Source organism: Pseudidiomarina gelatinasegens (assembly GCF_004025325.1).
Classification (GTDB): domain Bacteria; phylum Pseudomonadota; class Gammaproteobacteria; order Enterobacterales; family Alteromonadaceae; genus Pseudidiomarina; species Pseudidiomarina gelatinasegens.
Genome location: NZ_RSFE01000007.1, coordinates 1 through 115,343, shown reverse-complemented (window position 1 = coordinate 115,343; position 115,343 = coordinate 1). Strand labels below are relative to the sequence as shown.

Annotated in this window: 102 protein-coding genes and 1 riboswitch (1 of these 103 running past the window's edge); of the genes, 40 read left to right on the top strand and 62 right to left on the bottom strand. The window is 48.3% G+C overall.

The annotated features are described in order from the left end of the window. Positions 1–215 carry the 3' portion of a 2Fe-2S iron-sulfur cluster-binding protein gene (locus EGC76_RS09840; protein ID WP_128352827.1) on the top strand. It extends 1,429 nt beyond the left edge of the window, so 215 of the gene's 1,644 nt are visible here — the last part of the coding sequence; its start codon lies beyond the left edge, outside the window; its stop codon occupies positions 213–215. Positions 216–225: 10 nt separating this feature from the next. Here the strand turns inward: EGC76_RS09840 and EGC76_RS09835 are convergent, their stop codons facing one another. Together EGC76_RS09835 and gdhA are read right to left on the bottom strand one after the other, a co-directional pair. Continuing rightward, entirely contained in the window at positions 226–1,653 is a 1,428-nt protein-coding gene (locus tag EGC76_RS09835; RefSeq protein WP_128352826.1) for a DUF3300 domain-containing protein, read from the bottom strand. Positions 1,654–1,831: 178 nt separating this feature from the next. Continuing rightward, positions 1,832–3,184, bottom strand: a complete 1,353-nt coding sequence (gdhA, locus tag EGC76_RS09830; protein ID WP_128352825.1) for an NADP-specific glutamate dehydrogenase — start codon at positions 3,182–3,184, stop codon at positions 1,832–1,834. 140 nt (positions 3,185–3,324) lie between these two features. Between gdhA and EGC76_RS09825 the strand changes: the two genes are divergently transcribed. Together EGC76_RS09825 and EGC76_RS09820 are read left to right on the top strand one after the other, a co-directional pair. Continuing rightward, positions 3,325–3,762, top strand: coding sequence for a DUF488 domain-containing protein (locus EGC76_RS09825; protein ID WP_128352824.1), 438 nt, complete (start codon positions 3,325–3,327; stop codon positions 3,760–3,762). Between the two features lie 2 nt (positions 3,763–3,764). Further along, the gene (locus EGC76_RS09820) at positions 3,765–4,460 is read left to right on the top strand and encodes a 2OG-Fe(II) oxygenase (RefSeq protein WP_128352823.1); all 696 of its coding nucleotides are present in this window, start codon (positions 3,765–3,767) and stop codon (positions 4,458–4,460) included. On the opposite strand, the gene EGC76_RS09815 is transcribed toward EGC76_RS09820, so the two are convergent. Beyond that, the gene (locus EGC76_RS09815) at positions 4,449–4,898 is read right to left on the bottom strand and encodes an OsmC family protein (RefSeq protein ID WP_128352822.1); all 450 of its coding nucleotides are present in this window, start codon (positions 4,896–4,898) and stop codon (positions 4,449–4,451) included. The two genes, EGC76_RS09820 and EGC76_RS09815, sit on opposite strands and share 12 nt — an antisense overlap. Before the next feature lie 82 nt (positions 4,899–4,980). Here EGC76_RS09815 and EGC76_RS09810 point away from each other — a divergent pair, with 82 nt between their 5' ends. Together EGC76_RS09810 and EGC76_RS09805 are read left to right on the top strand one after the other, a co-directional pair. Further along, a complete protein-coding gene (locus EGC76_RS09810; RefSeq protein ID WP_128352821.1) occupies positions 4,981–6,660 on the top strand; it encodes an NAD-dependent malic enzyme in 1,680 nt (559 codons plus the stop codon). A 66-nt stretch (positions 6,661–6,726) separates the two neighbouring features. Next, entirely contained in the window at positions 6,727–7,683 is a 957-nt protein-coding gene (locus EGC76_RS09805) for a hypothetical protein (RefSeq protein ID WP_128352820.1), read from the top strand. A gap of 2 nt (positions 7,684–7,685) precedes the next feature. Here the strand turns inward: EGC76_RS09805 and EGC76_RS09800 are convergent, their stop codons facing one another. Continuing rightward, positions 7,686–8,894 carry an Nramp family divalent metal transporter gene (locus EGC76_RS09800; protein ID WP_128352819.1) on the bottom strand — a complete coding sequence of 403 codons (1,209 nt, stop codon included), beginning with the start codon at positions 8,892–8,894 and terminating at the stop codon, positions 7,686–7,688. A gap of 116 nt (positions 8,895–9,010) precedes the next feature. Between EGC76_RS09800 and EGC76_RS09795 the strand changes: the two genes are divergently transcribed. Genes EGC76_RS09795 through EGC76_RS09785 form a run of 3 tightly spaced genes read left to right on the top strand, consistent with a single transcriptional unit; the run spans position 9,011 to position 11,858 of the window. After that, complete coding sequence (locus EGC76_RS09795) at positions 9,011–10,498, top strand: SulP family inorganic anion transporter (protein WP_128352818.1); 1,488 nt, start codon at positions 9,011–9,013, stop codon at positions 10,496–10,498. A gap of 11 nt (positions 10,499–10,509) precedes the next feature. Continuing rightward, on the top strand, positions 10,510–11,370 hold the full coding sequence (locus EGC76_RS09790; protein WP_128352817.1) for a universal stress protein: 861 nt from the start codon (positions 10,510–10,512) through the stop codon (positions 11,368–11,370). Positions 11,371–11,396: 26 nt separating this feature from the next. Then, the gene (locus EGC76_RS09785; protein WP_246013955.1) at positions 11,397–11,858 is read left to right on the top strand and encodes a methylated-DNA--[protein]-cysteine S-methyltransferase; all 462 of its coding nucleotides are present in this window, start codon (positions 11,397–11,399) and stop codon (positions 11,856–11,858) included. 2 nt (positions 11,859–11,860) lie between these two features. Here EGC76_RS09785 and EGC76_RS09780 read toward each other — a convergent pair whose 3' ends face one another. Next, positions 11,861–12,355, bottom strand: coding sequence for a WYL domain-containing protein (locus tag EGC76_RS09780; protein ID WP_164876829.1), 495 nt, complete (start codon positions 12,353–12,355; stop codon positions 11,861–11,863). 219 nt (positions 12,356–12,574) lie between these two features. On the opposite strand from EGC76_RS09780, the gene EGC76_RS09775 reads away from it, so the two are divergent. The 3 genes from EGC76_RS09775 to EGC76_RS09765 all read left to right on the top strand — a co-directional run bounded on the left by EGC76_RS09775 (position 12,575) and on the right by EGC76_RS09765 (position 14,863). Next, a complete protein-coding gene (locus tag EGC76_RS09775) occupies positions 12,575–12,844 on the top strand; it encodes a hypothetical protein (RefSeq protein ID WP_128352815.1) in 270 nt (89 codons plus the stop codon). Between the two features lie 107 nt (positions 12,845–12,951). Next, complete coding sequence (locus EGC76_RS09770) at positions 12,952–13,833, top strand: DUF3667 domain-containing protein (protein WP_128352814.1); 882 nt, start codon at positions 12,952–12,954, stop codon at positions 13,831–13,833. Between the two features lie 130 nt (positions 13,834–13,963). After that, positions 13,964–14,863, top strand: a complete 900-nt coding sequence (locus EGC76_RS09765) for a MaoC/PaaZ C-terminal domain-containing protein (RefSeq protein ID WP_128352813.1) — start codon at positions 13,964–13,966, stop codon at positions 14,861–14,863. Here EGC76_RS09765 and EGC76_RS09760 read toward each other — a convergent pair whose 3' ends face one another. The 6 genes from EGC76_RS09760 to recC form a co-directional block, all read right to left on the bottom strand. Further along, on the bottom strand, positions 14,864–16,144 hold the full coding sequence (locus EGC76_RS09760; RefSeq protein ID WP_128352812.1) for an NAD(P)/FAD-dependent oxidoreductase: 1,281 nt from the start codon (positions 16,142–16,144) through the stop codon (positions 14,864–14,866). Between the two features lie 156 nt (positions 16,145–16,300). Continuing rightward, positions 16,301–18,829 (bottom strand): acylase, encoded by a 2,529-nt coding sequence (locus EGC76_RS09755; RefSeq protein ID WP_128352811.1) that lies wholly within the window; start codon positions 18,827–18,829, stop codon positions 16,301–16,303. A 98-nt stretch (positions 18,830–18,927) separates the two neighbouring features. Then, a complete protein-coding gene (arfB, locus tag EGC76_RS09750; protein ID WP_128352810.1) occupies positions 18,928–19,344 on the bottom strand; it encodes an alternative ribosome rescue aminoacyl-tRNA hydrolase ArfB in 417 nt (138 codons plus the stop codon). Then, positions 19,337–21,271, bottom strand: a complete 1,935-nt coding sequence (gene recD / locus EGC76_RS09745) for an exodeoxyribonuclease V subunit alpha (RefSeq protein ID WP_128352809.1) — start codon at positions 21,269–21,271, stop codon at positions 19,337–19,339. The genes arfB and recD overlap by 8 nt, the downstream gene beginning before the upstream one ends. After that, on the bottom strand, positions 21,268–24,891 hold the full coding sequence (gene recB, locus EGC76_RS09740) for an exodeoxyribonuclease V subunit beta (protein ID WP_128352808.1): 3,624 nt from the start codon (positions 24,889–24,891) through the stop codon (positions 21,268–21,270). The genes recD and recB overlap by 4 nt, the downstream gene beginning before the upstream one ends. Next, the gene (gene recC / locus EGC76_RS09735) at positions 24,888–28,352 is read right to left on the bottom strand and encodes an exodeoxyribonuclease V subunit gamma (protein ID WP_128352807.1); all 3,465 of its coding nucleotides are present in this window, start codon (positions 28,350–28,352) and stop codon (positions 24,888–24,890) included. The genes recB and recC overlap by 4 nt, the downstream gene beginning before the upstream one ends. 165 nt (positions 28,353–28,517) lie before the next feature. Between recC and EGC76_RS09730 the strand changes: the two genes are divergently transcribed. From EGC76_RS09730 to EGC76_RS09715, 4 genes are all read left to right on the top strand, one after another. Beyond that, positions 28,518–29,045 (top strand): protein tyrosine phosphatase family protein, encoded by a 528-nt coding sequence (locus EGC76_RS09730; protein WP_128352806.1) that lies wholly within the window; start codon positions 28,518–28,520, stop codon positions 29,043–29,045. Positions 29,046–29,119: 74 nt separating this feature from the next. Beyond that, positions 29,120–30,049, top strand: coding sequence for an oxygen-dependent tRNA uridine(34) hydroxylase TrhO (gene trhO, locus EGC76_RS09725; protein WP_128352805.1), 930 nt, complete (start codon positions 29,120–29,122; stop codon positions 30,047–30,049). Between the two features lie 81 nt (positions 30,050–30,130). Further along, the gene (locus EGC76_RS09720; protein ID WP_128352804.1) at positions 30,131–30,604 is read left to right on the top strand and encodes a Dps family protein; all 474 of its coding nucleotides are present in this window, start codon (positions 30,131–30,133) and stop codon (positions 30,602–30,604) included. Between the two features lie 131 nt (positions 30,605–30,735). Further along, positions 30,736–30,933 carry a DUF3185 family protein gene (locus EGC76_RS09715; RefSeq protein ID WP_128352803.1) on the top strand — a complete coding sequence of 66 codons (198 nt, stop codon included), beginning with the start codon at positions 30,736–30,738 and terminating at the stop codon, positions 30,931–30,933. 80 nt (positions 30,934–31,013) lie between these two features. On the opposite strand, the gene EGC76_RS09710 is transcribed toward EGC76_RS09715, so the two are convergent. From EGC76_RS09710 to ubiD, 6 genes are all read right to left on the bottom strand, one after another. Then, positions 31,014–32,339, bottom strand: a complete 1,326-nt coding sequence (locus tag EGC76_RS09710; protein ID WP_128352802.1) for an MFS transporter — start codon at positions 32,337–32,339, stop codon at positions 31,014–31,016. Between the two features lie 26 nt (positions 32,340–32,365). Further along, positions 32,366–33,145 (bottom strand): phosphotransferase, encoded by a 780-nt coding sequence (locus tag EGC76_RS09705; protein ID WP_128352801.1) that lies wholly within the window; start codon positions 33,143–33,145, stop codon positions 32,366–32,368. Further along, positions 33,127–33,693: a nicotinamide riboside transporter PnuC gene (pnuC, locus tag EGC76_RS09700; protein ID WP_128352800.1), complete on the bottom strand. Its 567-nt coding sequence runs from the start codon at positions 33,691–33,693 to the stop codon at positions 33,127–33,129. Before pnuC ends, EGC76_RS09705 begins: the two co-directional genes overlap by 19 nt. Before the next feature lie 13 nt (positions 33,694–33,706). Next, on the bottom strand, positions 33,707–35,785 hold the full coding sequence (locus EGC76_RS09695; RefSeq protein WP_128352799.1) for a TonB-dependent receptor: 2,079 nt from the start codon (positions 35,783–35,785) through the stop codon (positions 33,707–33,709). 57 nt (positions 35,786–35,842) lie between these two features. After that, a riboswitch (TPP riboswitch) is annotated at positions 35,843–35,964 on the bottom strand. A gap of 25 nt (positions 35,965–35,989) precedes the next feature. Next, positions 35,990–36,688: an NAD(P)H-flavin reductase gene (gene fre, locus EGC76_RS09690; RefSeq protein WP_128352798.1), complete on the bottom strand. Its 699-nt coding sequence runs from the start codon at positions 36,686–36,688 to the stop codon at positions 35,990–35,992. A gap of 39 nt (positions 36,689–36,727) precedes the next feature. Continuing rightward, positions 36,728–38,194: a 4-hydroxy-3-polyprenylbenzoate decarboxylase gene (ubiD, locus tag EGC76_RS09685; protein ID WP_128352797.1), complete on the bottom strand. Its 1,467-nt coding sequence runs from the start codon at positions 38,192–38,194 to the stop codon at positions 36,728–36,730. A 106-nt stretch (positions 38,195–38,300) separates the two neighbouring features. Here ubiD and EGC76_RS09680 point away from each other — a divergent pair, with 106 nt between their 5' ends. Beyond that, positions 38,301–39,290 (top strand): endonuclease/exonuclease/phosphatase family protein, encoded by a 990-nt coding sequence (locus tag EGC76_RS09680; protein WP_128352796.1) that lies wholly within the window; start codon positions 38,301–38,303, stop codon positions 39,288–39,290. A 1-nt stretch (position 39,291) separates the two neighbouring features. Here EGC76_RS09680 and EGC76_RS09675 read toward each other — a convergent pair whose 3' ends face one another. The 4 genes from EGC76_RS09675 to trxA all read right to left on the bottom strand — a co-directional run bounded on the left by EGC76_RS09675 (position 39,292) and on the right by trxA (position 43,394). Continuing rightward, positions 39,292–39,831, bottom strand: a complete 540-nt coding sequence (locus tag EGC76_RS09675) for an Lcl C-terminal domain-containing protein (protein WP_128352795.1) — start codon at positions 39,829–39,831, stop codon at positions 39,292–39,294. 15 nt (positions 39,832–39,846) lie between these two features. Then, positions 39,847–41,421, bottom strand: coding sequence for a Calx-beta domain-containing protein (locus EGC76_RS09670; RefSeq protein ID WP_128352794.1), 1,575 nt, complete (start codon positions 41,419–41,421; stop codon positions 39,847–39,849). A gap of 149 nt (positions 41,422–41,570) precedes the next feature. Beyond that, entirely contained in the window at positions 41,571–42,836 is a 1,266-nt protein-coding gene (gene rho, locus EGC76_RS09665) for a transcription termination factor Rho (RefSeq protein ID WP_128352793.1), read from the bottom strand. 231 nt (positions 42,837–43,067) lie between these two features. Continuing rightward, positions 43,068–43,394 carry a thioredoxin TrxA gene (gene trxA, locus EGC76_RS09660; protein WP_128352792.1) on the bottom strand — a complete coding sequence of 109 codons (327 nt, stop codon included), beginning with the start codon at positions 43,392–43,394 and terminating at the stop codon, positions 43,068–43,070. 88 nt (positions 43,395–43,482) lie between these two features. Between trxA and rhlB the strand changes: the two genes are divergently transcribed. Next, a complete protein-coding gene (gene rhlB, locus EGC76_RS09655) occupies positions 43,483–44,763 on the top strand; it encodes an ATP-dependent RNA helicase RhlB (RefSeq protein ID WP_128352791.1) in 1,281 nt (426 codons plus the stop codon). Between the two features lie 9 nt (positions 44,764–44,772). Continuing rightward, a complete protein-coding gene (locus EGC76_RS09650) occupies positions 44,773–45,690 on the top strand; it encodes a Ppx/GppA family phosphatase (RefSeq protein ID WP_128352790.1) in 918 nt (305 codons plus the stop codon). A gap of 16 nt (positions 45,691–45,706) precedes the next feature. On the opposite strand, the gene hemB is transcribed toward EGC76_RS09650, so the two are convergent. From hemB to trmH, 12 genes are read right to left on the bottom strand one after another with little or no spacing between them, the layout of a single operon-like run. Continuing rightward, positions 45,707–46,708: a porphobilinogen synthase gene (gene hemB / locus EGC76_RS09645; RefSeq protein ID WP_128352789.1), complete on the bottom strand. Its 1,002-nt coding sequence runs from the start codon at positions 46,706–46,708 to the stop codon at positions 45,707–45,709. Positions 46,709–46,727: 19 nt separating this feature from the next. After that, positions 46,728–48,521 (bottom strand): sensor domain-containing diguanylate cyclase, encoded by a 1,794-nt coding sequence (locus tag EGC76_RS09640; protein ID WP_128352788.1) that lies wholly within the window; start codon positions 48,519–48,521, stop codon positions 46,728–46,730. A gap of 7 nt (positions 48,522–48,528) precedes the next feature. Beyond that, a complete protein-coding gene (locus EGC76_RS09635; RefSeq protein WP_164876828.1) occupies positions 48,529–49,308 on the bottom strand; it encodes a TatD family hydrolase in 780 nt (259 codons plus the stop codon). A gap of 21 nt (positions 49,309–49,329) precedes the next feature. Beyond that, positions 49,330–49,869, bottom strand: a complete 540-nt coding sequence (locus EGC76_RS09630; protein WP_128352786.1) for a hypothetical protein — start codon at positions 49,867–49,869, stop codon at positions 49,330–49,332. 3 nt (positions 49,870–49,872) lie between these two features. Next, positions 49,873–50,616 (bottom strand): twin-arginine translocase subunit TatC, encoded by a 744-nt coding sequence (tatC, locus tag EGC76_RS09625; protein ID WP_128352785.1) that lies wholly within the window; start codon positions 50,614–50,616, stop codon positions 49,873–49,875. Further along, the gene (tatB, locus tag EGC76_RS09620) at positions 50,609–50,938 is read right to left on the bottom strand and encodes a Sec-independent protein translocase protein TatB (RefSeq protein ID WP_128352784.1); all 330 of its coding nucleotides are present in this window, start codon (positions 50,936–50,938) and stop codon (positions 50,609–50,611) included. Before tatB ends, tatC begins: the two co-directional genes overlap by 8 nt. Before the next feature lie 5 nt (positions 50,939–50,943). Beyond that, the gene (gene tatA / locus EGC76_RS09615; RefSeq protein ID WP_128352783.1) at positions 50,944–51,147 is read right to left on the bottom strand and encodes a Sec-independent protein translocase subunit TatA; all 204 of its coding nucleotides are present in this window, start codon (positions 51,145–51,147) and stop codon (positions 50,944–50,946) included. Positions 51,148–51,165: 18 nt separating this feature from the next. Beyond that, positions 51,166–52,809 (bottom strand): ubiquinone biosynthesis regulatory protein kinase UbiB, encoded by a 1,644-nt coding sequence (gene ubiB, locus EGC76_RS09610; RefSeq protein ID WP_128352782.1) that lies wholly within the window; start codon positions 52,807–52,809, stop codon positions 51,166–51,168. After that, entirely contained in the window at positions 52,806–53,411 is a 606-nt protein-coding gene (locus tag EGC76_RS09605; protein WP_246013954.1) for a ubiquinone biosynthesis accessory factor UbiJ, read from the bottom strand. The genes ubiB and EGC76_RS09605 overlap by 4 nt, the downstream gene beginning before the upstream one ends. Next, positions 53,411–54,166 (bottom strand): bifunctional demethylmenaquinone methyltransferase/2-methoxy-6-polyprenyl-1,4-benzoquinol methylase UbiE, encoded by a 756-nt coding sequence (gene ubiE, locus EGC76_RS09600; protein WP_128352780.1) that lies wholly within the window; start codon positions 54,164–54,166, stop codon positions 53,411–53,413. The genes EGC76_RS09605 and ubiE overlap by 1 nt, the downstream gene beginning before the upstream one ends. Positions 54,167–54,208: 42 nt before the next feature. Next, on the bottom strand, positions 54,209–56,290 hold the full coding sequence (gene recG, locus EGC76_RS09595) for an ATP-dependent DNA helicase RecG (protein ID WP_128352779.1): 2,082 nt from the start codon (positions 56,288–56,290) through the stop codon (positions 54,209–54,211). Further along, complete coding sequence (trmH, locus tag EGC76_RS09590) at positions 56,287–56,973, bottom strand: tRNA (guanosine(18)-2'-O)-methyltransferase TrmH (RefSeq protein WP_128352778.1); 687 nt, start codon at positions 56,971–56,973, stop codon at positions 56,287–56,289. Before trmH ends, recG begins: the two co-directional genes overlap by 4 nt. Positions 56,974–57,021: 48 nt before the next feature. Here trmH and EGC76_RS09585 point away from each other — a divergent pair, with 48 nt between their 5' ends. Both EGC76_RS09585 and EGC76_RS09580 read left to right on the top strand, forming a co-directional pair. Continuing rightward, a complete protein-coding gene (locus EGC76_RS09585; RefSeq protein WP_128352777.1) occupies positions 57,022–57,660 on the top strand; it encodes a TIGR01621 family pseudouridine synthase in 639 nt (212 codons plus the stop codon). A gap of 101 nt (positions 57,661–57,761) precedes the next feature. Beyond that, entirely contained in the window at positions 57,762–59,054 is a 1,293-nt protein-coding gene (locus EGC76_RS09580; protein ID WP_128352776.1) for an amidohydrolase, read from the top strand. Between the two features lie 37 nt (positions 59,055–59,091). On the opposite strand, the gene EGC76_RS09575 is transcribed toward EGC76_RS09580, so the two are convergent. After that, entirely contained in the window at positions 59,092–60,747 is a 1,656-nt protein-coding gene (locus EGC76_RS09575) for a fatty acid--CoA ligase (protein WP_246013953.1), read from the bottom strand. A gap of 54 nt (positions 60,748–60,801) precedes the next feature. Beyond that, a complete protein-coding gene (locus EGC76_RS09570; RefSeq protein WP_128352774.1) occupies positions 60,802–62,325 on the bottom strand; it encodes a carbon-nitrogen hydrolase family protein in 1,524 nt (507 codons plus the stop codon). 129 nt (positions 62,326–62,454) lie between these two features. On the opposite strand from EGC76_RS09570, the gene EGC76_RS09565 reads away from it, so the two are divergent. Next, entirely contained in the window at positions 62,455–63,780 is a 1,326-nt protein-coding gene (locus EGC76_RS09565) for a Na+/H+ antiporter NhaC family protein (RefSeq protein ID WP_128352773.1), read from the top strand. On the opposite strand, the gene EGC76_RS09560 is transcribed toward EGC76_RS09565, so the two are convergent. From EGC76_RS09560 to gmk, 4 genes are read right to left on the bottom strand one after another with little or no spacing between them, the layout of a single operon-like run. Next, complete coding sequence (locus EGC76_RS09560; RefSeq protein WP_128352772.1) at positions 63,777–64,169, bottom strand: Rid family detoxifying hydrolase; 393 nt, start codon at positions 64,167–64,169, stop codon at positions 63,777–63,779. The two genes, EGC76_RS09565 and EGC76_RS09560, sit on opposite strands and share 4 nt — an antisense overlap. Before the next feature lie 2 nt (positions 64,170–64,171). Continuing rightward, positions 64,172–66,286, bottom strand: coding sequence for a bifunctional GTP diphosphokinase/guanosine-3',5'-bis pyrophosphate 3'-pyrophosphohydrolase (gene spoT, locus EGC76_RS09555; RefSeq protein WP_128352771.1), 2,115 nt, complete (start codon positions 66,284–66,286; stop codon positions 64,172–64,174). A 5-nt stretch (positions 66,287–66,291) separates the two neighbouring features. Continuing rightward, on the bottom strand, positions 66,292–66,567 hold the full coding sequence (gene rpoZ / locus EGC76_RS09550) for a DNA-directed RNA polymerase subunit omega (RefSeq protein WP_128352770.1): 276 nt from the start codon (positions 66,565–66,567) through the stop codon (positions 66,292–66,294). Positions 66,568–66,611: 44 nt separating this feature from the next. Then, entirely contained in the window at positions 66,612–67,253 is a 642-nt protein-coding gene (gene gmk, locus EGC76_RS09545; RefSeq protein WP_128352769.1) for a guanylate kinase, read from the bottom strand. Between the two features lie 81 nt (positions 67,254–67,334). On the opposite strand from gmk, the gene EGC76_RS09540 reads away from it, so the two are divergent. The 4 genes from EGC76_RS09540 to EGC76_RS09525 all read left to right on the top strand — a co-directional run bounded on the left by EGC76_RS09540 (position 67,335) and on the right by EGC76_RS09525 (position 72,102). Further along, positions 67,335–67,928 carry a LemA family protein gene (locus EGC76_RS09540; protein WP_128352768.1) on the top strand — a complete coding sequence of 198 codons (594 nt, stop codon included), beginning with the start codon at positions 67,335–67,337 and terminating at the stop codon, positions 67,926–67,928. 15 nt (positions 67,929–67,943) lie between these two features. Next, entirely contained in the window at positions 67,944–69,590 is a 1,647-nt protein-coding gene (locus EGC76_RS09535; protein ID WP_128352767.1) for a M48 family metallopeptidase, read from the top strand. A 61-nt stretch (positions 69,591–69,651) separates the two neighbouring features. Next, positions 69,652–70,758, top strand: coding sequence for an NADH:flavin oxidoreductase (locus tag EGC76_RS09530; RefSeq protein WP_128352766.1), 1,107 nt, complete (start codon positions 69,652–69,654; stop codon positions 70,756–70,758). A 3-nt stretch (positions 70,759–70,761) separates the two neighbouring features. Then, positions 70,762–72,102 (top strand): DASH family cryptochrome, encoded by a 1,341-nt coding sequence (locus EGC76_RS09525; protein ID WP_128352765.1) that lies wholly within the window; start codon positions 70,762–70,764, stop codon positions 72,100–72,102. A gap of 13 nt (positions 72,103–72,115) precedes the next feature. On the opposite strand, the gene EGC76_RS09520 is transcribed toward EGC76_RS09525, so the two are convergent. The 4 genes from EGC76_RS09520 to EGC76_RS09505 form a co-directional block, all read right to left on the bottom strand. Further along, positions 72,116–73,084 (bottom strand): alpha/beta hydrolase, encoded by a 969-nt coding sequence (locus EGC76_RS09520; RefSeq protein ID WP_128352764.1) that lies wholly within the window; start codon positions 73,082–73,084, stop codon positions 72,116–72,118. Positions 73,085–73,176: 92 nt separating this feature from the next. After that, entirely contained in the window at positions 73,177–74,457 is a 1,281-nt protein-coding gene (locus EGC76_RS09515; RefSeq protein ID WP_128352763.1) for an O-acetylhomoserine aminocarboxypropyltransferase/cysteine synthase family protein, read from the bottom strand. Between the two features lie 86 nt (positions 74,458–74,543). Beyond that, positions 74,544–75,605: a hypothetical protein gene (locus EGC76_RS09510; RefSeq protein WP_164876827.1), complete on the bottom strand. Its 1,062-nt coding sequence runs from the start codon at positions 75,603–75,605 to the stop codon at positions 74,544–74,546. Further along, positions 75,596–76,507, bottom strand: coding sequence for an alpha/beta fold hydrolase (locus tag EGC76_RS09505; protein ID WP_128352761.1), 912 nt, complete (start codon positions 76,505–76,507; stop codon positions 75,596–75,598). Before EGC76_RS09505 ends, EGC76_RS09510 begins: the two co-directional genes overlap by 10 nt. Positions 76,508–76,684: 177 nt before the next feature. Here EGC76_RS09505 and EGC76_RS09500 point away from each other — a divergent pair, with 177 nt between their 5' ends. The 3 genes from EGC76_RS09500 to EGC76_RS09490 are packed head-to-tail and all read left to right on the top strand — an operon-like array spanning position 76,685 to position 79,133. After that, positions 76,685–77,170, top strand: a complete 486-nt coding sequence (locus EGC76_RS09500) for a YajQ family cyclic di-GMP-binding protein (RefSeq protein WP_128352760.1) — start codon at positions 76,685–76,687, stop codon at positions 77,168–77,170. A 4-nt stretch (positions 77,171–77,174) separates the two neighbouring features. Continuing rightward, on the top strand, positions 77,175–77,837 hold the full coding sequence (locus EGC76_RS09495; protein WP_128352759.1) for a class I SAM-dependent methyltransferase: 663 nt from the start codon (positions 77,175–77,177) through the stop codon (positions 77,835–77,837). Positions 77,838–77,843: 6 nt separating this feature from the next. Beyond that, positions 77,844–79,133 carry an anti-phage deoxyguanosine triphosphatase gene (locus tag EGC76_RS09490; protein ID WP_128352758.1) on the top strand — a complete coding sequence of 430 codons (1,290 nt, stop codon included), beginning with the start codon at positions 77,844–77,846 and terminating at the stop codon, positions 79,131–79,133. Here EGC76_RS09490 and EGC76_RS09485 read toward each other — a convergent pair. The 3 genes from EGC76_RS09485 to EGC76_RS09475 are packed head-to-tail and all read right to left on the bottom strand — an operon-like array spanning position 79,119 to position 84,048. Continuing rightward, entirely contained in the window at positions 79,119–81,767 is a 2,649-nt protein-coding gene (locus EGC76_RS09485) for an EAL domain-containing protein (RefSeq protein ID WP_220445682.1), read from the bottom strand. The two genes, EGC76_RS09490 and EGC76_RS09485, sit on opposite strands and share 15 nt — an antisense overlap. A 25-nt stretch (positions 81,768–81,792) precedes the next feature. Further along, complete coding sequence (locus EGC76_RS09480) at positions 81,793–83,037, bottom strand: APC family permease (RefSeq protein ID WP_128352757.1); 1,245 nt, start codon at positions 83,035–83,037, stop codon at positions 81,793–81,795. A 30-nt stretch (positions 83,038–83,067) separates the two neighbouring features. Beyond that, the gene (locus EGC76_RS09475; RefSeq protein WP_128352756.1) at positions 83,068–84,048 is read right to left on the bottom strand and encodes an LLM class flavin-dependent oxidoreductase; all 981 of its coding nucleotides are present in this window, start codon (positions 84,046–84,048) and stop codon (positions 83,068–83,070) included. A gap of 200 nt (positions 84,049–84,248) precedes the next feature. Between EGC76_RS09475 and EGC76_RS09470 the strand changes: the two genes are divergently transcribed. Next, entirely contained in the window at positions 84,249–86,405 is a 2,157-nt protein-coding gene (locus EGC76_RS09470; protein WP_128352755.1) for a TonB-dependent receptor family protein, read from the top strand. A 35-nt stretch (positions 86,406–86,440) separates the two neighbouring features. Here the strand turns inward: EGC76_RS09470 and EGC76_RS09465 are convergent, their stop codons facing one another. After that, on the bottom strand, positions 86,441–87,421 hold the full coding sequence (locus EGC76_RS09465) for a sensor domain-containing diguanylate cyclase (RefSeq protein WP_128352754.1): 981 nt from the start codon (positions 87,419–87,421) through the stop codon (positions 86,441–86,443). Between the two features lie 106 nt (positions 87,422–87,527). Between EGC76_RS09465 and EGC76_RS09460 the strand changes: the two genes are divergently transcribed. Further along, positions 87,528–87,983: a nuclear transport factor 2 family protein gene (locus EGC76_RS09460; protein WP_128352753.1), complete on the top strand. Its 456-nt coding sequence runs from the start codon at positions 87,528–87,530 to the stop codon at positions 87,981–87,983. A 12-nt stretch (positions 87,984–87,995) separates the two neighbouring features. On the opposite strand, the gene EGC76_RS09455 is transcribed toward EGC76_RS09460, so the two are convergent. The 8 genes from EGC76_RS09455 to EGC76_RS09420 all read right to left on the bottom strand — a co-directional run bounded on the left by EGC76_RS09455 (position 87,996) and on the right by EGC76_RS09420 (position 98,550). Continuing rightward, on the bottom strand, positions 87,996–88,922 hold the full coding sequence (locus EGC76_RS09455; protein WP_128352752.1) for an alpha/beta fold hydrolase: 927 nt from the start codon (positions 88,920–88,922) through the stop codon (positions 87,996–87,998). Beyond that, positions 88,919–90,406 carry a flavin-containing monooxygenase gene (locus EGC76_RS09450; RefSeq protein ID WP_128352751.1) on the bottom strand — a complete coding sequence of 496 codons (1,488 nt, stop codon included), beginning with the start codon at positions 90,404–90,406 and terminating at the stop codon, positions 88,919–88,921. Before EGC76_RS09450 ends, EGC76_RS09455 begins: the two co-directional genes overlap by 4 nt. 2 nt (positions 90,407–90,408) lie before the next feature. Further along, complete coding sequence (locus tag EGC76_RS09445) at positions 90,409–91,026, bottom strand: glutathione S-transferase family protein (protein WP_128352750.1); 618 nt, start codon at positions 91,024–91,026, stop codon at positions 90,409–90,411. Positions 91,027–91,115: 89 nt separating this feature from the next. Beyond that, positions 91,116–92,222, bottom strand: a complete 1,107-nt coding sequence (locus EGC76_RS09440) for a PepSY-associated TM helix domain-containing protein (protein ID WP_128352749.1) — start codon at positions 92,220–92,222, stop codon at positions 91,116–91,118. 13 nt (positions 92,223–92,235) lie between these two features. Beyond that, entirely contained in the window at positions 92,236–94,392 is a 2,157-nt protein-coding gene (locus EGC76_RS09435; protein WP_246013951.1) for a TonB-dependent siderophore receptor, read from the bottom strand. Positions 94,393–94,472: 80 nt separating this feature from the next. Continuing rightward, a complete protein-coding gene (locus EGC76_RS09430; protein ID WP_128352747.1) occupies positions 94,473–95,348 on the bottom strand; it encodes a LysR family transcriptional regulator in 876 nt (291 codons plus the stop codon). A 61-nt stretch (positions 95,349–95,409) separates the two neighbouring features. Continuing rightward, entirely contained in the window at positions 95,410–97,632 is a 2,223-nt protein-coding gene (gene katG / locus EGC76_RS09425; protein ID WP_128352746.1) for a catalase/peroxidase HPI, read from the bottom strand. A gap of 144 nt (positions 97,633–97,776) precedes the next feature. After that, complete coding sequence (locus tag EGC76_RS09420) at positions 97,777–98,550, bottom strand: nuclease-related domain-containing protein (RefSeq protein WP_128352745.1); 774 nt, start codon at positions 98,548–98,550, stop codon at positions 97,777–97,779. A gap of 163 nt (positions 98,551–98,713) precedes the next feature. Between EGC76_RS09420 and upp the strand changes: the two genes are divergently transcribed. The 4 genes from upp to EGC76_RS09400 all read left to right on the top strand — a co-directional run bounded on the left by upp (position 98,714) and on the right by EGC76_RS09400 (position 102,674). Continuing rightward, positions 98,714–99,343, top strand: coding sequence for a uracil phosphoribosyltransferase (gene upp / locus EGC76_RS09415; protein ID WP_128352744.1), 630 nt, complete (start codon positions 98,714–98,716; stop codon positions 99,341–99,343). A gap of 82 nt (positions 99,344–99,425) precedes the next feature. Further along, positions 99,426–101,045: a serine protease gene (locus EGC76_RS09410; protein WP_128352743.1), complete on the top strand. Its 1,620-nt coding sequence runs from the start codon at positions 99,426–99,428 to the stop codon at positions 101,043–101,045. Beyond that, a complete protein-coding gene (locus EGC76_RS09405; RefSeq protein WP_128352742.1) occupies positions 101,038–101,727 on the top strand; it encodes a hypothetical protein in 690 nt (229 codons plus the stop codon). Before EGC76_RS09410 ends, EGC76_RS09405 begins: the two co-directional genes overlap by 8 nt. Next, a complete protein-coding gene (locus EGC76_RS09400) occupies positions 101,727–102,674 on the top strand; it encodes a hypothetical protein (protein WP_128352741.1) in 948 nt (315 codons plus the stop codon). Before EGC76_RS09405 ends, EGC76_RS09400 begins: the two co-directional genes overlap by 1 nt. A gap of 9 nt (positions 102,675–102,683) precedes the next feature. On the opposite strand, the gene EGC76_RS09395 is transcribed toward EGC76_RS09400, so the two are convergent. Beyond that, the gene (locus EGC76_RS09395) at positions 102,684–103,739 is read right to left on the bottom strand and encodes a GGDEF domain-containing protein (RefSeq protein ID WP_128352740.1); all 1,056 of its coding nucleotides are present in this window, start codon (positions 103,737–103,739) and stop codon (positions 102,684–102,686) included. A 157-nt stretch (positions 103,740–103,896) separates the two neighbouring features. Here EGC76_RS09395 and EGC76_RS09390 point away from each other — a divergent pair, with 157 nt between their 5' ends. After that, positions 103,897–104,691, top strand: coding sequence for a GNAT family N-acetyltransferase (locus EGC76_RS09390; protein WP_220445681.1), 795 nt, complete (start codon positions 103,897–103,899; stop codon positions 104,689–104,691). Here the strand turns inward: EGC76_RS09390 and EGC76_RS09385 are convergent. Further along, positions 104,659–105,876 (bottom strand): alkaline phosphatase family protein, encoded by a 1,218-nt coding sequence (locus EGC76_RS09385; protein ID WP_128352739.1) that lies wholly within the window; start codon positions 105,874–105,876, stop codon positions 104,659–104,661. The genes EGC76_RS09390 and EGC76_RS09385 overlap by 33 nt on opposite strands. 127 nt (positions 105,877–106,003) lie before the next feature. Next, positions 106,004–107,941 carry a S9 family peptidase gene (locus EGC76_RS09380; RefSeq protein WP_128352738.1) on the bottom strand — a complete coding sequence of 646 codons (1,938 nt, stop codon included), beginning with the start codon at positions 107,939–107,941 and terminating at the stop codon, positions 106,004–106,006. A gap of 117 nt (positions 107,942–108,058) precedes the next feature. On the opposite strand from EGC76_RS09380, the gene EGC76_RS09375 reads away from it, so the two are divergent. From EGC76_RS09375 to EGC76_RS09365, 3 genes are read left to right on the top strand one after another with little or no spacing between them, the layout of a single operon-like run. After that, positions 108,059–108,856, top strand: coding sequence for a DODA-type extradiol aromatic ring-opening family dioxygenase (locus EGC76_RS09375; protein ID WP_128352737.1), 798 nt, complete (start codon positions 108,059–108,061; stop codon positions 108,854–108,856). An 11-nt stretch (positions 108,857–108,867) separates the two neighbouring features. Next, complete coding sequence (locus tag EGC76_RS09370; protein ID WP_128352736.1) at positions 108,868–109,146, top strand: peptidylprolyl isomerase; 279 nt, start codon at positions 108,868–108,870, stop codon at positions 109,144–109,146. Between the two features lie 8 nt (positions 109,147–109,154). Then, a complete protein-coding gene (locus EGC76_RS09365; RefSeq protein WP_246013950.1) occupies positions 109,155–109,592 on the top strand; it encodes a VOC family protein in 438 nt (145 codons plus the stop codon). A gap of 74 nt (positions 109,593–109,666) precedes the next feature. On the opposite strand, the gene EGC76_RS09360 is transcribed toward EGC76_RS09365, so the two are convergent. Further along, the gene (locus EGC76_RS09360) at positions 109,667–111,556 is read right to left on the bottom strand and encodes a DUF885 domain-containing protein (protein ID WP_128352735.1); all 1,890 of its coding nucleotides are present in this window, start codon (positions 111,554–111,556) and stop codon (positions 109,667–109,669) included. 251 nt (positions 111,557–111,807) lie between these two features. On the opposite strand from EGC76_RS09360, the gene EGC76_RS09355 reads away from it, so the two are divergent. Further along, positions 111,808–112,143 (top strand): helix-turn-helix domain-containing protein, encoded by a 336-nt coding sequence (locus EGC76_RS09355; RefSeq protein WP_246013949.1) that lies wholly within the window; start codon positions 111,808–111,810, stop codon positions 112,141–112,143. A gap of 8 nt (positions 112,144–112,151) precedes the next feature. On the opposite strand, the gene EGC76_RS09350 is transcribed toward EGC76_RS09355, so the two are convergent. Continuing rightward, complete coding sequence (locus tag EGC76_RS09350; protein WP_128352734.1) at positions 112,152–112,865, bottom strand: GOLPH3/VPS74 family protein; 714 nt, start codon at positions 112,863–112,865, stop codon at positions 112,152–112,154. 25 nt (positions 112,866–112,890) lie between these two features. Next, complete coding sequence (locus EGC76_RS09345; protein ID WP_128352733.1) at positions 112,891–114,009, bottom strand: Fic family protein; 1,119 nt, start codon at positions 114,007–114,009, stop codon at positions 112,891–112,893. A gap of 257 nt (positions 114,010–114,266) precedes the next feature. Between EGC76_RS09345 and EGC76_RS09340 the strand changes: the two genes are divergently transcribed. Further along, positions 114,267–114,539 carry a hypothetical protein gene (locus EGC76_RS09340; protein ID WP_128352732.1) on the top strand — a complete coding sequence of 91 codons (273 nt, stop codon included), beginning with the start codon at positions 114,267–114,269 and terminating at the stop codon, positions 114,537–114,539. Positions 114,540–114,585: 46 nt separating this feature from the next. Here EGC76_RS09340 and EGC76_RS09335 read toward each other — a convergent pair whose 3' ends face one another. Continuing rightward, positions 114,586–115,020 (bottom strand): hypothetical protein, encoded by a 435-nt coding sequence (locus EGC76_RS09335; RefSeq protein ID WP_128352731.1) that lies wholly within the window; start codon positions 115,018–115,020, stop codon positions 114,586–114,588. Positions 115,021–115,343: the final 323 nt, after the last annotated feature.

Below are 115,343 nucleotides of genomic sequence, written 5' to 3'. Positions count from 1 at the left end.
ATGTGCCGGTTATATCTGACCAAACAGATCAGGACATTGAGCAGATTCAGTTAGGGAATATCGATGTGGCGGTTGCGCAGTGGCTGCAGAACCATCCAGGGGATTATGATTTCTATGTGTGCGGCCCGCCCGCCATGTTGCAAGCAACATTGGCGATGCTGGCCTCACTCAATGTCGACTCAGCGCGAATTCGCTTCGACGACTTCGGTATTTAACACACCGCGTTTAAAAGTCTTTCATGCGGTTTTGCCCATTGCGAGCTGGTTTTGCAGCCGGAGTAGGTACATTTGCTCGAGGCGATGCACCAACCTGCGGCCGTGACGTTGGTGTACGGTTATAGCTCGGTTGTTGCACTGGCTTATACACCGGTGCTTTGGGCTGTGTTACAGCGCGCTGTGGCGCTTTAATTTGTGGCACTGCGCGCTGGCTACTCTGCGGCGTTGAACGATTCACCTTTTGTTGCCCCATATAAGGCTGGCGAACGTCATTTTTCCGCACTGCAGGTTCACGAACTGTTGGTGTGCGAACAATCGCATCACGCTTTGGTCGTGACGTTTCACGCACAACCGGATCACGCCAATTTGGTTGCGTAACACGACGTTGCGTTGGAACATTCTTAACCTCATTCCCACGCAGCGTGCGAATTACACGCTCTTTGCTTGGGCGTTGATCAAAACTGGTCACATTTCGTGTCGCGACACTCTTCGCCGGCATCGCACGCGAGCTTACCGTTGGGCGCACAGTTTGCTGCCCATTATTGACCATATAATACTTCGGCCGCTCAGGCTGCAAATCGCGATGGCGATAAACCACACCACGTCGATGATTCGGATTGTGATACCAACGTTTGGCATCTTGGCCCTTCATCCAGTAATCACGGCGCTTCTTCGGCGGTGCTTGGTAATAATGATTGTTAATCACCACATAACGTTGTGGCCAGTAGAAGTGACTGTAGTAATAATGGCTAGGCACATTGTAGCTAATGCCCCAATAGATACCGGAGCCAATACTTACAGTTAACGATGGGCGCGACCAGAACACTGGCGGATGGCTATTCCACCACCACGGTCCGTATACCACGCGGGTGTCATAGTAAGGTACATACACCACTTCGCGGCGAACGTTTTCGATGACAATGGTTTTGTCTTCGCGCTCAACGCTCACGTGTTTATTTGAACGCAAGTTACCTGCCGTATAGGCATGGTCACGCAGCGTTTGCACGCGCGCTAAAACATCTTCTTGCTGAGCAAGAAAAGCCTCACCAACGGCCTGCGTCCACTCTAGGTCATCGCTCATTTGTTTCAGCACTTCGGGCGTTCCCACCAGCGCTTTTACACTAGCATCCCACGGCTCATCTGCTGCCCGCTCCAATGCTTCCTGTGGCTGCAGATGGTCGTTCTTACTGACCCAACGTTCTGCTTGAACAACTTCTAACGGGTAGGTTGCTGCAATCAGCACATGTGAAAGCAAACTGTCCGGATACAGCGCAATTGGCGCCAGTAGCCTATCAAGCTCAGCCTGCGAATAATAAACGGATTGTGCTTGCACTGGCTCTGCTTGTGTAGCAACTGGAACCAACGCAGCGCCCATCATTGAGACTGAGCCAAGTAAAGCAACCGCACTCAGGCGGGCTTTTAAATTAAATTTTTGCATGCTTCTTGCCTCCAAACGGCAGATAGCAACAACCGCTATCAGATACTAGTTTAGTCGCTTTTTTGCACAGTTTAGTTGCGTAGAATTTTTTGTTTTTTGTAAAGACGTGCTAGAACAATGCTAGTTGACTGAATTAACTAGCATTTTAATTTGAGTTGTAACGACAAAATTCGTGAAATTAAACCAAACCTTGCTCAATCATGGCGTCGGCAACACGTTTAAACCCAGCAACATTAGCACCTAACACCAAATTTCTCGGTTGACCAAAGTCGTCAGCGGTTCGGGAAATATCTGTGTAGATGTTTTTCATCACCTGCTTTAAACGTTCATCAACCTGTTCAAAACTCCAACGCTGCATGCTGGCATTTTGAGCCATTTCTAATTGGCTCGTCGCCACACCGCCGGCATTGGCTGCTTTGCCTGGTCCATAGGCAATAGAGCTTTCTTGCACGGCATCAAAAGCAGCTTCGGTAAGTGGCATATTTGCACCTTCCGCGATACCCAAACAGCCATGCTCCAGCAAGCTTTCGATATCGGCTCGTGTCACTTCATTCTGCGTGGCACAAGGAAACGCCAAATCAACTTCATAACGCCATACTTGATGGCCATCCTCAGGATATTCTTCACGCGGCGTATATTCAGCTCCGGTGTGTGTTTCTAAATACTGCTCAAGTCGCTTGTGTTGTTGTTCTTTTAGCTGCTTTATCAAATCGAGATCGATACCGGCCTCATGGTAGATGGTGCCTGACGAGTCACTGCACGTTACCGGCTTCGCGCCTAGCTCATAAAGCTTTTCCATGGTGTAAATAGCGACATTGCCAGAACCCGAAACAGCGCACCGCTTACCGTCGAGCTCGACATCACGATCGGCCATCATATAATTGGCGAAGTACACACACCCATATCCAGTGGCTTCTTTGCGCGCGTGAGAACCACCCCATAATAAGCCTTTGCCCGTTAACACACCGTCAAAACGATTGACCAAGCGTTTGTATTGGCCAAATAAATAGCCAAGTTCACGTGTACCTACCCCAATGTCGCCAGCGGGAACATCCGTTTGTGGCCCAATATGGCGAAACAATTCAGACATAAAGGATTGGCAAAATCGCATAATTTCAGCATTCGACTTCCCTTTCGGATCGAAGTTTGCACCGCCTTTACCGCCACCTATCGGTAGACCTGTTAACGCATTCTTGAAAATTTGTTCAAAGCCTAAAAATTTAATGATGGAGCCATTTACGCTGGGGTGGAAGCGCAGGCCGCCTTTGTAAGGACCGAGCGCCGAATTGAATTCAATTCGATAGCCTTTATTGACTTGTACTTGACCATTATCATCCATCCAAGGCACGCGAAACATAATCTGACGCTCTGGTTCCACCAGCCTCGCAATGATGGCTTGCTCACGGTATTTTGGATTTTGTTCTAATAAGGGCTCGAGACTCTCGAGGACATCTTCAACTGCTTGATAAAATTCAGTTTGCGCTGGGCTTGTTTGCTGCAGTTGTTCAATCGTGTTACGGATGTATGTCATCGGTTGTCCTTAAGTCGTAAAAAGGGTAGAAATTTGGCGACCTCTTGATCACACTAGCTAATCACACTAACTATAATCTACGCGCAAAAAAAGCTTTTGGCTTAGGTAAAGCTAGTTTAGTTGACTCTTTAAGGATTGTAATGGCTGCATATTTCATTCAATTTAAGCGTGTTTATGATGCTGTGGACCCAACTGACGGCGAGCGGATATTGGTTGACCGGCTATGGCCGCGTGGTATCAAAAAGGAACAACTCGCGCATTCAATCTGGTGCAAAGAGGCTTGTCCCTCTAACCAGCTACGCAAACAGTATCATGCTGGAGATATTGATTATTCGACGTTCGCTAAACGCTATTTTTCTGAATTGGAAAATCATCCGGAAGCGCTTGTACCTATCATGCAGCGGCTACGCGAAGGCCCGGTGACCTTGTTAAGCGCAGTTAAACAGTTTGAACATTCTCACCTGCCAGTGTTAAAACATGCTGTGATGCAGGCACTTCACCTAGAAGACCAACAAGCCGACGGCAATGAGTTCAGTTCGGCTGTGTGTTTTGGTAAAGATTTTAATTACTGGGGATAATTGTGAATAACGACTTTATTGAAGTTTATGATGATGCGCTTTCAGCAGAGTTTTGTGACAAGTTTATCGACTTATTTGAAAACAGCCCGCATAAGCAACCTGGCCGCACTGGCGGTGGTGTCGATACAGACAAAAAATTAAGTGAAGACCTTTATTTAAATCAGCATCAAGATTATGCCAACGAGTTAAAGACTATTTGCGATGTAACCACTAAATATGCGCTGGAATATTTTAAGAAATATCATTTCGCATTGATCGCACCTGTTGCTTTGAAAGTAAAACATCCCGTTACCGGAGCGCCGGTAAATTTAACGCATGAAAATTTTGATGAAATTGCAGCGGGTAAAGAACAGGCCTACATGCAGTTGCTTTATCGCCTCGGCCCCATTCAAGCTCAAAAATATTTAAAAGATCAGGGCAACTATAATTATTGGCACTGTGAAGTCTACCCTGAGAAAAACAGCGTTGAAGCGCTGCATCGTAGTTTGCTGTTTATGTTCTATTTAAACGATGTAGAAGACGGCGGCACCACCGACTTCTACTATCAAAATAAAAGCATCAAGCCAAAGCGCGGCCGCATGGTTATAGCACCCGGTTATTTCACCCACACCCACCGCGGGACGGTGCCAAAATCCAATGATAAGTTCATTTTAACCAGTTGGATATTGCTCAACCCGGGACAGCAACTATTCGGCTGATTTGAGCACTTGGCCTGCGTCATCCAATACGGTTACGTCAACCTTGATACCATTTCGAACACTTTGCGTGACCACACAGAAATTCTCAAATTGCTCTAAAACGCGGTCAAGTTTGTCGATACTATCGGCTGCTTGACCGAGGTTTAACTCAACCTGCATGCTACCGATACGAAGGCGGCCATCAACGCGCTCCATGTCGCCTTGAACCTTCGCTGTCACCTTACCCGGATCACCTTTAAACTTGCGAATAGCAAACATCAAACTTGCGGCAAGGCAGTTGGCAACTGAGGCCGCGAGTATTTGACTCGGCCCGGGGCCTTCGCCATGCCCAACGGGTTCGGGTTCATCCGTGATGATTTGTCCAAACTCGCCAAAATCAACCTCAAACTTATAGTTGTCGATTAACTTAAGTTTCACTTCAAACGCCGGATTTCCCATGCCTTCCTCCCATTTTTCTGCAATAATTGCGGATTCAGTCACCAAACTGCCACTTAATTACGTCGCGCGAGGAGAATGATTCATGAAGAATCCGCTGTATATTCCTTATGCAGGCCCAAATTTGCTTGAAACACCGTTACTTAACAAAGGTAGCGCGTTTACTCGCGAAGAGCGAACTGCGTTCAATCTAACCGGTTTGCTACCACCGCGCTATGAAACCATTGAAGAGCAAGTAAAGCGTTGTTACATGCAGTATTCAAGTTTTGATACGGCCATTAATAAGCATATTTATTTGCGCGCAATTCAAGACAATAACGAAACACTTTTCTATCGTCTCCTGCAGCAGCATCTCGAAGAAATGCTGCCAATTATCTACACCCCAACAGTAGGCGATGCGTGCGAACAATTCTCTGATATATATCGTAGTTCACGCGGTTTGTTTATCTCATACGAAGACCGTGATCAGATGGAAGACATCTTGCGCAATGCAACCAAGCAGAAAGTGAAGGTGATCGTTGTTACTGACGGTGAACGCATTCTTGGTTTGGGCGATCAAGGCATTGGTGGCATGGGCATTCCTATCGGTAAACTCAGTCTTTACACTGCCTGCGGCGGTATCAGCCCTGCCTACACCCTGCCTGTGTGTCTAGACGTTGGCACCAACAATGAAAAGCTGCTCAATGACCCAATGTACATGGGCGCGCGCCACAAACGTATCGATCAAAGTGAATACAAGGCATTCGTTGACCGTTTTATGAAAGCCGTACATCGCCGTTGGCCAGCAGCCATGGTGCAGTTTGAAGACTTTGCGCAGCCTAATGCCATGCCATTGTTGCGTAAATATCGTGATGAATATTGCTGTTTCAATGATGATATACAAGGCACCGCTGCGGTTACTGTTGGCACATTACTGGCGGCCTCACGCAGCAAGGGCATGCAGCTAAAAGATCAAAAGGTCGCGTTTGTCGGCGCAGGGTCAGCTGGCTGCGGTATCGCCGAACAAATTATCCAGCAAATGGTCGCTGAAGGCTTAACCGATGCCCAAGCTCGCAGTCAAATCTACATGGTCGATCGCTTCGGTTTGCTGACCGAAGGCATGAGCGATTTGCGTGACTTCCAACAAGCCCTGGCACACCCCCTCGAGCAACTAGCCGACTGGCAGCACAGTGGAGAATACGCGTCGCTGCTTGATGTCATGCATTGCGCCAAGCCTGGTATTCTTATCGGGGTATCGGGTCAACCTGGTTTGTTTACCGAACAAGTTGTTCGCGCCATGCATCAATACACCGAGCAACCGATTATTTTCCCGTTGTCTAATCCGTCACGGCAGATCGAAGCGCATCCAGCACATGTCATCGAATGGACCGACGGTGAAGCCATCATTGCAACAGGCAGCCCGTTTGACCCGATAAAATATAAAGGCCAGGAATATGCGATAGCGCAGTGCAACAATAGCTATATATTCCCGGGTATTGGACTGGGCGTTATCGCCATAAAGGCGCGTATTATCTCAGACGAGATGCTGATGGCTGCAAGCAACACACTTGCTGATGAGTCACCGCGTGTTAACGGCGAAAGTGATAGCCTGCTGCCTCGCATTAGCCACATCGCTGAGTTAAGTAAGAAAATTGCCTTTAATGTGGCTAAAGTTGCCCAGCAGCAAGGTCTTGCGCTCGAAGTGAGCGACGATACTTTAAGGGAGCGTATCGAGGCCAACTTTTGGAGCCCCGAGTATCGCCATTACAAACGTGTAAGTATTTAATTAATCTAACTAGCGAATCGACCTATTTCCTTGTATGTTCAATACAACATGACGCAAGGAGGTCGAATGCGCTGGAGCATTTTTTGCCTGTGTCTGCTCATCAGCTCTGCTGTTCTTGGTCAAGCCAAAGAATCCGAAGAGCAGCCACCGGAAGAGGAGGCAATGATTGATGAATTCCGAACTGGCTTAACCAGTTCGGTGAATGCCACTGCAGCTTGGTTAGACTCCTTTTTTGCCGATAATATTGACCCAGAGGCCTACGATACTGCCTCGGGAAGCCTAACCCTTACACCCGTTTGGGATGAATATGATGGCTTTAAATTAGACTCAAGTTTCCGTGCCGCTGTGGTGTTTCCTCATGCTGAACGAAAATTCTCAGCAATTATCGGACGCGGTGACTTCGATGATTTCATTAACGACTCTCAGCAAACCCGCCCTTCGATAATAAGACGCAACCTATCTGACGAAGAATGGATGCTTGGCTTGGGTTTTGACCCCCACCTCAGCCAGAAACACAGTTTGTCTTTTGGCGCCGGTATTCGTGGAGGCTTAAAGCTTGACACCTACCTTCGAGCCCGCTACCGCTACGAATCGATCCTTGGTGAAAGCACAGAAGCATCGCTGCAAAGTGTCGGTTTTTGGCGCGATAGCGACGGCTTTGGTATTGCTCAAACTGCAGAGTTTGACTTTGTTTTGGCGCCAAACTGGTTTGCGAAAGTTTGGGGCCGAGCAACCTTTGCCGAACGAACCCAAGGGGTCCGCTGGAACACCTCACAAAAGCTCTATTATATTTATCATTATGAACGCGCTGTCGGCGCTGAAGTTTGGTGGTCGGGTGAATCTGAACATGAAGTGCCCCTCAGGGATTACGGCCTGCGGGCACTTCATCGTAGCCGGTTCAAACGCGAATGGCTGTTTATCGAGGGCTGGGTTGGACTTCATTGGCCACGAGAAACCCTCATTGAAACACGTAAACCGCGATGGATTATCGGCTTAGAAATGGAAATGTTGTTCGGCAAATAAAGTCACAACCAGCCCATAGCCGAGGCAATACTGCGAGCGCCAAGCCCGATGGCTACCGCACATACCAACCCACCAAGAATGTTCTGCAGCAGTGAGTTGCGGTGCTGCGCTAAACGTGGTTGATTGCATACCCAGACCAGAAATAGCGCCATAAATGGCAGCAGCAATCCATTTGCGACCTGCGCAAAAATAATAACTTCAATCGGCTTCAAACCCAACGAGGCAATGACAACACCCACAAGAAGAATCGTGAACCAAGTGGCCCTAAATTTTTTATCTTTGAGATTGTTTGAGTAACCCAGTACACCGCTTAAGGCATAGGCTGAAGCCAGAGGTGCCGTCAATGACGACGATAGCCCCGCAGCAAATAACCCTAATGCCATAAAGGTGGTTGCGCTGTCGCCAAACAAGGGTTGTAAGGCTTGCCCTAAGTCTGCTGCACCTTGAATAGTAATAGCCTTTCCGAAGAATGCTGACGCAGCAGTACCTACAATTGCCATCGAAATAAGCCCGCCCAAAGGTACCGATATATAAATATCTTTACGCGCAGCACCGAGGTCGTTTGCAGATTGCCACTTTTGCGCACAACTTGAAGAATGCAGAAACAAATTATACGGCACCACCGTTGTACCAATAAGTGCCACCACCATCAAGATGCCGCCGCTAGGCACTGATGGTATCAAGAGCCCGCTAAATAGCGCCCCCCAATCAGGCTGGGTGAGTAAAAACGTTGCCAAAAACGCGACACTCATCAGCAACACCAGGCCGATAAGCACTTTTTCGATAACCTTATAACTGCCCTGCCACAACACCACCGCGGCTAATGCTCCGAGAACAACGGGAATGTATTGGCCATCAATTGGCAACAAGTCGGCAAGACCAAGCCTTGCACCACTGATATTGCCACCCTGATAAACGCTGTTGCCAATAATGACCGCAGCAAAAATCAGCAGTACAACCAACCGCCGTAACCAAGGCCGTGAAATACCCGCACGAATATTCTCACCTAGCCCCTGTTGTGTAACCACCCCTAAACGCGCCGCCATCTCTTGCAAAATCATGGTGGCAACAACCGAGAACACCAATGCCCACAGCAAAGCATAGCCAAAGTTTGCACCCGCTAAAGACGCTGTAACAACTGTTCCTGGCCCGATAAATGCTGCCGCAACAAGGGCCGCAGGGCCCATCGTGAATCGTGCTTTTTGTTTCATTATTCACCTATTTCCTGTAATATCCGCGGCTTCTCGTAACAGCGAGTCAATCTTCGTCTATAGTTTTGTTTTACTCTATAAACAAAATCGATCCCAAGCAAAGAAGTGAATACTACATGCTAAAGTCTGTACACCAAAATTGGTTTTCGAACCTTCGTGGTGACGTGCTGGCAGGACTTGTTGTGGCCTTGGCCCTCATACCTGAAGCTATCGCCTTTTCAATTATCGCTGGCGTTGATCCTAAAATCGGCCTTTATGCCTCTTTTTGTATCGCTATTATAATTGCCTTTGTGGGTGGACGCCCAGGCATGATCAGCGCAGCAACAGGAGCCATGGCACTGTTAATGGTCACCTTGGTAAAAGACCATGGGTTAGAGTATTTGCTCGCTGCCACCTTGCTTACGGGTGTGCTGCAGATTGTTATGGGCGTGCTAAGGCTCGGCTCATTAATGCGCTTTGTGTCGCGCTCTGTTGTAACCGGCTTTGTTAATGCTCTCGCCATTTTGATATTTATGGCACAGCTACCAGAACTAACCAATGTAACTTGGCATGTTTACGCGATGACAGCAGCAGGCTTAGGTATTATTTATCTATTCCCTTACGTGCCGGTAATTGGCCGCTTGGTACCTTCACCGCTGATTTGCATCATTGCGCTCACCATTGTGGCTGTCATGCTGAACCTTGATATTCGCACCGTCGGTGATATGGGTGACCTACCAGATACGCTACCGGTATTTTTATGGCCAGAAGTACCCTTAACGTTCGAGACCTTAGCAATTATCTTCCCGTACTCAGCTGCTTTAGCAGTGGTTGGTTTGCTTGAATCACTCATGACAGCCACCATTGTTGACGACTTAACTGACACCACCAGCGACAAGAACCGCGAATGCCGCGGACAAGGCATTGCCAATATCGGTGCTGGCTTGATGGGTGGTATGGCTGGCTGTGCCATGATTGGGCAGTCCGTGATCAACATCAAGTCAGGCGGGCGCACACGCCTATCGACGTTGCTTGCCGGTGTGTTTTTATTGGTCATGATTCTAGTACTTGACGAGTGGCTAAAAATCATCCCGATGGCAGCTCTCGTTGCCGTGATGATCATGGTCTCTATTGGTACGTTCAGCTGGGATTCGATTCGCAATCTGAAGAAACACCCACTCTCAACCAATATCGTGATGGTCACTACCGTCGTGGTCGTTGTTGCGACACACAACCTGGCACTCGGGGTTGGTGTTGGTGTGCTGTTAGCGGCGATGTTCTTTGCCAACAAGATCGGCCACTTTATGGTGATTCAGTCACGCATTAATAATGAAGGTTCTGAGCGAACTTACGAAGTTATTGGCCAAGTATTTTTCAGTTCGGCAGACAAGTTCATTGATTCGTTCGACTTCAAAGAGGCCCTTGATCATGTCATCATCGACCTTCACAAAGCCCACTTTTGGGATATTACGGCGGTTGCAGCGCTTGATAAGGTTGTCATTAAATTCCGTCGCGAAGGTGCTGAAGTCGAAGTGCGCGGGCTCAATGAAGCCAGCGCCACTATTGTTGATCGATTTGGTGTACACGATAAACCGGACGCCGCCGACAACATTATGGGCCACTAAGGAGAACAAAAATGACAAACGTAGTCGCCTGTATTGATGGCTCAAAAGCAACTGCAGCGGTATGTGATTATGCCGCGTGGGCGAGCTTGCAGCTGCAAGCGCCGCTCACCTTGCTGCATGTGCTTGATCAAGGCCGTTATCCAGTCAATACCGATATGACAGGTAATATCGGCCTTGGTAGTCGCGAAATGCTACTTGATGAGCTCGCTGAACTCGATGCGCAGCGTAACAAACTGGCCTTGCAACAAGGGCACCATATGCTTGAAGCGGCTCAAAATCGCGTGCGTAGCAATGGTGCAGAACAAGTTACCCTGCGCCAGCGCCACGGCGACTTGGCGGATACCCTGACCGGTATGGAAGCCGACACACGGCTATTTGTATTAGGTATCCACGGTGAAGACACAAGCGAGCCAGATAGTGGTAAGAACCATATTGGTAGCCATTTAGAAACTGTACTTCGCAGTGTGCACCGCCCGGTTTTACTCACGCCTGAAAATTACAGCCAACCTAAAAGTGTATTGCTTGCTTATGATGGCAGTGAAACAACACGTAAAGGCGTGGATATGGTTGCGCAAAGCCCGCTGTTCCGCGGCTTACCCATTCATGTTGTTATGGTGGATGCTGATACTGCAGCCAATCAAGAACAACTAAAGTGGGCGAAAGAAAAGCTTGAGCAACATGGTCATGAAGTTCATGTTGCCTTGTTGGCTGGCGATGTCGAACCGACTTTACATAGCTATCAACGTGAGCATAAGCTCGATGTGTTGGTTATGGGGGCTTACGGCCACTCAAGAATTCGCCAATTCTTAGTTGGCAGTACCACCACCAACATGCTAAATAATAGTGACAGCCCACTGCTTATTTTACGGTAACTCTGGTGGTAACTATGGTGGTAACTATGTCAGAAACCATGTTTCAAGATTATTTAGATAGTCCCCTTGGCATTGTCACGGTCACAAGCCGTGACGGTGTCAGCATTTGTGATATTTCATTTGCACAGCCGCAGCAATATCCGTCCTGCGCCGTAACAAAAACCGCGCAGCAGCAACTTACCGAATACTTCTCGGGCCAGCGCAATCACTTCGACTTGCCATTAAATGCTCAAGGGACGCTATTTCAACAGCGAGTCTGGCGGCAATTGCAGACTGTCGCGTACGGCAATACCGCAAGTTACGCCGATATTGCGCGCGCAATTGATAACCCGAAAGGCGTGCGTGCGGTTGGCATGGCAAACAGCCGAAATCCTATCGCGATTGTGGTACCTTGCCACCGCGTTATTGGTGCCAATGGGACGCTGACAGGATATGCCGGAGGCTTGGATAAGAAAGAATGGCTATTACGCCACGAAAGAGCTCTCTGAAATTAATTCCTGCCGTTATAGCTTGCATGCATTCGCTCTACATGCGTTTCAATTTCGTCGCGTAAGGCGGGGGGCTCAAGAACCTCTGCATGCTCACCACAACTCAGTATCCACGCAACCAAATCATTACTGATAGGCATATCTACTGTTAAGTAAAAGTGGGACCCATTATGGTCAATTTTTTGATCCGGATGCAGTGGGTTGTTGGCGATCAGATTGGATAACTTCGCCGCGCATTTTAATTTCACTTTAGCAACGGCGCCGTTGCGCGTGTGTTGTGCCAAATTTAAAAACGGCAATTGCGGCGCGCCCTGCGCAATACTCCAGCCATACGGCTTCGAGCGTTCATCCGTGGTTAGCGGAAACACTTCAGATAACTCGTTCAGGTTACGTTGAATGGTGCGAACACTAATTTCGACACCCTTTTCAGACAAACGTTGTTGCAATGTCTTCGCATCAATTTTATGGGGTTGCCTGGGTACGTGCTGCAACATCATAAGGTATCGTAAAACACTCTGCACTGACATGCTCCTTGTCATTGGCGTCAGGGCCATAGCTTAACCCTAAGTTGCGACATATCATGTCGCAGCATTTCATTTTTGTAAAATTACAGCAAAATAACACTATGCTACATTGTATATTGTCGGCACTAGAGCTTTACTTAAACCAACCCGCTCGTCAAACTACTGCCCCAAACTACCTATTAGGAGGTCGTTATGATTCGATTCTTATTGGCTATGGTATTAGCTCTAAGCACAGTAAGTATCGCTGTGGCACAAGATCAAAATGCAAAGAAAGGTCAGGAAACTGCTGAAGAAGCCAAAGACAAGGCTGAAGAAAAACAAGATCAACGTGAAGCTTTACGCGCCAAAATGAAGGCAGAGAAGGAAGCTTTACAAAAAGAACGTAATGAACAAAGTGATAAATTAAAAGAAAAGCCAAAGAAGAAGAAAAAGGATAACGGTGACAACGGCGACAATTATTAATCGCTGTTCGCTCACACAATCGTAAAAAATGCCGACATTTATTGTCGGCATTTTTTTTAAACTCCGCTAAACTTAGTCGTTAATTCATTATCTTATGAAGAGAATATATGAGCGATAAAGCTTGGCAAAACCAGAATTGCTTAAATTGCGACGCCCCTCTGGAAGGTGAGTTTTGCCACCACTGTGGGCAGCATCACCGTGTTTACATACGAAGTATTTTTGCTGTTCTTGGTGATCTCATGGGCGAAATCGGTCATTGGGATTCACGCTTTTATCGCACCTTGCGCGGTCTCTTCCTTAAACCTGGTTTTCTAACACTTGAATTTATGCGCGGCCGTCATGCATCTTATGTGCCACCGTTACGCTTATATTTCTTCATTTCGTTATTCGCATTCGTTGTGTTCTCAAGCTTTATTCAAATAGGTTTTTCCCCAGAGGCAATGTCAGCCAACGACCCAACGAATCAAATAAAAATTGAGGACATGCAAGCTGATCTTCCCTTTCTGGACGCGGAACAACAGAGCGCACTGAAAGAACGCATCAAATACTTGACCGCCAACCCAGATGTTTTTGCGCAGCGCTTGACGCAACTTGCTCCTCAAATGATGCTGTTAATGCTGCCGTTTTGGGCGTTATTTCTTAAGTTGCTGTATATTTATCGTTCGCATTATTACCTTGAGCATTTAACGCTTGCGCTGCATACACATGCCTTCATCTTACTGTCGCTGCTTGGCATAACGCTAATCACGGAATTATTCGACTATCTGGCTTTAATCAGCGGCCTCCAGTGGCTCAGTGATTTTGGCAGTTGGCTTGATATTGGTCTATTTCTGTGGATATTTGTTTACCTATTATTAACGCAAAAAAACTTTTATCAGCAGTCGTGGCCAGTCACAATTCTGAACTTTGTTTTATGCATGCTGGCGTATCTGGTTCTACTACTGACAGCGTTTGTCGGCACCATACTTTACAGCCTATTAACAGCATAAAACCGTTGTGTGGTATGTTCTGTTTAATCATCGCATAGTTATATAATAGCCATCATTTTATGGTATACATAAACACGTAATTGACGATGTACAGTCGACATCGATGCGTTGATTTAAGGATGAAGTTCTAATGCACGTCGAACAACCGGTTAATTTACCGAACCTTCCGGGTATGTTGTTTCGCTCACTGTTTACAGTTGCGCGGAATGAACAAGAACCCGCCGATGCGAATGTTCTGGACGCAGAGTTCAGCGCACCTGCGTTTACGCCTGATCAATTAAAACGGTATCACGAGGCCTTTGGCGGCTTTGTGAGTGAAGTGCCTATCACGCTTATTTATTGCTTGGCACAACGCGTGCACCTAGCACAAATGCTTGGTGAGCACTTCCCATGGCCAGCACCAGGGTTAGTGCATGTCAGCAACCGAGTTGAACGTCATCAACCCATTGCTGCCGATATTGATTTTATTCTAAAAGCTTCAATCAAAATTCCTGCCCGTGGCCCAAAAGTATCAGCGCGTCGTTTACGCCCTTTATTTACCGTTGAGTTTTGGCAAGATGACGAACGGGTTGCAACTTGTGTCAGCGAATATCAAGTTATGCCCAAACAGCCTGAGGGGCCTCGTAAACCGCGCGAACAAAAAATTGCTGAAGCACCTGGAAGCGAATGGTTGCGAGTTAACTCGTGGCACATTGAAGCAAAAATTGCACGCGACTACGCGCGGCTTTCCGGTGATTTTAATCCCATCCATTTACACCCGTTACTGTCACGTTGGTTTGGCTTTGATCAGCCGATCATTCACGGAATGTACATGTCAGCGCGCGCACAAGCGGAAATTGAACGTGCCGCAGGCAGACCGATTGATCGAATTGACGTCAACTTTAAGCGCCCAGTGCCTTTGCCAGCCAAAATAGTACTGTGGCAAAAACCTGAAACTGGCGAAGGGACAAGCGGTGGTAACTATCAAATTTGCGGTGCTGAAGACCACCTCCAACGTTTAGAAGGCAGCTTCAGCTTCGCCAACGACTGATCATTTCTTAGATTTCAGTCGCTCAACACCCATAAAGCGCAGTGAAACGCGTTCATAGACCGGCTCAGATGTACCGCGTCGTATTTTGTACATAAAGTATTTCTCAAAAGCTACTTTTGCCCAGTGTACCCAGCGCCCGCTACCTGTCCAATTACGATTTCGTGGCGGGTTTTGCGGTACAGCCAAGAATGCTGCACCGGTATTGCCCATGTCAGCTAAGCATAAGGCGCTCAACGTTGGCTCGACAAAGTCAGTACCCCCGGCTTCATGCACCTCAATATTACTTACGATAGCGGTTGTCATCGACTCGATCATGAGGCCTGTTTTAGGCGCGCCAACGGGCACCGGTGTTGCTTCTATTGGCGGAATGGCCACGCACACGCCCGCTGCAAATATATTAGGATACTTCGGCGAGCGCTGGTGTTTGTCGGTAATCACAAAACCCTTCGGATTACAGAGCTCTGGTACAGCAGCCACCGCCGGTGAGCCTTTGAACGGCGGTAAAAACATTGAATGCACGTAGTCAAGCTGATGCTGCTTAGCCACCTCACCCTGTTCATTCATCTCATCAAAATGACAATGACCCTCGGCAAGTTTTGTCACTTTTGCGTTGCAAATCCATTTAATACCGTGCTCACGGAATTTGTGTTCCATTAAACCTTTCGAGTCGCCAACGCCCCCCAGCCCCATGTGCCCTATATAGGGTTCAGGCGTTACGAAAGTAATCGGTACCTGATCACGAATTTTGCGTTTTCGTAGTTCGTACTCAAGTGTTAATACATATTCGTAAGCAGGACCAAAACAACTTGCACCCGGCAACGCGCCAATGACAACAGGCCCAGGCGCTTCACACAGCTTTAAGAAGTCCTGATGTGACGTTACCGCGTGATCGACGGTACAAATGGACTGTGAACCACCAGCTTCGGGCCCAGCACCTTCAACGGCAGCAAAATCAAGCTTCGGTCCAGTACACAAAACTAAATAGTCATAATCGTGTTGACTGCCATCATTCAAGGTTAAGCGGTTTTCGGCGGCATGAATTTCTTTAACGCCCGCTGGAGAAAATTCAATATTTCGCTTACTAAAGAAGTCGCCAATTGGCATCACCACATCGTCGCGCTTACGCGTACCCAATGCGACCCATGGATTAGAAGGAACAAAATTGAACTCGGCACCTTCACCAACAACTGTGATTTGTGCCTGTTTGGGAAGTTTCTCGCGCAACTCAAAAGCCACCGAAACACCACCAAGACCAGCACCAACAACGATTACGCGAGCCATTTTAAACTCCTAGCTTTGCTTAATTATTGTGCAATAACTATGAGCTGATATGGGTATTTCGTCAATTGCTAAATTAAATTTTTTTACATTTGACTGTAAACAAAAAAAGGCGGCCGGCAATTAAATCGCGGGCCGCCTTCGCTGCAGAGGTGCTGTTTATCTTAAACTTGTACCACTCAAGTTTAGTGTGCTAGTTGCATTCGCTTCAATATCTTCATTAGTGAAGTGAAGCGGGCGCAACTGTGGTTCTGCTGAGTACAGCATGGTTTGATCAAGGGTATGATCAGAGAGCACATTGCCGCTCTGTGAGTACGTTAACAAACCTTCAGCCTGTGGGCCTTCGTCGGTAAATTCCATAGCGAACATCCAACTCGAACCATAAGTGATGTGGTAACCACCTGCTTCGGCACTCAAGTCACTGCCAGGTAATAATGGATAACGATGACGCGGCAATAGCGTACCATCGTTGCCCATATTGCTGCGGAATACGTTGAAACCACCTTCTATATTGTGTGCACCGGCCCACGGTAACTTAACACCTGATGCTGTTCCGGTCGGGTTGCTACGCTCAACAAACTGCACACTTCCTAGCGTTGCGGCAGGATCAAGGCCCGCATCGACAATGCGCTGCTGTGCTGTTGCCAGTTGCTGCAATACCGTATTGTTTGCTGCCAACGTATTTGGGGTTGTTGTTGGCAACTCTGGGTCATAAGCAACTTGCCATTGTGGCGCGCGATTGAATTCAAATGCGAACTCACGGAACATCATGGCACCCTGGCTGGCACGGTTCATACGCCCATCCCACAACGCTAAAGCATCACAAGCTGGGGTAATCACGACCTGACTTGAATCTGGCATATCAACTGGTGTTGCGCCCTGACTTTCACACAAGGCTAACAGGTCAGTCAGCACAGCTTCACCTAAGAAAGTACGATTGCCAATTAGGCGGTCAACCAAGTCTGCGCGGTTGAAACGGCCATCGACAGAGCCACCTTCAGCGAGCATCTTTTGACCCAAGCGCGAACGCAATGACTGCTGATTGCCAACCGGCCCCCACAATGGCGAAAGACCGTCGATAGGTGCTGCTGGGTTGGTTAACCAAAAGCTATCATTTGAATTCTGAACAAAATCGGTACGTTCAAGCTGTGGCGCCTGTTCGAAAGGCACGGTGCCTTGCGGAATAAACGCACTGTCGTCGCCAGGGAAAATGAATAAGTCAGCTTGCTGGGTAAGCGCTTGGTATAACGGGTCTTCTGCCCATTGCGCGAGTGCTTCCGGCAAAATGTTCGGCACCGATGAGCCATCGGTAAAGAACGCGTTGCCATCAGCATCAACGGCCATCGCATTGTTAAAGACCGTACCCGTGAAATCCACGAAAGTCTGTTTATAGGCGGCAATATCTTCCGCCATATTCATACCTAGCCAATGATCGAATAAGTCATAGTTCGGTAAGTTAGCATCATGCAATGCAAATGCTACATCGGTGCCTGTTTGATCCGTGCCCCAAGGCAATGCATTTGGAATCACAATCACTGGACCAAATTCACTGTAGTAACTGGTTTTACGCATGGTCACAAAAGAATCAGGGCCGGTTGCAACACGAATATCATGTGTTTTAGTTGTCATGGGTACACTTTCACCGTCCAACATGTAGCTCGTACCTGTTTCATCTTCAGGGTCAAGCGTGAGGCGATGAATGGTAAAGCGCGAAGCCGTCGAGAATGTGTGTGTCCACGCAACATTTTCATTAAAGCCAATGTTGATGATACCTGGCATACCTGAGAGTGAGCCACCAACCACTTTTAAGTGGCCTGGCACTTCAATACCAAACTGCCAAAAACGTTGGTTGCCCGTGTGAGGAAAATGCGGATTGGCTATCAACATGCCTTTATCTGTCGCACTCAAGTCGCTACCAATTGCCCATCCGTTGGAGCCTGCTTCGGTTGGGTTTGTATCAGGAATGCCAACAGTTGAAGCATCAAAGTTTAATGCCAACGGCTCGCCCGATTCTGAGGTCACGAAGGTTTGGTTGTTCGGTACACCCAAAAACAGTGGCCCGGTAAAGTTTGCTGCACCTGGCAACAAAGCAACGCCCTGTGCGTAGGTCATTACATCAAGTGGGGTAATTTCTTGAACCCATGGTTGCCCCGCACAAGCTGGGTCCATATCTGCGGTTGCGGTTTCGTTGATATACTTGTTATAGCCCGCAGCATAACCGGTTAGAAGTGCTTGAGCGTTCTCACTAATTTGTTCAAAACCCGCTTCCGCGTTCGCACGAATACCTAAGGTTAAAAAGCCGAAGTCGGTTAATAGGTTTTCTGAATCACCAGAGCCCGGCACTGCATCTGGGCCAAAGTATAAGGCGCGTTGAGAATTGAACTTAACAACTTGGTCCGCCAGAATGCAAAGGTTGTCTGTTGCAAATGCGAAGCCAACGCCAAACCCTAAACTTTCCATATTGTCTGCTTTCACATACGGCACACCATAATCCGTATAGGTGATATCGGCGCTGAGCTCACCACTTGGCGCAAAAGTTGCTAAGCCGGTTGGTGGTGGTGGCGTGGTCGGCTCGCCACTGTCTGGAGGCGTATCGCTTGAGCTGCTGCCGCACGCAGCAAGCACCAACACACTGCTAGACAACATCAACGATGTCAGCAAGTTACGTTTGAATAAATTATTTTTCATGAGCTTACCTACTTGTTGTTCGTATTTTTATGCTTTGTTGCAAACATGTAAATCAACAGCAGTATGGCCCGAACTGATCGGAGCTTCAAGCTCAAAAATTAATCAACTTTTCCTCTCATCGCTTTGATTGAACTGCGCTTTTTCTTCGAATCAACCCGCCGTTGCTTGGCTGCTTTGGAGGGCTTGGTTGGAATTCTCTTTTTTCGTGTTGCGCCGACACTCTTAACTAATGCGACGAACTGCGCCAAAGCCGACTCGCGATTACTTAATTGGCTTCGTGATTCTTGGCACTTGATAATAATTTTCCCACTTTGGGTTACCCGATGGTCACGCAGCATTAGCAGACGCTCTTTATAAAGCTCAGGTAGTGACGATGCGCGAATATCAAAAATTAGCTGAGCGGCCGTCGAAACTTTATTCACGTTTTGCCCGCCCGCGCCGGATGATCGAATAAATTGCCATTCAACTTCCCGTTCGGGGATAGTCACACGTTGGGAAATCACAATATCAACCATGAGCAAGTCCGCCGCTACGTTGGATGCGTCGTTTTATTGCTTTTATCACTAATTGCGGTTGCGCACTCACCAACGTAAAGCGCTCTTTTGCACGCGTGATACCTGTGTACAACAGCTCTTTGGTTAAAATGGGCACATCGTGCTCTGGCATGATCATAACCGTATGGGTGAACTCCGATCCTTGCGACTTGTGTATGGTCATTGCATAAGCCGTGTCCACCTGCGTCAATCGACTTGGCAGTATCCAGCGAATAGCACCATCGGCAGTCTGAAATGCAACCCGCAACGGGTCATTTGCACGCCTCTGGAGCACCATACCAATGTCACCGTTGCGCAAGTCCATACTATAGTCATTATGCGTCACCATAACGGGTCTTCCAACGAACCAGCCATGCTCAGTAACTTTATCGCCGTACAGCCAATAAGCGACGCGCTGATTAAACTGGTGCATGCCCCAATCACCATCACGTATCGCGGTTAGCAACTGAAATTGTGCCAACTGATTTAATACCGCAACCGCCCACTTGTCCAATTGTTGGTCGTCGTCACTGTCAGGTCTTGCCTCAATTAAAGCTTTCAATGGCGCATACCCTGCTTCTACCAAGTGCTTGATTGATGCATGACCTGGCAGTTGGGTTTGTACCACTTGTATATTATCAAATTCCGGTTGCGCGGCGGCAATCGCTTGGCTATTGCGTAACCACCCAGCCAGCCAATCGGTATCCTGAACGTTAACATCATGCGCCAACTTTCCAATGCCTTTATTAGGGTCAAATCGACGGCTTTCATGAAACATGGTGGTGTGTTGGAGGTAAGGCCAGAGTTCGCCACTGGAATCAATCTTGTCATCCGGTATCGAGTAATTCGATGTGGCATTTAGCCAACTCGCTAAGGCCGGCGTGTAGTGTCCGTACTCGGCTTGGTCGCACAACTGCCCCAAAATTGCACCAGCTTCTACTGAAGCGAGCTGATCTTTGTCACCAAGTAAAATAAGCCGAGCGTGAGCGGGCAAAGCAGCAACAACAGCTGCCATCATCTCGATATCAACCATGGATGCTTCATCGATTATTAACACATCGGTGTGTAAAGGGTTATTGCTGTTGTGCCGAAATCCACGCGAATTGGGTAAGGTACCCAGTAAACGGTGCAAAGTTACCGCTTCGGTTGAAATATCTTTACTCAGGTCACTACCCGGGGGTAATGACCCAAGCTCTTCGCCAATGGATTCGCTCATTCGCGCGGCAGCTTTTCCCGTCGGCGCGGCAAGCCGTATACGCAACGGTTCAGCTTGCTCACGAAGTTGTTGTAATGTGGCCAATAGACGCACGACCGTATAGGTTTTCCCCGTACCTGGGCCCCCAGTGACAATCGTAAACAAGCTACGCATCGCCATTGCACAGGCATTACGCTGCCAACTTAGTTCGCTCTGGGTGCCAAACAATGCATCTAACACCTGTTTCAGTGCTGCTGTATCAACGTTCTGTTGCGTACTCATACGTTGTGTTAAATCGGTTTTAATGCGCTGCTCGTAGGTATAATAACGGCGTAAATATAGTCGCGTTCCATCCAACACCAAGGGGCTGTTAGGTGTATTTACGGCAGCGCTTTGGCTCAGCAACTGCTGACATTGTTCTAATGAGGTTAAACCGGAAATACCCGCTAATAATTGGGCTGGCTTTTGACATTGCTCAAGACTCTCCGGCTGTGCATGATCTGGTGGGAGCGCCAAAGTCGCGTTAGCGTCCCGATACAATTGGGTAAGATCAAGGCACGGGTGCCCCAGCCCCAGTTGATAGCTAACCAAACCCGCCATGAGTGCGACGGCTTCATTGCCCTTACCAAGTTGGCGTTGCAGTTGTTCTGCCAAACTCACATCAATAGCTCGAATCCATTGGTGTTGGTACCACAGCTGAAGCTCACGAATCATACCATTGCCCCCTGTGCTACAAACCAATCAGCCAATTGTTCGATAAGTTGGCGTGGTGGCCGATCATAAAATGCACCGGCATTGGGTGCCTCTATACCGCGCAAGAATAAATACACAGCACCGCCCACATGAGTGTCATAGTCATACGCTGAACCTAAGCGAGACTGTAATAACTTGTGCAGTGCCACCAAATAAATTACATACTGCAAATCATAACGGCTGCTGAGTATTTTATCGCGCATGGCGGCGTGCGTGTAAGCAGCTAAATCAGCACCTAAGTAGTTCGACTTATAGTCTGCAACGTAATAGCGACCGTTATGTTCAAAAACAAGATCAATAAATCCCTTGAGCATTCCGTTGAGTTGCATCGGTAACACTTTGGGCCGATCAAACTCAGGCAACACGTATTGCCGAACAAGCAGGTCAAGCTGCTGGGCATCAATCTTATGGGCTGGAAACCAAAATTCCGGCTCGGCATGGTAATTCTTCAGGTCAGCCAAACAAATGTTGTCGTCAGCAACTGGCAGCGGCGTTGTTAACATCGACTGCAGCCAACCCGTTAACACCGCTTGATGCGGCTCCCATGGTGCAAGTTGCGCGCGTTCATGCACAAAGGCTTCGGCTAATGCGGGTTGCTTCGCAAGCGCTACAAAACCTTCCTCGGCGGCATCTTCTAACAGATTGTGCAAATAGGTACCGGCTTCAGCGCCTTTCGGAAAGCTATGAATGGTATTTTGCAACGGCGCAACTTGCGGTTGCGGTGTTGTGTCACGTTGTTCTTCAAGCGCATTTTCGCTGTCAGCATCATCAGCAGCGACCCAGTCACCATATTTCAGCGCGCTATAGCTTGCTACCCACCAAGGTTCAAACCTATGTTCTGCTGGCATTGTGCAGTATTGAATAGCCACGGCACCCTGCGATTCTGGGCAATATTTTGTGACTGCCACGTCGTCTGCTACAACAGCAACCGAGCAGCTATCTGGTGGCGTCCACTGGACCAAATCAAGCTGGTTGCCAGCGCTCAATAAATAATTTAACGCAGTATCTGCTAAAGTTTTAAAGGGCGCTAAGCCAATAAAGGTGGCGAATTGAGCCCGCGTTACCGCCACATATAACTTTCGAATATCTTCTTCAAGGCGTTCTTGGTCAAGTTTTGCTGCTACTGCATCATCACCTTTATCCAATGCAACTTTAATGCTGCCGTCCGCGTCATGATAAACCGCTGGGTACTTGACCCGTTTGTCCAACGTTTTGGTGCAGGCAATAAACGGCAAAAATACCAGCGGGTACTGCAGCCCTTTTGACTTGTGGATGGTGATCACTTGCACCAATTGACTATCACTTTCGAGTCGAACTTGCTGTTCCTTTGCATCGGTACTGCTGTTTCCCTCACGCGCCAGCTCAATATGCTCGGCCAGATAGCGCAACAGCCCCGCCATTCCTTCACTTACAGCGGCATGCTGCTGTAATAATTCTGCCATATGCAACAAGTCGGTTAGTTGCCTTTCGCCGTCTACGACACGCAACAAGCGTGCTGGCACATCATAGTCGTGTAACATGCGTTGAATCATTGCTAACACACCGCGCTGTTGCCAGCGATGGTGGTAATCGAGCACTTGCTCAGCAAAACCATCCCATTTCAATTCGTCATTCAAGACAGAATCAATGTCATGCAATGATAACCCCAGTAATCGGCTCACCAGCGCAGCACGCAACAAGCTTGGGTCACGTGGCTGTGCGCATGCTTGCAAAATACGAAGTAACTCAACCGCCTGTGAACTGGCAAATACAGAATCACGATCGGATAAATACACACTTTGGACTTCCCGCGCGCGCAGAGCCGCACGAATCATTTTGGCTTCGGTACCGCTATTCACCAATATCGCAATGTCGCTTGGTTGAATTCGCGTTAGTTCACCATTGTGTTCAAAGCCGGCATTCGGATTGTTCAGTAGCTGCGCAATTTGCTCAGCTTGATGCTCAGCCAAAATGGAATTTAGCGAATAATTATCAACTTTCTTATCCGTAATGTAGCAATCAAACTGCATGGCAGATGGCACGTCACCATTGACACTGAAACGGCTTTTTAAACCATTTGCTTCAACAGGTATAAAAGGCAGTGGGTCGTTCCCCGTGTCTAAATCTCGAAAATAGAATGCTCCGCGAGGCGTGTCTTTCGCCTGTAAAAACAAGTTATTACTGGCGGCTACCATTGACGCTGTCGAACGGTAATTGGTGCCTAGCGTATAGTGGCGGCCCGTGGTTGCTAAACGCGCTTTTAAATACGTATGAATGTCTGCATTACGAAAGGAGTAAATCGCCTGTTTCGGGTCACCAATTAAAAATATACCGGTATCGGGATAGGTGCTTTCAATGTTGTACACCTTGTCAAAAATTGCATACTGCACGGGGTCCGTGTCTTGAAATTCATCCACCATCGCAATCGGGAATTGGCTTCGAACAGTGTCAGCTAAGGCATCCCCAAACTCACCATGCAGGGCAAAACGCAAACGCGTCAACATATCATCAAAGCCCATTTCGCCGCGTTGCTGTTGAATAAAAGCGAAACGTTGTTGCATCCACTTTGCGGCGTGTTGCAGTAAACCTGCGCGCGGCTTGGGTAACCCATCAACGGCGCTTTTTAAGGCAGCGAGCTTATCCCATAATGGGTGCGCGGGCAGATCGGTCTTTAATGAATTGTGCTGCAGATCGTCAGCCGTTAGTTTCTGCCAGCCCGAAACGGGATCTAAAGGCGGCAATAAATCCGCATCTGGTGAAGAAATCGTGACCGCCCAATCCCGTATCTGAGCAAACCATTTCTGCACAGAATCTGCCCGCAATTTATTACCGTTAACCAGTTTTTGCGTCCGCAATTCTTGCAGCATATGTTCACATTCATCGGCCCATTGAGCCCAAGGGTACTGATAAAATTGCTCACGCACCTGTTGCTCAGCGCCAAGCTGTTGGTGCAACAGTTCAGTCGGCGCTGGCAACGTCGCTGACTGCCCTTGATTCAAAATTGAACGTACTGCTTGAAATAGTCGTTGGGGATCACTGAACTCTGTGGTTATTAACCGATAATGAGGTAATTCGTGATCAGCTAATGGGCTCACATAAGTTCGCCAATAATCTTCACTGACGAGCTCCCACAACGCTTGGGTGTCGGTATTTAACTGTTGTGTAAATAAGCTGCCACTCGCAAACGCGTGTTCACGTAGCATGCGGTTACACCAACCATGAATAGTATGCACCGCGGCTTCGTCCATTGCTTGTGCAGCCAAATCCAGAACGCGACCATGTTGCGCATGCTCAGCGACGGGAAATTCAGCTTTCAACTGGCACAAAAATTCATCGCTTGCGTCAATGTCACCGCGGAAGAAAGCCGCCGCTTCACTTAAGTTCGCGCGGATACGATTGCGCAGTTCTTCAGTTGCGGCGTCGGTAAACGTCACCACCAAAATTTCGTCAGGGGTGTAACAACGGCTGGTTCCGTGCCCTAACACCAAACGTAAATACAAAGCGGCAATGGTATAGGTTTTACCGGTACCGGCGCTGGCCTCAATTAAACGGCTGTCGTACAGCGGAAACGTAAGTGGTTGCAGGGAATTAATTGTTGTCATTGAGTCGCCTCGTTACCCACTGAGTTCGACAACAGTGCTTGCATCATTGGCTGATACAGCGCTTGCGCCAACTCATTGAAGCGTTCACTTTGTGTTAAACACTGATAGCTAGGGAAATACCGCGCGGTATACACCGCACGTAGTATCTGCGCGGTATGATTCTGTGTGCTTTCTTCATAGAACGTTTGCGCTTTGGGGTGAACAGCATTTACCTGCTCAAAGTCGAAGGATGTTGACCAGTCTTTATGGTTTTCCTTGATGCCGGCGAAAGCGGTTTCAAGCTCCATAGGTAATGGCTCTTGCAACCCAATAGCAACATAGTGCATGAGTTTATCCAAAAGATACTGAGCGTCCGCTTTTGGCATTGCGGCAAAAGCTATCACGCCCTCGCGCCCCAAAATTTTACTGTGGGTGGCGTGGTGGCTATTTAGTAATAAATGTTCAACCCAAATTTGCACGGCATATTTAGGCCGAGGTTTATAGCTTTTAACTTTATTATCCACTACCACAGACGGCGTAACATGCAGCCAAAGCCAGTCACCTGTTGCGCCTTGCTGTAGGTTCGAAAACGTTGCTTCTACCATCAGCCCAGATTCGAAATTCCGCTGAATTTGCACACTATCCACGGCTTCAGGATAGTCTGTGAATAGCTCTTCCGCACGCTCCAACAAACCGGTCGTGTCGTCATAAAGCGCTTGCTTCATGGCAACGCCAGCGGCCCCCGGAGGTATTTCACCAGCACGCTGAAAACGCTCTAACATCGCTACTATGGTCGCAGCGGCAGCACCTACGTCATGACCCGCGCGCAACCTTTGTATTGCCTGCTCTAGGGTTGGCTGCAGTAGCTGCCAACGCTCGAGGTTATCAAGTGCGAATCGTTCTTCATCACGCAAGTTCATGGTTCGATCACTGAGGTAGGTGTTGAAGCGCACTTGAGTAAATAATTTTGCTGGCTCCTTCATAAAATCGGCCAGTTGCTTCACCGTCAGCGCACGCGAAGGCATCCATAGCGGCAGCGCGGCACCACTCTCGGGCGTTTCCGCACCCTGATGATGCACTAAATGCCATTCATCCGCATAGGTAAACAACCCTTGAGATGTCGGTTTTGCAGCCGAAAAATAGGCATTGTTAAACGGTTGCAAGCGGTGCTCTAACACCCATGGTTTACCATTGCGGCGCGCGCCATAGGTATGTTGAATATGCTCCAGCAATTGACTCACCAAAACCGACGGTGGCTTTTCGCTGTTATCGCGAATATTGCGACCTTGCCAACTGATATAAAGGCAATCTTGCGCTGACAGGATAGCTTCTAAAAATAAATAGCGGTCATCTTCTCTGCGGGAACGATCGCCGGGCCGATAGTCGTGCGCCATCAAGTCAAAATCAAAGGGCTTTTGCGTACGCGGGTAATCACCGTCATTCATTCCCAATAAACAAACACACTTGAATGGAATCGCACGCATTGGCATCAACGTTGCGAAATTAACGCTACCCGCCAAAAACCGTTGATTCAGTGTTGGTTCATCCACGCTGCTCAGCCAGCTTTCTAGCACTACAGCTAATGAAATTGGGGTATCAAGATGAGCACTTTGCGTTGCTTCCAACCACTGCTGCAGGCGCTGCTGCAAGCGATTCATTAATACCACGTCGGCATCGATTTCAGGAGCAAACAGCCGGGATAAAAGTGTGTTCAGATACGTGGCCCATTGCTGTGGTGTATACGCTTGGCTTGCATGTTCAAAATGATCAGTTAACACTTGCACAAATTGCTGCAGAGCACCGACAATATCGGCGTCTAGCCCGCCGACATCGACTAACGGCTCAATCTCTTGCCAGGCTGAATCTAACGACTCCACGTCCCCAGTTGCGTACCCGAGCACCATGCGCTGCAGGCCAAAAAGCCAGGTGTTGGGGTGAGTTTCTGGTAACTGCAAGTGACGCCGGTGGTGCTCATCAAGTGCCCAGCGCACACCCGCCGCATCAATCCAATGTTGCAGTGTTGCCAATTGGGAAGGTTGCATAGCAAAGCGGTTTTGAATCGCGTTCACTTGTAATAGATCAAAAACTTCGCTCGCATTGGCGCGCTGTTGCCCTATCGTGAGAACGTATTCCAATGCAATTAACATCGGGTGCTGATGGCGCGCACCTTGGTCAGCCAAGCTATAGGGAATGTATCTTGGGTCACTGCGTTCTACCCGACCGAACACGGCTTCGATGTGCGGCGCATAACGATCGATATCTGGCACCATAACCATCACATCGCGCGGCTTTAAGTCGGGATTTTGCGCAAACTGCGCTAACAACTGATCATGCAACACTTCCACTTCACGTTGTGGACTATGCGCACTATGGAACTGCAACGCTTCATCGTTCAGTTGAATATCTGCCCACTGTTGCTTGGCATCTGCCGTTGCATTGAGCTGTAAGATATCAAAACGTAATGCTTCAAGCACAGTGGGCTCTGGCGGTAGCTCTTGCTCGAACATATCCAGCTTTAAGGTTGGAAATTCGCCGCGTAGCTGTTCGGTTTCATCAAACTGATCAAGTAACCGAATATAGTCGCGCCCCTGTTTCCCCCATGATGCCAATAATGGATGACTGTTTGCATGTAAATCAGCCGGACTAAGCTCGGCCTGATGGCGACTCCGGCGCCGCGACTTCATGTGCTGCTGGTAGATATCCCGACCATCAATAATATCCGCCCAATAATATTGGCAAGGGTTATGCACACAGAGCACCACCTGCGTAAAACGACTCAGTGCCTGCAGAACTTCTAAAGTTTGTTTGGGTAAGCTTGAAATACCGAATACAACCACCCGTTGTGGAATCTTTGAGGGTCGAGTCGCAACAGTCACTTGCTGGCATTGGTCAACGAATTGCTCATGCAAGTAAGCACGGTTGTTCCAACGAGAGTCGCCAACATCCGCCAACAAATAGCGCCATAACAATGGCTGCCACTGCTGCGTATCCGGGGCTGTGCTGAAATCGCCTTCGGCCCAAGCACTTAACCAATCGGCTCGATATATTTGATACTGATCGTACAAATCTGCAAGCCGTTCGCTTAACTGAAAACATTTACGTTGGTCGGTATCATCGGCCATGTAGCGCCGTAATGGCTCAAATTCCGGTTCGTTGAGATGTGCGGGTAATACACGCAAAATACGCCAGGTTAGTCGGTCTTTGTCGAACGGCGAGTGGCGCGGTAAATCATCGCCCAGCACTGCGCGGTATGCTTGCCATTGAAAACGTGCTGGCAAGGTGACATCAACCATTGCCGCAATTCCCAACCCAGCGGCAAGATGTTGTTTTAACCACTGCGCAATGCCATTGGACTGCACTAAATTGGTCTCAGTCGCCAGCGGCGCCAGCGGATACTGTTTGCTAATCGACACCACAAGGTCGGTTAAGTCCTGTAACCGATGGCTGTGGGCAACTATGAATCCTGGGGTAAGCGCGCTCATGACTGTTCCTCTGCATGTCTAGTTCTCATCCTAACGAAATACCGCGGCTTAAACCAGCGGATTACACCAATCTGGGGCGCTGTATAGTGATATTGTGAACTGTTCAATTTTATCTATAGTAACAAGCACATTCATTGCATTAGAAAACCAAACAAGGAGTTATCCATGCGCGCGTTATCACACTCATTTTTAATTGTATTTACGGCACTTGCACTCACTGCCTGCGATGCGGAACCAACTGTTAATCGTATTCCCATGGATGTTGCTGATGTACCCAATATCCACCATCCAACAGCACAACATTTTACTTCAGGTAAGCCCGCTAAAAGCGATCTGGTAAAACTCAAAGAGCAGGGCGTTACTGCTGTGATTAATTTACTTACAGATGCGGATATGGGTAACGATGATGAAGCCATCTGGGCACAAGAACTCAACCTGGATTATTATCGTGTTCCTGTCGCTGGTGGTGCTGACTTAACCCGCGACAATGTTGCCGAATTTGATCGTCTGTTAGCACTTACCGCGAACGAAACCGTACTCTTGCATTGTTCTAGCAGCAATCGCGTTGGCGCCATGATGGCATTGCGCGCTGCATGGCACCACAACGCCAACACCGAAGATGCGCTCGCAATTGGCCGAGAGTACGGTTTAAAAGACTTACAAACACACGTGGAAAAGCTGCTCAACGAATAAAGTTATGCTAAAATTCGTGCGCAATTTTTGACCTCGGATTTGCGATCCGATTCGCCAAAAGAAGGAAATAACTGATGTATATTTGCGCTGCAATGTATAAGTTCGTTGAGTTTAATGCGTTTGAAGCATTCCGCGAACCGCTATATAACTGCATGATTGAAAATGAAGTTAAAGGTACTTTGCTGTTAGCTCGTGAAGGCATTAACGGTACCATCTGCGGCACCCGAGATGGGGTCGACAATGTACTGCGCTTTATTCGCAGCAGCGATGCGTTTGCCGATATTGAACACAAAGAATCTCCGAGCGACAAGCAAGCGTTCTATCGCACCAAGGTAAAACTTAAAAAAGAAATCGTTACCATGGGTATCGACTGGGTTGACCCGAAGAATGTGGTTGGCACCTACGTTGAAGCGAAAGACTGGAATAGTCTGATTCGCGATCCGGAAGTGTTACTCATTGATACACGCAATGACTATGAATTTGCCGTGGGTACCTTTGAAGGTGCGATTAACCCAAAAACAGACTCATTCCGAGAATTCCCGCAATACGTTAAAGAACACCTTGATCCGGATAAGCACAAGAAGGTTGCCATGTTCTGTACCGGCGGTATTCGCTGCGAAAAGTCCACAGCCTACTTGAAATCAATCGGTTTTGACGAGGTTTACCACCTAAAAGGCGGCATTCTTAAATACTTAGAAGAAGTTCCCGAAGAAGACACAACCTGGAACGGCGATTGTTTCGTATTTGACCAGCGAGTCACTGTCCGGCACGGCCTGCAACCAGGTGATTACGATCAGTGCTATGCTTGCCGTATGCCCATTACGGAAGACGAAAAGCAATCCGAACACTATGTGAAAGGTGTGAGTTGTCCGCACTGTCATGACAAAACCACTGCTGAGCAAAAAGAGCGTTTTGCCGAACGTGAAAAGCAAATTCAATTGGCAAAGAAACGCGGCGAAGCGCATATCCGTGATGGCAAAGTCGATGAGCTTAATCGGGTTTAATCATTGCTACTTATTACTTGAATTGGTCTATACTGAACCTCAAGTACAAGTTAGAAATCAAATCCAAACAAGGAGTTAAACATGCAACAGTTAAACGTGATTGGTATGGACCAACATCATGCTGAGCAATTGGCAGAACGCTTAAATCAGCTATTGGCCAACTACCAAGTGTTTTACATGAACACGCGCGGCTTCCACTGGAATATCAAAGGCCAAGAGTTCTTTGAATTGCATGCTAAGTTTGAAGAAACCTACAATGACTTGTTATTAAAGGTCGACGAAATCGCCGAGCGTATATTAACGCTGGGGCAACGTCCTCTTCATGCTTATTCCACTTACATTAAGGCAAGTGAGATTCAAGAAGCAAAAGACATTCATGACGGTAAAGCCTGTGTTCGTGAAATTCTCGACAGTTATCGAATCGTGATTCGTCTACAACGTGAAATTCTTGAACTTGCTGGTGAATCGAATGATGAAGGTACATCCTCGTTGATGAGCGATTACATTAAAGAGCAAGAAAAAACTGCTTGGATGCTAACCTCGTACCTTGGTTAATCACTGCTACGAGCTCATTGAAAACCGCGCCCCATTCGGCGCGGTTTTTTTATGCTTTTCGCAAATTGCAGGAAGTTTGCTATGCTGATTAAGTAGTAACTTAATCCATGAAAATAAAAAGGAAAAATACTATGAACAAAGTCATTGGAATCGTTCTACTGGTGGTCGGTGTCATTTTGTTATATTTCGGCTGGGAAGCATATAATTCTATGGCTTCTGAAGCGTCTCAGGCTGTCACCGGCGAAACAACTGACGAAGCAATGTGGTACTTAATTGGTGGCGCAGTGGCTGTTATCGTTGGCTTGTATGGTGTAATTCGGGGTAAATAATCGACCGAACGATACCCTAAGAAGTTAATCTGAAAAAGGCGAGCCAAAGTGACTCGCCTTTTTCATTTATTCTTGCTGAGCTAGTCGTGCTGAACATTGGGCAAGCGCAGCGCTCGAACTGCTGCAATAGCGCCTAACACAATCAGTAAACCTACAACAGCTTCGACACCGGCGTAAGTTTCCAATACCCCCAGTAAAATACCGAGCAATAACACCACACCAATGACAGTATTTGAAACCGCCGTGAATTGTGCTCTGGTTTCCTGTGTGGCCATATCAATCAGATACGTTTTACGACCTACCCGTGCGCCATGATGTGCAACGGCGGCCATAAAAATCAGAGCGCCAGCCAACCCTTGCTGCGCCAAATAGTCCGGTTTCCAAATATAGAGCGCTAAGGCAACCGCCATAATTAATGTCGCTAAGCATGCGGCTGCTGCCATGACGTGGTGGCTGGCACTATCAGACCAACGCCCCCAGAATCGGCCAGCTAGCATACCGGCTAAACCGCTCGCCAACATCAGCCCACCGAGCCCGGTTAAACTGCCATCGCCACTGCGCTGAATCATGACCACAATATAGGGTATCGCAAATGCCGAGGCGACCAACAGTGCGCGCGTAAGTACAAATTGACCAAAATTCTTATCGGTCCATAGCAGGCGAATTGACTTTAGTGCCTCAACCAGAGCATTGCCGCCACCTTCGGTTGCTCCTGGCACCTCCGGTACACGAGCATAAATAAGTGCCGCAATTAGCCACAATGCAGCCGCAAAGCTCAGTAGCACCATGAATACCCAGGCTTCACCATCGCGTTCTGTGTTCGTTACTTCGGGGGCGAAAATAATCACCAGCGCGGTTACTAACGATAGTGAACCTGCAATCGATGCCGCCAGACCAGACAGCCTTCCCCGACGGGTCTTGGAAATAGTTTTGCCTTGTACGTCTTTAATAGCAACCGAGCACACCCCACGCGACAAACTAAACAGCGCGAGAAGAATCACAACCGCCCAGCCGAGCAATACCCCTTGGGTTATTAAGATAGCGACAACCATACCGACCAAAGCCAAGGCTTGGCCGATACTACCCACCACCCAGAACCATTTACGCACCGGTGTTTGGCGCATTTGTTGCGCAATAAATAGCTGGGGCAATAAAGCGAGCGATTCACGCAACGGAACTAAGGCACTAATAAAAATACTCGGGGCACCAAGCGCGGTAAGCATCCATGGCAATACCAAGCGTGCACTAACCAGCGAGTCACCAAGCTTCGTTAACGTTAATGACCACAGGTGTGCCAGAAATGCTTGGGGCTGGTCATTACAGGCACTCTCAGGAATATCCTTACAAACTCGAGCATCCTCATCCTCAGCTAAATAGCCGTACATACGATCGGTTAGCTTGGACATGAAGTCTCCTTGTTTGTTAAACCCGACTAGTGATTGTGCTGCAAGTGATGATGCAATTCATACCAGAGCTGGCTGATGGTGTTGGACAGCTCGAGCCAGTTCTGCAATACGGCGGTATTGATTCGCTCCCCAGAAGCACCTTCGTAAGCATTGATAAATGCACGCTGCTCAGTGCGTTCTAGCTGATTAACCTGAATGCAGTTTGCTAAATCAAAATAGCGCTCACCTAAACCAGCATATTCCCAGTCAATAACAAGGGCCGGCTTACTTAAAAACACGTGATGGAAAGCTAAATCGTTATGGCAAAAAACCGGATTGTTCCCAAAGCTATCTAATAACTTTCGCTGTTGCTGCAGGCGCTTCTCAAACTGACGCGCACGGTCAGGTTCAAACTGTGCAAGATTGTCGCAATAACGCTGCACACGGGTTCGCAAAGACCAAACGGGCACTTCCACTTGCAAACGATGAATATGCGCACTGATTTCACCTAAACGCTGAATTTTAGTGCCAAGCGATTTTTTGTCATGGGACAAATCAGGGGTATCAATGAATGCTTGCAGCATTAAACCTTGCACCGGGTCATAATGAAGCACTTCCGGTGCCACTCCATGCTCGGCTAACTTTTGCTGCACAGCCACTTCTTGATCACGATCTAAACCGTAGGGGTGATCAAAGCGGAAATGCTTTAGTACATACGTACCGTTGGTTGCCGTTATTTTATACACATCATTGGCGACACCACGCAGCAAAGGCTCCGTGTTCATCACACCGTGTATTGGTAAATTCGTTAACCAGTGCTGCTGCATAAATCCTTTTGACTCCGCCGCCAATTCCACATGGCGTATACTATCAACAATACATAAATGGCAAAAAGCCCGCTGGTTTTTTCAAACCCTTTAATGGCATACAAGTATATATATACGCTATCAATAACTAACCAATAGAGCCAGTTAGAAAATAATTTTCGGGTCAATAACCAGGTTGCAAACAAACTATACACGGTTGTAAAACTGTCCAACCAAACTTGATCAGCGTCTGTATAGAGGGTTAGCAACCACGCACAAAGGCTAGCAATTAATGCTAGCACTATAATCGCAGCGCCATGCCAATACCACGAATATTCCATTTGCTCACTGGCTGGTGCCTGCGCCACACCGTACCGCCATTGCCACCAGCCATATACGGCCAGAACAACGTAAATAGCCTGCAGCCCTGCTTCCATATAGAGCTGCACACCAAACATTAAGTACGTATAGATTGCACAACTGATTGCACCTGCAAGCCAGCACCACAGCGATTGGCGCGCAGCCAACCACAGGTAAATAAGTGCAAATACAATAGCGGTAACTTCCATTTAAAATGCCCTATTACATACTGTAATCAAAGGTGATGCCGAATCGGCGTGGCTCGCCCCATTGTACATAGGTGGTCGGCTCATACCCATCGCGTGGGTCATTACCAAAATAAAACCCACGGGTTGCGTAATCTTCATCGGCTAAATTGCGCCCCCATAACGTGATACGCCACGCATCAATCTGCCAGTTCAAGTTTGCATGCAGCAGAGTTAACTTATCACTTTGGCTGTTGTGAGAATCCGAAAAGTAAAAGCTGTCTTTGGCATCCACCTGAATACTTGCCTTCAAACTATCTGTGATCTGCCAATTTAACCCAGTATTGACTTGATAGCTTGGTGCCTGCGCTTGCTCACGCCCGGTCATATCAATCCCGTCTTCGGTGATAAAACCACGAATTTCACTATCGAGCAAACCAACGTTGGCAAACCACCATAACGACGGCTGAATTTGCATATTCAACTCAGCCTCAATGCCCCGCGTTGTCCCTGCCGCAGCATTTTCGATATACCCCACAAACGTTTGGGCGCGATTTACCCAGCTTTTCAACTGCACTTGATCTCGATTTTGATTAAATGCCGCCAAGTTTAGCGACAGCGTGTCGTCGCTATTGATAAATTTATAGCCCACTTCAAAACTTTCTAAATATTCTGGTGCGAACGTGGCGCGCTGCAATAAAAAGGTTTCAAGTTCGGGGTTGTCCGTTACTTTTCCGAGTGCGTCGCCATTTACACCGCCTGTTTTATAGCCTTGTGACCACGTGACATACCATAGCTGGCCTACTTCAGGGGTGTAACTCACACTGACCCGGCCACCTGCCATGGTATTTCGTGGCTGCGCGTTTACGGCGTTGGTATCGCTATATTCGTTACGATAGCGCTCTAAACGCAAGCCCGTGGTCAGCTTCCAGCGCGGATTAAAATAGTGCGTTAGTTCGCCATACAAGGCATTACGCATACTGTCATAATCGCTAACAAAACGATCTTCCGCACCTAAATCCCAATTCATAAATTCGCGCTCAAGAGTTTCGTCACGCTGCAAGTGGTACCAGCCAACAACCCAGTCGGTTGGTAACCCAAACAAATCAAACGGCGTGTTACTTAACCACCGTATATCCAACGTGTGATCAAGGCGGTCGCGCCAATAGGCGTCAGTTGAAGAGTATTCCCAGCCGGGCGCAATGCCAACATAACTCCAATCCTCGTCATAACTGTAGAGCGTATCTGCACTAAGAGCACTGTAACTAACGCTCGTCTGGTGAGTATCCGCGCCGCTGTATGTTAATTCAAAGCGCGCAGCTTGCAGGCTTACATCATCCTCACCCGGCTCATCTGAATAGGTTTCACGGGTATTGTCTAACGAAAATGCGTCGTAGCCATTGTTTTGGCGGTAGGCATGCAAGGTACTACGCAGCTGCCAGTCAGCACTTAGCTCTGTCCACACATTTAAACGTGCTATACGTTCTGAGCGTGCTTGTGTGTCATCACGATTTAGATAAATATTGTCAGTGAAGCCATCATCACGCTGTTGATACACACTAAGTCGCACTCGACCAAACTGAGCAACCTCACCACCTGCGGCGAAACCACCTTCCAGAGCGCCATAATTTGCAGCCCCCAGTTGCCAAAAGCCATCGAAATCGGTGTTAGGTTGTGTGCTTTCAAGCACCAACATACCCGCCATACCGTCAGCACCAAAGCGACCACTTTGTGGCCCGCGATACACTTCCACTTGGCTAATATCGAATAACTGTGCGGCTTGGCCTAGGCCACTGTAATTGATGCCATCGATTAAAATACCCACCGATGGATTAATTGGGTCAACAAACTGACTGCGCTCACCGATGCCACGAATTTGCATAAAACGTGCGCGCGAACTGCCGCTCGAAAAGTTTAAATTGGGAATAACATTGAGCACGTCTTCCATGTGTGTGCCGTGGCGTTGCCCCATTACATCGGCCGTTAATACGGACACGCTGGTGGGTGCTTCATTCACATAAAGCGAGCGGTACTGACCTTGAACAGCAATACGTTCAATGGGCTCATCGGGAGAGATTGCGGCTAGCGCTACTAAACTTACAACAGTTGAAATCATGGATCATTTCCTCAAACACAGGGTCAGAAATAATCCGGTCGGGCAGGTTTTAAAATGGAGTATGATTGCTACCATCCCTACGCCAGTATTAACCGGATCAGGTGCAAAGGGTTTGCAAATTGCATCTCAGCCATCTGGGCATCATATTCGATGTCGCTGTGGCACCCCTTGGTAAAAATTGCGCGGCGAGTATAACAGAACTGTTTAGATAAACGCCAGTGCATCGCCGTAAAGTTGTGAAAGCGGTAAACCTTGTGCATGAAATGCATCGCGAATAACACGCACCATTTCAAACCGCCCCGCTACATAAATATCTGCTTCATTCAGATCTGACTGTTCAGCCATAACTGCGTTATGCACTAATCCTTGAGCGCCATGCCACGTTTCAGGTGCTTGCTCTACAACTGGGCAGTAATGCATGTTCGCATGTTGGTCAGATAACTTTTTTAACTGCGTATCAAGATACAAGTCTTCTGGTTTACGGCCACCCCAATATAAGGTTATAGGCCGCGTCGAGTTGCTGCGCAAATGCGCCTGCAAAATAGACCATGTATAGGAAAAGCCTGTGCCACCGGCAATTAATATTAGTGGGCGCTCACTATCCTCGCGATACCATGCATTTCCTAAAGGTACCTCAATACGCACCTCGCCAGTAGCGCGCATTTTATCAAGTACTTCCATCGCATAACGGTTGTCAGCTGTTGCGCCAATGTGTAACTCAAGTTGCTCCGTTTTCGACGGGCAGGATGCAATTGAAAACGGACGCTTATCACGTTCGCCCATAATGACCTGCGCATACTGGCCGGCCAAAAACTCAATCGGCTCTGGCAAAGTCAGCAAAACACGAAACACCGATGGCGTTAAATTTTCAATAGCAGCAACACGGCACAGCAGCTCTTTCATAACAACAAATAATCCTTAAATTAACTCATTGGTGTGCAATTAGAGAATGTTCAAGCTATCCCAAATCTCGTCGACACGTTGCTTGACCTTGGGATCCATCACAATCGGAACGCCCCACTCCCGATCAGTTTCGCCGGGCCACTTATTGGTTGCATCCATACCCATTTTCGATCCTAAACCAGAAACCGGTGATGCAAAGTCCAGATAATCGATTGGTGTATTCTCTATCAGAACCGTATCACGGGCCGGATCCATACGGGTAGTCATGGCCCAAATAACATCCTTCCAATCGCGAGCGTTCACATCGTCATCACAAACAATCACAAATTTGGTGTACATAAACTGGCGCAAGAAGCTCCAAACGCCCATCATGACGCGTTTTGCGTGCCCCGCATATTGCTTCTTCATGGTCACCACAGCAACCCGATACGAGCAACCTTCCGGCGGCAAGTAAAAATCAACGATTTCAGGGAATTGCTTTTGCAACAAGGGCACAAATACTTCGTTGAGCGCGACTCCCAAGATGGCCGGTTCATCGGGTGGCCTGCCAGTGTAGGTACTATGGTAAATCGGCTTATCGCGCATGGTCATGTGTGTCACGGTGAATACCGGAAACGCATCAACCTCGTTGTAGTAACCTGTGTGGTCACCATAAGGGCCTTCCGGAGCGGTCTCGCCTGGGGCGATATAGCCCTCAAGAATAATTTCAGCATGCGCCGGTACTTGTAAGTCATTGCTCAGACACTTGGCCACTTCCGTTTTACCGTCACGTAACAAGCCCGCAAACGCATATTCAGACAAGGTATCTGGTACTGGCGTTACCGCGCCTAAGATAGTTGCTGGGTCAGCACCCAGTGCAACGGCCACCGGGAAATTCTCACCTGGATGTTCGCGTTGCCACTCTTGGAAATCAAGCGCGCCACCACGATGCGATAGCCAACGCATGATTACCTTGTTCTTGCCCAGTAGCTGTTGCCGGTATATACCGAGGTTTTGACGCTCTTTATGCGGCCCACGGGTAACGGTAAGTCCCCACGTTATCAACGGCGCTACGTCACCCGGCCAGCAATGCTGAATAGGGAGCTTAGTGAGATCAACATCGTCGCCAGTAAACACTATCGACTGACATGGCGCCTTTTTTAATTGCTTGGGCGACATGCTTAAAACTTTTTTATACATCGGTAATAAATTCAAGGCATCGCGAAAGCCTTTCGGCGGTTCTGGCTCTTTCAGAAACGCCAGCAACTTACCTACATCACGTAAAGCCTCAACCGACTCTTGCCCCATACCCAAAGCGACACGGTCGGGCGTGCCAAATAAGTTGGCCAATACCGGAATATCATGTCCTTTAACATTTTCGAACAACAGCGCTGGCCCACCAGCCTTTAGCGTGCGGTCAGCAATTTCAGTCATTTCAAGGTAAGGATCGATTTCTTGTTGAATGCGCTTTAATTCACCGCGCTTTTCTAACAATTGAATGAAATCGCGTAAGTCTTGATATTTCACGCTGGCTCTCGCTTTGATTAATCAATTACCAATAAGTAAGCGCGCAGTATAAATGTTTTTGATATAGTTTTCAGCGCTGACTCGATGAACATATAGGGATATCGCCATGCTGGCGTTTTGGATCATAGCTGCTGTTACTGGATTATTAGCTCTGACGAGCCTATTACCCCGCTCAAATCGCACCGTATGGTGGGTGCGGGTGTGGGACTTTCCCCGTTTGCAACAAAGTGCTGTCGCCTTAATCTTATTGATTACTAGTGCATTTTTCCTGCCCGCCGACGCCTACAGCACTTGGTTATTGGTGAGTATTCAACTGTTATGTGGCGCCTGGCAGTTCTGGTGGATTTTCCCCTACACACCCTTTGCTGCACGCACCGTGAAACGTTACAAACGTAAGCGGGACGAAAAGAAAGTGGACGAACACATTCGTTTATTGACCGTTAATGTATTGGAGCACAATCGCCACGGTGTAGCACTTACACAGATTATTAATAACAACCGTCCGGATGTCATTGTAGCCGTTGAAACTGACGAGTGGTGGGAAGATCAATTTCGCGACATTGAGGACGACTTGCCGAATGTTGTGCGCCGACCGCAAAACAACTTATACGGAATGATGGTCTATTCGAAATGGCCCGTTACCAACCTTGAAGTTACTGAACTTGTGCAAGAAGGTGTTCCTTCTATGCATTTTGACTTACAGCTGCCAACACGCACCATTCGTATGCATTGTGTGCATCCTGCGCCGCCAAGCCCAACTGAAAATGAAAAATCAAAACAACGTGACAATGAACTCATGCTCGTGGCTAAACGCGCTCGCAACGAACAAGGGCCCGTTATTGTCACCGGTGACCTCAACGATGTTGCGTGGTCGAAATCCACGCGGGCGTTTTTGCAAGAAAGCCAGTTACTCGATCCGCGTATGGGCCGTGGCATCTACAATACCTTTCACGCAAAAATTCCGATTATGCGATGGCCTCTCGACCATGTATTCCATAGCGACCATTTCATGCTGGTTGAGCTCAAACGGCTACCGCCGTTTGGCTCTGATCACTTTGCCCTATTATCCGAACTTGCCCTAAAACGAGAAGAATAAGTTATCCAGCCGTGCGTACAAACCGGATGAAACGCGAAACGGCTGGGTTATCATTGAATTCACCACCATCATAGAAGTCAATATAACGGCCTATCGCAAGTGGCGCTGGGTCAACACCTTCAGCATCTGGTGTGTTCGTCCAAAATGGTGCGCTTGGAGTTTCAGGAAATACTTCAGTGCGAATGGCTGGGTCAAAACACGCATATTCAACCAAAGTCGCCAGCTCTTTTATGTTCGGTAGGCGCCAATCTGTTACGCCACCATGGCTAAAGTCATCTTGTGCGTTTAGCGCAACACTCCAGTCTGTTACCGCGGTCGGTGCGCCAGTGCAACTATTATTGCTTGCGTCATACGTTTGTCCATACAAACACAATGACCACGTTAAACCCGTACGTACATCAAGCACGGTGCCGTCGCGATTATCATAGAACTGATCAGGTGCAGTGTTTGGTTTAATCGACTCGTATTTACACGAAGCTTCTGCCACGCCTTGAAAGCCAACCACACAAGCTATTAGCGATAAGTAAGTTAATTTTTTCATAAATATCCTCCTTGATTAATCACTAACAGCGGGGTTACGTGCGGCACGAATACTGATGTAGTCGTTTTTATTACATAACATGCGTCGCGAATTTTCTATATCCCAGCACCACGCTGCCCCAGCGTTATCAGCTGCTGGTGAAGACGTCATGATTTTGGTTGAATTAAACTGCGCAACATCGGGGAAGTAATTCGCATCATAGGACAGTATCTGTCCAAACATTGAACTGCTCTGAACCTCGTTCACCGTAGGTAAACGCCAATCACTAAAGCCGCAGTAGCCCATTACATTAAGATAAGTTAGATAATTCTCGCTGGTACAGCCTGCTGAATAGTCGATAGGCCCACCCTCAATATTCGGAAACGCACACGTCGGTGCATTCCAATAAGTTTCATCAACATTTAATTCCAGCTCATATGGGCTTGCTGTGCCAGGATTGGTTGCATTATTGGCCGAATCGGAATTATACCAACGGTACAAATTCGCAGGATCATTCCAAGTACGAATGTAGTCTGGGCTTCCCCACACCGCAAAAACGGTTCCGGACAGGTTATCCCGTACACACTCAAATTCAACGGCATTGCGCGGCAACGCATTGCCATTAAAGTCCAATTTGGTGAAGTTTAAGTTGCCTTGGCCATCATCATCGAAACTCCCCTCCGCACCGGTGTCACGACCATAATCAGCATCCTGATAGTCATATCCTGCAGCAGGGGTTGCGGCATTATAATTGCCAGCATTGTAATAAGTGACATAGCCAGTATCTGCCAGTACTGCGTCACCAGAAATCATTACGGTAAGCGTACTTCGGGCGGCGTTGATAGCAGCCCCATCGGCATTATTTAAACTAAGAATAATAGTTTCACCACCTTCCTTTAAATCGTCCGCGAGCATGGTTAGTGGTATCTCGATTTGCGTTGCGAAAGCTGGAATGGAGAATGCTTGGTCGGCAAACGTGTAGTCGCTATCACGCGTTGCCGTACCGGCTAACCCAATATTAAAACTCACAGGCGTTTCTGAGGCTCGACTTAAACGGGCTAACACCTCCACTTCACCGGCTTGCTCTGACGTTTTAAATTGAGCTTGGCTAAATTGCACAGAAGGAATCGGGTCATCGTTTACAATTGTCACTTCAATGGATGAAGCACCCAATTCAACACCATCCGCTCCGGAAAAATTCACCGTAAACGACTTATCACTGCCGTAGTAGTTATTTGAAATTATCGGGATTGAAAATGACTTTGAAGTTTGCCCACTTGAAAATTCAAGTGAGCCAGAAGTGGAACGGTAATGCTCCGCCGCGAGGGCTGTGCCATTTTCCGTAGCGTAACTCAGCGACACGGTTGATTCGGGCACCTCAGATAGTGTGACAATAATTTCGGCTTGAACCGCATCATTGGGCGTTAATTCAGTAACTGAAACACTTTGCGAAGTCGCTACTGGCGTAGTTGTTGAACCGCCTCCGTCACCATCACCGCCGTTGGGATCTCCCCCAGGCGGCTGACCACTTTGGAACACTTCTCCGTCACCACAGCCCAATAAAGCCAGTGCTAAAACGGATGGAATGAATAAACGATTTATGCGCGCCATCTCAACAAATCCTTTTTATCGATTTAATGTTTTATCAACAAGTAATAACGATAAAAGGTTAAAGGCGCAAGTAAATTAACAATTTAAGCAGGGGTAAAACGAAGAGATTGCGACCTTACTTTTAAGAAAAAGTAAGGCCGCTACTTAACTTAGCTCTTTTGGCGTTTCATCGCCTCAAAGAATTCGTCGTTGGTTTTGGTCATCTGAAGCTTGTCGATGAGGAATTCCATCGCTTCGGTTTCGCCCATTGGGTGAACGATTTTGCGCAAAATCCACATTTTCTGAAGTTCTTCTGGGCTGGTAAGAAGTTCTTCGCGACGTGTTCCAGAGCGGTTGAAGTCGATAGCTGGGAATACACGCTTCTCAGCAATTTTACGGTTTAGGTGCAATTCCATGTTGCCGGTGCCCTTAAACTCTTCGTAAATGACTTCATCCATTTTTGAGCCGGTATCAATAAGCGCTGTTGCGATGATGGTTAAGCTACCACCTTCTTCAACATTACGTGCAGCACCAAAGAAACGTTTCGGCTTGTGCAATGCGTTGGCGTCAACACCACCGGTCAGTACTTTGCCTGAACTTGGAATAACGGTGTTGTATGCGCGCGCAAGACGCGTTATCGAGTCGAGTAAGATAACCACATCTTTCTTGTGTTCAACTAAGCGTTTCGCCTTCTCAATCACCATTTCGGCAACTTGAACGTGGCGGCTTGCTGGCTCATCAAAGGTTGAAGCCACAACTTCACCTTTCACCAAGCGATGCATATCAGTAACTTCTTCCGGGCGTTCGTCAATAAGAAGAACCATTAACACGCAATCCGGGTGATTAGCAGCTATTGACTGAGCAATATTCTGCAGTAACAAGGTTTTACCCGCTTTCGGTGGTGCCACGATAAGACCGCGCTGACCTTTACCAATCGGCGACGCTAAATCCAGCACGCGTGCGGTAATATCTTCGGTGGAACCGTTACCACGCTCCATCCGCAAACGCTCATTGGCGTGCAGTGGGGTTAAGTTTTCGAATAAGATTTTATTGCGGGAGTTTTCAGGCTTGTCAAAGTTAACTTCGCGGATCTTCAGGAGGGCAAAATAACGCTCGCCTTCCTTCGGCGGTCGAATTTTCCCTGAAACCGTGTCGCCGGTGCGTAAGTTAAACCGGCGAATTTGGCTCGGCGATACATAGATATCGTCGGGCCCAGCCAAATAGGACGAGTCGGCCGAGCGCAAAAAGCCGAAGCCATCTTGCAAAATCTCTAAGGCGCCATCGCCATATATGTCCTCACCACTTTTAGCATGTGCTTTTAAGATGGCGAAGATAATGTCTTGTTTGCGCATGCGCGCCATGGACTCGAGGCCCATTGTCTCGGCAAGCTGAACCAGCTCGTTGACAGGTTTGTTTTTTAATTCTGTTAGATTCATAGGGGGGTTATGACTTTTTTGGCCAATGGAAATAGTTAAAGTTTTTTAAGTTAAATCAGTTCGGGATTTGACTGCACGGGCGCCGGAAGGCTGGCATCCTGAAGAAAAGTTCTGCAGAGAAAAGTAACACTTAAATTGAAAAACGTCCAGTTTTTCAGCATTAATTGTGTGAAAGCACAGCAAAGGTTGTTGTGGATCAATCCCCAACAACCCGCTGCAACTGCTTAGTTTTTAGATGTTTTGTTCAATAAACTCAGCTAGTTGTGCTTTTGACAAAGCGCCTACTTTGGTGCCTGCAACTTCACCGTTTTTAAACAACAACAAGGTTGGAATACCGCGAATGTTGTACTTCGGTGGGGTTTGGTTGTTGTGGTCAACGTTCAGTTTGCCAACAGTGATGCGGTCGCCGTATTCATTTGCAATGTCGTCCAAGATTGGCGCGATCATTTTGCAAGGCCCACACCACTCGGCCCAAAAATCTACTAATACTGGCTTGTCAGAATTAAGAACATCGCTCTCAAAACTTTCATCACTTAGCTGAACAATTTTGTCACTCATGATAATCTCCGCTGCTGAATTCGCGTGAAATAATAAAACCCTATTATTTCTGTTTTTGAATGTTAGCGCAAACTGATATGCTTACGCCATGAGTAAAACACACTTAACAGAGACACGCTTCGCCGATCTCGACCTGCACCCGCAGGTATTGTCCGCACTGGAAAGTGCCGGATTTGAATATTGTACACCGATACAAGCATTGAGCTTACCGATTGCATTAATCGGAAAAGACGTTGCTGGCCAGGCCCAAACCGGTACTGGTAAAACGATGGCGTTTTTAATAGCAACGTTTACAACGTTGCTGAAAAACCCGCGTGTCGGTGATAAACGTTACCCGCGTGCCATTATTATGGCGCCGACGCGAGAACTTGCCATACAAATAGCCAACGATGCCGAATTGCTTGCTAAGCACTGCGACATGGAGCTTGGTATTGTGTATGGGGGCGAAGGTTATGAATCTCAACGGCAAAAACTTGAAGCCGGTGTAGATATCTTAATTGGAACAACCGGACGACTCATTGATTACTACAAGCAGGGTATTTATCAGCTTGATAAAATCCAAACCGTGGTGCTCGATGAAGCCGACCGCATGTTCGACTTAGGCTTTATTAAAGACATTCGCTACATGTTTAATAAAATGCCACCCCCAGGTGATCGCCAAAGCATGCTGTTCTCAGCCACGTTATCACAACGCGTTCAAGAACTCGCGTATGACCATATGAACTCACCAACAAAAGTTGAAGTCGAGCCACTTCGCAAAACCGGTGAGCGTATTACCGAAGAATTATTCTACCCGTCAAAACAAGATAAAATTAAGCTGCTGCTTACGTTAATCGAAGAAGACTGGCCAGAAAAAGCCATTATTTTCGCCAACACCAAGCATGTGTGCGAAAAACTCTACAATTGGCTGGAAGCTGATGGGCATCGCGTTGGTTTATTGACTGGCGATGTACCGCAACGTAAACGTTTAAAAATTCTTGAAGAGTTCACAGACGGTTCCCTCGACTTTTTAGTTGCGACCGATGTTGCTGCGCGCGGTTTGCACATTCCTGAAGTGAGCCACGTATACAACTACGACTTACCAGACGATTTTGAAGACTACGTGCATCGCATTGGTCGTACAGGTCGCGCCGGGGCTAGCGGTAAAGCCGTGAACCTTGCTTGTGAGGAGTATGTTTACAACTTGCCAGCCATTGAAGAGTACATTGGGCACAGTATTCCGGTAACGAAATACGACCCGACGGCCCTTCTCAGTGACCTTAAAACCCCTCGTCCAAGTCAGCGACGCTCGCCACGTGGTGGCCGCCGAAGTAGTGGTGGCAATCAGCAACGGCGCAGTGGCGGTGGTGGTCGTAAGCCGTCAAGGTAACGAAACGACATGACGCAGGACGCACGCTTCGCCGCAATCGATTTGGGCTCAAATAGCTTCCATTTGATTATTGCTACGGTGAAGCGTGACGGCGGTTACCGCATTTTGAGCCGGCATCGGCAAAAGGTGCGGTTGGCCGACGGTTTCAACACACATTTAGAAGTGAGTGAAGCTGCCATTCAACGCGGTATTGAATGCCTTAAAGGCTTCGCCGACAAACTTAAGAATATCTCCGCTGAACGTGTGCGCTGTGTGGCTACTGCCACGTTACGCAAGGCAACCAATCACGCACAAATATTACCCCGTTTCGAGCAAGCGCTCGGGCATGCAATTGATATCATCAGTGGCGAATGTGAAGCTGAACTGATTTATCAGGGCGCGACCCAACACCTGATCAACAGCGACAAAGCCGTTCTGGTGCTAGATATCGGTGGCGCAAGCACCGAAGTTATTGTTGGTAAAGGCACGCAACCTCAACACCTTGTTAGCCTCGATATGGGCTGCGTAACATGGCAAAACCGCTTTTTTCCAGCCAAAGTTATTAGCCGTGATGCCTGTGAACAAGCCATAGCAGCCGCAGGAGCGCTTATTCGTCCGCACGCCAAGCAGTTTGTGCAAGCCGGCTGGCAACACGTTAGCGGCGCTTCTGGAACCTTTCGTGCGCTACATGACATGAATGCCCGTTATGAGCAGTTACCTATGAGTGAAACGTGGTTGCGCGACGTATTAGCGCGCGCTATTTCACTTGGGCATGTGAAGAAACTCGGGCAACTTGGAATTCGGCGTGATCGGCAAGCCGTGTTTGTTGGTGGGTTGTGTATCTTGATCGCATTAGTGGAACATTTGAACATTCAGCATGTAAAAATTGCCGAAGGCGCGCTTCGGGAGGGCCTACTCATAAATATGCTGACCCGCCCGAACTTCTAGACCACATTCGCAGATGCTAGCTATTGCGCAATTGTTGCGCCGCATATTTGGCAAAATACGTCAAAATGCCGTCAGCGCCAGCGCGTTTAAAGCCTAACAATGACTCCATGATAACCGCTTCACTCAACCATCCATTCGCTATAGCGGCCTGCATCATCGCGTACTCGCCACTTACCTGATAAGCAAACGTTGGTACTTTAAAGGTATCTTTTACGCGTCGTACAATATCTAAATACGGCATGCCCGGTTTCACCATGACCATATCGGCGCCCTCTTCAATATCGAGTGCTACTTCGTGCAACGCTTCATCGGTATTGGCCGGGTCCATTTGGTACGTTTTTTTGTCGCCACCTTTTAGGTTACCCGCTGAGCCGACCGCGTCGCGAAATGGCCCATAAAAGGCCGATGCATATTTCGCGGAATAGGCCATAATTTGCACATGAATAAAACCATGTTCTTCAAGCGCTTCGCGAATCGCTCCAATGCGCCCGTCCATCATATCTGATGGCGCAACAACATCGGCACCCGCGCGCGCATGCGACAAAGCCTGGCGCACTAGAGCTTCGGTTGTAATATCGTTTTGCACATAGCCGTTATCGTCAATGATTCCGTCTTGTCCGTGGGTGGTAAATGGGTCAAGTGCCACGTCAGTAATGACACCCAGCTGCGGCACCGCAGCCTTAATCGCACGCACAGCGCACTGCGCTAGCCCATTGTCGTCCCACGCAGCGTCAGCTGTTAAAGACTTATCTGAAGCTGGAGTTACTGGAAATAGCGCGACAGCCGGAATACCAAGAGCCGCAATTTCTTGGCACTCAGCAACCAGCAAATCAATGGATAGTCGTTCCACGCCCGGCATGGAGGCAACTTTTTCGCGCGCTTGTTCACCGGGTAAAACAAACACCGGATAAATTAAGTCAGCGGCGCTAAGTTGATGCTCAGCCACCATGCGACGGCTGAAATCGTGGCGCCGTAAGCGACGCATACGGCGAAAAGGAAAGTGGCTGACATGCTGCATAGATTGTCCTTCGCTAAAGCTATGAACTTGACACTGAGCGTTCGCGCTCAGCAATAACCCGAATCTGGTCACGACCCGCGGCTTTGGCGCGGTACAAGGCCTCATCTGCGGTGGCTAATAATTGCGTGGGCTGATCATAGACGTCAGGGCTAGCAACCGCAACTCCAATACTCACGGTAATGTGCATAGGACCATGATCGGTATCAAAAGCATGTTCTCGAACCTTCTTGGCAAGGCTAACTGCCAAATCTCGTGCACCTACTTCATCAGTATCTGGGAGTAACAGGGTAAATTCTTCGCCGCCATAGCGGTAAAGGGTGTCGCTTGCCCGACGCAAATTACGTTTCAACAAATTGGACAGGTCAATCAGAATCTGATCGCCTAATAAGTGACCGTAACTGTCATTGAGCGCCTTGAAATGATCAATATCAAGCATCATTAGCGTCAAATTCGTACCGTTTCTGCGGCAACGACGAAATTCCCGTTTAAACTCTTGGTTCAAGAATCGTCTGTTGTATAAACCCGTTAAACCATCTTCATTACTACGCTGTTCCAGTTCTTGATTGGCTTTCTGAAGCCGAATCATCACCTTCTCAAGCTCTTCAGTACGTTGCGAAACCATATCTTCAAGCTGATGATTCATCTGTTCTTTTAAGGCGAGCTGCTCTTTGCGGCCATCATTGAAACGAATCGCCAATGCCCACGATAGCAATAACACTTCAAATGCCGAGGCCGCCATAATGGCATAGCGTTGCACAAATACGGACTCAAATAAGCCGAGGTAACCCAGCGCATTAATACAAATTGCTGCCAGTAACGCACTAAGCGCCAAGGTATATATTCGCCCATAAATAAGACCGCGCCGCCACAGCACAATGCCACTGCCAAGCAAGAACGTGGAGCAAACCACGGCTAAGATCAGTACAAATGGAATCAGCATTGCGTAAGGCAAGAAAAGACTGAGCACAAAGGTTAGCCCATAGACCATCATAAACCGGCGAAGCCACGTATGAATGGTGGAGCTGTGGATTTTAGTTTGCAGCACGCCCATGGTCACCAGCGTCGCGAACATGATCATGATACTGCCAATCATGGTGACGATTCGGTCTTGCAGCCATATCCAATTTGGCCATAAGTATTGGAAACCAACACCGTCAAGCCCTGCCATCAACAGGCCAATTGAAAGGGTGTACGCCGAGTAATTTAAAAAGCTAATGTCACGTGTGACAAGAAAGTTGAAAAGGTTATAGATAGCCATGCACAGCAGCAAACCGAAATAGAGCCCAGTAGCGGCTACTTGGTATTGATTTGCTTCCATAAATTCCAGTGGTTCCCATACTTCTAACGGGAAACGCAGCGAACTTTCGGTTCTTACCCGAATATATACTTCGTGTTCAGCATGAGTGGGTACCGGCACCACGAAGTTTTTGTTATGCACTGGGCGCGCGCTGAAAGGTTGCTGGTCGCCCATGTTGTAATGCCGAATCACTTCGCCTTCTTGCACGAAATAAGCATCAATACTGTCAAGCAACGGGTAGCCTAAATACAGAATACGATCAGCATCATTGGCGCCGACCTGAACGCGGAACCAATAAACTTCAGGTGTATACCCAAATGAAACGGCTTCGTTTTTTGGCACGGTTTGCCATTGCTGCAGGGGTGAGCCTATCAGTTGCTGAAGCGAGGTATTTTCGCTTTCTTGCTGATAGTAAATAGTCGGTTTAAGTGGTTCGGCTTGAACCACACTAAGCGCATCCCCAAAACACAACACCACCAGAAGCAGTAGCCACCGATGGATAGTTTTGATTGTCATAGCGTCCCTATTTTCTAAAAAAAGTAAGGCTGTTTTGCCATGTTAGGGCAGCAATTTCACTGACTTCCTGCTGTCGAAGCTGCGCCAAAAACTCACCAATTTTAGGTAAGTAACACGGTTCATTATACGAAGGACGCGGGCGGATATTGCGGGGTAATAAAAATGGAGCGTCAGTTTCTAATAGCAGACGATCTGCTGGAATGTCTACAACCGCATTTTGCAATTCCTGGCCTCGGCGTTCATCACACAGCCAACCTGTAATACCTATATAACAACCAAGTTCGAGGTAACGTGCAAGCTCTTTTTTTCCGCCCGTGAAACAATGCGCAACCATTCGCGGTATATCTTGCTGATAGCGTTCGAGTAATTCGCACTGCTGATCATGCGCGTCACGTTCATGCAAATACACGGGGAGTTTAAGTTCTGCGGCTACCTGTAACTGTTTTTCAAAAACTTCAAGCTGAACCGGCTTCGGTGAGTAGTTACGATTGAAATCGAGCCCGCACTCACCGATGGCAACAACACTCGGGTGACTAGCTAACTGCGTTAACTGATTAATAACGTCTGCGGGGGCTTCAGCTGCATCATGGGGGTGCACACCCACTGTTGCTACCAACTGCTCAGGAAAACGCTCACACAATGCGATTGCGGCAGCACTTTCCGATAGGTTGGTGCCAATGACCAACAGCTTATTCACCTGCGCTTGTTCGGCACGTTGTAACACGCCCTCAACATCGCGCAGTAATTTACCGTTGGTTAAGTTTACGCCGCAATCAAACCAGTTCATCAGCCCTATTTAACCCGCGTGCTATTTGATGCGTTTTACGCGTGTGCGGCGGTTGCCGTCGGTACGGCCGAGGAAGAAGTAACTTCCAAACAGGCCACGCTCTAAGTAATAGTCTGCGCTTTCATCAATATTAAAGCGCTCAGCACTTAGCTGTTCCCATACCTGGCCATCGGTGGTCTCAATCGTCAATACGCCAACTCGGTTCACCGAGTGGTTCGCGATTTTGATGGCAAGCCGATCGGCTTTTTCTTTTTCAGCTTCTTCGTCCGGAATATGTTCAAAACCAAAGTTATCACGCTGTGAAGTTGCTGGACGGTCTTTCTTGCCTGCCACGCTCTGGGCTCGCTCCGAGGCTGGTGTTCCCGCTACAGGGTTTGAAGCCACTGAGCTGCCTTTTACATTTGCCGCGACTTCATCAAAACAAACTAAACGTTGAAGGGCATTTTCAATGCTTTTACACGCGGCTAGGCGTTCATCTAAAGACTGCGCCTGCGCTGGAGAATTGGCACTCAGCAACACGCCAAGTGCAACTACTGAAGTAATAATTAACTGCTTCGTCATACATTAATCCTGGTTTTGTTCTGGTTCTGGTTTGGGTTCAGATCGATATAGACCCGCAATAAGCAAGCCAAGTTCAAAAAGCAGCCACATTGGTATTGCCAACAGTGTCTGTGAAATCACATCTGGTGGCGTTAATAACATTCCCACCACGAAAGCACCAACGATAATATAGGGGCGCTTACGGCGTAATGATGTAACACTGGTTGCGCCACTCCAGCAAAGTAAAATTATGGCAATTGGCGTTTCAAATGCAATGCCAAATGCCATGAATATAGTAAGTACAAAGTCTAAATAACGGGAAATATCTGTTGCAACAGTAACACCTTCAGGTGCTGCTCCGGCCAAAAATTTGAGCGCTAAAGGCAACACCACAAAATAGGCGAACGCAACGCCAGCGTAAAACAATAAGGTACTGCTTGCTAACAACGGCACGACCAAGCGCTTCTCTTTGCGGTATAGCCCTGGAGCAATAAACGCCCATAACTGCCACAGCAAATAGGGTACGGCAATGGCAATTGACACCACAAAGGCCAGTTTAAAGGGAGTGAAGAACGGTGTAGCGACATCCGTCGCAATCATACTCGAGCCAAGCGGCAAGCTTGCTAACATTGGCGCTGCTAGCCAATGGTAGAGGTCATCGGCAAAAGTCGCCGCTACCGCGAACACGATACCCACCGCGATAATACTGCGAAGTAATCGATTGCGCAGTTCAAGTAAGTGATCAAGCAACGGTGACTGACTACTCATGGCTGTCTTTGTCGTTTTTTTCAGGTTTTGATGCATAAGGCCGCTGAACTTGTTGTGCAGCGGCTTTTAGTTCCGCTACTGAGCGTTGCAGTTCCGGCGGCAACTTGTCCATATCCAATTGCTCGGCTTTTTGCAGATGCTCATGCAGCTCTTTTACACGCAACTCATGTTTTAATTCATTTTGCACATTGCTCGAGAATTGGCGCACTTTGTGCACGGTGCGTTGCAGCGCGCGCAGCGCCCCTGGCAACCGTTCAGGCCCCAGCACGACCAAGCCCATAACGGCGATCACGATGAGTTCCCAAAAACCAATATCAAACATGGTGCTTATTTATCTTTTGTTTGATCAGGTGCTTGTTCTTTTTTCTGGTCCAGTTCTTTCTTTTCAACATCTTCATCAGTCACCGACTTTTTAAAGCCTTTTACTGCTGAGCCCAAATCAGAACCGATATTGCGTAGTCGTTTGGTGCCAAACAACAACACAATAATCACCAAAATAATCAATAATTGCCAAAGACTTACACCGCCCATAATTTGCCTCGTTTGGTTTTAGTTAGTGCGTCGCCAGGCCACAACGCCACTTACTGCTGTCGTCGCTGCCACTAACGCAACCAACCAGTCCGGTTGGTTTGCTACAAATAATAATGTTGTACTAATAATTAAGCCGCCAGTAATAGTCGCCCACCAGGTTTGCCGCGTCTGCAGCTTTTGCGCCTGGCGTAGCTCAGCTAACAACTGTTGTTGAGCTTGTGCATGTGGTTGCTGATGTTTTAAATAATCATAAAGCAAGGTTGGCATCTCAGGCAGCTTTTCTGCCCAAAACGGTGCATTTTCTTTTACTGAGCGCACCACAGCACGCCAGCCCAGCTGCTCCTGCATCCATTTTTCTAAAAATGGCTTTGCAGTTTTCCATAAGTCCAACTGCGGATATAAGGTGCGGCCCAACCCTTCTACATACAGCAAGGTTTTTTGTAACAGCACTAACTGCGGCTGCACTTCCATTTCAAAACGGCGCGCCGTATTAAACAAATTAACCAGCACGTGGCCAAAAGAGATATCTGCCAACGGCTTATTAAATATAGGTTCACACACGGTACGAATGGCCGACTCAAAGTCTTCAACATTGATGTGCGCTGGCACCCAACCTGAATCCACATGCAGCTCAGCCACCTTGCGATAATCACGATTGAAAAAGGCCAGAAAGTTTTCAGCTAGGTAACGTTTATCATCACGGTTAAGCGTACCGACAATGCCAAAATCGATACCTAAGTAGCTCGGATTATCGGGATTGTCGCGTGACACAAAAATATTGCCTGGGTGCATATCGGCATGGAAAAAACTATCCCTAAACACTTGCGTGAAGAATACTTCCACACCGCGCTCAGCCAGTATTTTCATATTCACGCCCATGGCCATTAGCGTGTCCACGTCGCTGACTGGAATGCCATCGATGCGTTCCATGACCATCACATTATGACGGCTATAATCACTGTACACCGTTGGAATATAAAGCAGCGGTGAATCATCAAAATTGCGTTTTAATTGAATGGCGTTGCCTGCTTCGCGCAGCAAATCAAGCTCATCAAGGAGTGTCTTTCGATATTCTTTGACGACCTCTTTCGGCTTCAGTCGGCGACCATCTGGCAGGTGCCTTGCTAACACGCCAGCCAAAGTTTCCATCAGCCGCAAATCGGCGTCAATTGAGGTACGAATGTCCGGCCGGATAACTTTAATTACAACATCAGCGCCAGCATCGTCACCACGCTTCAAACGCGCGGTATGTACTTGCGCAATCGATGCTGAAGCCAACGGATGCACAGAAAAGTCATCAAATGCATCATCAATCGACTTCAAATCCAGCGCTTTTTCAATGAGTTGTTGGGCTTTCTCGCCTGGAAATGCTTTAACTTTATCTTGTAATTTAGCCAGCTCATTTGCGATATCAGGCGGCAGTAAATCGCGCCGCGTTGACAGCATTTGGCCAAACTTCACCCACACCGGCCCAAGTGACTCTAATGCCAACCGTAAACGCGCACCAGCTGACTTTTGCTTATGCCTGTTCGGCATCCAGAACAGCGCATAACGCCCAACCCGTATACTCCAAGGTAACCAGCGGGCAGGGATAATCTCATCCAAACCGTAGCTTAAAAAGGTTTTCGTGATTTGATAGGCTCGCTGGATGCGCTGACTCACTTCGATTTCCTTTTACCAATTTCACGTTCTAGACGGTCAACTGTTGCGCGCAGTTGCTGCAATTGCTGTTTAAATACATCAAATTCAGTCGCACTAACAAGCAGTTGTTTTTCTTCAATCAAAACATCACGCACCCAATTCTTTTGGTCATCAAGTGCTTGCTCAAGCCAACTGCGGCTGCGCGCAAAGGCCTGACTCAAAAAGTGCGCTGGCACGTCGCCTAAACGCTGAGCTAGCTGCTCTTGCCAGTCAATATCAAGTTCGACAAACAACCGACTAAACTGCTGCGCCAGCAACGGATCACCATCAATATCTAGCGCATCGGCTTTGATCAAGCGGGTAATATTCGCGGTATCGCGTAATTCTGGCAGCACCGCAATGCGGGTCATAATATGGCAGTCTACCGGCTCATTATCGACCCAACTAAACCGTAAGCTATCGTCCAGTGCTTGCACGGTAAACGGCTTGCCAAGCTCAGTTAAGGTTACACGAACCCGCTTGTGGGCAACTTTTTTAAAGCGCTCCGGCGACTGCTCGTCAAGGCTTAACAGATGGTTGGCAAGGGCTTCAGCAGCGCCGGTCGGCAGTACGGTCCACAACATCAGAATTTAAACCCACGGTGCAAAGCAACAATGCCACCAGTTAAATTGTCAAACGTTACCTGCTCATAGCCGGCTTGCTCCATCATGCCTTTGAGCGTTGCTTGATCGGGGTGCATACGAATGGATTCAGCTAAATACTGATAGCTCTCAGCATCGCCAGCGACCATTTGCCCCATTTTGGGCAAGATATTAAATGAGTAAAAATCGTAAGCTTGATTGAGCATCGGTTGAATGGGTTTCGAGAACTCCAATACCAACAAACGACCGCCAGGCTTCAATACACGAAACATGGATTCCAATGCTTTTTGCTTATCAGTGACATTACGCAAACCAAAAGCGATGGTAATGATGTCAAAACTATCATCCGCAAACGGCAGCTCTTCGGCATTCGCTTGCACATAACGAACATTACCAACAATGCCTCGATTGCGCAGTTTATCCCGCCCCACTTCAAGCATGGCATCATTGATATCTGCCAAGACAACTTCACCGGTTGGACCCACGCGACGCGAGAACTGTGCGGTTAAATCACCTGTTCCACCGGCAATATCGAGCACCTTCATACCGCTACGAACGCCACTGCAATCAATGGTATAGCGCTTCCACAAACGGTGAATGCCGAATGACATTAAGTCATTCATCACATCGTACTTTTGCGCTACCGAATTGAATACGTTAGCAACCAGGCTTTGTTTCTCGGTTTTCGCAACCTGCTTGTAACCAAAATCGATTGTGTCTTGATTGGAATCTTTCATGTTTAAACCTTTTTGAACATCTCGCGCTAGTGTACTACGAAATCATGCTTGGGCGTAGTGGTCGCGGCGCGGTAACCAGCGCAAGATCAAAGCATCTGCAGTTTGTGGATAGCGCGCCCAAATGGTCTGGGCTAATTCGTGTACTTGGTCCACCAAGTGACTGTGTTTTACCAGGTCGGCAACCTTCATTTCGGTCAATCCGGTTTGCTTCTGGCCGAGCAGCTCGCCCGGTCCACGCAGCTCAAGATCGCGCTGCGCAATCACGAAGCCATCACTGCTGTCACGTAGCACCGCCAACCGCTGCGTTGCTGTTTTAGACAACGGTGCATGGTACAGCAGTACACAATGGCTGGCAGCAGCGCCGCGCCCAACACGGCCACGTAATTGATGCAGTTGCGCCAAGCCTAAACGCTCCGGGTTTTCAATAATCATCAGACTTGCATTGGGCACATCAACGCCCACTTCGATAACCGTCGTCGCAACCAGCAAATCCAATTCATGCGCCTTAAAAGCAGTCATAACAGCTTCTTTCTCTTGGCTTTTTAAACGCCCATGAACCAAGCCAATGCGCAGATTCGGCAGCGCTTCTTGCAACTGACTGGCGGTATCTTCCGCCGCTTGGCATTGCAAGGCTTCGGATTCTTCTATCAGCGTACATACCCAATACGCTTGTAAACCTTGATCGGAGCACACGTGTTCTACACGATCGATGACTTGGTCGCGCCGCGTGTCTGGAATGGCCACGGTCTTAACGGGCGTTCGGCCTGGCGGCAGCTCATCGATGATTGAGGTGGCCAAATCAGCATAGGCCGTCATCGCCAAGGTCCGTGGTATAGGGGTTGCGGTCATAATTAATTGATGGGGTTGGTAACCTTGATCAACACCTTTTTGCCGCAGCTCGAGGCGTTGGTGCACCCCAAACCGGTGCTGTTCATCGATAATGACCAGAGCCAAATTGTGGTAGGTCACTTCGGCTTGAAATAATGCATGCGTGCCCACCACCAGTTGAACGCGCCCCGCTGCCACAGCAGCTAAATTTTCTTGGCGCTCCTTGGCCTTCTGTTTACCCGCCAGCCAACCGACCTGGATACCTAATGGTTGCAGCCATTGCCGAAACGTCAATGCATGTTGTTCGGCAAGTATCTCAGTGGGTGCCATTAACGCAACTTGAAACCCCTGCCCAATTGCGGTTAGCGCAGCCAGTGCTGCAACCAATGTTTTGCCTGAACCCACGTCGCCTTGAACCAGCCGCATCATTGGCAAATCCATGGCAAGATCGGTTTGAATTTCTTGCACCACGCGTTGTTGGGCTGCGGTTGGTTTAAAGGGTAATTGTGCCAAAAATTGCTGCTGCAACTCTTCATTGATATGCAGTGCCCGTGCTTTATGCGCCTGTTTGAGTGCGCGTAACTTGAGTAAGCTCACTTGATGCGCCAGCAATTCTTCTGCAGCAAGTCGTGTTTGCGCAGGGTGAGTGCCCTCACTCAATTGTTGCAAGCTCACGTCCAATGGCGGCCGATGCAGGGTGCGAATAGCTTGCGCTAAACTCAAGCCCCCTGGGCGCAATTGTTCCGGCAACAACTCTGGCAACGCTTGATCATTTAAGTAGGTGAGTGCTTGCTCACTGAGCTTGCGCAACGTAGCTTGCTGAACGCCTTCGGTGGCTGGGTAAACAGGCGTTAGAGCTTCTTCGCCGAGGCTTGGTGTTTCATCGTCAATAATCTTGTATTCGGGGTGAATCATATCAGGCCCACTAATACCGCGACGCGCCTCGCCGAATAACTGCAAACGTGTGCCTTGTGCAAACTGCTTAAGCTGTGCCGCGGAAAACTGGAAAAACACCAAATTCAACACACCGCTCGCATCGCGCACCCGCACCTTCAGCATGCGACGGCGGCCATAGGCAACCTCAGCTTTAAGTACTTCCGCAATGACCGTTGCGCTGGTGCCGGGTTGCAGAGCTGCAATCGGGTAGATACGTGAGCGGTCTTCATAACGTAACGGCAAGTGTAAGAGTACGTCCTGCACATTCACCAACCCCAGCTTCGCCAGCTTGGTTTGTAGCTTGGGCCCCACACCTTTCAGTGTGCTTATAGGAATTCGGTGCAGGCCGTCGCCGCTCATCGTTTTGCGCTCCGAATGCGTTGCCACCATTGTTCATCGGCAACAATTTGGCCGGTTTTATCTAAGCTTGGGTAGGGAATATCATTGAGCCGACATAAACGTGCAAAAATAGGATGCCCGCCTTCAAACAATACGCGCTCGCGCTCAGCTGCGCTAACCGTTGACTGCTGATAACAACCCGCGGCTTCGCGTTGGCGCTGTGCCTCATACAGAATCACTGCTGCGGCCACTGACACGTTGAGTGATTCAGCCATGCCCACCATAGGTATAATAATTTCATGGTCTGCCGCAGCAATAGCTTCTGGCGTTACACCGCGGCGCTCTTGGCCCATAATAATGGCCGTTGGCTTGGTATAATCAATAGTTCGAAAGTCGACCGCATGTTGCGATAGGTTGGTAACCAGAATTTGTTTGCCCTCAGCGCGAAGTTGGTTAATCGCAGGATCAAGGCCATTGTGATGGTGAACTTTCACCCACTTTTCACTACCAACGGCCGCACCACGCTTAATGCGCAACGCTTGCTCGTACCAAATAGCGTGTACTTCATGGATGCCAACAGCATCCGCAGTGCGCACAAGCGCAGCTAAGTTATGATTTTTGTGGACACTCTCTAAACACAACGTAAGATCAGCCTGACGCTTATCTAACAATTGTGAAATTCGTGCGAAGCGCTCCGGCGACATGATGATTTCCAACAGTTTTTCACTCAAACTTAAGGCAAGTATAACGGCATGCGTGAGTTAACCATAGTGTTTCACCACCCAGATTTCTATGTGCTGGATAAACCTGCTGGTGCGCCTATGCATGCCAACGATGACGAGCGCAGTGTTGTACATCAGCTCAGCGAGCAACTAAACGAGCCTCTGTGGCCCGTGCACCGGCTTGACACGCCAACATCGGGAGCCTTGTTGGTGGCTCGGAATCAGGCCGCTGCAGCTGCCTTGAGTGAGCTTTTCGCTCAGCGCGCCGTGCAAAAGTTCTACTTGGCCATTAGTGCCGGCAAGCCGAAGAAAAAGCAAGGATTGGTAAGTGGCGACATGCAGAACGTACGTCGTGGCAACTGGCGATTGCTGCATACCCATGACAACCCAGCTCAAACCCGGTTTATGAGTTACTCGCTGAAGCCTGGTTATCGTTATTATGTTTTAAAGCCGATTACTGGGCGTACCCATCAGTTACGCGTGGCGTTAAAAAGTTTGGGCGTTCCCATTTGCGGCGATAAACGCTACGGTGGTGAACCTGCGCAGCACTTGCATTTGCATGCCTGGAAATTACAGTTCACTTACGCCAATGCCCTTATCGATATTGAAGTACCTTGGCCCGCTTACGAACATTTTCTAGATTTACCCGCCAGCATTTCGACGCTTTAACTTTCCTGCGCGATATTCGACCAAGGTGTAGCTTGGCATTGTGATGAAAAAAGCGGCATACTCATTGCTACACATCGTTAGAAACCCAAAGGGATCAATTCATGAAACGTACAGCAATTAGCTTGGCGTTAGTCGCCGCAGCCAGCTCACTTTTTGGCGCAGCCCAAGCACAAGAAACAGTCAAAATTAATGCGCAACTTGAACAGAAAATCATCGAGTGGCGTCGCGATTTGCACCAACATCCAGAATTAAGTAATCGTGAATTCCGCACCGCAAAAGTCATCACAGCGCACCTAGAAGAGCTGGGCCTTGAAGTTCAAACCGGTGTTGCCCATACCGGCGTTGTTGGCCTGCTGAAAGGTGGCAAGCCTGGCCCAACCATCGCGTTACGCGCTGACATGGACGCCTTGCCGGTTGTTGAACTCACCGATGTACCGTTCGCGTCAAAAGCGGTGTCTGAATACCGAGGCAAAGAAGTTGGCGTTATGCACGCATGTGGGCACGATTTACACGTTGCCATGTTGATGGGTGCCGCAGAAAAACTAACAGCTATGCGTGACCAGCTTGCTGGAAATGTTGTGTTTATCTTTCAGCCCGCAGAGGAAGGCGCGCCTGCAGATGAAGAAGGTGGTGCAGAGCTGATGTTGAAAGAGGGCTTATTCAAGCAATATGCTCCTGAAGCCGTGTTTGGTATTCACGTATGGTCTGCTGGTAACACCGGTGAAATCGGTTATCGCGAAGGCCCATTAATGGCCTCTTCTGATCGCTTTGAGATTAATGTTAAAGGTCGCCAAACGCATGGTTCACGCCCTTGGGGTGGAGTGGATCCAATTGTCGCCGCGGGTCAGATTATCAGTAACACGCAAAGTATCATTTCACGCCAAGTGGATATCACCAAAGCACCTGCAGTGGTGAGCTTCGGAATTGTGGAAGGCGGCGTGCGCAACAACATCATTCCGGATGAAGTCTATCTGGAAGGTACCATTCGTAATTTTGATATGGGCAATCGTGCACAGATTTTTGAAAATCTGAAAACCACCGCAGAAATGACCGCGAAAGCGAGCGGTGCTGAAGCGCACGTACACATTGATGAAGGCTACCCAGTCACTATTAATAACCCGGAGCTAACACGTCAAATGCTGCCAACCATGCAACGCGTTGCTGGTGCGGATAACGTGAAGGTGAATGCCTTAGTTACTGGCGCAGAGGACTTTTCATTTTTTGCGCTTGAAGTGCCTGGGTTATTCGTGTTTTTGGGAATCACGCCTGACGGCCAAAACCCTGCTGAAGCGCCAAGTAACCATTCGCCGTACTTCTACGCAGACGAAGATGCACTTAAAGTAGGTACCGAGCTTTATGTGAACTGGGTGTTTGACTACGCCAACACGAAGTAAGCAAAACACTCGTTAAGATACGAAGAAAAAACGCCCTTTATTGGGCGTTTTTCTTAAGCATTTCTCGAATCACTTTCTTATCAATTTTCCCGACACTGGTACGTGGAATTTCGTCCACGACTTTTACCGTGTCTGGAATAGCCCACTTCTCAATCAACCCTTCATCAACATATTGCTGCATATGCGCCACCACTGCTTGATGGTCAACTTGAGCGCCAGCACGAACGGTTACTAAAGCGTGTGGACGCTCGCCCCATTCATCATCCGGCAACCCAATAACAGCCGCTAATTCAATATCCTGATGCTTACTAATTAGATTTTCGATGTCTAGCGATGACACCCACTCGCCGCCGGTTTTAATCACATCTTTGATGCGGTCACGGATCTGTAACGTGTAACTGCTATCAATGGTTCCAACATCGCCGGTGTGCATCCAACCATTTGCCCACAGCTCTTTACTCTTATCCGGTTCCTTTAAATAACCTTGAGTAAGCCACGGCGTACGCACCACAACCTCCCCCATGGCTTCGCCATCATGCGGTAAAAAGCGCCCATTGCTGTCAATAATACGCATATTCACAAAAGGTACCGGTCGGCCAGTTTTAATACGTTCAGCAACTTGCTCATCATGGCTGAACTCCGATGCATGGAGTGGCATCCAGGTTGTGCTCAACAATGGACAGGTTTCTGACATGCCGTAGCCGGTATAAATTTCTATACCACGCTCCAACGCTGCGCTTGCCAACCCAGCGGTTAATGCGCTGCCGCCTATCAATACCTGCCAGCCGCTGAAGTCGATGGCCTTGGCTTTTTCACTGCTTAATACCATCTGCAAAATAGTTGGCACACAATGTGAGAAAGTCACCTTCTCGGTCATGAATAGTTTCAACAGGGTTGCTGGCTCGTAGCGCCCCGGATAAACCTGCTTCAAACCCATCATGGTCGCGACATAAGGAACGCCCCATGCGTGCACATGAAACATAGGTGTTATTGGCATATACACGCTGGATGACTGCATCAATTGCATGTTGTCATTCATTGAAGTGGTCGCAGCCAAAGTCATGGTGTGCAACACCAGTTGACGGTGGGAGAAATAAACCCCTTTCGGATTACCCGTGGTACCCGTGGTGTAGAAGGTTGTAGCGATTGCGTTCTCATCAAAATCAGGGAAATCAAAGTCGGGCAGCGCTTTACGTAATAACTCTTCATATTCGCCCGCAGTTTTAAGCGGCGCTTCGCTGGGTGTATCTGAATCACTTAATTGAATGAATTTCTCAACCGTCATGAGTTCATGCTTCACTTTCGCCAATAACGGCAAGAAATCGTCATGCGCCAGTACCAGTTTGTCTTCGGCATGATTCATGGTGTACACAATTTGTTCTGGGGCCAAACGCACGTTCACTGTATGCAGAACCGCGCCAATCATTGGAATTGCGAAGAAACATTCCAAGTACCGTGGCGTATCCCAGTCGAGTACAGCAACCACGTCGCCGGCTTTCACACCCGCTTCTGTCAATACATTAGCAAGACGGCACACACGCTCATTAAATTCACGATAGCTGAAACGCTGGCCGTTGTTACCCCCTACAATTTCATTGTCACCACCGTAACGCTGGCTTGATAACAACAATTGCTTAATGAGTAACGGGTACTCGTAGGCGTCTTCCGTCGGTTTTAAGAGTTTTACCGGCATAATGGTTCCTTGTTGTTCTGTATTCTTGTTATGTATTCTTGTCTTTTTATTGTTCTACCACTTTCGTGTCACTTCATAAATATCGGTGCGACGATCCTTCAGATTCGTCACCGAGCCTTCATGATGTAAGTAACGCAATTCATCTAAATTGAGATCAGAGAATATAAGTTGCTCCGTGTTGGCTGTGGTTTCAGCCAAGATAGCATCGTAGGGAAACGCAAAGTCGGACGGTGAGAATACTGCCGACTGCGCATACTGCACGTCTAAACTTTCAACCTGCGGCAAATTACCCACACTGCCACAAGTAACCACGTAACATTCGTTTTCTACGGCACGCGCTTGTGCACAGTGACGAACACGCAAATAAGCATTGCGCGTATCGGTCCAAAACGGCACAAACAAAATTTCTAAGCCTTCATCGGCCATCAGGCGACCCAGTTCCGGAAATTCCACGTCGTAACAGATCAGGATGCCAATTTTGCCGGCATCGGTATCAAATACCTGCACATGATCGCCACCTTCGATGACCCAATCGCGTTTTTCATGGGGCGTAACATGGATTTTGCGTTGCTCTTCAATGGTGCCGTCACGACGGCACAAATACGATGCGTTATAAATCACATCGTCTTCATTAATCGGCATCGACCCAGTAATAATATTGACGTTATAGCTCACCGCCATTTGCGACATTTCACGTTTAAAACGTTCGGTGAACCCCGCCAAGAAGCGAATCGCATCCTTTTGCTGGCTCTGATCAGTTAAACCCATTAACGGCGCATTAAAGAACTCAGGGAATACCGCGAAATCGCTTTGGTAACTTGAAATGGCATCAACGAAATATTCTACTTGGCGCAGCATTTCTTCAACCGAGTCAATTTCACGCATTTGCCACTGCAGCGCACCCACACGAACATTGCGGATACGTGAGCCGAGGATGTTATCCGATGGCTCGTATAAAAAGTTATTCCACTCCAACAAGGTGGCAAAACCTACCGAGCGTTTATCTTCAGGTAAGTATTTACCCAGCAAGCGCTTCACGGTGAAATCGTTGGCGAGTTGGAAGGTTAAAATCGGGTCATAAATTTCACGACGATGCACGGCCTCAATGTACTGGCCCGGTGTCATCTCATCGGCGTATTTATGGAAATTGACAATGCGACCACCGGCCAAGATGGCTTTTAGGTTCGATTGTCGGCACAACTCTTTACGCGCATCATAAAGACGTCGACCGAGACGATAGCCCCGATAGTCCGGATGAATCAGTACATCCAAACCGTAAATAGCATCGCCTTTGCGATCATTAAGAATATTCTCCCGCGCATCCATCAAATCATCATAGGTATGCGGGTTACTGAAGCGTGCGTATTTAACTTTCACAGTTAACGCAACGCCCACCAATTGCCCATTATCTTCCAGGCAAATTTGTCCTTCTGCGAACTCATTGATTAATTTTAAAATCGTGTGTTCGCCCCAAGCGCCACCAATGTCTGGATAGACTTTATCCATTAATGCTTTTAACTGGGGGTAATCGTCTTTGCGAAGATTACGCAACTGTAAATGAAGTTCATCCGGGCTCATAGACATCCTTTGGTGTTCTGTGTACAACTTGAATAAAGGTAAGCGTTCTACGCGGTGCTTGCAACGTCAAGATAAGACATATAAACTTCTGGACGTCTAAATAACAACATAACCATTGCAAGGATTTTTATGACACAGCCAGCCAGTGCCAAGGCCCTTCTGCCTCTTGGTTTATTTCTTACGCTGTTTCTTGGCACCGGGATCTATTTCCAACAAGCAGGTGTCGACTATGCGTTTTATCAACTCGCCAGCCCTGTCGCTATTTTACCGGCCATTATTTTAGGCGTGCTGCTAAGCAAACAGGCATTCGAGCAACGCATTGACACCTTTGTCGCTGGCGTTGGTGAGCGCAACATTGTCACCATGTGCATGATTTACCTGTTAGCAGGCGCCTTTTCCACGGTTGCGGCAGCAACGGGTGGTGTCGACGCAATGGTGGCATTAGGGCTAAACATCATTCCGCCGCAATTCTTATTGCCTGGCTTGTTCATTATAGCTGCAGTGGTCTCAACCGCTATGGGCACATCAATGGGCACACTGGCCGCACTCGCACCCGTAGCGCTTGGCTTAGGCGAAGCTGCCGAGATCGACTTGGCCTTGCTAGCTGGGGTATTAGTCAGTGGTGCCATGTTCGGTGATAACTTGTCTTTTATTTCTGACACAACAATTGCCGCGACGCGCACGCAAGGCTGTGAGATGAGTGACAAATTTAAAGCCAACCTTAAAATTTCATTGCCCGCTGCCGCCATCACGATTATTTGGTTACTTACCTACGACACCGGCGCAGTGCCACCTAAGATTCCCGAAGCAAACTTGTGGTTGAGCCTTCCGTATTTCTTCATCATTGTGCTCGCCGTAATGGGGCTGAACGTATTTGCTGTGCTCACTCTGGGTATCATTCTAGCGGCTGCTTTTGGCATGTTCACGGTTGGCTACGAATGGGTGGCATTTAGCAAAGATGTTTACGAAGGCTTCACCAGCATGCAAGAAATTTTCTTGCTCTCGCTGCTTATTGGGGGGCTGTCGGCACTCATCCGTCAGCAAGGCGGTTTGAAGTTCTTAGCCAATACCGTCAGCGCAGTCACCGGCCGTTTATTCAAACATAAACAGCAGCGGGCTGCGTTTGGTATCGCCGCTTTAACCGGGCTCACCAACTTCGCCGTAGCCAACAACACCGTGACCATTTTACTTTCCGGTGAAGTCAGTAAACGCTTGGCCGAAGAAGGGAATCTAGCGCCCCGCCAAAGTGCCAGTTTGCTGGATATATTTGCATGCGTTGTACAAGGTGCCTTGCCCTACGGGGCGCAGGCGCTACTAATGGGCGCCAGCTTCGGGCTTTCGCCGTTAGAAGTGAGTGTTCACACAGGCTACTGTTTTATTCTGGCTGGCGTTGCAATTGCAATGATCGTCTGGCGCAGACCGTTAGAAGCCCGCACCAGCGAAGCCGTTGCTTAGTTGGTGCTAGGTATCTCCATAACACCGTCAATTTCTATTTGCGCGCCCTTTGGCAAGGCTTTTACGCCAATTGCGGCGCGCGCTGGGTATGGCATCTCAAAAAATTCTGCCATCACTTCGTTCACAATCGGGAAGTTGCCAAGATCAGTCAGGTAAATCTGAACTTTGATCATATCTTGCAAGCAACCGCCCGCAGCTTCACACACTGCAGTTAGATTCTTAAATACTTGTACAGCTTGCGCACGAAACTCTTCGCTGACGAACTCCATGGTTTCAGGCACCAATGGAATTTGGCCGGACAAGTATACCGTTGTACCTATTTTAACGGCTTGCGAATAGGTTCCAATAGCGGCAGGTGCTTTTTCAGTGCTGATAATAACTTTTGACATGGTTACTTCCTTAATCGCGATACACGCTGCACATTCGGCATTTTTCGAATGTGGCGAATAACATCGGCGAGTTGTTTTCTATCTCGCACACTCAGTGCGATATCAATGTAATAGACATTGGCATCAAGCTCTTCAGTTTTCAGGCCATGAATATTGCAGCCAGTACTCGCTATCGATGCCGTAAGTTTGGCTAAAGCGCCTTGGTGGTTCACAATTTCCACCCGCACTTCAGTCGTAAATTCAGCGTCCATGTTGGTTTCCCACTGTACTGGGAAATAACGGCCTGGCTCTTCTTCATAGCCGCGCACGTTTTTACATTCACGGCGGTGCACAACCAGACCCTTACCGGGGCTTACATGGGCAATAATATCGTCACCAGGAATTGGTCGGCAACATTTTGCGAAGCTAACCAGCAAGCCTTCTGCACCGCGAATGGCTAACGTGGATTTCGCCATCGAAGCAGCTTGTTCATCTTTGAGTTGGGCCAGTTCGCCAAGTAACCGTTTTGCGATGGCTATCGACATCATGTTGCCGAGACCAATTTCACGCAGCAGTGCCGGTACGTCGTCGAGCTTCACTTCTTTTAGCACGCGCTTGAAGTCTGCTGCAGGAATCTCATCATAGTTCACTGGACCTAAAGCTGCACGCAACAATCGTTCGCCTAAATATTCCGCCTCGCGTGACTCTTGACCTTTCAAGTACTGGCGAATTTTCGCCCGTGCTTTGCCGGTAACGGCAAAGTTTAGCCATGCAATATTTGGCCGAGAACCGGGCGCCGTTTTGATTTCAACGGTTTGCCCCGTTTCCAATGGCTTCGACAACGAATACACCTTGTGATTGACGCGCGCACCGATACAGGTGTTACCGATATCCGTATGCACCGCATAGGCAAAATCAACAGGCGTAGCGCCTTGCGGTAACTCAATGATGCGCCCTTCTGGCGTAAACACATAAATTTCTTCAGGGAACAGCTCTGACTTCACGTTTTCAATAAATTCAAAGGTGTTGCCTGTGCTTTGCTGCAACTCAAGCAAACTCTGCATCCAGCGCCGCGCGCGAACCTGCGCGGTAGTGCCGGTGCTCTCGTCGGTTTTATACAGCCAGTGCGCCGCAACGCCACGATCTGCCATTAAGTTCATTTCTTCGGTACGAATTTGAACTTCAACAGGGATACCGTGTGGGCCTTTTAACGATGTATGCAGCGACTGGTAGCCATTCGACTTGGGAATGGCTATGTAATCTTTAAAGCGCGTTTCAATTGGCTTATATAAGTTGTGTAACGCACCAAGAACGCGATAGCAGGTATCGAGTTCATCAACAATCACCCGAAACGCGTAAATATCCATCACTTGCTCGAACTTCAGCTCTTTGTCGCGCATTTTGTGATAGATGCTGTATAGATGCTTTTCGCGGCCAAGTACGCGGGCTTTGATGCCAACGTCTTTTAAGCGCTTTTCAATTTCTTCTTGCACCCGCTCAACCAACTCACGTCGGTTACCGCGGGCTTTTTTAACTTCTGACTCAAGTAATTTCGCGCGCCACGGATGCAAGGCATGAAAGCCGAGCAACTCGAGTTCATTCTTAATATCGTGAATACCCAAACGATGAGCAAGTGGCGCATAGATTTCGAGTGTTTCACGGGCAATGCGGCGACGCTTCTCAGGACGCAAATGCCCGATAGTACGCATATTGTGCGTGCGGTCTGCTAACTTGATCAAAATCACCCGTATGTCTTGCACCATCGCCATGATCATTTTGCGATAGTTTTCAGTTTGCAGCTCTTCTTTCGAATGAAACTGCAACTTGTCCAACTTGGACACACCCTCAACCAATTCGGCGACGGTAGAGCCAAACTGTTCCGCAAGGTCTTCTTGGGTATATTGGGTATCTTCAATCACATCATGCAGCAACGCGGCCATGATGGTTTCGTGATCGAGTCGCATGTCAGCCAATAGGCCTGCGACTGCCACGGGGTGGGTAATATAAGGTTCGCCGCTATGGCGTTTTTGTAGCTTGTGTCCGTCGGCAGCTAATTTGAAGGCCGCAGCAGCGCGCTCCACCTCTTCTGGTGGCAAATACTCAGCTAGCTGTTGCCTGAGGCCTTCAAACAAATACACCCGATTTACTCAAGCCCACGAATTGCGTCAACGGCCGCCATTTCTTCGGCGTCTTTTTGCGCCATTTCAGTACGCTCTTCAGCGTCTAAACGCTTCGCGTCAATAAATCCGCCTTCAATTTCGCGCAAGGCGACAACGGTGGCTTTTTCATTGTTCTTCCAAGGAACCAAAGCTTCTTTGCCTTGGGTTGCCAATTGGCGAGCACGACGTGCTGATACCAGTACTAAATCAAATCGGTTGCCAATACGGTCAACAGCATCTTCTACAGTTACGCGAGCCATGTTTACTCCAACTATGTGCAAAACGGGTCAGGAATTATACGGATTTACCCGCCATTCGCCAAGAGATCTTTGAGTTTAGCGGCATGCCGCACTTGTTGTAATCCTAACTTAAGCCGCTGCGCAAATACAATATGCTCAAGTTGCGCCAACGTTTGCTCAAATTTGTCGTTGACCAACAGGTAGTCAAACTCATGATAATGCGACATTTCCGCCTGAGCTTTTGCCATACGCGAGCAAATAACTTCGTCGCTGTCTTGCCCCCTGGCGCGCAAGCGCTGCTCAAGAGTTTCCAGACTTGGCGGAACAATAAAAATTGACTGGGCACTTGGGTGCGCTTCACGAACCTGACGTGCACCTTGCCAATCGATATCAAGAAACACGTCAATGCCTTGCGCTAAAGTCTGTTCAATGTAAGTGCGTGAGGTACCGTAGTAGTTACCGAACACGTGCGCCCATTCATAAAATTCATTATTGGTGATTTTATCTTTGAATTGGCTTTCGGTAAGAAAGTGGTAGTGCTCACCGTTAACTTCACCAGGGCGTGGCGCACGGGTAGTACACGACACAGACACTTGCATGCTGTCATGGCTATGGCGTTCCAGCAACGCACGAATTAAACTGGATTTACCTGCCCCACTTGGAGCAGCCAAAATAAACAAGTTGCCGTTGGCGATTGGTGTTTTCATGAATAATTACATTGATTGGCTTGCTAATAACGGCAAAGCATAGCATGTTGCATAGACAAATAACTAGAGCGGAGAAACGGGATGACTACAGGCTGGATTATTATCATTGCAGTAGTAGTGTTGCTGGTTTACCTAATTGGCATCTACAACAAACTAGTACGCTTTAAAAATCAATTCGAAAACGCCTTTGCGCAAATTGAAGTGCAACTGAAGCGCCGCTATGACCTGATTCCTAACTTGGTTGAAACAGCAAAAGCTTACTTAACCCACGAACGTGAAACATTAGAAGCCGTTATTTCGGCGCGTAACCAAGCTGCAGCGGCATTGCCGAATGCGGCAAAAGACCCAACCAATGCGGGTGCCATGCAACAACTCGGTGGTGCGGAATCAGCTTTGGGCAGTGCGCTTGGCCGCCTGAACGTAGTGATGGAAGCTTACCCAGATTTAAAAGCCAACCAAAACATGATGCAGGTTAGTGAAGAATTAACCAGTACGGAAAACCGCGTGGCATTTTCACGGCAGGCATTTAATGACGCTGTAATGACTTACAACACCTATCGTCAGTCATTCCCGCCAGTGGTTTTTGCAAGCTTCTTTGGGCATAGCAAAGACGCCAACTTGCTTGAGTTTGCTGACAGCGCCGAGATTCAAGCCGCGCCAAAAGTTAATTTTTAAGGCGAGCGACTAAGTATGGTTAATTTTTTTGAACACCAACAGCAGGCCAAGCGTAACACTGGCCTGCTGGTTGTGCTGTTTCTGATTGCCTTTACGTTGATTATCGGTTTCGTTGCTTTGGTCACAGCCGCTATTTTCGGTGGCGTTGCGGTGCAACAAAACGGGGAATACCACTTCAGTTGGGAGCCTATTGCCTGGGTGGTGGTGTTAGTAGGCGGCGGTATTTTAATGGCCATGTTGGTCAAGTGGCTCAGCCTTAAGCCCGGCGGCCACGTGGTTGCTGAAAGCTTGGGCGGCGAGCGCATCTCCCCAGACACCACAGATCCGTTAGAGCGGCGTATTCTTAATGTCGTCGAAGAAATGGCGATTGCTGCAAACATGCCGGTTCCGGCGGTTTATTTACTTCCCAATGAAAGCAACATCAATGCCTTTGCCGCAGGTTACGAAACCAAAGATGCGGTAATTGGCTTAACCCGCGGTGCGGTCGAAACTTTTTCGCGTGAGCAACTTCAAGCGGTAGTCGCACACGAGTTCAGCCATATTTTGAATGGCGACATGCGTCTTAATATTCGCTTAATCGCCGCACTTGCAGGAATTCTGTTGATTGCACATGTGGGCCGAATATTTATTCACTCAGCGCGTTTTAGCGGCGCCCGTAGGCGCGGTAATGGCAATGCGTTGCCATTAGTGGGCTTAGCCTTATTCATCATCGGCTACATTGGTGTGTTTTTTGGCAATTTAATCAAGTCTGCGGTAAGTCGACAGCGTGAATATTTAGCTGACGCCGCAGCCGTGCAGTTTACTCGTAATCCAGAAGCATTGTCCGGTGCGCTGCAACAAATTGGCGCGCGTGAACACGGCAGCCGCATTGCACATGCCAATGCCGATGAAACAGCCCACCTGTTTTTTGGCCAAGCGCTCAGCTCTTGGCTAACTTTAATGGCCACACACCCACCGCTGGACAAACGCATTAAGCGCATCCAACCTAGCTGGAATGGTCGCTACCCGCAACCCAAACAGGCCATGGCTCAGTCTGAAACTGAACAGCAAGCCAGCCAATCGCAACCATCCGCATTGAATCGCTTAGCGATGTTAGCTTTGCCAGCATTGTTGCTTGAGCGAGCCCGATCGCCGCAACAGGCACCGCAGTTTATTCGTGACATGGTGGTGGGTCAGCTATTCGGTGAAAGCCACCCAAACTTAACGGCACTGACACCAGCGCAGCAGTTGGCATTAGTTGAACTGTCAGTACCAGCACTGCGCGTAGCGAAAGACTCAGACAGGCTCGCTCTGCTGCAAGATCTCGAACGCCTTGACCAAAGCGACGACTTATTCCATTGGTGCCTTTACCAGCTACTGGCCCGCCAGCTAACCAAAGACAAACGATTTCAAGCGAAGCTTGATAATGCGGAAGCCTTTGCCGCAACAGTCGTTGCCTTGAAACGTGCGGAACAAAAAGAACCGGTCGATTTTCGTCAACTTGAACAGGCGCTAAATACTTGTAAAAGCTGGTCACCACGGGCAAAACAGCCGTTGGTTAAGAAATGGGTTGAAACTGTCGCGGCAGACCAACATATCTCAGATACCGAGCGCAAACTTGTTGCGACGCTATGTGCCTGCATTGAAGAACCTCTTCCCGATGAAATGCTGAATAACGCCTAACAACGATCGTTTTGCTGAGTTATTCCGTAATGCCATCACCAGACTGATTCAAGGAGTTATCATGTCGACCGATTTATCCCCGTTACTTCAACCATTTTCATGCAAGTCACTGAACCTGCGTAATCGCGTTGTTATGGCGCCTATGACACGCAGCTTTTCTCCCGGCAACGTGCCAAATGCTGCTGTTGTTAGCTACTACCAGCGTCGGGCCGAAGGCGAAGTGGGCCTCATCATCACCGAAGGTGTTGAAATCAATCATCCCGGTGCAAGCGGCTTCCCGAACGTGCCCCATATTTTTGGTGAACAGGCTATGGCAGGCTGGAAACAGGTCGTTGATGCCGTGCACCAAGCGGGTGGACAAATTATTCCACAGTTATGGCACGTGGGTGGCGTACGCAAGCCAGAAGATGACAATGCTGCGCCAGCCTATAGCCCGTCTGGGTTGTTCGCCCCGGGTAAACCAAACGGCGTCACCATGACCCAGCAGGATATTGATGACGTGGTCGCTGCCTTCGCTGACTCGGCCAAACAAGCCAAGGATGTGGGTTTTGACGGTGTTGAAATTCATGGTGCACACGGTTATTTAATTGACCAATTTTTATGGGAAGGCACCAATAAACGCGACGATAGCTATGGCGGTTCACTCGCAAACCGCGCCCGATTCGCCTGCGAAATTGTGCGGGCCGTGCGGACCGCTGTCGGCAAAGACTTTGCCATCGTATTTCGCTTCTCGCAGTGGAAACAGCAAGACTACGACGGCAAGTTAGCTAACACGCCAGAACAACTGAAAGAATTGCTCGACCTGCTGATTGATGCGGGTGTGGATATTTTCCATGCCTCAACGCGCCGGTTCTGGGAAACAGAATTTGAAGGGTCTGATCTGAACTTAGCCGGTTGGACGCAGAAGCTAACTGGTAAACCTGCTATTTCAGTAGGCAGCGTTGGCCTTACCGAAGACTTTATCAGCGGTACCTTTGCTTCCGACAAACCTGCAGTAGAAAAATCAGGTATCGATGAGCTCGTTAAACGTATGGGTAACCACGAATTCGAACTTATTGCGGTTGGTCGTGCCCTGTTGCAAGACCCCAATTGGCTGCAAAAAATGCGTGATGGCCGTGAAGATGAGGTTGAAGCATTCAGCAAGGCCGCATTGAAAGAGCTGGTGTAGCCAATGGCCAAGCATCGGGTGGGTTTAGTTTGGTTTGAAAATGATTTACGCACCGACGACCACCCGTTGCTGCACCACGCTGCTCAAGAATGCCAGCAGCTCATTTGTTTGTATTGTGTGAACCCGAAATGGTTTCAACCGAATCGATACGGGTTGCGCAGTATGGGCGAATTACGCTGGCAATTTTTACAACAAAGCCTCGCCGACCTCGACAACCAACTGCAGACGCTGGGCCAACGCTTATTTGTTTCCTATGAGGCGCCTTTGCATGCGGTCGCTAAACTGATTGCAGAATTTGGTGTTGATGCCATCTATCGCAGCCATCAGTCCGGTGCTTACGAGCGCCACTATTTTGATATTGTGCGCGAGCGCTACCCTTTTCTGGACTACGTGCAAGATGACACCACCACCTTGTTTGAACGCGCGCAACTACAACACATCATGCCGTCTCAAACTGAGAGCTTTCCGGCATCGTTTTCGAAATTCCGCAAATATGTCGAAAGCAACAGCTTACGGCCGGCTATCAAAGCGCCGTTGCCAGCCCCCGCGTCGTTACCACCGAAGCCAGCCCGTTTAAATTGCTCGACTTTTCAGCCACCCGCAACACCCAACGAAAACAGCCCTTTCAGTGGGGGTAGCGCAGCGGGTCAGCAACATATCGAGGGCTATTTCAAGAGCAACGCTGCACAGCACTACAAGACCACCCGCAACGCACTGGACACCTGGCAGCACTCCACCAAGTTTTCACCATGGCTGGCCGACGGTTCTGTGTCGGCAAGACAAGTTCTAGCACAGTTAGACCAACATGAAGCCCGGCAAGGCGCTAATGAGAGTACCTATTGGATATTTTTTGAATTACTCTGGCGCGAATATTTTCATTGGTATGCACAGCATTACGGCAACCAAGTATTTGCTGCCGGAGGCATTCAAGGCCACCGCCCCACAACCAGCTTTTATCCTGGGCGTTTTCAAAAGTGGTGCCAGGGAAATACACCCTACCCAATTGTGAATGCGTGCATGAAACAGCTTAATGCCACCGGCTATATTTCAAATCGCGGCCGACAATTAGTCGCAAGCTGTTTTGTTCATGAGCTTGGACTAGATTGGCGCTATGGTGCGGCCTACTTTGAACAGCAGCTGGTTGATTATGACGTTGCTGCGAATTGGGGCAATTGGCAGTACTTAGCCGGAGTTGGCGCCGACCCGCGCGGCCATCGTTGGTTTGATCTGGGCAAGCAAACCGCTATGTATGACCCAAAACGCGAGTTTATAGAACGCTGGCAAGGTGACGACCACGAGCAGCATCTCGATCACAGCGATGCTGCCGACTGGCCAATACGCTAATTCCTAAATGCGCTTAGCGCTGTTTTTGCAGCCACGTGTACAAATGCTCGTGCATTTTCGGATCCATAATCCCCATTAAAAAATGGTGTCTATCCTGAATCAGCTTCACGGTCACATAACGCGAATTAAGCGCTTCAAAATAGTCATATGGCCCCACCGGATCAACATCACTGGCTAGAATGAGCGTAGGAACTTTTACTGGCGGCAACACCTGGTGCAAATCTAAAGAAGACGGATCAATTTCTTTCGTAACAAGAGCATTACGAACACCTTCGCGAATTGACTTTTCAGAAACAATTTTACTGGTGTTTTTGTAGGTCATCTTAGTGACTTCATAAACCGCATCTTCAAATTGACGCATGGGTGCTAACAGCACCATACCGCTAATGTCGTTACGCTGCCGCGCCACATGCACCGCCGCTAATGCACCCATTGAAAAGCCGGTTAAATAAATCGGGTGCGGCCGTTCGCGCGCCGGCAGGGAGTCAATTAATGTGGTGATCATGTCAGCATCTTCAACCGCAAAACCAGGTGTATCATGCGATGACCCGCCATGGCCTTTTAAATCCGGAATAACCACATGAAAACCGATAAAACGGTAGTAATCTGCAAGGAAGAACATGGTTTCTTTGCTGCCACCGTAGCCATGTAACATGACCATGGTGCCACGGCGCGCTTCAGGAATTTGCTTACGGTCTAAGGCTAACTTGTATTCAATGGTTTTATCGTCGCCCACCGCAGTAAACGAAAAACTGCGGCCGGTTTCATCCTTAATTGGCGCACCATACAAATACTCGGTACAACCGCCCAGATGTGGCATACAAAACTGACGTGATTCACCACCAAGTTCCGCAATAATTTCCGGCATGTTGGCAGGAATACCCAAAGGCTCAACCCGATTTAATAATTTATGCTCAACGTAGGTGGCACACCCCTGTAATAGGGTGACGGCGAGCAGTCCAAAACACAACTTGCGATACATCGGGGAACCTCAACATGCTTATCTGACAATTGATATATTCCCCGATAATATCACTTCTTTACGTAACGCCAACAGTCTTTACGTTGCGTTAATTAGGCGAGCGCTTGTGCCAAGTCAGCGAGGATATCGTCAATATGCTCTATGCCCACACACAAGCGTATTGCTTCAGGCTTGACGCCAACCTTCGCCTGTTCGTCTGGTGTTAGCTGACGGTGCGTGGTCGACGCTGGATGACACGCCAATGATTTCGCATCTCCAATATTTACTAACCGCTTGAATAACTGCAACTGGTCATAAAATTTTACCCCCGCTTCATAGCCGCCTTTGATACCAAAAGTTAGCAGCGAAGCGGGTAACCCGCCCTTAATTGTCGCTTGAGCAAGGTGATAATGAGGGTGATCAGAGGTGCCGGCATAGTTAACCCAATCCACATGTTCATGCTGGCGTAAGTAATCGACCACCCGTTGTGTGTTCTCGCAGTGTCGTTGCATCCGCAGTTCTAAGGTTTCCAGACCCTGTAAAATTAAGAAGGCGTTAAAAGGTGATAACGCTGAGCCTGTGTTGCGAAGCGCTACCGTACGTGCTCGGGCAATAAATGCCGCTGCTTCAAAAGCTTCATTGTAAATCACCCCATGATAAGCCGGCTCCGGCTGGCTAAATTGTGGGAATTTTTGGCCGTGCTTAACCCAGTCAAAACGGCCGCCGTCAACCACAATGCCCCCCACCGTGGTGCCGTGACCACCAATGTACTTCGTTAACGAATGCACCACGATATGCGCACCCAGTGCCAATGGTTGGCATAAGATAGGGGTTGCGACCGTATTATCCACAATCAAAGGTACGCCGGCTTGCTCAGCAACCTCAGCCAGCCCCTTGATATCGGCAATGTTGCCCGCAGGATTACCGATGCTTTCGCAATATAAAGCCTTTGTATTGTCGTCCACCAGCGCCGCTAACGAAGCCGGTGAGTCGTCTTTTGCAAAGCGCACTTCGATGCCTAAGGCCGGCAGCTGGTGTGCAAATAACGTATAGGTTCCACCGTAAATTTGCGGCGTGGTAACAATGTTATCACCCTGCTTCGCCAACGTGATCAGTGTGTAATGAATGGCTGCCATACCGGATGCAACCGCCAGCCCGGCAATGCCCCCTTCAAGGGCTGCTACACGCTGCTCTAGCACGTCATTGGTTGGGTTCATAATGCGCGAATAAATGTTCCCGGGAACAACCAAATCGAATAAGTCCGCGCCGTGCTGCGCACTATCAAATTCGTAAGCCGCGGTTTGATAAATCGGTACCGCGACCGACTTGGTGGTAGGGTCAGTTTCATAGCCATGATGAATAGCTAATGTGGCGGGTTGATAGGTTGCAGTCATGACGGCCTCTTACAATCGATTAATTACAGATGTTTATACGTTTAGACGTCTATAATAATTAAAAGCCATCATGGTGCAAGCATTATTTAAAGTTGTTTAAGTAGCTCGAGAATATCGCTGTGCACGCCCGCGGCTGTCACTTCAGGTCCAGCGCCTGGCCCTTGTATGATTAACGGGTTGTGCTGGTATTGTTGACTGCGAATAATGAAATTCGCATTACCTGGCGGCAAATGTGCATAGGGTGAATCCGCGCTAACGGGTACTAAGCTGGCTTCGGCGTCAATATGCCCTGAGTTGGATTGCTTTACGCTGCCAATATAACAAAACTGTTTCGCGTCAGGGAATGCCTGCAAACGCCATTGGTCAAACGCATTATCAAACAGCTCACCATGCTGCCAAAATTGTTCAACACTGCATTCGCGCAGTGCGGCCGGAACCAAGTTTTGAAGGTTAACGTCAGCAAGCTCAAGTGCCCAGCCAGCATCCCGTGCCAGAATCAGGAGCTTGCGGGCGACATCCATACCGCTTAAATCGGTGCGTGGATCCGGTTCGGTAAAACCTAAATCGGCGGCTTTGCGCAACCAACGTGAAAGGCTGTCGCCCGGACGGTACTGCTGAAATATCCACGATAAAGAGCCCGAAAAATTACCTTCCATTGCGGTGATTTGATCGTAACAATCCAACCTTTCGCGAATAGCCTTTTGAATGGGTAGCCCAGCGCCCACAGTGGTGTTGTAGAGCCAGTATCGTTGGTGATCGCTTAGTGCCTGCCGAACTTGCTGGTAGTAGTCAGGATGGCTTGAACCAGCGTATTTATTGGCGCTTATAATGTGCGCACCTGCGGCTATCCAATCCGGATAGGCTCGGCTGACCCTCTTTGATGCGGTTAAGTCCAACACCACAACGGGCTGATTACGTTCGTTTAGAGTGGTAATTTCGCGCATCAGGGCTTGGTCTACAGCATCAGTCTCCCGCTGCTCCCGATAGTTCACGGGTAACGGCCATAACCATAAGCGTTTTGAGTTTGCTGCTGCGTGCACGTAGGCCGAGGCCGGAAGTCGATGGGCAAAGTCACGCAACCAAGTTTGACCAATATTCCCTAAACCAACCACAATAATAGCGAGCTGTTTGGCGTGCATCAGTTGCATGAGCATTCCAAAAAGCTTGCAAGAACAGCTGCGTAATCGGCCGTGTTCTTAATAAAGCCGTCGTGACCATAAGTAGAAGGCAAGATATGACAACCGCGCCCGTCGGGCAGCGCAGCGTGAAATTCATGCAGCAAGCTCGGCGGTACCAATTGATCGCTATCAAAACCAATCAACAGCGTCGGCTGCTCTATGTGGTATGGCTCAATTCGGTAGTCATCAAGGGCCGGCCCAAAAATCTCAAACAATTGCCGCGCACGGGGTAACGACCGCTCCACCGTACGAAGACCGCGACTTTCAATGTAGGCGACGGCATCTTTCGGATTGGGATAGTACTGATCCATGCCATCGGCGCTACGATAACTCAGCATAGCCAGTGCACGTGCCAGTTGAGCGCCGCGTTGCGGCTGCCCAGCAGCATCGCCCAAGCGCACGAATTCGCGCTGCAGCGCTCGTAACATAACAGCTTGAGCGGTCGGCCGATGGGCAGCGCCAATAACTGCCACGCGCTGGAACTGCAGGCGTTTATCTTGCGCCAGCTCAAGCGCTACCAAGCCACCGTAAGAACCACCCACCACGGCATGAAACTCCAACCAATCAAGCTCCTGCAACGCGGTGCTGATGTAGGCGGCTTGCTCGGTAATTGTGGTTGGCAGCGCGGCAACTTCCGATGCGCCATTGCCACCAGCATAGTCAACTGTAATTATCTTAAATTTGCTAGGATTTACCGCCTCAGCAAGCCCTTGCCACCAACCGTCTTCGGTATCGGTGATGGCATCGCGGTCGCCCGAGATACCTCCTAATACTAATACTAACGGCCCATTACCTATTTCATTCAGGTACAGCACACCACCTGGCACTGGGCAGGTATGTGTAACAGCTGGCGCAATTGATGCGTGGGTCATGAAGTAAGCCTCATTAAAATTGGATGACGCTAATGTATCGGCTTTTACTGACAATATCAATATGGACGTTTAGATGTCCAAAATAATAAATCCATAATTTTTGATATGGTTTTGTATAACGCCTCACTTATTGCGATAATCCGAATATGTAAGTTAATAATTAGGTGACAAACAACCATGCCAAGTTTTGATATTGTTTCTGAAATCGACAAAGTTGAATTGAAAAATGCGGTGGATAATGCAACCCGTGAAATCACCACGCGTTTTGACTTTCGCGGCGTAGAAGCCACTATCGAATTGAATGACCTAACGGTTACGCTAACCTCAGAGTCAGACTTTCAAGTGCGCCAGCTGCAAGACGTATTTAACAACCATTGTGCCAAGCGCAACATCAGCATGGCTGGTATTGAAATGCCGGATGAACCAACCCATAGCGGTAAAACATATAGCCTCGCATTAACCTTCAAGCAAGGCATTGATCAGCCGCTCGGCAAAGAAATCACCAAGAAAATCAAAGAAAGTAAAATCAAGGTGCAGGCCTCCATTCAAGGTGACAAAGTTCGCGTTACAGGCAAAAAGCGTGACGACTTGCAGCAAGCTATCGCATTGTTGAAAAACTCCGATATTGAATTGCCGCTGCAGTTTGAGAACTTCCGCGACTAGCTCAATGCCGGCGTGCCCGCTTTGCAACAATTTGCGCACCACGCTGTTTTATCAACAACAGCGTGGACTGCTTAGCGGCCGAGAGTACTATCATTGCGAGCAGTGCCAACTGGTGCATGTACCACAAAGGTTTCAACTTGATTCTGAAACCGAAAAGTCGGTTTATGACTTGCATGAAAACAACCCGAATGACCCGCAGTATCGACAGTTTTTGGCGCGAATTTTTGAGCCTATGATCGAGCGACTTGATGCTGGGGCGTGCGGATTAGATTTTGGCAGTGGCCCAGGCCCGACATTAAGCAGCATGTTTGCTGAAGCCGGAATGCCCTGTACAACTTATGATATTTACTATGACAACCGACTAGAGCGTCTGCAGCATTGCTATGATTATGTTGTGTGTACCGAGGTCATTGAACATGTCGCTGCACCGCTGGAAGTTTTTAACACGCTAATCCGATGTTTAAAGCCTGGTGGTTATCTTGGCATCATGACCCAACGCTGGCTTGATGCTGAACGATTCAAAGGTTGGACGTATAGAAATGACCCAACCCATATTGGTTTTTTCCACGAACGAACGTTTCGCTACTTAGCGATAAAGTTTGCGCTTGAACTGACTATTTACCCACGCGATGTGGTAATTTTTAGAAAACCGCATGACCAAGGATAGCAACGCATGACATCTCATTGGCAACAACGCCGCTCTGGCGATCCAGCAAATCGTCCTGGTGATCTTCGCAGCCCGTGGCAACGAGACCGTGCGCGCGTCCTGCATTCGGCTGCATTTCGGCGGTTACAATCTAAAACTCAAATCATGAACGTGGGTGAAAATGACTTTTACCGCACCCGCCTCACGCACAGCTTAGAAGCTGCGCAAATTGGCGCTTCATTAATTAACCAATTGCAGCAAGTTTGCGCGCCAAAACTAACACCCATGTTGCCTGACTTGAACCTGATGGAAACCTTGTGCTTGGCACACGACATTGGCCACCCACCCTTCGGGCATGGTGGTGAAGCCGCGCTGCATTTTAAAATGCTGGGCGCCGGTGGATTTGAAGGTAACGGACAAACATTTCGTATTGTTGGCAAACTCGAAGCTTACCATCCAGAGCACGGCATGGACTTAACCCGCCGTTCATTACTCGGATTATTAAAATACCCCGTATTGATGCCGCAGCTGCAGGCACCCAAAGATCTTGAGCACCCCGGCAGTTTGGCGCAATGGAAACCAGCCAAAGCACTGTTTGCCTGCGACGCTGATTTACTGGACTGGGTATTGCAGCCACTTTCAGAATCAGACCGCGAATTGTTTCAATCCGTCACCACCTTAGACAAAGCGCCTTGGCAAAAATCCATACACAAAGCCTTAGACGCATCGCTGATGGAATTAGCCGACGACATAGCTTATGGCGTGCATGATTTAGAAGATGCGGTGGTTACGGGAACGTTAAGCGAAAGCCAGTGGCATGCACACGTTGATACGGTAATTAATCAGTTGCCTGCAAAGTTAGCCCAATTGATGCAAGAACTCGGGGAGCAGCTATTCGCGCGCGAACATCATCTGCGCAAAAATGCGATAGGGGCATTGGTGAATATCTTTGTCACCACGGTGCGCCTTGAAGAGGTGCTGCCAGAGGCCGAAGAGCCGCTTATTCGATTTAACGCCACGCTGCCAAAAGATGAAGCCTACCTGCTAAAAAGCTTAAAAGACGTAGTGTTTGAACACGTGATTAATGAACCGTCAATTCAGCAGTTGCGCTATCGCAGCCAAAACATGCTGTTGGATTTATTCACCGCGTTGCATACTGAGCCGCTGCGATTATTGCCGCGCAATACCCGCGAACGCTGGCAGAAGGCGCAACAAGAGCAAGATAAAACAGCGGCTGACCGCATTTTGTGTGATTACGTTGCGGGTATGACCGACGACTACGCCGAACGGATGTATCGAAACTTATTTGTGGTCTAGCCACGCCAGCAGTTTATTTATTGGTTGCGGGCGACAGAACAAATAACCCTGCATATAGTCACATGCATAACGCGTTAAATAGTCACGCTCTGCTTCGGTTTCAACACCTTCCGCAACCGCCGAAATGCCGAGTTCGGCGGCCATGGTCAGCACCCCGCGGGTAATTGCGGCATTGCGGGTGTTGCTTTCAATATTCTGTACAAAACAACGGTCAATTTTTAGTTTTTGAGCCGGTATCACGTTCAAATAACTCAAACTCGCAAACCCGGTGCCGAAATCATCAAGGGCGATTTCCAAGCCTAAATCGCGTAAGTCAGCCATCATTTTTAGCGCGCTAGCAGAGTCGCGCAATAATACATTTTCGGTAATTTCAGCCATCAGCTGATTGGGTTGAATTTTATACTTAGCTACTAATTTAGCCACGGACTCAATGAAGTCGTCGCGATAGAACTGCATGGGCGAAAAATTCACACTGACCTGAGCGATACCGGCCTCACGCAATCGCGCTGCATCTTTGCACGCTTGCTCTAGCACCCAGTGCCCCATTGCAACGATTTGTCCTGTGCGTTCAGCAAGTGGGATAAAGTCAGCCGGTGAAACATAGCCACGTTCAGGGTGGTTCCAACGTAGCAGCGCCTCAACGGCCACAACCGCACCATTGCGTGACACAATCGGCTGGTAAAACACCTCAAACTGATGCGTTTGAATGGCTTCTTGCAGTTGTGCACGCAACGTAATTTGCTGCTGTGTATCCAAATCAAGATCAGGGGAGAACCATTGAAAGGTATTGCTGCCACGGCGCTTCGCTTCATACATGGCCACGTCGGCATGTTGAATCATTTCATTGGGGGTTTTAACCGCTAACTCACTGCTTGCAATACCAATTGCGGCTGACAAGCTCACTTCGGCGTCTTCATATACGAATGGGCGATCGAATTGAGCTAAAATTGTGCGTGCATAGTTCATCACGCTTTCATCATCAGGTAAGCTCTGCACCACCGCAACAAACTCATCGCCGCCAAAGCGCGCCAGCAAATCAAATTCCGAGGTCACTTTCTGAAGTCGCTGAGCAGTTTGCACAAGAATGTGATCGCCACACTCGTGCCCTAGACTGTCATTGACTGGTTTAAAGCCATCCAAATCGATAAACAATACGTAAATACGCTGTTCGCTCAGTGCCACCGCTTGCTGTAAGAAGCGCTCCAATGCAGTCCGGTTTGGTAGTCCGGTTAGTACGTCATGCTCAGCATGGAACGCCAGCTTTTCTTCGCGTTCAACGCGTTCGGAAATATCATTCTGCAAACCGACAAAGTGAGTTACTTCGCCGTTGCTATCGCGCACGGGTGAAATGATAAGTTCATTCCAAAAAGGTGTGCCATCCTTTCGGTAGTTTCGAATGGTGCAACGAATTTCGGTTTGGGCACGCAGCGCACTGGCAATTTCTTTCACCGTATTCGGGTCAGATTTTGGCCCCTGCAAGATACGACAGCTGCGCCCTACCATATCATCTGCACTGTAGCCGCTCATTAAAGTAAACGCCGGGTTCACATAAATTATAGGGAAACCTTTCTTGCGTGCATCGCTGATAACCACGCCATTGGTACTGGCTTCCACGCTGCGATCGAGTATTTGCAAGCGTTCTTCATAATCGCGCTGTTGGGTTACGTCTTTCGCGATGCCATGCACACCGGTAATTTGACCGTGAATAATAATCGGCATGTTCGTAATTTCGATTTGGCGAACTTGCCCATGGTTATTAAAAATTCTAATTTCATAATGCTGTGGCTCACCCCGTTTGGTGGCTTCAAAATGTTCTTTAGTACGTGCTTTATCTTCTTCCAATACCACCATTTCGTAATGCTGACCAACCACCTGCTGCTCAGTTAATTCAAGCAATTTCTCCCCAGCGTTGTTTAAGCTCATAAAGCGCCCTTCACGATCCAGTGTAAAAACCGCCTCGGGATTGTGCGTAAACAACGACAACGCATGTTGTTCACTGCGCTCGCGTTCCATGCGGTCATTGTGCTGGGTGATCACTAAGGAAATTAGATCGCGACTGCGCTCAATGAGTTTTAGCTCAGCTTCAGTTGGCGCTCGTGCCTGAGAGGAATAAAGTGCGAAAGTGCCCAATAAGTGTTTATCGCCGGGCGCAAACACGGGTATAGACCAAGCGGCGCGTAATTTGTAGTGTTCAACGAGGGTGGTGAATAATTCAAAGCGTGTATCGCGATGCATATCTTCGACAATAACGGGCTGTTTCAACGCGGCAGCAGTACCACATGCTCCAACGCCATCGATAATCGGAATATTTTGCAAAGCCTTGGTGAATTCCGGCGGTAAGGTGTTAACCGCGACAGCATTGAGTGCAATCCCTTCTTGGTTGACCATCATCACCGAGGCAAAACAGTCTTTGATTTGCAATTCAACCAACTCACAAATGTCGGTGAGCTTTTCGGCCAACGAGCGGTCCTGTGCAAGCGAGCTTAAGGTGTCGTATTCAGCTTCAATAAAAGCTTGCAGGTGTTTGGTTTGGCGCCGAGCGCGACGCCAAAATATGATGGCCAGCACCCATGCAGCCGCTGTCACCAACATTAATCCGCTGATGATCGAAACAAAACCCCAGTGTTCAATCACGCGATGCTGTCCTTTTGGTTAGATGCTACGTTCTATTTGATGCCGCTCGATAAGCATGCCAAAGTAGACCGAGGCCAATAAGAATCAGGCCACTAAAAAGAATTTTCAACTCTATAAATACGGCTAAACCTAGGCAGCTGGCAAGCCCTAAAATTGAAACCCAGCGCGGAACAAAGCGTTTTTCTGTTGGGATGCGCAGCGCAGCAAGGTTGGTAATGCTGTAATACACCAGCACGGTAAATGCACTAAATGACCATGCAGTACGTAAATCACCCACCAAAACGATCACCAGCATGACTGCAAAGGTTACCCAAACGGCTGCAGGTGCCGAGGTACGCTCGGCATTCAATGTTGCCCACGCCATCGGTAAATCGTTACGGCGCGCCATCGCCAACACCACGCGCGATACCCCTAAAATCAAGTTAAGAATAACGCCGCACATGGCCACCACTGCGCCAGCCGCAACGAACTGTTGCCAAACGCCACGTGGCATCAGTGTCGCCAGCACAAAATCTGCCGTTGTGGTTAAGGGTACGTAGTGCAAAACACCCCAGCCAATAGCAGCATACCACGCTGTAACCACCAGCACAGTAGCAATAATTGCTCGTGGAATAACATGGCGTGGATTCTGAACTTCCTCACCCATTGTGGCAATGCGCCCATAGCCAGTATACGCCACAAACAATAAGGCTGCCGCGGCAAATAAATCGCGCCAGGTTGGCTTCGCTTGCGCCAATTGTTCAACGGGCATGGGCAACTGGGCACTCGAAACTATAAATATCGCCAGCGCTGCGATAGCAAGCAGCACCAGAATAGCGTTAGCCCGATTAGACCGACGCAAGCCGCCTAACACCAATAGCGTAAACACTAACAGGGTGAACCCAGCAATCACCTGGGCGAGCCACGCAGGGCCTGCAAACCAACTTTGCAATGCATAGCCTACCGCCAGCGCGGCCGTAGCGGCACTCGCGCTTTTAGCCAATACAAACAACCAACCGGCGGTGAAGCCCAACTGACGCGTCAAGAATTCATAACCGTATTCATAGGTGCCGCCACTAACCGGATGGATAGCGGCCAGTTGTGCACTGGATAGTCCATTAAAGGTTGCCACAGCAGCCGCAATTAAGATGGCCCAAACCACCCAAGCCCCGGCTAACTCAACACCAAAGCCGACACTCACAAAAGCTCCGGTACCAATAATCGAGCCCAAGCCCAGTAAAATTGCGCCGCCTAATGCGGTGCTGCGCACTAACTGTTGGTGATCGGCCATGTTTACTATCCTTCCTAAGCAGTTTGGGGGTTAAAAATGACAGTCTTTTGCAATTTCAAAGCTTCTCAAACGTTCGTTATGATCAAAGGCATGACAGGTTAACATCAGCTCGTTTACACCGGTGGCCGCAACAAAATCGCGCATGTACTGATGCACCTGTTCAGGCGTACCGGTAGCTGTGTATTTCAGTGCATGGTTAGCGGCTGCCAAAGCCATTGGGTCAACCTGCTTTTCAATGGCATCAATTGGCGCAGGTAGCGGCCCTGGGTTACCTTGGCGCAATGCCATGAATTGTAACTGCATGGAACTTTTTAAGCGCTTGGCTGCCTGCTCTGTATCGGCTGCAAAAACATTGATTGCCGCCATCGCATAGGGTTTATCTAGGTATTTTGATGGTTGGAAATTGCTACGGTAAGCCTCTAGCGCCAACTGTAAATAGTCGGGGGCAAAGTGCGAGGCGAAGGTATAGGGCAACCCCATTTGCGCAGCCAATTGAGCACCGAACAAGCTTGAGCCCAGTAACCACACAGGAACCTTCGAGCCCATCCCGGGTATCGCCTTAATTTTCTGATCAGGCGTTGGCTCATCCAAATACATAAGCAATTCTTGCACATCAGCAGGAAACGTATCGGCACTGTCATAGTTGCGGCGCAAAGCGCGTAAGGTGGCTCCATCGGTGCCTGGTGCACGCCCTAAACCTAAATCAACCCGATCAGGGTATAACGCCGCGAGCGTGCCGAATTGTTCAGCGGCTATTAATGGCGCGTGATTGGGTAACATGATGCCGCCGGCGCCAATACGTATAGAACGGGTTCGGCTACCCACATACGCTAAGGCAACTGCGGTTGCTGCACTGGCGATACCTGTCATGTTGTGATGTTCCGCCATCCAAAATCGGTGGTACCCCCAGCGTTCAACATGCTCAGCTAAATCTGCCGAATGGTTTAATGATATTGCAGCGCTTCCACCGACCGTGATTGGCGCTAAATCTAATACAGAAAGTACTGCCATCTGAACTCCCATTCATAAATGCATCGCTATGTTACCGAGCATCCTAACAAAGATGGCGGCTAAACATCGACTTAAGAATAGCGTATTTGCGTTACCAATTGATTAAAAACAGAACCCATATAAAATTTGGGGTTGCAAATGCGAATCGTTATTATTTATACTTCGCACCCTAATCAATCGCTTCTTTTGGGGGAAACTCAATGCAACCAACTTATGTCGCCACCGCTTTGCTCGCTGCGCTTGGCTTATCATTATCAACAGCTTACGCTGCCGAAGTATCTGATTCTGAAACTGAAACCAACGAAAAAATTTATGAAGTATTGCAAATTGTGGGCAGCAAAGATGATGCCCGTAAGCTCGCAGGCTCCAGTGCAGTAATTGATAACGAGCAGTTGGTTATTGAAGCGAACACCGACATCAATCAGTTATTAAAGACCGTACCGGGTGTTTACATCCGTGAAGAAGACGGTCAAGGCTTACGCCCTAACATCGGTATTCGCGCTGCCGCAGGCGGTCGTAGCAGTAAGGTAACCCTCATGGAAGATGGTGTCATGATTGCACCAGCACCATACATTGACCCAGCTGCTTATTACTTCCCTGAAGCCTACCGCATGCACACCATTGAAGTGCTAAAAGGCGCACCTTTGTTACGTTATGGTCCGCAAACCACCGGTGGTGTAATCAACATGTTGACCACCCCTATCCCCCAGGAGAACAGTGGCCGAGTTGTGGCAAAAATGGGTGAATTTAATAGCCAAGACATTCATGCGTACTATGGCGGACGTTCTGGTGATTTTGGTTTCTTAATTGATACCGTACAACGCAGCAGTGCTGGCTTTAAAGAGATTGACCGCAGCTCACGTGACGCGGGTTTCGACATCGAAGATTACTTGCTCAAGTTTAGCTGGACTGGCGAACGCCAAAGCTTATTAGCGAAAGTACAATATTCAGAGCAAGTCTCAAATGAAACCTACGCTGGCTTAACCGACGCTGACTTCGCAGAAAATCCAAATCGTCGCTACGGTTTATCAGAAATCGATCAAATGGCGAATCGCCACAAAGGTTTCTCACTAACTTACAGCCTGGACGTAACGGACACCTCAAGCCTGCGCGCAATTGCCTATCGCAATGAATACCAACGTGACTGGTTCAAAACTAGCACCAGCTCGTTTATAAATGCTGCCAATGCGGGTGACGCAACTGCCCAAGCGATTTTAGACGGCACCATGGACGTGCAGGATTTACGCTACACGCATGGTAATCGTGCCTATGAGTCCTATGGCGTCGAATTGAACTTAACCACATTGTTAGCCGATCATACCTTGAACGTGGGTGTACGTGATCATAACGATACACTTGACCGCTTTCAGCCGATTGAAGTGTACGACCAAGTAAACGGTAGCTTGGTATTCGATAGCATCATTGAACCAACAGGTGGCGACAACCGACTCGAGGGTGGCGATGCGCGTAGCTTCTGGATTACCGATGCATGGCAAGTAACTTCAGACCTTCTCGTAAACTTGGCCTTACGTTACGAAGACGTGAAAAGCTTCCGTGAACAATTCAGCCTAGCCGACCGCTCCGAGCCTGGAAGCTACCGTTCTAATCACACCAAAGAATGGTTACCAGGCGCATCGTTCACTTACGACATCGACAGCAACTGGCAAGTACTGGCAGGTATTCACCGCGGGTTTTCACCAATTGGCGGCGGTGCAACTGAAACAGATGAACCTGAAACTAGCACCAACTATGAAGCAGGTTTACGTTACAGTAATGGTTGGTTTGTCGAAGCCCTCGCGTTTCGTAGTGACTTTAACAACCAAGCTGAAGTTTGCTCACTCGCTAGCCCATGCAGCAATGGCGCCACGTCAGGAACCTACGTTACGGGTGAAGCCGTGGTGCAAGGGATTGAGTTTCAGCTCGGTAACGAATGGAAAACTGGTGAATTCGTGATTCCAGCGCACTTCAACTACACCCTAAGCAACGCCGAAATTAGTGCTGATAACGCCCTAACCGGCGTGGAAGATGGTGACCGTTTGGCCGATATTCCAGAGCACACCATGAGCTTCAGAACCGGTATCGAGCATGCTTCAGGTTGGAATAACTACCTGGTCGCAAAATACATGGACGAAACTTGCGTGCGCGTAGGTTGCAACCGTGACACCACTCCGTTTAGCTACACCGACTCAGTTTTTGTGGTGGACTTGATCAGCCGTTATCTGCTCAGCTCACAGGCTACCGTTTTCTTGAAAGTTGATAATTTGCTTGACCAACAACGTATTGTGTCACGCACACCGCACGGTGCCCGCCCGAATAAACCACAAACGGTTTCTGTTGGATTGGAATACAACTTCTAAAAGGTCTGCACCTTGGTCGGCTAGTTTCGCTGAAACTAGTCGGCCACTAGACTGCGATTGCGGCCGTCGGCTTTGCTTTTATACAAAGCGTCGTCGGCCAATTTTAGCAAGTCGTCTGCGGTAAAGTTGTCTTGAACAACAGCAATACCTGCGCTCATGGTAACCTGCCCCGCCGGCGCATTCTCGTTATGCAATTTTAGCTTGGCAATATCACGACGCACCAATTCTGCCACTTCAAGTGCCTGCTCTTTGTGCAAGTCCGGCAGCAGCATCACAAACTCTTCACCACCGTAACGGGCAACGACGTCCGCTGAGCGTTTCGCATGTGCAGCTAAAACCTTAGCAACTTGCTTCAAACAGCGGTCGCCCGCGCTGTGCCCATATGTGTCGTTGAATGTTTTAAAGTAATCAATATCAAAATAAATCAATGCTAACGGCCGCGCCGAACGCTTGGCTCGAGCAATTTCTTTTTTCAAGGCCTTATCAAAATACCGGCGATTGGCCAGTTGAGTTAGCTCATCGGTAATCGATAACTTCTCCAACTTTTCCATGGCATGATTTAATTGCTCAGTACGTTCGCGGACTTTCGCATCCAGCAATTCGTTCAGTGCTAGTAGTTCGCGCTGTGGATCCAAAAAATCGGTTAAGTTATGCGAGGTACCCCAAATGTGGGTGACCTTGTCATTGTCATCAAGAATCGGTACCAAGAAGGTACGAAATACAAATTCTTTGCCATTGTGTTTTACTGTCTGCTCAAATTCGACAGGCTCTTTAGTCGCCAAACATTGGTAATAACCAGAGAGGATGCCGTGTGAATAACCGGAGTGGGCGATCAGTTCAGAGAATTTGGTTCCTGGTGTCTGCCGCTTATCTAAAGCTTGCGCTGCGGGATTGGCTATAATCATCTCGAAATCGTCCGCAATGGGTTTGCACACCCAAAATGGATTTAGCGATTTCTTCCAGAGCTGCTCGAAAAATAGCATCAGCTCTTCTTGATTAAATGGATTTTGTTTCACCCGTTGCCACCCTGTATTTTTCAACACCTTTTTAACACGGTTTCATTGAATTAAAAATAATGCTATTAACTATAGCCCCTAAATCATAGGACGTTGTGAGGAAAACATGAAAACCCTAATCGCCTTATTGCTTGCACTGTGCAGCAGCGCTAGCTGGGCCACCGAAACGATGCATGAACAGGCTCGGGAAGAAATTACCAAAACTTTACACACCTTCATGGAAGGTGCCAGTATCAACAGTGCTGCAATTCATGAGGCATTTTGGGCTGACGAGTTGGTGTACACCAGTTCATCAGGCAAACGTTTTGGCAAAGCTGAATTGATGAGCGGCGTGCACGCGTCTGGTGAAATTACCGAACAACCACTCACCAACTATTACACCGCAGAAGATGTAGAAATTCGGTTTTTTGGGCCGACAGCGGTAGTGAATTTTACTCTTGTTGGTCACACCGAAACCGATGCCGGTTATTCACGTCAAACGTTTTTAAACAGCGGCGTGTTTGTGCAACGTAATAACCGCTGGCAAGCCGTGAACTGGAATGCCACCCGCACGGCTGAATAGTTCGCTAAAACGCTACTCGGCTAAAAATGCTTGCACCCGTTGTGCCGATTCGTTCGGCACTTCTACCATCGGCATGTGGCCGATGCCGTCAAAAATATGCAACTGGCTATCTTTGATTCCCTGATGCCACACCGGGGCTGCTGAAGGGCTTAAGATATTATCTTGGTTGCCCCAAACAATTAATGTTGGGGTACTAATTTGATTGAGCCTGCCATCTAACTGATCGTGGAATCGAAAGTCTTGCGCAATCTGTGCATAATCCGCCTTGCGTTCGCTATACCGCAGGGCCATACCACGCAATACAAAATCGGGCACAACAGGTGGCTTTGCCATGGTGAGCTGATAAAAGTCAAAAAACTGTTGTTGGGAATCAATTTCAAACGGCGATTCACCGGCGGCAAACATTGCTTCGGTTACACTGGGTTGTGGCGGGGTAATGCCGGCTGGATTAAATAGCACAATAGAGGTCGCGCGCTGTGGGTACATAATCGCAAAATTAGCAGCAATCATTCCCCCCATGGAATTGCCAATAATCGTTGCCCGTTCTATTCCAAGTTTATCCATCAATTGCGCCACACGTTTCGCTTGGCTTGACGCTCGGTATGACCAACCGCTGAAGAACCCGGTTTCACCGTGACCCGCCAAATCTGGAATCACCACGCGGTATTCCGGGTTCAGGCGATTGGCAAAGCGCAACCAAATTTCTTTTGAGGCGGTATAGCCGTGCAGCAAGATAATGGTTTTCCGCGCCTGTTCTGAGTTACGCGCATACACCGAAAGCTGCATGTCGCCAATGTCTACCGAGGATTTTTGAAACCCATAAATACGTGCTTCAAGTGCCCCCACCGCATCATAAAAAGCCAGCCCCACACGCGGATGCAAGGTTGCTAGCCAAGCGGCAAACACCAGCGCCAGCGTGGTGACAATAAACTTTTTCATATCCGCTCCTGCTTATAAAGCTGATGGTGTTTCGGCTTCAAGCGGCTTGCCAGTAACCGATACACAAAGCTAAAACCTGGAAACATAGCAATAACGTGGCCACTCTTACTCTTGTACCAACTGTTACACCCGCCACTATGCCAAACCGTTTTACGCATTTCGTGATGCACCATGGTGGTGTATTCAGCTTCAGCCTGCGCTGTTACTTCAACAGCTTGCGCCTGCTGTTGCTTGGCATAATGGAGCAACTTCATGATGTATTTCATCTGTGATTCAATCACAAATATAGCCGATGTATGCCCAATACCAGTGTTGGGGCCGGTCACCAAATATAAATTTGGGAATCCTGGCATTGTGGTACCTAAATAAGCTCGCGGAAACTCATGCCAAAACGCATTCAGATGCTGGCCATTGCGGCCAATGATGTCGTAACCCACCGCACCGTCAGTGGCATCAAATCCGGTCGAATAAACAATCAGATCAAGCTCAAGCTTGGCCCCAGTCGTCGTTTCAATACCGGTTTCCGTGATGCGCGCAATGCCATCGTATTTGTCGTGTAAAGTCACATTTTCGCGGCCAAGCGCTGGATACAAGGTGTTTGACACGATGATACGTTTACACCCGATGGTGTAGTCGGGCGTAAGCTTCTGGCGCAGCTCAGCATCCGGAACTTGCTTGCGCAAGTGCTTGAGTGCCGGACGCTGTGCGAAAAAGCGCATCAGCCCATGGGCATATTTAAAGGCGAACACGCGCCATTCAAGCCCCCAATAAATGGTTTTTCGTAGCGCCTGATAGATCGATTTAATACCCAGCAACTTGCGCGTAAAGGGTGAGAATATTCGATCAGGGCGTGGCAAAACCCAGTGGGGCGACCGCTGAAACACATGCAGATGGCCAACTTTCGGTGCAATGGTTGGAATAACTTGTGCAGCACTGGCGCCACTGCCGATCACTGCGACGCGCTTATTGGTGTAATCGAAACTATGGTCCCAGTTATTGGTATGAAAGCTCTTGCCTTTGAATTCATCGCGCCCTGGAAAATCCGGAATAACCGGATTACTTAATGGCCCTTGGGCACTGATAACCGAGCGTGCGAATAACTGCTGTCCGGTGTCGCTATCAATTTGCCAACATAATGTATCTTCAAGCCATGTCAGGCGCGTAACGTTGAAATTCAGAATCGCTTTGTCACGCAGCTTATATTTAGCGATCACTTTCTTGGTGTAGGCTTCGAGCTCTGGTTGCGTGGCAAACATTTGTGACCACACATAAGGTTCGCAGGCCAACGAATACAGCGGTGATTGCACATCCACTTGGGCGCCCGGGTAACTGTTCTGGCACCACGTTCCGCCCATAAAGTCACGCCGTTCAAGCATAACAAAGTGTTGCGTGCCCTGATTTAACAGGTTAATGGCAGCGCTTTGCCCGCCAAAACCGGTACCTATTATTGCGACTTCAAGGGGCTGTAGCGCTGTCGATTCCAAGACTATACCTTCGCTGACGCGCGTTGGTTGATACGGTCAAACCAAGCTTGTAAATGCACTTGGTCAGCTCCAATGCGTAGCTTCACGACCCGTGCGAATCCGACTGTGGCAAACGCATTAATGTCGGCGGCGCTGAAACTATCACCCATGATGTAGGTTTTATCTTTTAGGTGCTCATTCAAAAATGCTAAGAACTTTTCTGCAGCAGAAAAGCAATCTTGGCCGTAATCCGGGAAACAATTCATGCGGTCTTTAAAATAGCCTGAGGTATGCTGGAAACACATACCGACCGGCACCATTAAATAAAAATCAACCCAACGTAACCACTGCTCAATCAATGCTTTTTGTTTGGGCGATTCGCCAAGTAATTTGGGCGTGTCTGGGTGCGCTTCTTCCACATAGCGGCAAATCGCCATGGTTTCAGCCAGGCTGGTGCCGTCGTCCAATACTGCAACGGGCACTTTTTTCATGGGGTTCATGGCAACAAATTCAGGGGTTAAGTTTTCACCTTTTGCGATATCAACTTCAATAAACTCAACGTTATCAAGCAAGCCTTTTTCGGCCAAAAACATGCGCACTCGGCGCGGGTTGGGAGCAGTTGCTGTTTGGTAGATTTTCATGGGAGCTTCCTGTGTGTTCTATACAAGTGACAGAACACACAATGAAACAACTTTTCAGCTAACGCAAGTCAATAAATAGCATAGAGTATTTACTTTCTGCGCAGGCGTTTTTTGCGGCGTTGCCACCACACATAGGTGCCGGTAATCGCCAGCAATAACGGCGTCAAACCGACAACACTCCAGAGCACTTTAATGGGTAACCCGCCAAACGTACCAAAGTGCAAGCGACGGAAGCTATCAAGCGTTTTAGCGCCAATGCTTTGGTCATTTAAATTATATGTACTTAAGTAGTCTCCGGTTTGTGCATCGTAGTTCGACACGCTGCCATAATTGCTAAGTAACGGATTCGCAGTGGGCGCTCGACCGAACACCGTAAATGGCAATTCAGGTTCATAAGGGAACAGCAAAAATGTCGCTTTGAAACCTTCAATACGCTGCTGGCTGTCCGTAACCAATTCATCAATATTCACATTATCGTTATACAAGCGTTCACTCATAATGTGATGTTCAGCACCACCTGCGTGCTCTACCCACTCTTCGTAGAAAATAAGAATGTTGTAATAGCCACCGGTAATCGCCAGAATCAGCAGAACAGGTGATGCAAAGGTACCCACCATTTTGTGTAAATCACTAAATACCGCCAGCAGTCGTTGGTTCCAGCGCAAGGTAAACAACCGCGCCCAAAAGCGCCGATACATAATCAGCCCTGACACACCCATAAACAGCAAAAACAATGACAATATTAAGCCAATAATCAGGCCCATATGCTCTGGCAGATTGTTTAAGTCGTTCAACAGTAGTGTGTAATGCAACTCCACCAGCCAGTCGGTTAAATAATGCCCGGTCTCTGTTGGCTGACTGAGCAAGTCACCGGTTTGGGGGTTTAGATGTGCCTTGTGCCACGTATCCGTGCCTTTCTTGATCACAAATACTCGGTCGGCTTCATCGTGTCCCACCGGAAATATTTCCCAACTGCCAATCTCGAAATTAGGTAGCTGCTGATTAATACGAGCTGTCAATTCCGTCAGCGACAAGCGCGGTTGTTCAGTTACCGGCAATGCTGCGATATCAGGTAACAGCCAGGCATCGATTTCCTTTTTGAACACTAAAATGCTGCCGGTAAGGCAAATAACAAGAAAGGGGACCATACAAATGATCCCCGCCCAACCATGCCATTTATGGAGAGTCTTTCGCATTGTTGGCTAAACCTTAAAATGTCCAGTTCAATGTGGCTGAGTAATTGGCTGGCGCACCGTAATACCCTTGAGTTGGCCACAACAAGCTGTTGATGTACTTTTTGTCGGTAACGTTGTTGGCGTTCAAAGTCACGCTCACTGCGTTGGTGATTTGATAAGCCGCCATCAGGTTTAAGCGACCATAGGCGCCTTGTGTGGTGACAATGGTTTCGCCCGCGTTGCTGTAGCTCTCACCAACGGTTCCCTGAGTGCGCGAAATGGTGTCTTGCCATTGGAAGCTTGCACCAAGTTTTATTTGCTCAGCAAAAGTTGGGCGGTAAGTCAGCGCTGCACGGAAGAGGTTTTCTGGCGTATACGCTTCAACAGTTGCATCGCCGTCCAGTTCAAATGATGAAGCGGCAATACTGCCTTGCAAGCCAGGCGCAATTTCGCCCGACAATTCCACCTCAAAGCCTTTGCTCGTTACCCCATCGGCGGCGCGATAAACTGATTCCGGTGCGTTGGTATTTGGATTGGTCACTGTGCCATCACCAACAGCGAGGTTCTTTTGCGTCACATCAAAGTAAGCCGCTGAAAGCAGTGCGCCACCATTAAACAGTTCCATTTTCACACCCACCTCAGCGCTTTCACCGGTAAGTGGCGGCAGACGATTAAAGTCACGATCACGTAGGTTTTGTGATTGGAACGTTTCGGTGTACGACGCATACACGGTGGTGGCATCACTCAGATTGTGAGTTAGGCCCACATATGGAATAAATTCAGCATCATCACGTGACTGATCAACCCCATAACCGATGCCTTCGGTGGTAAATTCGTTAAAGCGCCCACCTAGCAACAGCTTGGTATCTTCGCTTAAGCTTAAGCGGGTCTGTGCATAAATAGCTTTTTGAGTGTTATCAATCACACTGCCCGCCAAACCGTCTGTGAACTCAGGAAGGGGTGTACTGCCGTTCCAGTCTTCGAGTGCTGGCATCGCTGGGAAGCCATTGCCAGTATGGAAATCATACAGCGAGGTATCGATGTAATCTAAACGTGCGTAGTTCGCACCTATAACTAACTCGTGCTGATAGCCGCCAAGTTCAAAAGTGCCGCTAACATACGCATCAAACATGTCCTGCTTATCGTCTAAATCATATTCACTGCCGTAACCCAGTAACCCCAGCCCCGTTTCAGGGTCAAGGCCGGTAGCTGGGTCCGGTAAGTAGGTGTAGAACAGCAGGCTGTCTTCGTCAGTGCGCACACGGTTGTATGCCATGCGCAACGTCCAGGTATCGGTTAGGGCCGACTCAATGTCCACAAAGCTGCGGCTTTCTTTCACATTCCAACGTGACCAATCAGCGGCAATATTCACGGAGCTATCGAAATCAGTTGGTGTGCCGTCGCCGTAATGCAGCGTTAATGCCCCCCACATATTGCCGTCGGTATCACTGCGATGCTCACTGTGCCCTAAGGTAATTAGGGTGTCTGATGACGGTGCGTAGTCCAGTACACCGTAGAAAACGTTTGAGGTATTTTCATAGCGATCAAGATAAGATTCGCGGTTATCTGCCACGACCACGATGCGCGCGCGCAATGAGGCAGTTAACGCACCTGAAAAGTCGCCTTCAACACGTTTTCCAGACCACGAACTCAAGCTTGCAGTTACCGCACCTTTGGTTTCAGAGGTGGGTCGCTTGCGTACCAAATTGACAGTGGCTGACGGGCTTCCCACGCCAGTCATAATCCCATTGGCACCATGCACTACTTCAACGCGCTCATACAGCGCCGAATCCACCCGTCCATGAGTATTGCTATTGATGAGCGGTAAACCGAGACCATCAACTTGAAAGTTATTAAGCTCAAAGCCACGTGACGTATAGTACGTGCGATCCGTTTCTACTTGTTCAACATTAATCGTGGCAGAGTTTTCGAGAATTGTATTGAGATCGTTCAAGGCAAAATCGCGGATTTTTTCCCGGGTAATCACAGTAACCGTTTGAGGAGTTTCTTTTACGCTGATATCAAGCTTGCTAGCCGACTGCTGATCGTTGGCAAGATACCCACTTTGTTGTTCACCTCGAATTTCAAGGCGCTCGATTGCTTCGGTGGTTTGTGGTTCAGCTGCTGCCGCGTAGGCAACTGGCATGCCAGCTAAAATTAAAGCGGAAGTTACTGCGGAAAATTTGATCACGTCCATACCCCTGTGAATTGAATTAAACAGATTATGGGGGTGATCCTAATGCAAATGCGAATGATTCGCAATAACTTTATTTACATGGTTAAATGCCTAACGTGGCCAATGAAACTGCGGGCTACAGGCCCTAGTGCTTCAGCATCACGAAAATTTAAATAGAAGCTGGTGGTGCGCGTGCCACCGCGAGTGAGTTGAATGGGTACCAACAAACCATACTGCAAGGCATCTGCAATTGCCCGCCGTGGCAAGAAAGCGAAACCCAAATTCTTTTGAATGAGTTCTATCGATGTTGATAAGTGGCTAACAGTCCAACGCTGATCAGAACCCAGCCAACCTATGTCGGTCTTCTTTTCTAAACCCGAGTCACGCAGTACCACTTGCCGATGTTGCTTTAAGTCATCGGGAGTAACTTTCTTTTTCTGCGCTAGTGGATGTTTTGCACCACACACCGCAATAAACTCCAGCTGGCAGAGGTCTTCACTGAGCTCATTGGCCAGCGTAAAAGGCGACAAAGCAATTTCAGCCATACCCTTATTGAGTAGCTCGTTGGCGCCGGTCAAAATGGTTTCAATCACTTCAAGGTGAACGAGCGGAAACTCGTTAGAAACTTCGGCTAGTGCTTGGTATAACACATCTTTTGGGAAGGCTTCGTCAACCGCAATAGCGAGTTTTGACTCAACCCCTTGCTTGAGATTTTGCGCCACATTTTCTAACCGCTCGGTTTCTGCCAATAGGTAGTTAATGCGGCGAAGCAGTTGGTGCCCAGCATGGGTTACCGAGGTTTTACGCCCACGCACTTCAATGAGTTGAACCCCCAACTGCTCCTCAAGTTTATTCACAGCATGGTGCACCGTTGATTGGCTTTTATGAACATGATCAGCCGCTTGCTGGAAGCCACCAAAATCTGCCACCGCCTTAAACATACGCCATTGTTCAATGGTAGAACGCGCCATGTTGCGAATTTCCTATAAAAAAAGGGAGCCGAGGCTCCCTTTATACTACCCTATGGGTTGCTTACTCAAGGTCAAAGCGGTCAAGGCGCATTACTTTCACCCATGCATCCACGAAGTCTTGAACGAAACGCTCGTCCGAATCGCTTTGCGCATAGAATTCAGCAATCGCACGCAACTCTGAATTTGAGCCGAAGATCAAATCAACAGGCGTTGCAGTCCACTTCAGGTCACCTGAGCTACGGTCACGACCTTCGTACACACCCGCTTGGTCTTTCGCTGGTGTCCACTCGGTGCCCATGTCCAACAAGTTCACGAAGAAGTCGTTGGTTAACTGGCCAGGACGCGTGGTGAATACACCGTGGTCCGCGCTACCGTAGTTTGCATCAAGGGCGCGCATACCACCCACCAATGCGGTCATTTCTGGCACCGTGAGGGTAAGCAAGTCAGCACGTTCAACCAATGCTTCTGCCGGAGACATTTTCACGTCTTGCGTGTAGTAGTTACGGAAGCCATCAGCCTTCGGCTCTAACACATCAAATGAGTCATCAGTCCATTCTTGCGTTGTGTCGTTACGACCTGCTGCAAATGGCACAGTTACTGAGTAACCTGCATCTTTCGCAGCTTTCTCAATTGCTGCTGAACCGCCTAATACGATCACATCAGCCAATGACACACGCTTGCCTCGCGGCAATGAACGGTTGAAGTCCTTCTGAACTTTTTCCAATGTGGCTAAGGTTTTCTGTAGCTGTTCTGGATTGTTCACCGCCCAATCTTTTTGCGGTGCTAATGCAATGCGAGCACCGTTTGCACCGCCGCGCATATCCGTACCACGGAAGCTTGCTGCAGATGCCCACGCAGTGCGAACCAATTCAGACACTGACAAACCTGAATCTAAAATTTTCTTCTTCAGATTCGCAACATCACGGTCGTTCACTAAATCGTAATCGATTTCTGGAATTGGGTCTTGCCAGATCAATGGCTCAGCGGGTGACGTATCCACAACGTAACGAGCACGAGGCCCCATGTCACGGTGCGTTAGTTTAAACCAAGCTTTCGCAAACGCTAACTCGAACTCTTCTGGATTTTCGTGGAAGCGTTTTGAGATTTTGCGGTATTCCGGATCAAACTTCAGCGACAAGTCAGTGGTGAACATGATTGGCGCATGACGTTTGCCAGGAATGTGCGCGTCAGGAACCAAGTTAGACGCTTGACCGTCTTTTGGAATCCACTGAATTGCACCTGCTGGGCTACGTGTTTGTTCCCATTCAAAACCAAACAAGTTATCAAAATATTGCATGGTCCATGCGGTCGGGTTCACTGACCAAGCACCTTCAAGACCTGAAGTGATGGTGTCTTCTGAATGACCTTTACCACATTTGTTTTTCCAGCCTAAACCTTGCTCTTCAACCGCTGCACCCGCAGGGGCTTCACCTAAGCATTCTTCAGGCTTATGCGCACCGTGTGCTTTACCGAAGGTGTGACCACCGGCAATCAATGCTACGGTTTCTTCATCGTTCATAGCCATGCGGCCGAACGTATCGCGAATGTCTTTCGCTGCCAGCAACGGATCAGGGTTACCGTTCGGGCCTTCTGGGTTCACGTAAATCAAACCCATCTGCACAGCTGCAAGCGGACGCTCAAGTTCACGATCGCCACTGTAGCGCTCGTCTGCTAACCATTTTTTCTCAGGACCCCAATAGACCGTGTCCGGCTCCCAATCGTCTTCACGGCCGCCAGCGAAGCCATAGGTTTTGAAACCCATCGACTCAAGCGCTACGTTACCGGTTAGAACCATTAAGTCGGCCCAAGATAAGTTGTTGCCATATTTTTGTTTAATGGGCCAAAGCAATGCGCGCGCTTTGTCCAAGTTGACGTTATCCGGCCAGCTATTGAGCGGTTCAAAACGCTGCTGACCACCGCCTGCGCCGCCACGACCGTCATGAATTCGGTAGGTACCCGCACCGTGCCAAGCCATACGAATAAAGAATGGACCATAATGACCATAATCGGCTGGCCACCAGTCTTGTGAACTGGTCATCAGCGCTTCAATTTCTTTTTTAACTGCTTCGATGTCGACGTTTTGAACCGCCTCAGCGTAATCAAAGTCTTGCCCCATTGGGTTAGAGCTTACGTCGTGGTCACGCAACGGTGAAAGATCGAGTTGATCGGGCCACCAAAACATTTTTGATTTGGCGTCGTTTTGCTGCGCCATCGCGCCTGACGAAAACGCCATAGTAACGGCTATCGCTGCTGCAGATAGCACTGGAATAGATTTCTTAAACATTGATGTTTCCTCCGGAAAAGGACTTTCTACGAGTCGTTTTGACTATAGTAGAAATAACCGATTCTGCGAGGCGATCCATAGCCGGAAGATTCGATTAGATTAATCGAATTTCCTATTTTCCCGCATACTTCATCAATACTTCTTTTACTTCGTTCGAATATAGCGGCTCAAATGGTACGCACACATATGCAACTCATCCTCACGCAACTGCTGCCTGCTCTTACCAATATAGTTTGGCAACACACGTGGGTTTAAGACCGAAATTTCAGCTGATTTGCCTAGTTCAGTTGTTTTTACGTACCACCCAGGGAACACAACAATACCTTTTATTGCAAAACGCTTACCGGTACTTTCAAACAATAGGTTATGCAACCATGAGCTAGCTGCCTTAACTTGCGTCACCGCATCACTCTTTATCGGTTTGCCACCGCGTAAAATTTGCTTGCCATTGTAGAACAAAACGGACTTGCCTTTTTCGGGTTTGGACATGGTTTTTGTTTCAATCACAAAAATCCCAGAACGATGAATTACCACGTGATCAAGATTAAAGTTTTCACCTTCAATGTCGTGAAATACTTGAGCGCCATCAAGGCGTAAGCGCTCAAGGAATTGACCCACCACTTTTTCACCATCACGCCCTAACTTGATGCGTTTAGACTCGCGGACTGCGAAAAAAATGCGCACCAGTGAAAATAAAATAACCGGTGAGAGTACTATTGAAAGTATTAGCGGATCAGCTATTTCCTGATGATACCAAGCTACCCACGCTTGCGTGATTGTCGTAACAATCACGGCGATTATTAATACGTGAATCACCGACTTATCGAGCATGTCGATTATCTTGTGATCGAGAGATTCGCCAGGGTTTCGCAGAGGCTTACTTGTTAGAGGCGATATTGATTTATATTTCTTTGTCATAGCTAATCCCTAGCAATTCAAGCGGGTGAACACCTATTTAATACCCCGAATATTCTAACTTGTCTAATCATGGTGTTTAGAAACATGGCCTGCAACAAAGACGCAAAACTTAAATCCAGCTACAATCTTAACGAATAACGATTAACTAATAACGAGCCCCCCTATGCCGCTTCATATAATCAAACACCCACTTGTTCAGCACAAACTTGGCTTAATGCGCGAAGCCGGAATTTCAACCAAAAGCTTTCGCGAGCTTGCCAACGAGCTTGGCAATTTACTTACCTATGAGGCCACCAGCGACTTTGCCTTGGAACCTGCTGCAATTACCAGTTGGAGCGGCGAGACGGTTGAAGTGCAGAAGCTTAAAGGTAAAAAAGTGACTGTTGTACCGATTCTGCGAGCTGGGATTGGCATGCTTGATGGCGTGTTGGGATTGATGCCAAGCGCTAAAGTTAGCGTTGTTGGGTTGTATCGCAACGAAGAAACCTTAGAACCCGTGCCCTATTTCGAAAAATTTGTGGGCGACATTGATCAGCGCATGGCTTTAGTTATTGACCCCATGCTGGCCACCGGCGGCAGTATGATAGCCACCCTTAATATGCTTAAACAGCATGGTTGCACACACATTCGTGTGTTGGTTTTGGTTGCAGCCCCTGAAGGTGTGGATAAAGTGCTTGAAGCCCATCCAGATACCCACATTTACACGGCATCATTGGACTCTCACTTGAACGAACACGGTTATATTATTCCGGGGCTTGGTGATGCAGGTGACAAAATTTTTGGTACCCGTTAAGGGGGCAATATTGTTTCAAAATTGTTGACGGTGGCTAACAAAGAATACTATAAATGGGGAAACTCCCAATAATAAAAACGTTATGAAGCTATTCACAAATCGCCCTATTGCATCACTTTTAGTTTTTTCATGCTGTTTGACTACGCCCGCACTTGCCTCAGATGTGCTGGTTTCTGCAGATTTCAATGTCGGGCAAGGGTTTAACTACCTTGTTGACGACCAGTGTTACGTGTTAACCCCAAATCATGTCATGGGCACCGCAACATCTGCCAACGTAATGTTACCCACACGCCAATATCACACAGCCGACGTTACACATGTTTTCGATGTGGACATGGCCATTTTGAAAGCTGATATTCCGGCAGCGCAATGCAACCGTAATACTTTTTTGCAGGTTAGTGATTTAAACAAGCTACTTGAAGTGTATCAAAACGGTGTCTTAAAAACTCGGTTGGCTGACGGCAGCGTGTTGCAAACGAAAATAGTCATAAGCGCTGTGGATGACAGTGAGTTTTTAGCGATCAAACCCGAACGTGCTGATGAGCCGTTTAAGCAAGGCTATAGCGGCAGTATTTTATTCGTTGCCGAGCAGGCGGCGGGAGTTTTGCTTGAGGTGGACGACGCAGGCGGTATTGTCTATCGCGCCGATGCATTAACGGCAATGCTGAACAAACATTTTGATATCAGTAGCAATGAAGAAGCTTCGGAGAATACAACTGATAAAGCCGCTGACGGCGATGCTGAAACCACCACAAGTTCGCACCTAGCAGGGCGTTTAGCGACCAACCAGATTAAAGACTACAGCGTCAAAATGCAGGAAAACAGTCCCGTAGAATTCGTTCTAACAGAACTCGATTCTGATAGCGTCAAATTTGCAATTCAAATACTCGATAAGCGCGAAAATGAATTATTTGAAGATAGCTTCTGGAGTAACAGAGCCTACAGTTTTGCCTTTACACCACCAAGAACGGATGAATTCACAGTTCGTGTGATTGGCCTGCAAGACTTCGGCAAATTTGATATTAAAATGAATGATTTTTCATTCGATGCGGAGTTACGCGGCGCAGGCAATCAACTTGAAATACCCGGTAATATTCGAGTAAAAATAGCGCCCAACGCAGTTGCTGAATACCCATTTAACGGCGAAGCAAATAGTCCCGCAGAATTCACGCTCAACGAAGTGGCTGGAAGTAGCTTCAAATACGCGCTTCACATCATCGATAGCGCAGGCAATGAGCTCTATAAAGATAGTTTTTGGTCAAACAGAAACTATACCTATGCCTTTACGCCGCAGCAAAATGACGCCTATACAGTACGGTTAATTGGGCTTCAGGGTTACGGACAAACCGATATCAATGTCAGCCAATGGAACACGAATACAGCATTAACCGGCGCGCAAAATGTGGTCGCGGCGGGCGACATTGTCACCAACAAAATTGCGGACAACGCGGTTGCCGAGTACCGCATGATGATGACTGCTAATGCACCTATCGACTTCAAACTTGAGTCGCAATCGCTTAGTACAAAGTTCCGGCTTGAAGTGATTGATGAAACCGGCGAGGTGCGCTATTCCGACTCATTCTGGTCTGGCAATAACAGTCGCTTTGTATTCACGCCGCTTTCGTCCGATGTGCACATCATTCGCATCACGGGCTTACAACGGCATGGAACGTTCTACTTTAAGTTGTTTGATTATGACTAAACACGTTTTCACCATGGGTCTATGGCTGGCATTTTCAGCCCATTTACTTGGTAGCGTTGTCAACAATACTGCCAACGCCAATCAAGTCAGCGAATTCAGCGAGTCATACAGCGACACGGTGAAGGTATCGGGGCAGTTCTTAAAAGGGCTACAGTTCACGGACGTAAATTTCGAAATAACACCGCATATCTATTTCCCGCGCGCCTACTTGGGTTCGGTTTGTGTGTTTGTGAGTAGTGCCGACGGCCGCTACAAATCCCAATATCAGTATACCTTTACCGAGCACGTTGAAGGGGTTGTGCCAATTGAGTTCCCCACTAAGTACACCAGTGAGTTAAATGATTTCTCGGCTGGTGAGCTCGGTTTATTAACCTCCGCACAACCGGATTGCGCACAGCTAAACGGCAACTATTTGATCAGCGCATGGGGAAAGCCCAATTCACTAAATGCCATTTCTATTTTTGTGCGCAGTAACGCACGACGCGACATTGCGACGCCGTTACTTAAAAGTGACAAGCAGCCCGGCGCAGCAGTTAAGTGCCAAGACCTACGCAGCAACTACCGTGTTTCGTATGACAAAGAATGTTTAATCACTGATGTTATGGCCGAAGAACTCCGGCGCGTTATTATTAAACGCCGCAACCTGCGCGCCATTCCTGATGAACTTATCGAGTTTTACTAATGGCATTATCCAAAATTAAACGCTTCTTCCAAAAGTGCGCCAAGGCCCTGCTGGGTATTTTCTTAACCAATGAGGATTTGCCCTATACCGCGACTGAGTTTCGCGACCGTATTTCGCTGAGCCGATTTAAGTTATTCATTCATGTGCTGGTTGGGCTATTTTGGCTACTGTTGCTCTATATTTTATTCATTTCAGCACGATTTTTAGCGACTCCTGACACGCTTTATAACGTGACTGCCCGCTCCGAAATTGTCACCATCGACTCATACCAAGACAGTGCCTTTGTGCCATGGCGCTTAGAGTCTGCAAAACGTTATGCCGAGTGTGGAAGCGAGACCTCCAACATGAGTGGTGAGCTACGCATTGCGCGTGACACATCAATGTACATAGAACGTGTTGGCTCGGGGCCTCTTTGGATTACGCTGAGCTCAGACTCATTAGCGCCCGTTGGCTATCTGCTTACCGACAGCAACGAACGCATTGAACTTAGCGACTGCGAAGCCTTTGAACTAACAGCTTCACATACACAAAGCTATACCTTACCCATTGACGGTATTATGACTGTTGGTGGTGAAGTAAAAGAAGCTTCAGTGCGTGAGCCCATACTTCACAGTGGTTCTGTTACTATTTCCGATAAGGGCGCGCTTTCACGGCAGTATTATCAGACGGATCCGTACCCGTTAGAATTGGGTGATAAGTTTTTTATTAAAGAGCCTTCGGTGCAAAGCTCTGGGTTTATTTACATCGATGAAAACCCGGGAATTAACATTACCTACAACGGCAAAGGCGATGTGGGGGTGATACAGCGCTACAAGTCAGAAGATATCATGCTAAAAAACAGCATTTGGACCAAGCTTGCACATGACGAAAGCTTGATCTTTTTGTGGTTGTTTTTGGTGGCGGCATTTTCATTTCTCAAGTTCATTATTCGTGTGAACATTGAATAAGTGACCAGACTAGCTGGTCACTGATGCGGTGCTAACCACCTGGTTGCGGCCTGCCGCTTTAGCTTTGTACATGTTGTTATCCGCAACCTGTAACAAGCGCTCAATCGATTTTTCATCAACTTGATTAAACGTTGCCGCACCAATACTTACCGTAACGTGAATACCGCCATTAACGGCCTTTTCGCGCACCTGTTCAATAATACGTTCGCCGAGTGCTTTGGCTTGCGCCTCGCTAGTATTTGGGCAAATAACTAGAAACTCTTCCCCGCCCCAACGCCCAACCGAATCGTATTCGCGGGTTGCCTCTTTTAATATTTTGCACAGCGCAACCAAAACCACGTCACCAACTAAGTGCCCGTGTTCATCATTAATGCGCTTGAAATGATCCACATCAATCAACAATACCGAAACGGGCTGCTTGTTGCGGCTAGCCAACGACAGCACTTTCTTCAAGGAATTGTCTAAATACAGACGGTTAAACACGCCCGTTAATGGGTCTGTAATTGAAGTTTTTTGCAGCTGTTCATAGGCTTCTTGGCGAGAGCGCTCATAAAAACGAAATAGAAAGATTTGTGCCGTGGCCACTTCAACAAAGTTAAATAAGGCGCCTAGTGAGAGGTTTGCTGTAACCCCTTGGCTTAACAGTTGATACAAATACCAGCTGAAATAAAGAAAAACCAAACCGCTAATCCAGCTACCACCGCTTCGGCCCAATAAGAAAAACGCAATGGGTGGCAGCATGGTTGCCCATAACAATGAATAGTTGCGGCCTTCCGCAAGGTGCACAAACGCAAAAAGAATAATGATTAAGGTGGCCATAACGGCCCAACTGGCCACCTGAAAGTTACCGCCACGGCTTACGAAAAGATAGATAGAGACGCCGAGAGTAAAGCCGATGAAGTCGTAAAAAGCGATATCCGCAGCATCGAACAAGGTGATATTCAGCACCCCTATGATCCCAAAGTAAGCCACCATGATAAGCAGCACGCTATAAATAAGCGAAACTTGGTTGTAACGCGGGTCTGCTGCATCAATGTCGGGGTGGTACTTTCGCCAATACTTCATGGTTAGAAATCGCCTTAATTTTTTTACATCCTAGCTTGGTTTTTTAGTAATTGGAATTAGCTTTGGTCAGGCACTAGCCTAAAGTCTAAAAGCGTGATTACATAAAGTCATGATGACATTCCAATTTGTACTGCGCGTATACAGGAAAGCACGCTGAATGAATGAAGCCACCCAAGTAAAACTACTACGCTCCGCAATGATTTTAGGGATCACTTTGTTGGTGTGCGGGCATATTGTACTTGCGATAACCTTTGCCAGCGACAATATTGGCCATCAAGGCTTTATTTTAGGTGCCGCTCTTAGCGCTTTTGGCGTCATCTTGTCACTACCAACCAAGATATATTTGACCTTGTTACTTATGGAACACGAAGAGAGCAAAAATCCTAATTTTACCCGCTCGGCAGAAGGCCAAGATCGACGCCGCAGCTCTGTTGCACACATCCGCACTGCGACAGAAGATGACGCTTTGAATTTATCCGTGCTGGCCAAGCAAACCTTTATAGATACCTTTGCAGCCGACAATTCAGAAGAAAACATGCGCCAGCATTGTGACGCAACCTACAGTGAAGCTCTGCAACGTAATGAGATTAATGACCCTAACCGCCTTACTTTACTGGCCACACACGAAGGGCATTTAATTGGTTTCGTTCAGTTACGCTGGGCGAACACACCGGACTGTGTGCCGGCGAAATCCGCCGGAGAGCTTCAGCGCCTGTATGTTGACCGTGATTGGCATGGCAAAGGCATCGCCCAAGACTTGATGGCGGCCGCCTTGGATGTATTTGCCAAGCGCGGCAACGATGTGGTTTGGCTGGGCGTTTGGGAACATAACCCACGGGCTATCGCGTTTTACAGAAAAATTGGCTTTCGCGAAGTAGGGTCGCATGTGTTCCCACTTGGCACCGACCCACAGCGCGACTTAATTTTTATGCGTGAACTGGGAACTGATTAGCGGTGCGAGAACCTCACCGTCACCATCAATAGGCGTCATCAGCTTAAGCCCAAGCAACTCTGCCATAAACGGATAGATATGGATGTTACTGAAGCGGCTGATATTAGCCTGGTGCTTAATTGCTGGCCCTGCGGCGATGAACAAGCCGTCCATGTCACGACTTGAATGAAAACCATGAGCGCCACCGTCACGACGTTGTTCAACTGCGCGTGAAGTAAACGACGCTGGAGCCTGCGTACCTAAAATAATTGCTGCCGTTCGCGGCCCATCTGTCACACCAAGTTGCGTCAAACTGGTTTCGGTTTCGATGAAGTAACGGCCGTCAGCCATTGCCCCGAGCTGGCTTCTCAAGTCATCAATTTGTTGCTGCGTTGTTTCTTCATTTGCGTAAATCATGAAGCGTGTTTGTGCGTTCACAGTTTCAAATAGCGACTCGTCTATCGGGAATGTTGAAACATCAATCATCGCATCCGCTTTGATGTCCACCATGCCATGATCAGAAACCAAAATAAGGTTTACCGGCACATCAACTTCGTTTTGAATGCGCTGCCAAAACTCGCCGATTAGCTTGTCGACATGCTTTACGGCCTTCTCAACCTGATGGGAGTCTGGGCCAAATCGATGCCCCATGGTATCGACAATTGAGAAGTATCCGGTAACTAGGCGCGGCCGAACGGGTTCAGGCAGTTTTAACCACTGAACCATTTGGTCAATGCGCTGCTGATTTGGCGCTGGCGTGCTGTAATTGAAGTAGTAACTTGGCGTGCGCCCGTTGATTCGAGCCTCTGACTCAGGCCAGAAAAATGTTGCCGCTTTTACGCCTTGAAACTCAGCTAAATTCCAAATAGGTAAGGTGGTTAGCCATGTGCTGTCTTTAACACCGTCGCCCATTTTATAGCGCTGCTTGCGCTCGGTGTCGTAGAAGTTATTGTCGACAATGCCATGATTAACAGGATATTGGCCGGTCACAATCGATAAATGGTTTGGGAAGGTTTTCGACGGATACACGGGTATCAGGCCTTCGCTACGCACGCCTTGACTCGCAATACGTTCGATATTGGGCGCACCATGCAACTCAATATAGTCATGGCGAAAACCATCAATTGAGATTAATACAACAGTTTGCTCGGCTTGAGCTTGAAAGCTGAGAAGAAAGAAAGTTGTCACTGCCAAAAACCGCATCATGATATTCGTACCGGGCTATTTTTAAGTGCGGGCTAGAATATCACAACATTATGACATTTTGATGGAATAAGAAGGGGGTGCAGTCCCGGGACTGCACCCCCTTCATTTGTTAAACATCTGCGCCAAACTATTGAAGGTAAGTTTCTAAGAACTTCAAATAAGCTTCTTGCGCTTCAATGCGGTTTTCTTTAACGGCAAAACCGTGGCCTTCGTCATCAAATAACACATATTCGACTGGCACGTTATTGGCGCGAATGGCTTCAACCATTTCGTCACTTTCAACCTGAAGTACACGCGGGTCATTGGCACCTTGCACGACTAACACAGGGGCTTTGATACGGTCAGCGTGGAACAGTGGCGAAATTGCGCGTAAGCGCTCACCATCAACCGCAGGATCACCCAATTCGTCGTACAACGACTGACGGAAGCTTTCCCACCATGGTGGAATGCTTTCCAGTGTGCGCACCCAGTTGGTGACACCAAAGATATTAATACCGGCATCGAATTCATCGGTAAATGCCAACGCCGCCATGGTTAAATAGCCACCATAGCTGCCGCCCATCACTGCGATGCGATCAGGGTCAACCCAATCCAACGTTTGCAGGTACTTTTTGCCGTAGACAATGTCTTGCAAATCATCTTCGCCATGGCGTTTATCGTCTAAATGGAAGAAGGTTTTGCCGTACCCTGACGAGCCGCGGTTATTCACACCAAACATAGCGTAACCATGGTTCACCAAGTGCTGAACCATCGCGCTGTAACCCTGACGCGTTTGCCCACCCGGGCCACCGTGAATAAAGATAATTGCAGGCACCTTATTATCGGCGCTGGCCTGATGCGGTTTATACAGCAAACCCGGTACGGTCAGCTCATCAAAGCTTTCAAACCGCTCCACGCTGCTTTGCACCAAGTGCTCAGGGTTCATCCCTTCGGCAAGCGTATTGCTAAGCTGTGCCACCGAATCACTGCCGACCTGCCATACCATGAGGTTTGAAGGTGACACATCGGAATTTACATAAAACACCATAGTTGATTCGTCATCAGAGAAATTCACGCCGCGCAAGTCACCCGGTGGGTGCTCTGGGAGCTGCACTTGCTTACCGGTGCTCTGATCCAAAATGCTCAATTCTGTGCGTGCGTCAGCGTTGACACCAACCACCTGATAGCGACCTGACTCTGAGAAGTACAAGAACGACACGTCCCAGTCTGCAGCATAGCGCTCGCTGTGTTTATCGTTGGCTATGTCATATTCCCAGGCTTGAAAGAACTCGCCTTGACCATCGGTGCCGTAAATGAGCTTGTTACTGTCAACCGTGAAGGTATACGCACTGTGTTGAATAGCGCCTTCGGTTGGGTTAAGTAATTTAGGCTCAACCGTGTCAGCCTGCAAATCCACTAAAAACAGATCGGAGTCAGCATTGCTATTGGTACGGCTGAGCGCCAAGTACCGCCCATTGGGGCTGACCGATTCAATGTTGAAACCGGTGTTGTTCTCAAACACCATAGTGCGACTAAAATCGTCGGCACTGTAACGGTATAAATCGAAATAGCGGTTATCCCGCTCGTTGGTCATCACGTAGAAATGCGTGTCGTCTTCATGCCATCCGGCAACCATGGCTTTCAACTCTTCGCCGGGTGTTAGATCCTGTGTGGTGCCGTCTTCAAGGCGCACGTACACATGATTTAGCTCGTTACCGCCTTGGTCTGCCGTGTACAACAGACGATTATCTTTTGGAAACCAACTAATACCGCGAATGGCGTCGGTGGTTGAATTGGTAAGCTGAGTCGGTTCGCTGCCGTCAACCGGGTAGCTGTAGACATTATAAATACCGGATGCGTCACTGGTTACCAGTACTGCGGTACCGTCATGATTAATGGATGAACCATACAGCGTGGTGGTATCGAAAAATGTCTGGGCGCTGTATTGCGGTACCGTCACTTCTGACGTGGCTTGCTGCACAGGCTCCGCAGCTGACGATGTTGGCTCTGGCGCTGGCGCTGGCTTACCGCACGCCACAAGCAGCAGGCTGCCAATAGTCGCTTGAAGGAGTAATGAAGTTCGCATGTTGAGTTCCTTGTTGTATTATCTCTTCGATATGGCCTGTTTTACTGCTTCAACAGAATTTAAAAAGTGTAGTCTAAATTTACCGGTCAACAAGGGTGTCGATAAGGAGATTCATAAATGAAACAAATCTTGTATATTGCTCACGGTGGCGGACCCATGCCGTTGCTTGGTGACCGGAGCCACGACGATTTGAACAATGCGCTGCGCAAAGCTGCTACCCGCATGTCGAAGCCCACAGCCATTATCGTGGTCAGCGCGCACTGGGAAACCGACGTACCCCACGTAACTACGGGATCGCAACCTGAGCTTATTTATGACTATTACGGTTTCCCGCCTGAGTCTTACACCATTCAGTATCCAAGCCCTGGCGCCCCCGAGCTCGCCGAAAAAGTGTTGAGTGCAATAACCAACCAAGGCCTGAAAGCCGTCGGTGAACCCCAGCGTGGGTTTGACCATGGCCTGTTTGTACCGTTGAAAATTATGTATCCAGCCGCCGATATTCCGTGCGTTCAATTATCGCTGCAAAACACATTGAACGCTGAAGCGCACATTAAACTAGGTAAGGCGCTACAAGCAGTTGACCACGACGGCTTATTGATTCTGGGTTCTGGTTTCTCATTTCACAATATGCGCGCGTTTTTTGCGCCCGATACCAGCGATGCCGATAATAAAAATGCCGAGTTTCAAGCGTGGCTGCAGCACACCTGCTGTGCAACGGACATTTCAGAGCGAGAACGCCAACAGTTGCTGATTAACTGGCAACAAGCTCCCCATGCGCGATTTTGCCATCCACGCGAAGAGCATTTATTACCATTGCACGTGTGCTATGGTGCTGCCGAACGCGCTTGCAACCAAGCAACCACGGTATACGCACTGAATAAAGAATCACGTATGTTTTACTGGCAAATTAATTAAGGTAGAAATTCATGGCACGCGCCCACGCATTGCATATTTTGGTGAAAACTCAGGAAGAAGCCGAAGCGTTGAAAAAACAACTCGCATCTGGCAAGAAATTTGGTGACCTTGCGCGGAAGCATTCGCTTTGCCCTTCAGGCAAAAAAGGCGGCGACTTAGGTGAGTTTGGGCGTGGCCAAATGGTACCGGCTTTTGACAAAGTAGTCTTTGGTAAGCCCACGCTGGAAGTGCATGGGCCCATAAAAACCAAGTTCGGTTGGCACTTAATTAAAACGCTTTCGCGTACATAGGAAAAACCATGAAACACGTAGTCATCATTTTTATTTTATTAGTAAGCCTAGGCTCTGCTATGGCAGCTGAACGCGAAAGCGTACTTGGTTTTGGCGGCGTATTTTTTAAAGCGGAAAACCCGACCGTATTAGCCAAATGGTACGAAGAACACCTAGGCGTGAAGCAAACACCCACCACTTATGAAGAACAACCGTGGGTGCAGGCTGGCGGTAGCACCGTATTTGGCGTCTTTAATGCGAAAACCAGTTATTTTGGTGCGGACGATCAGCAGTTTATGTTCAATTTTCGCGTGCGCGATCTTGATGCTATGGTGGCGCAATTACGCCAAGCCGGCATAGAGGTTGAAGTCGACCCAGAAACCCACCCCAACGGGCGTTTTGCGCGCCTCGCTGACCCAGAAGGCAACCCGATTCAACTGTGGCAAGAGATGACCCCTGGGGAATAAAAAAATCCCGTCCGTTGCAGCTACCAAGCTTCAACTGAACGGGATTTTTTATGTAGTTATACGTTCAACCGTAATTACATAGCTTGGTTTTCAGCAAGCGTTTCGCTGATGTACTCATCAATAAACTGCTCGAGAATATTCAACGGCACTGGACCATTCTGTAGCACAGCGTCGTGGAACTCACGAATATCGAACGCATCACCAAGTTGAGTTTTGGCTTTTTCACGTAGCTCAAGAATCTTCAGCATACCAATTTTGTAAGCCGTAGCTTGGCTTGGCATAACGATATGACGCTCAACCATTTTTTTCGCATCCGCTTCAGCGTTTGGCGTGTTGGTTACGTAGAAATCGATACCTTCTTCGCGCGTCCATTTCTTCGCATGAATACCTGTATCAACCACTAAGCGCACTGCACGCCAAAGTTCCATCGCTAAACGGCCGAAATCAGAGTATGGGTCTTCATAGAAGCCAATCTCTTTTGGCAAGAACTCGGTGTACAGTCCCCAACCTTCGCTGTATGCGGTGAATCGACCAAACTTACGGAACGACGGAATGCCTTCAAGCTCTTGCTGAATAGCAATTTGCATGTGGTGACCCGGAATACCTTCGTGGTAAGCCAAGGCTTCCATTTGGTAAGTCGGCATAGATGCCATGTCGTACAAGTTCGCGTAGTAAACGCCAGGACGTGTGCCGTCCATTGACGGTTGCTGATAGAACGCCTTGCCAGCTGACTTCTCACGGAAAGGTTCAACCGCTTTCACAATCATGTCGGCTTTTGGCTTGGTGATAAACAGCTCGTCTAAGCGCTCGCGCATGGTGTCGATAAGCGCAGTGGCTTCATCTAAATAGCGTTGACGGCCTTCGGCAGTGTCAGGGTAGATAAAGTCCTGGTTGTTACGCATGTGCACGAAGAACTCTTGCAAGGTACCTTCAAACCCTACCTTTTCCATGATGACACGCATTTCGTCGTGAATACGCGCCACTTCACTTAAACCAATTTCGTGAATTTCTTCAGCGGTCAAGTCGGTGGTGGTGGTGCGTTGCAATGCGTTATTGTAGAAGGCTTCACCGTCTGGGAATTTCCAGGCACCGTCTTTGGTGTCAGCTTGCGCGGCAATGTCTTCAACCGTGCTAATCAAGTTCTCATAAGCTGGCTTAACGGATTCAACCAAAGCTTGTTCAGCAGCACTCATCAGTGCGTTGTATTGGTTTTCATCAATGTCGAGGTTATCCACTTTCTTGGTGAAATCGTCTAGGAAAACGCTTGGCTCACCGTCTTCAAACGGCGCACCCGAGATGATGTTTTGGCTGTCGCTAATAACATATGGGTACACAAATTTCGGCGCGATAATGCCCTTCTCAGCACGAATTTTTAAGTTCTCGCTCAGTTGCGCAAACAGTTCTGGTAAACCATTTAAACGTGCAACATAGGCTTCGGCGTCAGCAACTTCGCTAATGCGGTGTTGGTTGATGAGCAACGACGCAACACTTGAGTGCATGCCGAACATTTGGTTTACCGGATAGTTATAATGACGCCATTTGAAGTCAGCAATCTCTTGCTCCAAATTTTGCTTCATTAGCAACCAGCTCACCTTGGTTTGATCATTCAGCTTGGCTTCGTCAATTTCCATAACGCGCGCCAGCTGTTCTTTTTGCAGGGCTAAATCTTCTTCAGCGCGTTGCTCAGAAATATCGTCCCACTTGTCTTGGTCTTGCTTGATACCTAAGTACGACTGATACATTGGGCTGCGCATAACATTTTCCATGAAAATGTCTTCAAACAGCTTGTTCGCTTTTTCCGATTCCGCTTGAATCTCAGCTTGGCTAACGGCTTGATCAGTCGTTGCCGTTTGGCTCTCTGCGACAGGCGCTGTCGCATCAGGATTCTTCGCATCAGAACATGCCGCTGCGCTCAGCGCTAGCGTCACCGCTAATGCTAAATGCTTCATTTTTAAATCAGACATCGGTTGTCTCCTTATTGTTATAGTGACCTTAGCTTAGCACCATACTGACTAAGTGGTCTATTTACGCAGCTGGGCTTGGGGTGAATCGCCGCAACTCTGCGGCAAGGTGTTAGCTGGAACTGTTCAATAAATCGAGGCTTCTGCTGTTGGTTAGATTCTTAGTTAGAAAATGGCTCATATCTGAACTGTATATAAACTAGACAATCAAGATTTCCATAGTTATCATATTTGATAACACGGAGAGTTACCTGATGACATGGAAAATCAGTTTTTATACAGGTGTAGATAAGGCAGAAAGAGGTAACCAAATAATGAGTTTGAACGAGATAAAAAATCGAGCGTTAACTAATCCAGAGGTAAAAGCTGAGTATGAAAAACTTGAATATGAATTCGATTTAATTGATCAACTGCTCACCATGCGCTCAAAGGCCGGCTTCACTCAGGCGCAAGTGGCCGAGCGCATGGGAACGAGCAAAAGTAATATAAGTCGACTGGAGCACGGGAATTCGAATCCGAGCTGGTCAACGCTTTTGAAGTATGCGCACGCCTGCGGCTTTGAGCTCTCGTTAAAGCTTAACAAAATATGATATCTCGGTTAGCAGCTGCTGGAGCCGGAAGTGGCAGCGGTTGTTGCAGCGAGCATTGCCGGTAGCATCACGGCAACCATTACTGCGGCCTGCACCGCATCAATCACATCTTGTGTTAGTGCGCCAAGCTCTTCACCTTTGGCGATTTGCTCAATGCGCTTCTTGTGGGTTTTCAGCTCTTCTTTACTGAATACATCTTTTAGTAGGTAAGCACTTTTCGCAAGCGCGACCATAAGCGCCACGCGCGGATCAATTTCGAGCGGCTTATCGAGCACTAAACGACGCATTTCATGGCGCAAATGGCGCTCTGGTTCGGGGTCAACTTCTGGATAGATTTTCTGGGTAAACAACCACAAAATTTTCTTTTCATCGCTTTTAATAATGCCGTCGGCTACCAGTTGCTCTGCAACTTTATGCTTGAGTTTGGAAATGTTCGCAACGGACATCACCCAATTTTTAAGGGTGTCGGGGCGCTTCTTCGCCGCAATTTTTTGCAGCACTTCATCCATCACTTGGTCACCCGTTGGCGACGCATCAAGCACCTCAATTTTATCTTTATTGTCAGCGTTCACTTGAATACGCTTGGCTAATAGCAACTCAGCTAACAGCGCCGCCGCCACCGTATATTCAATGTACCAACCTTCCGTAGTGCCTTTTTCGTCGTGCAATGACAGCAGCACAAGGCCTTCGTAGAGCTTCACTTTGAGTTCATTGGTGTGCATGGGTTGCCTCGTTATTGATGTTTTTTTAAATTAGTTGATACCGCGTACTGCGACCACCACCGGGCAATCTTTCCAAAATACCCTGTTCTACCAAATCACTCAAATGGCGGGTGGCTGTCGCTTTGCTGACTTTAGCAACGGACTGGTAGCGATTCGCATTGATGCCGTTTTCAAAATCGCCATCGAGTAGCCTATTAAGCACTTTGCGTTGTGGTTCTAACAATTGCTTGTTGGCATGTTGCGCCCAAAACTTGGTTTTAAATATCGTGCGCTCAATTTTTGCCAGTGCACCGTCTACTGATAATGTCAGTGTTTCGATAAACCAAACGAGCCAGGCGGTGATATCGGTGTCGTGCTTTTGGGTATGCTCTAGAATGTCGTAATAGGCGTTGCGGTGCTCCAGAATTGCCTCAGACATAGCAAACAGTCGAATGCTATTTTGGTCCGCTTGCGCTAGCGCTCGGTCGGTGAGCGCACGGGTGATACGCCCGTTACCGTCTTCAAACGGGTGAATGGTCACAAACCAAAGGTGTGTTATTCCAGCACGGACGAGCGGATCAATGCCGCTATTCGCAGTGTCGTTGAACCAGCTCAGAAATCGCTCAAGCTCCCTTTCGATAGCAGCTCTTGGTGGCGCTTCAAAATGTACTTTTGGTTTTGAAATGGGGCCTGAAACAATCTGCATCGGCGCATCACCTCGCAGCTCGCCAGGCAGTACTTTTTGAAGAAGCGAATCCTGCCCTTGAAATAGCCACCGATGCCACTGCAACGGCGTATCGGTGGCTAGCGGCTGCTGCCAAGATGTCACTGCATCACGCATTAAATTGGCAAGACCTTCACTGCGCTCTGAAACCTTAACGGGGTGTTGGTCAGCAACACCAAGCTGTCGCGCAAGCGAAGAGCGTACGCCATAAACATCAACCTTCTCGCTTTCAATAGCGGATGAAGCAACTATATTGGCTAGTAGAGCATCGAGCGTAAATTCCTCATGTCCGTCAACCAAAGTCATGCGACCTTTAAGCTGACCCAGTAGATCATAGGCACGCCGAAGTAATGGCTGCAGCTTGTCTTGCTGCCATTGAAAATCTGGCCACTGCGGATGCTGCCAAAGCCATTTTTGCCCGTAATTTTCCGAAGTTGTCATAAGTGCGCCATAGAGATTGCTTCGTGATGAGCCGAATGCGATGGATATTCGGCTCACTATATGAGCCAAATAATAGGTGTATTCGGCTCATTATGCAAATATTGAACGACTAGAGCATGCATCTAACTTTAGCCAAGTTGAATCAGTTTACGCGGATGCGTTGAAGTAAAATCGTTTTTAGTTAAAAACTTGTTGACTAACTTTCAATTACAAAGTGAAATCAATTTTAGTTTTCATAACAAAAAGGCAAAGGAAAGATGTCTACTCGTATCCAAGGATCGTTCGCTTCACTAATTGCTGTACTTCTCCTTTCGGGCTGTAACCCAAGTATGGATTCCATCTATCAGCAAGTTATCGATGATTCGGTACGCCAATACCAATTAGCTAAAAAGGGTGGTGATAAAATCGATATCTGCGTAATGGCCAGCGTTGTAGTTACTAGCTATTTACAAGCCAACGATGAAGCAAACTACCTTAAATGGAAGCGCATCGAAAAAAGTGATTGTAAGCAAGCTGGCATAAGCTATTAATTCGCTCAATTGTTACGATAATACCAAATAGCATTCGTCACCACAGTTACATCCGATAACCATGGTGGCTCACCAAGTCAACAAACACTTTATTCAACCCTGACCAAAATGATGAGCGCGATGTGTTTTCAGCTTTTGGCTCTGCAACACACTCTTGGCACAAACGTACATCGGAATGGCCTGGCACCCGCAAGCGAACGGGCAGCTCACAATTGCGTGCCGCACCTAATACGAACTGATGGCTGAACAAGCCACCATTGCGCTCTAATGCTGAAAGTAAACGCTTACTTAATGGTAAGCATTTTGCTGACCGGTCAACGACACTCGAAGCCGACGATGAGCACAGTGCTAATCGTGAATTATCGGCTAACTCAAACTCAGCACATCTTGTGTTTTGTGAAACCAACGGCAGACGAAGTTGGTTTTGAACATAGTGAATACTTTCAGATAACTGACGAACAACTAGTGAATAGGTTTTCATGATCAACACTCCCAATGGATTAGATTCAACTCGATGTAGGGAGTATACTGTTTCCTAAATAAATGATTAGATAGCCAAAATAGAATTCATTGTTTCCACAAAGAAACAGTTAAACATTTAAAGAGGGCTTACATGCTGAACCGCTTAGCCGATATGGCCATTTACGCCACCGTGGTCGAACAACAATCGTTTACAGTGTTACCGGCAGTGTAAAAATGACCCCCTAACGGCAATTGAAAATTGACCCCCTGAAGTAAACTAGCGGTTTTTCTCAAGAGGCCGCTTTCGATGTTAACTCAGGAGATGGTTGTGACCATTAAAGT

Coding starts and splice junctions, on each gene's coding strand:
- EGC76_RS09500 (WP_128352760.1), top strand. CDS start 76,685: ATGCCAAGTTTTGATATTGTTTCTGAAATCGACAAAGTTGAATTGAAA.
- rpoZ (WP_128352770.1), bottom strand. CDS start 66,567: ATGGCTCGCGTAACTGTAGAAGATGCTGTTGACCGTATTGGCAACCGA.
- pnuC (WP_128352800.1), bottom strand. CDS start 33,693: ATGGAAGTTACCGCTATTGTATTTGCACTTATTTACCTGTGGTTGGCT.
- EGC76_RS09605 (WP_246013954.1), bottom strand. CDS start 53,411: ATGTTGTGGACCGTACTGCCGACCGGCGCTGCTGAAGCCCTTGCCAAC.
- EGC76_RS09390 (WP_220445681.1), top strand. CDS start 103,897: ATGAATGAAGCCACCCAAGTAAAACTACTACGCTCCGCAATGATTTTA.
- recD (WP_128352809.1), bottom strand. CDS start 21,271: ATGATTCGTGAGCTTCAGCTGTGGTACCAACACCAATGGATTCGAGCT.
- trxA (WP_128352792.1), bottom strand. CDS start 43,394: ATGAGTGACAAAATTGTTCAGCTAAGTGATGAAAGTTTTGAGAGCGAT.
- EGC76_RS09680 (WP_128352796.1), top strand. CDS start 38,301: ATGCTGGCGTTTTGGATCATAGCTGCTGTTACTGGATTATTAGCTCTG.
- EGC76_RS09520 (WP_128352764.1), bottom strand. CDS start 73,084: ATGTATCGCAAGTTGTGTTTTGGACTGCTCGCCGTCACCCTATTACAG.
- EGC76_RS09335 (WP_128352731.1), bottom strand. CDS start 115,020: ATGAAAACCTATTCACTAGTTGTTCGTCAGTTATCTGAAAGTATTCAC.
- upp (WP_128352744.1), top strand. CDS start 98,714: ATGCCGCTTCATATAATCAAACACCCACTTGTTCAGCACAAACTTGGC.
- EGC76_RS09505 (WP_128352761.1), bottom strand. CDS start 76,507: ATGACCCACGCATCAATTGCGCCAGCTGTTACACATACCTGCCCAGTG.
- EGC76_RS09495 (WP_128352759.1), top strand. CDS start 77,175: ATGCCGGCGTGCCCGCTTTGCAACAATTTGCGCACCACGCTGTTTTAT.
- EGC76_RS09795 (WP_128352818.1), top strand. CDS start 9,011: ATGCTAAAGTCTGTACACCAAAATTGGTTTTCGAACCTTCGTGGTGAC.
- EGC76_RS09710 (WP_128352802.1), bottom strand. CDS start 32,339: ATGTCCAAGCTAACCGATCGTATGTACGGCTATTTAGCTGAGGATGAG.
- EGC76_RS09800 (WP_128352819.1), bottom strand. CDS start 8,894: ATGAAACAAAAAGCACGATTCACGATGGGCCCTGCGGCCCTTGTTGCG.
- EGC76_RS09720 (WP_128352804.1), top strand. CDS start 30,131: ATGCAACAGTTAAACGTGATTGGTATGGACCAACATCATGCTGAGCAA.
- EGC76_RS09775 (WP_128352815.1), top strand. CDS start 12,575: ATGATTCGATTCTTATTGGCTATGGTATTAGCTCTAAGCACAGTAAGT.
- recC (WP_128352807.1), bottom strand. CDS start 28,352: ATGAGCGCGCTTACCCCAGGATTCATAGTTGCCCACAGCCATCGGTTA.
- EGC76_RS09365 (WP_246013950.1), top strand. CDS start 109,155: ATGAAACACGTAGTCATCATTTTTATTTTATTAGTAAGCCTAGGCTCT.
- EGC76_RS09835 (WP_128352826.1), bottom strand. CDS start 1,653: ATGCAAAAATTTAATTTAAAAGCCCGCCTGAGTGCGGTTGCTTTACTT.
- gmk (WP_128352769.1), bottom strand. CDS start 67,253: ATGAAAACACCAATCGCCAACGGCAACTTGTTTATTTTGGCTGCTCCA.
- EGC76_RS09475 (WP_128352756.1), bottom strand. CDS start 84,048: ATGGCAGTACTTTCTGTATTAGATTTAGCGCCAATCACGGTCGGTGGA.
- EGC76_RS09640 (WP_128352788.1), bottom strand. CDS start 48,521: ATGACAATCAAAACTATCCATCGGTGGCTACTGCTTCTGGTGGTGTTG.
- rho (WP_128352793.1), bottom strand. CDS start 42,836: ATGAATCTAACAGAATTAAAAAACAAACCTGTCAACGAGCTGGTTCAG.
- EGC76_RS09340 (WP_128352732.1), top strand. CDS start 114,267: ATGTCTACTCGTATCCAAGGATCGTTCGCTTCACTAATTGCTGTACTT.
- ubiE (WP_128352780.1), bottom strand. CDS start 54,166: ATGAAAGATTCCAATCAAGACACAATCGATTTTGGTTACAAGCAGGTT.
- EGC76_RS09565 (WP_128352773.1), top strand. CDS start 62,455: ATGACACAGCCAGCCAGTGCCAAGGCCCTTCTGCCTCTTGGTTTATTT.
- fre (WP_128352798.1), bottom strand. CDS start 36,688: ATGAAAGAGCTGCTGTGCCGTGTTGCTGCTATTGAAAATTTAACGCCA.
- rhlB (WP_128352791.1), top strand. CDS start 43,483: ATGAGTAAAACACACTTAACAGAGACACGCTTCGCCGATCTCGACCTG.
- EGC76_RS09815 (WP_128352822.1), bottom strand. CDS start 4,898: ATGGGAAATCCGGCGTTTGAAGTGAAACTTAAGTTAATCGACAACTAT.
- EGC76_RS09405 (WP_128352742.1), top strand. CDS start 101,038: ATGACTAAACACGTTTTCACCATGGGTCTATGGCTGGCATTTTCAGCC.
- EGC76_RS09530 (WP_128352766.1), top strand. CDS start 69,652: ATGTCGACCGATTTATCCCCGTTACTTCAACCATTTTCATGCAAGTCA.
- EGC76_RS09790 (WP_128352817.1), top strand. CDS start 10,510: ATGACAAACGTAGTCGCCTGTATTGATGGCTCAAAAGCAACTGCAGCG.
- EGC76_RS09355 (WP_246013949.1), top strand. CDS start 111,808: ATGACATGGAAAATCAGTTTTTATACAGGTGTAGATAAGGCAGAAAGA.
- EGC76_RS09810 (WP_128352821.1), top strand. CDS start 4,981: ATGAAGAATCCGCTGTATATTCCTTATGCAGGCCCAAATTTGCTTGAA.
- tatB (WP_128352784.1), bottom strand. CDS start 50,938: ATGTTTGATATTGGTTTTTGGGAACTCATCGTGATCGCCGTTATGGGC.
- EGC76_RS09780 (WP_164876829.1), bottom strand. CDS start 12,355: ATGATGTTGCAGCACGTACCCAGGCAACCCCATAAAATTGATGCGAAG.
- EGC76_RS09460 (WP_128352753.1), top strand. CDS start 87,528: ATGAAAACCCTAATCGCCTTATTGCTTGCACTGTGCAGCAGCGCTAGC.
- EGC76_RS09380 (WP_128352738.1), bottom strand. CDS start 107,941: ATGCGAACTTCATTACTCCTTCAAGCGACTATTGGCAGCCTGCTGCTT.
- arfB (WP_128352810.1), bottom strand. CDS start 19,344: ATGGTTGATATTGTGATTTCCCAACGTGTGACTATCCCCGAACGGGAA.
- EGC76_RS09670 (WP_128352794.1), bottom strand. CDS start 41,421: ATGGCGCGCATAAATCGTTTATTCATTCCATCCGTTTTAGCACTGGCT.
- EGC76_RS09760 (WP_128352812.1), bottom strand. CDS start 16,144: ATGGCTCGCGTAATCGTTGTTGGTGCTGGTCTTGGTGGTGTTTCGGTG.
- EGC76_RS09585 (WP_128352777.1), top strand. CDS start 57,022: ATGCGTGAGTTAACCATAGTGTTTCACCACCCAGATTTCTATGTGCTG.
- EGC76_RS09490 (WP_128352758.1), top strand. CDS start 77,844: ATGACATCTCATTGGCAACAACGCCGCTCTGGCGATCCAGCAAATCGT.
- trhO (WP_128352805.1), top strand. CDS start 29,120: ATGTATATTTGCGCTGCAATGTATAAGTTCGTTGAGTTTAATGCGTTT.
- EGC76_RS09515 (WP_128352763.1), bottom strand. CDS start 74,457: ATGACTGCAACCTATCAACCCGCCACATTAGCTATTCATCATGGCTAT.
- EGC76_RS09445 (WP_128352750.1), bottom strand. CDS start 91,026: ATGAAAATCTACCAAACAGCAACTGCTCCCAACCCGCGCCGAGTGCGC.
- EGC76_RS09580 (WP_128352776.1), top strand. CDS start 57,762: ATGAAACGTACAGCAATTAGCTTGGCGTTAGTCGCCGCAGCCAGCTCA.
- EGC76_RS09375 (WP_128352737.1), top strand. CDS start 108,059: ATGAAACAAATCTTGTATATTGCTCACGGTGGCGGACCCATGCCGTTG.
- EGC76_RS09430 (WP_128352747.1), bottom strand. CDS start 95,348: ATGGCGCGTTCTACCATTGAACAATGGCGTATGTTTAAGGCGGTGGCA.
- EGC76_RS09440 (WP_128352749.1), bottom strand. CDS start 92,222: ATGCGAAAGACTCTCCATAAATGGCATGGTTGGGCGGGGATCATTTGT.
- EGC76_RS09650 (WP_128352790.1), top strand. CDS start 44,773: ATGACGCAGGACGCACGCTTCGCCGCAATCGATTTGGGCTCAAATAGC.
- EGC76_RS09560 (WP_128352772.1), bottom strand. CDS start 64,169: ATGTCAAAAGTTATTATCAGCACTGAAAAAGCACCTGCCGCTATTGGA.
- EGC76_RS09370 (WP_128352736.1), top strand. CDS start 108,868: ATGGCACGCGCCCACGCATTGCATATTTTGGTGAAAACTCAGGAAGAA.
- EGC76_RS09455 (WP_128352752.1), bottom strand. CDS start 88,922: ATGAAAAAGTTTATTGTCACCACGCTGGCGCTGGTGTTTGCCGCTTGG.
- EGC76_RS09630 (WP_128352786.1), bottom strand. CDS start 49,869: ATGACGAAGCAGTTAATTATTACTTCAGTAGTTGCACTTGGCGTGTTG.
- EGC76_RS09715 (WP_128352803.1), top strand. CDS start 30,736: ATGAACAAAGTCATTGGAATCGTTCTACTGGTGGTCGGTGTCATTTTG.
- EGC76_RS09400 (WP_128352741.1), top strand. CDS start 101,727: ATGGCATTATCCAAAATTAAACGCTTCTTCCAAAAGTGCGCCAAGGCC.
- EGC76_RS09480 (WP_128352757.1), bottom strand. CDS start 83,037: ATGGCCGATCACCAACAGTTAGTGCGCAGCACCGCATTAGGCGGCGCA.
- EGC76_RS09695 (WP_128352799.1), bottom strand. CDS start 35,785: ATGATTTCAACTGTTGTAAGTTTAGTAGCGCTAGCCGCAATCTCTCCC.
- EGC76_RS09535 (WP_128352767.1), top strand. CDS start 67,944: ATGGTTAATTTTTTTGAACACCAACAGCAGGCCAAGCGTAACACTGGC.
- EGC76_RS09730 (WP_128352806.1), top strand. CDS start 28,518: ATGCGCGCGTTATCACACTCATTTTTAATTGTATTTACGGCACTTGCA.
- EGC76_RS09360 (WP_128352735.1), bottom strand. CDS start 111,556: ATGTCTGATTTAAAAATGAAGCATTTAGCATTAGCGGTGACGCTAGCG.
- katG (WP_128352746.1), bottom strand. CDS start 97,632: ATGTTTAAGAAATCTATTCCAGTGCTATCTGCAGCAGCGATAGCCGTT.
- EGC76_RS09825 (WP_128352824.1), top strand. CDS start 3,325: ATGGCTGCATATTTCATTCAATTTAAGCGTGTTTATGATGCTGTGGAC.
- EGC76_RS09705 (WP_128352801.1), bottom strand. CDS start 33,145: ATGCAGCAGCACTGGTTAACGAATTTACCAATACACGGTGTGATGAAC.
- hemB (WP_128352789.1), bottom strand. CDS start 46,708: ATGCAGCATGTCAGCCACTTTCCTTTTCGCCGTATGCGTCGCTTACGG.
- EGC76_RS09350 (WP_128352734.1), bottom strand. CDS start 112,865: ATGCACACCAATGAACTCAAAGTGAAGCTCTACGAAGGCCTTGTGCTG.
- EGC76_RS09470 (WP_128352755.1), top strand. CDS start 84,249: ATGCAACCAACTTATGTCGCCACCGCTTTGCTCGCTGCGCTTGGCTTA.
- tatA (WP_128352783.1), bottom strand. CDS start 51,147: ATGGGCGGTGTAAGTCTTTGGCAATTATTGATTATTTTGGTGATTATT.
- EGC76_RS09510 (WP_164876827.1), bottom strand. CDS start 75,605: ATGCAACTGATGCACGCCAAACAGCTCGCTATTATTGTGGTTGGTTTA.
- EGC76_RS09755 (WP_128352811.1), bottom strand. CDS start 18,829: ATGAAAAATAATTTATTCAAACGTAACTTGCTGACATCGTTGATGTTG.
- EGC76_RS09385 (WP_128352739.1), bottom strand. CDS start 105,876: ATGATGCGGTTTTTGGCAGTGACAACTTTCTTTCTTCTCAGCTTTCAA.
- EGC76_RS09395 (WP_128352740.1), bottom strand. CDS start 103,739: ATGAAGTATTGGCGAAAGTACCACCCCGACATTGATGCAGCAGACCCG.
- EGC76_RS09805 (WP_128352820.1), top strand. CDS start 6,727: ATGCGCTGGAGCATTTTTTGCCTGTGTCTGCTCATCAGCTCTGCTGTT.
- recG (WP_128352779.1), bottom strand. CDS start 56,290: ATGAGCGGCGACGGCCTGCACCGAATTCCTATAAGCACACTGAAAGGT.
- EGC76_RS09525 (WP_128352765.1), top strand. CDS start 70,762: ATGGCCAAGCATCGGGTGGGTTTAGTTTGGTTTGAAAATGATTTACGC.
- EGC76_RS09635 (WP_164876828.1), bottom strand. CDS start 49,308: ATGAACTGGTTTGATTGCGGCGTAAACTTAACCAACGGTAAATTACTG.
- EGC76_RS09410 (WP_128352743.1), top strand. CDS start 99,426: ATGAAGCTATTCACAAATCGCCCTATTGCATCACTTTTAGTTTTTTCA.
- EGC76_RS09675 (WP_128352795.1), bottom strand. CDS start 39,831: ATGAAAAAATTAACTTACTTATCGCTAATAGCTTGTGTGGTTGGCTTT.
- EGC76_RS09420 (WP_128352745.1), bottom strand. CDS start 98,550: ATGACAAAGAAATATAAATCAATATCGCCTCTAACAAGTAAGCCTCTG.
- gdhA (WP_128352825.1), bottom strand. CDS start 3,184: ATGACATACATCCGTAACACGATTGAACAACTGCAGCAAACAAGCCCA.
- EGC76_RS09770 (WP_128352814.1), top strand. CDS start 12,952: ATGAGCGATAAAGCTTGGCAAAACCAGAATTGCTTAAATTGCGACGCC.
- EGC76_RS09345 (WP_128352733.1), bottom strand. CDS start 114,009: ATGACAACTTCGGAAAATTACGGGCAAAAATGGCTTTGGCAGCATCCG.
- recB (WP_128352808.1), bottom strand. CDS start 24,891: ATGACAACAATTAATTCCCTGCAACCACTTACGTTTCCGCTGTACGAC.
- trmH (WP_128352778.1), bottom strand. CDS start 56,973: ATGTCGCCGGAGCGCTTCGCACGAATTTCACAATTGTTAGATAAGCGT.
- EGC76_RS09785 (WP_246013955.1), top strand. CDS start 11,397: ATGTCAGAAACCATGTTTCAAGATTATTTAGATAGTCCCCTTGGCATT.
- EGC76_RS09575 (WP_246013953.1), bottom strand. CDS start 60,747: ATGCCGGTAAAACTCTTAAAACCGACGGAAGACGCCTACGAGTACCCG.
- tatC (WP_128352785.1), bottom strand. CDS start 50,616: ATGAGTAGTCAGTCACCGTTGCTTGATCACTTACTTGAACTGCGCAAT.
- EGC76_RS09540 (WP_128352768.1), top strand. CDS start 67,335: ATGACTACAGGCTGGATTATTATCATTGCAGTAGTAGTGTTGCTGGTT.
- EGC76_RS09570 (WP_128352774.1), bottom strand. CDS start 62,325: ATGAGCCCGGATGAACTTCATTTACAGTTGCGTAATCTTCGCAAAGAC.
- EGC76_RS09765 (WP_128352813.1), top strand. CDS start 13,964: ATGCACGTCGAACAACCGGTTAATTTACCGAACCTTCCGGGTATGTTG.